General features: G+C 69.9%; 105 protein-coding genes, 1 other RNA gene and 1 riboswitch (2 of these 107 only partly in view). Of the genes, 63 read left to right on the top strand and 43 right to left on the bottom strand.

The window, feature by feature from the left end:
- The 9 genes from F0Q34_RS04625 to F0Q34_RS04585 all read left to right on the top strand — a co-directional run.
- On the top strand, nt 1-229 hold the 3' end of the coding sequence (locus F0Q34_RS04625; RefSeq protein WP_174241974.1) for a vWA domain-containing protein. 959 nt of this gene lie to the left of the window's left edge; only the last 229 of its 1,188 coding nucleotides appear in the window; the start codon falls outside the window, past its left edge; the stop codon is at nt 227-229.
- A gap of 26 nt (nt 230-255) precedes the next feature.
- Nucleotides 256-576, top strand: a complete 321-nt coding sequence (locus tag F0Q34_RS04620; protein WP_149810921.1) for an XdhC family protein — start codon at nt 256-258, stop codon at nt 574-576.
- A complete protein-coding gene (locus F0Q34_RS04615; protein WP_149810920.1) occupies nt 573-1,280 on the top strand; it encodes an XdhC family protein in 708 nt (235 codons plus the stop codon). The genes F0Q34_RS04620 and F0Q34_RS04615 overlap by 4 nt, the downstream gene beginning before the upstream one ends.
- On the top strand, nt 1,277-2,935 hold the full coding sequence (locus F0Q34_RS04610) for an NTP transferase domain-containing protein (protein WP_149810919.1): 1,659 nt from the start codon (nt 1,277-1,279) through the stop codon (nt 2,933-2,935). Before F0Q34_RS04615 ends, F0Q34_RS04610 begins: the two co-directional genes overlap by 4 nt.
- Before the next feature lie 29 nt (nt 2,936-2,964).
- Nucleotides 2,965-3,456, top strand: coding sequence for a 2-amino-4-hydroxy-6-hydroxymethyldihydropteridine diphosphokinase (folK, locus tag F0Q34_RS04605; RefSeq protein WP_149810918.1), 492 nt, complete (start codon nt 2,965-2,967; stop codon nt 3,454-3,456).
- A gap of 96 nt (nt 3,457-3,552) precedes the next feature.
- Complete coding sequence (gene rpoZ, locus F0Q34_RS04600) at nt 3,553-3,951, top strand: DNA-directed RNA polymerase subunit omega (RefSeq protein ID WP_149810917.1); 399 nt, start codon at nt 3,553-3,555, stop codon at nt 3,949-3,951.
- Between the two features lie 61 nt (nt 3,952-4,012).
- Nucleotides 4,013-6,298, top strand: coding sequence for a RelA/SpoT family protein (locus tag F0Q34_RS04595; RefSeq protein WP_370751026.1), 2,286 nt, complete (start codon nt 4,013-4,015; stop codon nt 6,296-6,298).
- 49 nt (nt 6,299-6,347) lie between these two features.
- Complete coding sequence (gene acpS / locus F0Q34_RS04590; RefSeq protein WP_149810916.1) at nt 6,348-6,761, top strand: holo-ACP synthase; 414 nt, start codon at nt 6,348-6,350, stop codon at nt 6,759-6,761.
- A 70-nt stretch (nt 6,762-6,831) separates the two neighbouring features.
- The gene (locus tag F0Q34_RS04585; RefSeq protein ID WP_149810915.1) at nt 6,832-7,251 is read left to right on the top strand and encodes a TonB family protein; all 420 of its coding nucleotides are present in this window, start codon (nt 6,832-6,834) and stop codon (nt 7,249-7,251) included.
- 3 nt (nt 7,252-7,254) lie between these two features.
- On the opposite strand, the gene F0Q34_RS04580 is transcribed toward F0Q34_RS04585, so the two are convergent.
- Nucleotides 7,255-7,611: a YraN family protein gene (locus tag F0Q34_RS04580; protein WP_149810914.1), complete on the bottom strand. Its 357-nt coding sequence runs from the start codon at nt 7,609-7,611 to the stop codon at nt 7,255-7,257.
- A gap of 75 nt (nt 7,612-7,686) precedes the next feature.
- Between F0Q34_RS04580 and F0Q34_RS04575 the strand changes: the two genes are divergently transcribed.
- Nucleotides 7,687-10,110 carry a penicillin acylase family protein gene (locus tag F0Q34_RS04575; protein WP_149810913.1) on the top strand — a complete coding sequence of 808 codons (2,424 nt, stop codon included), beginning with the start codon at nt 7,687-7,689 and terminating at the stop codon, nt 10,108-10,110.
- A gap of 59 nt (nt 10,111-10,169) precedes the next feature.
- On the top strand, nt 10,170-10,916 hold the full coding sequence (locus F0Q34_RS04570) for an arginyltransferase (RefSeq protein ID WP_149810912.1): 747 nt from the start codon (nt 10,170-10,172) through the stop codon (nt 10,914-10,916).
- Nucleotides 10,917-10,926: 10 nt separating this feature from the next.
- On the opposite strand, the gene epmA is transcribed toward F0Q34_RS04570, so the two are convergent.
- Nucleotides 10,927-11,985, bottom strand: a complete 1,059-nt coding sequence (gene epmA / locus F0Q34_RS04565; RefSeq protein WP_149810911.1) for an EF-P lysine aminoacylase EpmA — start codon at nt 11,983-11,985, stop codon at nt 10,927-10,929.
- Between the two features lie 37 nt (nt 11,986-12,022).
- On the opposite strand from epmA, the gene F0Q34_RS04560 reads away from it, so the two are divergent.
- From F0Q34_RS04560 to F0Q34_RS04525, 8 genes are all read left to right on the top strand, one after another.
- Entirely contained in the window at nt 12,023-13,150 is a 1,128-nt protein-coding gene (locus tag F0Q34_RS04560) for a lysine-2,3-aminomutase-like protein (protein WP_149810910.1), read from the top strand.
- 9 nt (nt 13,151-13,159) lie between these two features.
- Nucleotides 13,160-14,191: an LLM class flavin-dependent oxidoreductase gene (locus F0Q34_RS04555; protein WP_149810909.1), complete on the top strand. Its 1,032-nt coding sequence runs from the start codon at nt 13,160-13,162 to the stop codon at nt 14,189-14,191.
- Between the two features lie 121 nt (nt 14,192-14,312).
- Complete coding sequence (gene lepB, locus F0Q34_RS04550; RefSeq protein ID WP_149810908.1) at nt 14,313-15,068, top strand: signal peptidase I; 756 nt, start codon at nt 14,313-14,315, stop codon at nt 15,066-15,068.
- 13 nt (nt 15,069-15,081) lie between these two features.
- Complete coding sequence (rnc, locus tag F0Q34_RS04545; protein WP_149810907.1) at nt 15,082-15,780, top strand: ribonuclease III; 699 nt, start codon at nt 15,082-15,084, stop codon at nt 15,778-15,780.
- Entirely contained in the window at nt 15,780-16,706 is a 927-nt protein-coding gene (gene era, locus F0Q34_RS04540; RefSeq protein ID WP_149810906.1) for a GTPase Era, read from the top strand. Before rnc ends, era begins: the two co-directional genes overlap by 1 nt.
- A gap of 12 nt (nt 16,707-16,718) precedes the next feature.
- Nucleotides 16,719-17,468, top strand: a complete 750-nt coding sequence (gene recO, locus F0Q34_RS04535) for a DNA repair protein RecO (protein ID WP_149810905.1) — start codon at nt 16,719-16,721, stop codon at nt 17,466-17,468.
- A complete protein-coding gene (locus F0Q34_RS04530) occupies nt 17,465-17,995 on the top strand; it encodes a mismatch-specific DNA-glycosylase (RefSeq protein WP_149810904.1) in 531 nt (176 codons plus the stop codon). Before recO ends, F0Q34_RS04530 begins: the two co-directional genes overlap by 4 nt.
- A gap of 22 nt (nt 17,996-18,017) precedes the next feature.
- On the top strand, nt 18,018-18,581 hold the full coding sequence (locus F0Q34_RS04525) for a DUF1003 domain-containing protein (protein WP_149810903.1): 564 nt from the start codon (nt 18,018-18,020) through the stop codon (nt 18,579-18,581).
- A 63-nt stretch (nt 18,582-18,644) separates the two neighbouring features.
- On the opposite strand, the gene F0Q34_RS04520 is transcribed toward F0Q34_RS04525, so the two are convergent.
- Complete coding sequence (locus tag F0Q34_RS04520) at nt 18,645-20,066, bottom strand: Nramp family divalent metal transporter (protein ID WP_149810902.1); 1,422 nt, start codon at nt 20,064-20,066, stop codon at nt 18,645-18,647.
- A gap of 240 nt (nt 20,067-20,306) precedes the next feature.
- On the opposite strand from F0Q34_RS04520, the gene parC reads away from it, so the two are divergent.
- Entirely contained in the window at nt 20,307-22,544 is a 2,238-nt protein-coding gene (gene parC, locus F0Q34_RS04515) for a DNA topoisomerase IV subunit A (RefSeq protein WP_149810901.1), read from the top strand.
- 125 nt (nt 22,545-22,669) lie between these two features.
- Complete coding sequence (locus tag F0Q34_RS04510) at nt 22,670-24,259, top strand: hypothetical protein (protein WP_149810900.1); 1,590 nt, start codon at nt 22,670-22,672, stop codon at nt 24,257-24,259.
- On the opposite strand, the gene F0Q34_RS04505 is transcribed toward F0Q34_RS04510, so the two are convergent.
- Genes F0Q34_RS04505 through F0Q34_RS04495 form a run of 3 tightly spaced genes read right to left on the bottom strand, consistent with a single transcriptional unit; the run spans nt 24,234 to nt 25,916 of the window.
- The gene (locus tag F0Q34_RS04505) at nt 24,234-24,728 is read right to left on the bottom strand and encodes a GNAT family N-acetyltransferase (protein WP_206667947.1); all 495 of its coding nucleotides are present in this window, start codon (nt 24,726-24,728) and stop codon (nt 24,234-24,236) included. The two genes, F0Q34_RS04510 and F0Q34_RS04505, sit on opposite strands and share 26 nt — an antisense overlap.
- Nucleotides 24,725-25,264 (bottom strand): glutathione peroxidase, encoded by a 540-nt coding sequence (locus F0Q34_RS04500; protein WP_149810899.1) that lies wholly within the window; start codon nt 25,262-25,264, stop codon nt 24,725-24,727. The genes F0Q34_RS04505 and F0Q34_RS04500 overlap by 4 nt, the downstream gene beginning before the upstream one ends.
- Entirely contained in the window at nt 25,257-25,916 is a 660-nt protein-coding gene (locus F0Q34_RS04495) for a sulfite oxidase-like oxidoreductase (protein WP_149810898.1), read from the bottom strand. Before F0Q34_RS04495 ends, F0Q34_RS04500 begins: the two co-directional genes overlap by 8 nt.
- Before the next feature lie 119 nt (nt 25,917-26,035).
- On the opposite strand from F0Q34_RS04495, the gene ggt reads away from it, so the two are divergent.
- Both ggt and fbaA read left to right on the top strand, forming a co-directional pair.
- On the top strand, nt 26,036-27,796 hold the full coding sequence (ggt, locus tag F0Q34_RS04490; protein ID WP_149810897.1) for a gamma-glutamyltransferase: 1,761 nt from the start codon (nt 26,036-26,038) through the stop codon (nt 27,794-27,796).
- A gap of 118 nt (nt 27,797-27,914) precedes the next feature.
- Nucleotides 27,915-29,012, top strand: a complete 1,098-nt coding sequence (gene fbaA / locus F0Q34_RS04485) for a class II fructose-bisphosphate aldolase (RefSeq protein WP_149810896.1) — start codon at nt 27,915-27,917, stop codon at nt 29,010-29,012.
- A gap of 73 nt (nt 29,013-29,085) precedes the next feature.
- Here fbaA and F0Q34_RS04480 read toward each other — a convergent pair whose 3' ends face one another.
- Complete coding sequence (locus F0Q34_RS04480; RefSeq protein WP_241665311.1) at nt 29,086-30,771, bottom strand: thiamine pyrophosphate-dependent enzyme; 1,686 nt, start codon at nt 30,769-30,771, stop codon at nt 29,086-29,088.
- A 128-nt stretch (nt 30,772-30,899) separates the two neighbouring features.
- On the opposite strand from F0Q34_RS04480, the gene F0Q34_RS04475 reads away from it, so the two are divergent.
- Both F0Q34_RS04475 and F0Q34_RS04470 read left to right on the top strand, forming a co-directional pair.
- On the top strand, nt 30,900-31,154 hold the full coding sequence (locus F0Q34_RS04475) for an Lrp/AsnC ligand binding domain-containing protein (RefSeq protein ID WP_149810894.1): 255 nt from the start codon (nt 30,900-30,902) through the stop codon (nt 31,152-31,154).
- Between the two features lie 103 nt (nt 31,155-31,257).
- Nucleotides 31,258-31,533: a hypothetical protein gene (locus tag F0Q34_RS04470; protein WP_149810893.1), complete on the top strand. Its 276-nt coding sequence runs from the start codon at nt 31,258-31,260 to the stop codon at nt 31,531-31,533.
- Between the two features lie 88 nt (nt 31,534-31,621).
- On the opposite strand, the gene F0Q34_RS04465 is transcribed toward F0Q34_RS04470, so the two are convergent.
- Nucleotides 31,622-32,089 carry a DUF3597 domain-containing protein gene (locus F0Q34_RS04465; RefSeq protein WP_149810892.1) on the bottom strand — a complete coding sequence of 156 codons (468 nt, stop codon included), beginning with the start codon at nt 32,087-32,089 and terminating at the stop codon, nt 31,622-31,624.
- Nucleotides 32,090-32,310: 221 nt separating this feature from the next.
- On the opposite strand from F0Q34_RS04465, the gene F0Q34_RS04460 reads away from it, so the two are divergent.
- On the top strand, nt 32,311-33,522 hold the full coding sequence (locus F0Q34_RS04460) for an NADP-dependent isocitrate dehydrogenase (protein WP_149810891.1): 1,212 nt from the start codon (nt 32,311-32,313) through the stop codon (nt 33,520-33,522).
- 180 nt (nt 33,523-33,702) lie between these two features.
- Nucleotides 33,703-34,674, top strand: coding sequence for a Bug family tripartite tricarboxylate transporter substrate binding protein (locus F0Q34_RS04455; RefSeq protein WP_149810890.1), 972 nt, complete (start codon nt 33,703-33,705; stop codon nt 34,672-34,674).
- Nucleotides 34,675-34,692: 18 nt separating this feature from the next.
- On the opposite strand, the gene F0Q34_RS04450 is transcribed toward F0Q34_RS04455, so the two are convergent.
- Entirely contained in the window at nt 34,693-35,835 is a 1,143-nt protein-coding gene (locus tag F0Q34_RS04450) for an MFS transporter (RefSeq protein WP_206667946.1), read from the bottom strand.
- A gap of 126 nt (nt 35,836-35,961) precedes the next feature.
- Between F0Q34_RS04450 and F0Q34_RS04445 the strand changes: the two genes are divergently transcribed.
- The 3 genes from F0Q34_RS04445 (at nt 35,962) to F0Q34_RS04435 (ending at nt 39,450) form a co-directional block, all read left to right on the top strand.
- Nucleotides 35,962-36,651, top strand: coding sequence for a DUF599 domain-containing protein (locus F0Q34_RS04445; RefSeq protein ID WP_149810888.1), 690 nt, complete (start codon nt 35,962-35,964; stop codon nt 36,649-36,651).
- Between the two features lie 318 nt (nt 36,652-36,969).
- A complete protein-coding gene (locus F0Q34_RS04440; RefSeq protein ID WP_241665310.1) occupies nt 36,970-38,763 on the top strand; it encodes an ABC transporter ATP-binding protein in 1,794 nt (597 codons plus the stop codon).
- Between the two features lie 48 nt (nt 38,764-38,811).
- Entirely contained in the window at nt 38,812-39,450 is a 639-nt protein-coding gene (locus F0Q34_RS04435) for a hypothetical protein (protein WP_149810887.1), read from the top strand.
- 178 nt (nt 39,451-39,628) lie between these two features.
- On the opposite strand, the gene F0Q34_RS04430 is transcribed toward F0Q34_RS04435, so the two are convergent.
- A complete protein-coding gene (locus F0Q34_RS04430; protein ID WP_149810886.1) occupies nt 39,629-40,006 on the bottom strand; it encodes a DUF4440 domain-containing protein in 378 nt (125 codons plus the stop codon).
- Between the two features lie 124 nt (nt 40,007-40,130).
- On the opposite strand from F0Q34_RS04430, the gene F0Q34_RS04425 reads away from it, so the two are divergent.
- The 3 genes from F0Q34_RS04425 to F0Q34_RS04415 all read left to right on the top strand — a co-directional run bounded on the left by F0Q34_RS04425 (nt 40,131) and on the right by F0Q34_RS04415 (nt 42,788).
- The gene (locus tag F0Q34_RS04425; protein WP_149810885.1) at nt 40,131-40,820 is read left to right on the top strand and encodes a GntR family transcriptional regulator; all 690 of its coding nucleotides are present in this window, start codon (nt 40,131-40,133) and stop codon (nt 40,818-40,820) included.
- Between the two features lie 14 nt (nt 40,821-40,834).
- Nucleotides 40,835-41,758 carry a dihydrodipicolinate synthase family protein gene (locus tag F0Q34_RS04420; protein ID WP_149810884.1) on the top strand — a complete coding sequence of 308 codons (924 nt, stop codon included), beginning with the start codon at nt 40,835-40,837 and terminating at the stop codon, nt 41,756-41,758.
- A gap of 64 nt (nt 41,759-41,822) precedes the next feature.
- Nucleotides 41,823-42,788, top strand: coding sequence for a tripartite tricarboxylate transporter substrate binding protein (locus F0Q34_RS04415; RefSeq protein WP_149810883.1), 966 nt, complete (start codon nt 41,823-41,825; stop codon nt 42,786-42,788).
- Here the strand turns inward: F0Q34_RS04415 and F0Q34_RS04410 are convergent.
- Nucleotides 42,760-43,635 (bottom strand): LysR family transcriptional regulator, encoded by an 876-nt coding sequence (locus F0Q34_RS04410; protein WP_149810882.1) that lies wholly within the window; start codon nt 43,633-43,635, stop codon nt 42,760-42,762. The genes F0Q34_RS04415 and F0Q34_RS04410 overlap by 29 nt on opposite strands.
- A gap of 108 nt (nt 43,636-43,743) precedes the next feature.
- On the opposite strand from F0Q34_RS04410, the gene bla reads away from it, so the two are divergent.
- Nucleotides 43,744-44,622: a class A beta-lactamase gene (gene bla / locus F0Q34_RS04405; protein ID WP_149810881.1), complete on the top strand. Its 879-nt coding sequence runs from the start codon at nt 43,744-43,746 to the stop codon at nt 44,620-44,622.
- A gap of 4 nt (nt 44,623-44,626) precedes the next feature.
- On the opposite strand, the gene F0Q34_RS04400 is transcribed toward bla, so the two are convergent.
- The 17 genes from F0Q34_RS04400 to ruvB form a co-directional block, all read right to left on the bottom strand.
- Nucleotides 44,627-46,108 carry an ATP-binding protein gene (locus F0Q34_RS04400; RefSeq protein ID WP_149810880.1) on the bottom strand — a complete coding sequence of 494 codons (1,482 nt, stop codon included), beginning with the start codon at nt 46,106-46,108 and terminating at the stop codon, nt 44,627-44,629.
- A 70-nt stretch (nt 46,109-46,178) separates the two neighbouring features.
- Nucleotides 46,179-47,411: an ABC transporter substrate-binding protein gene (locus F0Q34_RS04395; protein WP_149810879.1), complete on the bottom strand. Its 1,233-nt coding sequence runs from the start codon at nt 47,409-47,411 to the stop codon at nt 46,179-46,181.
- Nucleotides 47,412-47,515: 104 nt separating this feature from the next.
- Nucleotides 47,516-48,679, bottom strand: coding sequence for a phosphoserine transaminase (locus tag F0Q34_RS04390; RefSeq protein ID WP_149810878.1), 1,164 nt, complete (start codon nt 48,677-48,679; stop codon nt 47,516-47,518).
- A gap of 56 nt (nt 48,680-48,735) precedes the next feature.
- Nucleotides 48,736-49,569: a PhzF family phenazine biosynthesis protein gene (locus F0Q34_RS04385; RefSeq protein ID WP_149810877.1), complete on the bottom strand. Its 834-nt coding sequence runs from the start codon at nt 49,567-49,569 to the stop codon at nt 48,736-48,738.
- Between the two features lie 79 nt (nt 49,570-49,648).
- A complete protein-coding gene (gene thiD, locus F0Q34_RS04380) occupies nt 49,649-50,464 on the bottom strand; it encodes a bifunctional hydroxymethylpyrimidine kinase/phosphomethylpyrimidine kinase (protein WP_149810876.1) in 816 nt (271 codons plus the stop codon).
- Nucleotides 50,464-51,888, bottom strand: coding sequence for a phosphoglucosamine mutase (gene glmM, locus F0Q34_RS04375; protein WP_149810875.1), 1,425 nt, complete (start codon nt 51,886-51,888; stop codon nt 50,464-50,466). Before glmM ends, thiD begins: the two co-directional genes overlap by 1 nt.
- A gap of 62 nt (nt 51,889-51,950) precedes the next feature.
- Entirely contained in the window at nt 51,951-53,000 is a 1,050-nt protein-coding gene (gene folP, locus F0Q34_RS04370) for a dihydropteroate synthase (RefSeq protein WP_149810874.1), read from the bottom strand.
- Nucleotides 53,001-53,086: 86 nt separating this feature from the next.
- Nucleotides 53,087-55,012 carry an ATP-dependent zinc metalloprotease FtsH gene (ftsH, locus tag F0Q34_RS04365; RefSeq protein ID WP_149810873.1) on the bottom strand — a complete coding sequence of 642 codons (1,926 nt, stop codon included), beginning with the start codon at nt 55,010-55,012 and terminating at the stop codon, nt 53,087-53,089.
- A 121-nt stretch (nt 55,013-55,133) separates the two neighbouring features.
- Entirely contained in the window at nt 55,134-56,303 is a 1,170-nt protein-coding gene (tilS, locus tag F0Q34_RS22480; RefSeq protein ID WP_149810872.1) for a tRNA lysidine(34) synthetase TilS, read from the bottom strand.
- 38 nt (nt 56,304-56,341) lie between these two features.
- The gene (locus F0Q34_RS04355; RefSeq protein ID WP_149810871.1) at nt 56,342-57,199 is read right to left on the bottom strand and encodes a tol-pal system YbgF family protein; all 858 of its coding nucleotides are present in this window, start codon (nt 57,197-57,199) and stop codon (nt 56,342-56,344) included.
- 184 nt (nt 57,200-57,383) lie between these two features.
- Nucleotides 57,384-57,875: a peptidoglycan-associated lipoprotein Pal gene (pal, locus tag F0Q34_RS04350; RefSeq protein ID WP_149810870.1), complete on the bottom strand. Its 492-nt coding sequence runs from the start codon at nt 57,873-57,875 to the stop codon at nt 57,384-57,386.
- A 141-nt stretch (nt 57,876-58,016) separates the two neighbouring features.
- On the bottom strand, nt 58,017-59,387 hold the full coding sequence (gene tolB / locus F0Q34_RS04345) for a Tol-Pal system beta propeller repeat protein TolB (RefSeq protein ID WP_149810869.1): 1,371 nt from the start codon (nt 59,385-59,387) through the stop codon (nt 58,017-58,019).
- The gene (locus F0Q34_RS04340; protein ID WP_149810868.1) at nt 59,384-60,592 is read right to left on the bottom strand and encodes a hypothetical protein; all 1,209 of its coding nucleotides are present in this window, start codon (nt 60,590-60,592) and stop codon (nt 59,384-59,386) included. The genes tolB and F0Q34_RS04340 overlap by 4 nt, the downstream gene beginning before the upstream one ends.
- 21 nt (nt 60,593-60,613) lie before the next feature.
- Nucleotides 60,614-61,090, bottom strand: coding sequence for a protein TolR (gene tolR, locus F0Q34_RS04335; RefSeq protein WP_149810867.1), 477 nt, complete (start codon nt 61,088-61,090; stop codon nt 60,614-60,616).
- Nucleotides 61,091-61,094: 4 nt separating this feature from the next.
- Nucleotides 61,095-61,814, bottom strand: a complete 720-nt coding sequence (gene tolQ / locus F0Q34_RS04330; RefSeq protein WP_149810866.1) for a protein TolQ — start codon at nt 61,812-61,814, stop codon at nt 61,095-61,097.
- 67 nt (nt 61,815-61,881) lie between these two features.
- Entirely contained in the window at nt 61,882-62,319 is a 438-nt protein-coding gene (locus F0Q34_RS04325; RefSeq protein ID WP_149810865.1) for a YbgC/FadM family acyl-CoA thioesterase, read from the bottom strand.
- Nucleotides 62,319-63,350, bottom strand: coding sequence for a Holliday junction branch migration DNA helicase RuvB (gene ruvB / locus F0Q34_RS04320; RefSeq protein ID WP_149810864.1), 1,032 nt, complete (start codon nt 63,348-63,350; stop codon nt 62,319-62,321). Before ruvB ends, F0Q34_RS04325 begins: the two co-directional genes overlap by 1 nt.
- Before the next feature lie 168 nt (nt 63,351-63,518).
- On the opposite strand from ruvB, the gene aqpZ reads away from it, so the two are divergent.
- Nucleotides 63,519-64,262, top strand: a complete 744-nt coding sequence (gene aqpZ, locus F0Q34_RS04315; protein ID WP_149810863.1) for an aquaporin Z — start codon at nt 63,519-63,521, stop codon at nt 64,260-64,262.
- Nucleotides 64,263-64,329: 67 nt separating this feature from the next.
- Here the strand turns inward: aqpZ and ruvA are convergent, their stop codons facing one another.
- The 3 genes from ruvA to F0Q34_RS04300 are packed head-to-tail and all read right to left on the bottom strand — an operon-like array spanning nt 64,330 to nt 66,224.
- Entirely contained in the window at nt 64,330-64,953 is a 624-nt protein-coding gene (ruvA, locus tag F0Q34_RS04310; protein ID WP_149810862.1) for a Holliday junction branch migration protein RuvA, read from the bottom strand.
- Entirely contained in the window at nt 64,950-65,462 is a 513-nt protein-coding gene (gene ruvC / locus F0Q34_RS04305) for a crossover junction endodeoxyribonuclease RuvC (RefSeq protein WP_149810861.1), read from the bottom strand. The genes ruvA and ruvC overlap by 4 nt, the downstream gene beginning before the upstream one ends.
- A gap of 12 nt (nt 65,463-65,474) precedes the next feature.
- Entirely contained in the window at nt 65,475-66,224 is a 750-nt protein-coding gene (locus F0Q34_RS04300; RefSeq protein WP_149810860.1) for a YebC/PmpR family DNA-binding transcriptional regulator, read from the bottom strand.
- Between the two features lie 189 nt (nt 66,225-66,413).
- Between F0Q34_RS04300 and F0Q34_RS04295 the strand changes: the two genes are divergently transcribed.
- Nucleotides 66,414-66,986 carry a cytochrome b gene (locus tag F0Q34_RS04295; protein ID WP_149810859.1) on the top strand — a complete coding sequence of 191 codons (573 nt, stop codon included), beginning with the start codon at nt 66,414-66,416 and terminating at the stop codon, nt 66,984-66,986.
- A 16-nt stretch (nt 66,987-67,002) separates the two neighbouring features.
- On the opposite strand, the gene F0Q34_RS04290 is transcribed toward F0Q34_RS04295, so the two are convergent.
- Complete coding sequence (locus F0Q34_RS04290) at nt 67,003-67,497, bottom strand: Lrp/AsnC family transcriptional regulator (RefSeq protein WP_277755246.1); 495 nt, start codon at nt 67,495-67,497, stop codon at nt 67,003-67,005.
- A 112-nt stretch (nt 67,498-67,609) separates the two neighbouring features.
- Here F0Q34_RS04290 and hppD point away from each other — a divergent pair, with 112 nt between their 5' ends.
- The 4 genes from hppD (at nt 67,610) to F0Q34_RS04270 (ending at nt 72,649) form a co-directional block, all read left to right on the top strand.
- Nucleotides 67,610-68,740 (top strand): 4-hydroxyphenylpyruvate dioxygenase, encoded by a 1,131-nt coding sequence (hppD, locus tag F0Q34_RS04285; protein WP_149810858.1) that lies wholly within the window; start codon nt 67,610-67,612, stop codon nt 68,738-68,740.
- A 201-nt stretch (nt 68,741-68,941) separates the two neighbouring features.
- Complete coding sequence (hmgA, locus tag F0Q34_RS04280) at nt 68,942-70,312, top strand: homogentisate 1,2-dioxygenase (RefSeq protein ID WP_149810857.1); 1,371 nt, start codon at nt 68,942-68,944, stop codon at nt 70,310-70,312.
- 5 nt (nt 70,313-70,317) lie between these two features.
- Nucleotides 70,318-71,619, top strand: a complete 1,302-nt coding sequence (gene fahA / locus F0Q34_RS04275; protein WP_241665308.1) for a fumarylacetoacetase — start codon at nt 70,318-70,320, stop codon at nt 71,617-71,619.
- Between the two features lie 49 nt (nt 71,620-71,668).
- Entirely contained in the window at nt 71,669-72,649 is a 981-nt protein-coding gene (locus F0Q34_RS04270; protein WP_149810855.1) for a Bug family tripartite tricarboxylate transporter substrate binding protein, read from the top strand.
- Nucleotides 72,650-72,752: 103 nt separating this feature from the next.
- On the opposite strand, the gene F0Q34_RS21730 is transcribed toward F0Q34_RS04270, so the two are convergent.
- Nucleotides 72,753-72,962, bottom strand: a complete 210-nt coding sequence (locus F0Q34_RS21730; RefSeq protein ID WP_161600775.1) for a DUF1127 domain-containing protein — start codon at nt 72,960-72,962, stop codon at nt 72,753-72,755.
- Between the two features lie 109 nt (nt 72,963-73,071).
- Between F0Q34_RS21730 and F0Q34_RS04260 the strand changes: the two genes are divergently transcribed.
- Nucleotides 73,072-73,770, top strand: a complete 699-nt coding sequence (locus F0Q34_RS04260; protein WP_149810853.1) for an ArsR/SmtB family transcription factor — start codon at nt 73,072-73,074, stop codon at nt 73,768-73,770.
- 9 nt (nt 73,771-73,779) lie between these two features.
- Here F0Q34_RS04260 and F0Q34_RS04255 read toward each other — a convergent pair whose 3' ends face one another.
- From F0Q34_RS04255 to F0Q34_RS04235, 5 genes are all read right to left on the bottom strand, one after another.
- Complete coding sequence (locus F0Q34_RS04255; protein ID WP_149810852.1) at nt 73,780-74,601, bottom strand: TIGR00282 family metallophosphoesterase; 822 nt, start codon at nt 74,599-74,601, stop codon at nt 73,780-73,782.
- A 9-nt stretch (nt 74,602-74,610) separates the two neighbouring features.
- The gene (locus F0Q34_RS04250) at nt 74,611-75,186 is read right to left on the bottom strand and encodes a 5-formyltetrahydrofolate cyclo-ligase (RefSeq protein WP_149810851.1); all 576 of its coding nucleotides are present in this window, start codon (nt 75,184-75,186) and stop codon (nt 74,611-74,613) included.
- 13 nt (nt 75,187-75,199) lie between these two features.
- A non-coding RNA gene (gene ssrS, locus F0Q34_RS04245) (6S RNA) lies at nt 75,200-75,355 on the bottom strand.
- Nucleotides 75,356-75,365: 10 nt separating this feature from the next.
- Entirely contained in the window at nt 75,366-75,695 is a 330-nt protein-coding gene (locus F0Q34_RS04240) for a cell division protein ZapA (protein ID WP_149810850.1), read from the bottom strand.
- 2 nt (nt 75,696-75,697) lie between these two features.
- Complete coding sequence (locus F0Q34_RS04235; RefSeq protein WP_149810849.1) at nt 75,698-75,955, bottom strand: hypothetical protein; 258 nt, start codon at nt 75,953-75,955, stop codon at nt 75,698-75,700.
- A 111-nt stretch (nt 75,956-76,066) separates the two neighbouring features.
- On the opposite strand from F0Q34_RS04235, the gene F0Q34_RS04230 reads away from it, so the two are divergent.
- The 3 genes from F0Q34_RS04230 to thiE all read left to right on the top strand — a co-directional run bounded on the left by F0Q34_RS04230 (nt 76,067) and on the right by thiE (nt 78,240).
- Nucleotides 76,067-76,537, top strand: coding sequence for a hypothetical protein (locus tag F0Q34_RS04230; RefSeq protein ID WP_149810848.1), 471 nt, complete (start codon nt 76,067-76,069; stop codon nt 76,535-76,537).
- A 115-nt stretch (nt 76,538-76,652) separates the two neighbouring features.
- Nucleotides 76,653-77,573, top strand: coding sequence for a class I fructose-bisphosphate aldolase (locus tag F0Q34_RS04225; protein ID WP_149810847.1), 921 nt, complete (start codon nt 76,653-76,655; stop codon nt 77,571-77,573).
- A gap of 4 nt (nt 77,574-77,577) precedes the next feature.
- Nucleotides 77,578-78,240, top strand: coding sequence for a thiamine phosphate synthase (gene thiE, locus F0Q34_RS04220; RefSeq protein ID WP_149810846.1), 663 nt, complete (start codon nt 77,578-77,580; stop codon nt 78,238-78,240).
- A gap of 117 nt (nt 78,241-78,357) precedes the next feature.
- Here the strand turns inward: thiE and F0Q34_RS04215 are convergent, their stop codons facing one another.
- Nucleotides 78,358-79,047, bottom strand: coding sequence for a glutathione S-transferase N-terminal domain-containing protein (locus F0Q34_RS04215; RefSeq protein WP_149810845.1), 690 nt, complete (start codon nt 79,045-79,047; stop codon nt 78,358-78,360).
- 319 nt (nt 79,048-79,366) lie between these two features.
- Here F0Q34_RS04215 and F0Q34_RS04210 point away from each other — a divergent pair, with 319 nt between their 5' ends.
- Both F0Q34_RS04210 and F0Q34_RS04205 read left to right on the top strand, forming a co-directional pair.
- Entirely contained in the window at nt 79,367-81,568 is a 2,202-nt protein-coding gene (locus F0Q34_RS04210) for a two-component system response regulator (RefSeq protein WP_149810844.1), read from the top strand.
- 39 nt (nt 81,569-81,607) lie between these two features.
- A complete protein-coding gene (locus F0Q34_RS04205) occupies nt 81,608-84,169 on the top strand; it encodes a response regulator (RefSeq protein WP_149810843.1) in 2,562 nt (853 codons plus the stop codon).
- Nucleotides 84,170-84,254: 85 nt separating this feature from the next.
- Here F0Q34_RS04205 and F0Q34_RS04200 read toward each other — a convergent pair whose 3' ends face one another.
- On the bottom strand, nt 84,255-85,211 hold the full coding sequence (locus F0Q34_RS04200; protein ID WP_149810842.1) for a crotonase/enoyl-CoA hydratase family protein: 957 nt from the start codon (nt 85,209-85,211) through the stop codon (nt 84,255-84,257).
- 253 nt (nt 85,212-85,464) lie between these two features.
- On the opposite strand from F0Q34_RS04200, the gene F0Q34_RS04195 reads away from it, so the two are divergent.
- Nucleotides 85,465-86,028, top strand: coding sequence for a sigma-70 family RNA polymerase sigma factor (locus F0Q34_RS04195; RefSeq protein WP_149810841.1), 564 nt, complete (start codon nt 85,465-85,467; stop codon nt 86,026-86,028).
- Here F0Q34_RS04195 and F0Q34_RS04190 read toward each other — a convergent pair.
- Nucleotides 86,025-86,453: a PRC-barrel domain-containing protein gene (locus tag F0Q34_RS04190; protein ID WP_149810840.1), complete on the bottom strand. Its 429-nt coding sequence runs from the start codon at nt 86,451-86,453 to the stop codon at nt 86,025-86,027. The two genes, F0Q34_RS04195 and F0Q34_RS04190, sit on opposite strands and share 4 nt — an antisense overlap.
- Before the next feature lie 157 nt (nt 86,454-86,610).
- Between F0Q34_RS04190 and F0Q34_RS04185 the strand changes: the two genes are divergently transcribed.
- The 11 genes from F0Q34_RS04185 to treY all read left to right on the top strand — a co-directional run bounded on the left by F0Q34_RS04185 (nt 86,611) and on the right by treY (nt 106,026).
- Complete coding sequence (locus tag F0Q34_RS04185; protein ID WP_149810839.1) at nt 86,611-86,814, top strand: hypothetical protein; 204 nt, start codon at nt 86,611-86,613, stop codon at nt 86,812-86,814.
- 216 nt (nt 86,815-87,030) lie between these two features.
- Nucleotides 87,031-87,324, top strand: a complete 294-nt coding sequence (locus F0Q34_RS04180; protein ID WP_241665307.1) for a con-10 family general stress protein — start codon at nt 87,031-87,033, stop codon at nt 87,322-87,324.
- Between the two features lie 295 nt (nt 87,325-87,619).
- Entirely contained in the window at nt 87,620-87,856 is a 237-nt protein-coding gene (locus F0Q34_RS04175; RefSeq protein WP_149810838.1) for a hypothetical protein, read from the top strand.
- A 27-nt stretch (nt 87,857-87,883) separates the two neighbouring features.
- Entirely contained in the window at nt 87,884-88,492 is a 609-nt protein-coding gene (locus tag F0Q34_RS04170) for a ferritin family protein (protein ID WP_149810837.1), read from the top strand.
- Nucleotides 88,493-88,797: 305 nt separating this feature from the next.
- Nucleotides 88,798-92,040: a maltotransferase domain-containing protein gene (locus F0Q34_RS04165; RefSeq protein ID WP_149810836.1), complete on the top strand. Its 3,243-nt coding sequence runs from the start codon at nt 88,798-88,800 to the stop codon at nt 92,038-92,040.
- 10 nt (nt 92,041-92,050) lie between these two features.
- On the top strand, nt 92,051-95,335 hold the full coding sequence (gene treS, locus F0Q34_RS04160; protein WP_149810835.1) for a maltose alpha-D-glucosyltransferase: 3,285 nt from the start codon (nt 92,051-92,053) through the stop codon (nt 95,333-95,335).
- Nucleotides 95,328-97,481 carry a 1,4-alpha-glucan branching protein GlgB gene (gene glgB, locus F0Q34_RS04155; RefSeq protein ID WP_149810834.1) on the top strand — a complete coding sequence of 718 codons (2,154 nt, stop codon included), beginning with the start codon at nt 95,328-95,330 and terminating at the stop codon, nt 97,479-97,481. The genes treS and glgB overlap by 8 nt, the downstream gene beginning before the upstream one ends.
- A gap of 1 nt (nt 97,482) precedes the next feature.
- Nucleotides 97,483-99,600: a glycogen debranching protein GlgX gene (glgX, locus tag F0Q34_RS04150; protein WP_370750944.1), complete on the top strand. Its 2,118-nt coding sequence runs from the start codon at nt 97,483-97,485 to the stop codon at nt 99,598-99,600.
- A complete protein-coding gene (gene treZ / locus F0Q34_RS04145) occupies nt 99,597-101,357 on the top strand; it encodes a malto-oligosyltrehalose trehalohydrolase (protein WP_149810833.1) in 1,761 nt (586 codons plus the stop codon). Before glgX ends, treZ begins: the two co-directional genes overlap by 4 nt.
- Entirely contained in the window at nt 101,354-103,402 is a 2,049-nt protein-coding gene (gene malQ / locus F0Q34_RS04140; protein ID WP_149810832.1) for a 4-alpha-glucanotransferase, read from the top strand. The genes treZ and malQ overlap by 4 nt, the downstream gene beginning before the upstream one ends.
- A complete protein-coding gene (gene treY, locus F0Q34_RS04135) occupies nt 103,399-106,026 on the top strand; it encodes a malto-oligosyltrehalose synthase (RefSeq protein ID WP_149810831.1) in 2,628 nt (875 codons plus the stop codon). The genes malQ and treY overlap by 4 nt, the downstream gene beginning before the upstream one ends.
- A 63-nt stretch (nt 106,027-106,089) precedes the next feature.
- Here the strand turns inward: treY and F0Q34_RS04130 are convergent, their stop codons facing one another.
- A complete protein-coding gene (locus tag F0Q34_RS04130) occupies nt 106,090-106,500 on the bottom strand; it encodes a hypothetical protein (RefSeq protein WP_149810830.1) in 411 nt (136 codons plus the stop codon).
- Nucleotides 106,501-106,653: 153 nt separating this feature from the next.
- Nucleotides 106,654-106,741, top strand: a riboswitch (glycine riboswitch).
- A gap of 164 nt (nt 106,742-106,905) precedes the next feature.
- Between F0Q34_RS04130 and F0Q34_RS04125 the strand changes: the two genes are divergently transcribed.
- The 3 genes from F0Q34_RS04125 (at nt 106,906) to F0Q34_RS04115 (ending at nt 108,468) form a co-directional block, all read left to right on the top strand.
- Entirely contained in the window at nt 106,906-107,541 is a 636-nt protein-coding gene (locus F0Q34_RS04125; protein ID WP_149810829.1) for a trimeric intracellular cation channel family protein, read from the top strand.
- 215 nt (nt 107,542-107,756) lie between these two features.
- Nucleotides 107,757-108,182 (top strand): Rap1a/Tai family immunity protein, encoded by a 426-nt coding sequence (locus F0Q34_RS04120; protein ID WP_149810828.1) that lies wholly within the window; start codon nt 107,757-107,759, stop codon nt 108,180-108,182.
- A gap of 16 nt (nt 108,183-108,198) precedes the next feature.
- Nucleotides 108,199-108,468: a glycine zipper domain-containing protein gene (locus F0Q34_RS04115; RefSeq protein WP_149810827.1), complete on the top strand. Its 270-nt coding sequence runs from the start codon at nt 108,199-108,201 to the stop codon at nt 108,466-108,468.
- 49 nt (nt 108,469-108,517) lie between these two features.
- On the opposite strand, the gene F0Q34_RS04110 is transcribed toward F0Q34_RS04115, so the two are convergent.
- A complete protein-coding gene (locus tag F0Q34_RS04110; RefSeq protein ID WP_149810826.1) occupies nt 108,518-109,492 on the bottom strand; it encodes a Gfo/Idh/MocA family protein in 975 nt (324 codons plus the stop codon).
- Nucleotides 109,493-109,622: 130 nt separating this feature from the next.
- Here F0Q34_RS04110 and secD point away from each other — a divergent pair, with 130 nt between their 5' ends.
- Entirely contained in the window at nt 109,623-111,212 is a 1,590-nt protein-coding gene (secD, locus tag F0Q34_RS04105) for a protein translocase subunit SecD (RefSeq protein WP_149810825.1), read from the top strand.
- A 15-nt stretch (nt 111,213-111,227) separates the two neighbouring features.
- A protein-coding gene (gene secF, locus F0Q34_RS04100) for a protein translocase subunit SecF (RefSeq protein ID WP_174241973.1) crosses the window boundary here: on the top strand, nt 111,228-111,941 show its 5' portion. The gene runs 249 nt beyond the window's last position; the window shows 714 of its 963 coding nt (coding positions 1-714); it begins with the start codon at nt 111,228-111,230; its stop codon lies off the right edge, out of view.

Genomic DNA, 111,941 nt, shown 5'->3' with positions numbered 1-111,941 from the left:
GGAGTTGGCGCGCCTCGGCGCGGCCACCGAGCGCCTGCGCCATTCCTGCCGCCGGCTGGTCTGGCTGAACCCGCTGCTGCGCTTCGCCGGCTTCCAGCCCCGCTCCCAGGGCATCCGCGTCATGCTGCCCCTGGTGCATGAGCACCGTCCGGTCCACAACATCGACAGCCTGCGCGCCCTGGTGCAGACCTTGTCGGCACGGCCGCAGGGGATGCGGCCGGGGCGCTGAGCCCGGATGGGATGGGAACAGAAGCGATGAGCGATCAGGAAGACATCCTCGCCACCGCCGCCGGCTGGCTGGCTGAAGGCGAGACGGTGGCGCTGGCGACGGTGGTGGAAACCTGGGGCAGCTCGCCCCGCCCGGCCGGCTCGCAGCTCGCGGTGACGGCGGGCGGCCGGCTGGCCGGCAGCGTGTCCGGCGGCTGCATCGAGGGCGCGGTGGCCGACGCGGCGCGCAAGACCATGGAGACCGGCGCGCCGCAGCTGCTCGATTTCGGCATCAGCGACGAGCGCGCCTGGGAAGTCGGCCTCGCCTGTGGCGGCAAGCTGAAGGTGTTCGTGGAGAAGCTGGCGTGAAGGCGGACCTGCTGGCACGGCTGCAATCGGCGCGCGCCGCCGGGCGGCCCGTGGCGCTGCTGACCCGGCTTTCCGACGGCGCGCAGCACCTCCATCCCGAGGACGCGGCCCCCACTCCCTTGCCCGCCCCTTTGACGGAAGCCGCCGAGGCGGCCCTCGCCGCCGACCGCGCCGCCAATGTCGAGCATGACGGCGCCGCCTGGTTCATCCAGCCGCACAACCCGCCGCTGCGGCTGATCGTGGTGGGCGCGGTGCATGTGGCGCAGGCGCTGGTGCCGATGGCGCGCGGCCTCGGCTTCGCCGTGGTCGTGGTGGACCCGCGGCGCGCCTTCGCCACGGAGGAACGCTTCGGCGCCGGCGTGACCCTGGTGGATGAATGGCCGGACGAGGCGATGGAACGCCTCGCGCCCGACAGCCGCACCGCCGTGGTCACCCTGACGCATGATCCGAAGCTGGACGATCCGGCGCTGGAAGTGGCGCTGCGGTCCCCCGCCTTCTATATCGGCGCCCTGGGCAGCCGCCGGACCCATGCCAAGCGGCTCGACCGGCTGGCCGGGGCCGGGCTGACCCCGGAGCAGACCGCCCGCATCGCGGCGCCGGTCGGGCTTTCCATCAATGCCGTCACCGCGCCCGAGATTGCCCTCTCGGTCATGGCGGAGATCGTGGCGAAGCGGCGCGGTGCCGCCCTGGCGGAGCGCGCATGAAGTTTGGCCCCACTCCCCTCGCCGAAGCCGAGGGCGCGATCCTGGCGCACACCATCCGCCTGCCGGAAGGCACCTCCCCGCGCGTGCTGAAGAAGGGCACGGTGCTGGACGCCGCCGCCCTGGCGGCGCTGCGGGCCACCGGCCATGGCGAGATCATCGCCGCCCGGCTGGAGCCCGGCGACATCCCGGAAGACGAGGCGGCGCAACGCCTGGGCGAGGCGCTGCTCGGGCCCCTCCTGGCCCGTTCCCGCGCCGCGACCGGCCGCGTCAACATCCTGGCCGATGCCGCCGGGCTGTTCGTGGTGGATGAGGCGCTGGTCAACCGGCTCAACCGCCTGGATGAGAGCCTGACCCTCGCCACCCTGCCGAACCATACCCCTGTCTCCGCGCGGGAGATGCTGGCGACGGTGAAGGTGATCCCCTTCTCCGCCCCCGCCGCCGCCCTGCAACTGGCCGAGGTGGTGGCGCGCGGCGGCAGGGCGCTGGCGGTGCATCCCTTCCGCCCGCTGAAGGTCGGGCTGGTGCTGAGCGAGCTGCCGGGGCTGAAGGACAGCATCCTGGAGGGCACGGTGGCGGCCACCGAGGCGCGCATCACCGCCCTGTCCGGCTCCCTGCTGCCCCCCATCCGCTGCCGGCACGAGGAAGGCGCGATTGCCGAGGCGCTGGGCCGGCTGAAGCGCATGGGCGCCGAGTTGCTGCTGGTGGCCGGCGCCTCGGCCGTGGTGGACCGGCGCGACGCCGGCCCGGCGGCCATTGTCAGGGCCGGCGGGCATATCGAGCATTTCGGCATGCCGGTGGACCCGGGCAACCTGATCTGCCTCGGCGCGCTGGGCAACATTCCGGCGCTGGTGCTGCCGGGTTGCGCCCGCTCGCCCAAGCTCAACGGCTTCGACTGGGTGCTGCAACGCCTGTTCGCCGGCCTGCCGGTGAATGGCAACAACATCGCCGGAATGGGCGTGGGCGGGCTGTTGAAGGAGATCGAGACGCGGCCGCTGCCGCGCGAACAGGCCGCGGCGCAGGCTTCCTCCGGCGTGGCGCCGCGGCGCCCGCGCCAGGTGGCGGCATTGGTGCTGGCCGCCGGCCGCTCCCGCCGCATGGCGCCGCTGAACAAGCTGATGGTGACCGACAAGGCCGGCGTCCCGATGGTGGTGCGGGTGGTGAACAACGTGCTTGAAAGCCGCGCCCGCCCGGTCATCGCCGTCACCGGCTACGAGGCGCAGCGGGTGGAGGAGGCGCTGGCCGGCCGCCCCGTGCTGATCGCCCATACGGAGGATTACGCCGAGGGCCTGTCGGGCTCCCTGAAGGCGGGCCTCGCCGCCCTGCCGCCGGAGGTCGAGGGGGTGCTGGTCTGCCTGGGCGACATGCCGCTGGTGACGGGCGCCATGCTGGACCGGCTGATGGCGGCCTTCGACCCGGAGGAAGGCCGCTCCATCGTGATGCCCACCTTCCGCGGCAAGCAGGGCAATCCGATGCTGTGGGCGCGAGAATTCATTCCCGAGATGCTGGAGATCACCGGCGATGTCGGCGCCCGGCACCTGGTCGGCAAATATGCCGAGAAGGTGGTGGAGGTGGAAATGTCGGATGACGCGGTGCTGCGCGACTTCGACACCACCGATGCCCTCAAGATGGCGCCGGACTTCAGGCAGCCGGGATGATCTGATCGCCTCATGATCCTGATAGCCCCATGATCCTGATAGCCCTGGGCGCCAACCTGCCCGGCCCCGATGGCGCGGCGCCGCTGGCCACCTGCCGCGCCGCCGCCGCCGCGCTGAACAACATCGCCGGGCTGCGCCTCGGCGCCCTGTCCGGCTGGTGGCTCACCGAACCGGACCCGCCCGGATCGGGGGCCCCCTGGTACGTCAACGGCGTCGCGCGCTGCGAGGGCATGGCGGAGCCCGCCGCCCTGCTGGCCGCCCTGCAGCACATCGAACAGGCGGCCGGCCGGCAGCGCCCTTATCCCAACGCGCCGCGCACCCTCGATCTCGACATCATCGCCATGGGCGCGGCAGTGCGGGACAGCCCCGATCCGGTGCTGCCGCATCCGCGTGCCCATCTGCGCCGCTTCGTGCTGGAGCCCCTGGCCGAGGTGGCGCCGGGATGGGTTCATCCGCGGCTCGGCGAAACGGTGGAGGCCCTGCTGGCCTGCCTGCCGCCGGCCGACATGCAGCGGCTTTGACGGCTTTCCGGCGCGCCGAATCCCCGGAAAACTTGCCTTTCGCGGGTGCGATGGCTATCTCAGGCGTTCAGCATTTTCTGCATTTGGAGGCCGCCCATGGCCCGCGTCACGGTCGAAGACTGCATCCTGAAGATCCCGAACCGCTTTGAGCTGGTGCTGATCGCCGCGCAGCGCGCGCGCAACATCAGCCGGGGCGAGGAACTGACGCTGGACCGCGACAACGACAAGAACCCCGTTGTGGCGCTGCGCGAGATCGCCGAGGAAACCGTGCAGCCGGCCGAGCTGGAGCAGGACCTGATCAAGTCCCTGCTGCGCGCGCCGGAGCCGGAGCCGGTGGAGGAGGAGGTGATCGACCTGATCGCCACCGACGAGAACATCTTCGGCGTGATGGATGTCAGCGAGGAGCCGCTGCCGGATACCGGCAACGAGGACCTCTCGGCCGACGACATCGAGGCCGCCATCGCCGCCGAGCTGGGCGGCGGCGGGCGTCGCTGAACCGATCGCCCGTGACGGGGCGCGCTTGAAAACCGGCGCCAGGATCGACCTTTTCCCCGTTATGCAGGCGCCTGACGCGGCGGTCGGCGCCGCCGCGCCCCACCATCCCCCGGCGGCGGCCCTGGCCGGGGCGCCGGTCAGCGACCCTCCCGTCATCGAGACACCGGGCACGGAACTCGCCCGGCGGGTCGCCGCCTATGACCCGCGCGCCGACAAGGCGCTGATCGAGGCGGCCTACAACATCGCCGCCACCGCCCATGCCTCCCAGTCGCGGGAGAATGGCGAGCCCTACATCACCCATCCGCTGGCCGTCGCCGGCATCCTCGCCGGCTACCGCCTCGACACCGCGACCATCGCCACCGCCCTGCTGCATGACGTGGTGGAGGACACCACCTACAGCCTGGCCGAGCTGGAACGCCGCTTCGGTGGCGACATTGCGCGACTGGTGGATGGCGTCACCAAGCTGACCCGGCTGGAGCTGCAGTCGGAGCGCACCAAGCAGGCCGAGAATTTCCGCAAGCTGGTCCTCGCCATGAGCGAGGACATCCGCGTGCTGCTGGTGAAGCTCGCGGACCGGCTGCACAACATGCGGACGCTGCATTTCAAGCCGAAGCCGGAAAGCCGCGCCCGCATCGCCCGCGAGACGATGGAGATCTACGCCCCGCTGGCGCAGCGCATCGGCATGGATGCGGTGAAGACCGAATTGCAATCGCTGTCCTTCCGCGAGTTGCAGCCGGATGCCTACCAGACCATCACCGCCCGCCTCGCCTTCCTGCGCGGCCAGGGCGCCGACCTGATCGACGAGATTTCCGCGGATCTGAGGGCGAACCTCTCGGAAGCCGGCATTCCCATCCTGGAGGTCACGGGGCGCGAAAAGTCGCCCTATTCCATCTGGATGAAGATGCACGAGAAGAAGGTGGAGTTCGAGCAGCTCTCGGACATCATGGCCTTCCGCATCGTCACCACCGACAAGGCGAATTGCTACGCGACGCTGGGCGCCATCCATTCCAGCTATCGCGTGGTGCCGGGCCGCTTCAAGGACTACATCTCCACCCCGAAGCCCAACGGCTACCAGTCCCTGCACACCGGCGTCACCGTGCCGGAGCGCCGCAACGCCAAGATCGAGGTGCAGATCCGCACCCCCGACATGCACGAGATCGCCGAATACGGCGTCGCCGCGCACTGGATGTACAAGCAGGGCGGCAATCCCGGCGCCGAGGTGCCGAAGCAGCGCCGCTATCCCTGGGTAAAGGAATTGCTGGAGATCCTGGAAACGGCCGCCGAGCCGCAGGACTTCCTGGAGCACACCAAGCTCGCCCTGCACCAGGACCAGGTGTTCTGCTTCACGCCCAAGGGCGACCTGATCGCCCTGCCGCGCGGCGCGACGCCGATCGACTTCGCCTATCAGGTGCACAGCCAGGTGGGCGATGCCTGCGTCGGCGCCAAGATCAATGGCCGCATCGTGCCACTGCGCCACCAGCTCGAGAATGGCGACCAGGTCGAGATCATCACGGCGCGCGGCGGCACGCCCAACCCGGCCTGGGAACGCTTCGTGGTCACCGGCAAGGCCAAGGCGCGCATCAAGCGCTTCGTCATGGCCCGGCAGCGCTCCGAATTCGGCGAAACCGGCCGCAGCGCCATCGCCCGCGCCTTCCGCCAGGAAGGCATCGACTTCGCCGAGAAGCTGGTAGAACCGGCGCTGAAGCCGCTGAAATACAATTCCTTCGAGGATCTCTGCGTCGCCGTCGGCAATGGCAATATCGGCGCGCGCGAAGTGCTGCACGCCGCCATCCCGGAACTGCGCGGCCCGCCTCGGCCGATGGACCACCTGCCGCTGGCCCGCGCCCGCGGCAAGCCGGGCTCCACGGTGGTGCGGACCGAGCGGCGGCGGGAAGCGAGCCATGGCATCACCGGCCTGGTCGCCGGCATGGCCGTGCAGTTCGCCGGCTGCTGCCACCCGGTGCCGGGGGACCGCATCGTCGGCATCGTTTCCACCGGCAAGGGCGTCACGGTCCACAAGCATGACTGCCACAACCTGGAAGCCCTGGCGGCGACGCCGGAACGCTTCCTCGATATCGACTGGGATTATGAGGCCGGCTCAGGCGGCGCGCATCTTGGGCGGCTGGACGTGGTGACCAGCAACGAGGATGCGGCGATCGCGGCGATGACCGTCGCCATCGCCAAGCAGAACGGCAAGCTGCACAATCTCCGCTTCGCCCATCGCGCCCCGGATTTCGCCGAGGTGGTGGTGGACCTGGAGGTTTCCGACCTGCGGCACCTGTCCAACGTGGTCGCCGCCTTGCGCGCCTGCCCCGGCATCATCCAGGTCGAGCGGTCGAAGGGATGAGGGAGCCGGCGGGGGTGACACCGGCCAGGGCGGAGGCTAGGGCTGCGGCATGATCATCGGCCTCGGCAACGACATCGTGGACATCCGCCGCATCGAGCGCTCGATCGAGCGCTATGGCGACCGCTTCCTGGAGCGCATCTTCACCGCCGCCGAGCGGCGCAAGGCGGACAGCCGCACGGAGAAGCTGCGCGCCGCGACCTATGCCAAGCGCTTCGCCGCCAAGGAGGCCGCCTCCAAGGCGCTCGGCACCGGCTTTCGCGCCGGGGTGTTCTGGCGCGACCTTGGCGTGGTGAACCTGTCCAGCGGCCAGCCCTCCCTGCGGCTGACCGGCGGGGCGGCCAAGCGGCTGGATGCCATTACCCCGGCCGGCCACGCGGCGCAGATCACCCTGACCATGACCGACGAATATCCCTATGCGCAGGCGGTGGTGATCATCGCCGGGGTTCGCATCGCCCCCGTTTGAGCCGGCCTACGGGCGCGACCTGGCGGCAGCGGCGCAACGAACCTTCCACGGCGACGGAAGCTTCGCCATAATGCGCCCCGATTGTTCCGAGGTCATGATGCGCCGCGCCTTGCTGCTCTGCTGCCTTGCCCTGGCCGGCTGCGCCACCGGGCCACGCGACCTGACCCCGGAACAACGGACGGAGCGGGCGGCCTGGCTGGCCGGCGTCAGCCGCAAGCTGGAAGCCAGCCGGTACTACCCGCGCGACCCGCGCAGCCCGGCCATCATGCCGCAAGGCACGGTGGTGCTGGACCTGACGCTGGACCGGAACGGACAGCCCTACACGCCGAAGATCCGCCAATCCTCGGGCGAGCCATTGCTGGATGCGGCCGCCCTGACCACGGTGCTGCGGGCCGCGCCCTTCGCCGCGCCGCCGCCCTTCCTGTTGGATGGTGGCTACGTCACCCTTGGCGTGCCGCTGCGGTACCAGCACCGGCCATCCGGAGGCTGAGGCTCATCCGGCGCGGATCGCGTCGATGATGCGCCGCATCCGCCCCTGCCCGTCCACCAGCACCACGTCGAAGCGGACACCCTCCACGCCATGGCCGGGATTCGCCGCCATCCAGGCCTCGGCGCCGGCCAGCAGCCGCGCCTGCTGGCGTGGGGTCACGGAAAAGGCCGCCTCCGCCAGGGCGGCGCGGGCCTTCACCTCAACAAAGGCCAGCAGCCCTTCCCGCTCGGCCACCAGGTCGATCTCGCCGCCCTGGTTGCGGAAGCGGCGCGCCAGGATGGACCAGCCGCCGGCTTCCAGCCGCGCGGCCACGCGGTCCTCGGCATGGCGGCCGCGGGCCTCGGCGGCCTGCCGGGTCATGGGATCTTTCATCGCAAGCGGCATTTAACACGGCCGGGGCTGCGTCATCCCGGAAACCGTCCTACATCGTGTGTCATGCAACGACGCCCTGGCCGGCTGCGCCGGTTCTTCCGGCGCGGCCTGGTCACGGCCGCCATCCTTGTTCCGCTGGCCCTGGGCGGCGGAGGCGCGCTGCTTTGGGCCACCTTGCCGCCGCGCGAAGGAAATATCCGCCTGCCGGGCCTGTCCGCACCCGTGACAGTGCTGGAGGACGCGCATGGCATCCCCCGCATCACCGCCGAATCCGAGCGCGACGCCATCATCGCCCTAGGATGGCTGCATGCGCGGGACCGCATGTTCCAGATGGAGCTGATGCGGCGCAACGCTTCCGGCCGCCTGGCCGAGATCGCCGGTCCCGCGGCGCTGCGGCTCGACCGCTTCAGCCGCACGCTCGGGCTGGCACGGCGGGCCGAGGCCGACTTCGCCGCCCTGCCAGCCGCCACGCGCGACATCATGGAAGCCTATGCCGGCGGCGTGAATGCCTGGATCGACGCGAAGGGGCGGCTGGCGGCCCCTGAATTCCTCGCCCTCGGCGCGCCGGAGCCGTGGCGTGCCTCGGACGCGCTGCTCTGGGCCAAGACCATGGGACTCTGGCTTTCGGGCAACTGGCGCACGGAGCTGGACCGGGCGCGCCTCGCCGCCATCCTGCCGCCGGAACGGCTGGCGGAGTTGTGGCCCGCGGATGACAGCGCCGGCGAGCCGGACCGCCGCGCCGCGCTGGATGTGGATCGCCTGTCGCGCCTCGCCGCCGCCCTGCCACGCTTCCCCGAGGCGCCGCTGCCCGAAACCGCGTCCAACGCCTGGGCGGTGGCGCCCGGCCGCTCCACGACCGGCGCGGCCCTGCTGGCATCCGATCCGCATCTCGGCTTCAACGCGCCCATCCTGTGGTACCTGGCGCGCATCGAATTGCCGGGTGGGCGGTTCCGCGCCGGCGCCACCTCTCCCGGCGTGCCGTTCATGGTCATCGGCCGCAATGAAAAGCTGGCCTGGGGCTTCACCACAACTCATTCCGACACCCAGGATGTGTTTGTCGAGCGGCTCGCCGATGGCGGCTATGAAACGCCGGACGGCCCGCGGCCCTTCACGGCGCGGGAGGAGCGCATCGCCATCCGGGGCCGGGAGCCGGAAGTGCTGTCCGTGCGCGAAACCCGGCATGGCCCGGTGGTCAGCGACCTGGCGGAAGGCGCCGTCGGCCTGGCAGGGGGCACGGTGCTGGCCGTTTCCATGGCCAATCTCGCGCCGGGGGACAGCGCCGCCGATGGCCTCCTGGCGCTGAACCGCGCGACCTCGCTCGCCGAGGCGCTGCAGGCCGCATCCCGCATCACTTCCCCGCCGCAGAACCTGATGGTGGCGGATGACGCGGGCGGGATCGGCATGTTCCTGACCGGCCGCGCGCCGCTGCGCCGGGCGGGCGATGGCTCGGTGCCCGCGCCGGGCTGGGATGGCAGCCATGACTGGAATGGCTTTGTTCCGTTCGACGCGCTTCCGCACCGGGAAGCCCCGCCCTCGGGTGTGCTGGCCAATGCCAACAACCGCGTCCAGCCCGCCGGGGCCGAGCCTTTCCTGGGCCGCGACTGGTTCGGCGACTGGCGTTTCGCCCGCATCCAGGACCTGCTCTCCGCGGCGCCGCGCCACGCGCCCGAGGATCTGGCGGCCATGCAGCACGACGCCGTCAGCCTGTTCGCGCGGGAGATGCTGCCGCTGCTGCGCGCCCTGCCCCGGCCGGAAGGCGCCGCCGGCACGGCACGCGACCTGTTGCTGGCCTGGGATGGCGCCATGGCGGTGGACCGGCCCCAGCCCCTGATCTTCAATGCCTGGTGGCCGCGCGCCGCCCAGCTGGCCCTGGCGCATGGCGGCGTGCCGGAAGGCGCCTGGGGCGCCACGCCGGAATTCCTGCGCTTCGTGCTGCATCCCGATGGCCGCGGCGCCCATTGGTGCCGCCCCCGCGCGGCGGGGGAAGATGCCGCGCCACCCTTCGCCCCGGGCGGCGCCTGCGCGGTGCTGGCCGGGCAGGCGCTGCGGGAGGCGGTGACGGCCTTGTCCGCCCGCTTCGGCGCCGATCCTTCCGCCTGGCGGTGGGGGAAGGCGCACCAGGCCCGGTTCGAGCATCCGATGCTGCGCTTCCTGCCGGTGCTGGGCGATCTCACCGCCCTGGCCGTGCCCACGGTGGGCGATGACCAGACGGTGAGCCGCGGCGGCATGCGGGGTTCCGGCGACCAGTTCACCCATGTCCAGGGCGCCGGGCTGCGGGCCGTTTTCGACCTGTCCACGCCGGAAGGCGCCTGGGCAGTGATCGCCACCGGCCAGTCCGGCCACCCCCTGTCCCGCCATTGGGGCGACCAGCTGCGGCGCTGGGCCGGGGCGGCGCCGGAGGGAGCGGCGGGCAACGCCCTGCTGCCCCTGGGCAGCGTTCCGGCCGATCGCGGGCACCGGCTTGTTCTTTCCCCGGCAGGCGGCTGAAAACAAACCGCCATCCGGCTGTTGCATCCGGGTTCCCGGATGCGGAAGATAACGGAAACATGCTGCACCGATCGGCCAAGCGCCCGCACTTCTTCTACACCACCGCTCCGCTGCCCTGCCCTTATCTGGCTGGGCGCATGGAGCGGAAGGTGGTGACCGAGCTGACCGGCCCCGAGGCCGAGACGCTGCATGACCGCCTGTCCCGCGCCGGCTTCCGCCGCAGCCACAACATCGCCTATTCGCCGGTTTGCGCCGGCTGCCAGTCCTGCATCCCGATCCGCATCGATGCGGCGCGCTTCACCCCCGACCGCACCCAGCGCCGCATCCTGCGCAGCAATGCCGGGCTGATCGGCACCGCCGCTCCGGCGCGCGCCACGGCGGAGCAGTTCACCCTGTTCCAGGCCTATCAGCGGGCACGGCACCAGGATGGCGACATGGCGGCGATGGGTTTCTACGATTACCGCGCCATGGTCGAGGACACGCCGATCACCACCGGGCTGATCGAGTTCCGCGACACGTCCGGCCAGTTGCTCGGCGGCTGCCTGACGGACTGGCTCAGCGACGGGCTTTCGGCGGTGTATTCCTTTTTCGATCCGGCGCTGGAAAAGCGCTCCCTCGGCACTTTCGCGGTGTTGTGGCTTGTGCAGCGGGCGGTCGAGATGGGCCTGCCCTATGTCTATCTCGGCTATTGGGTGCCGCAGAGCCGGAAGATGGCCTACAAGGCGCGCTTCCGCCCCAGCGAGATCCTGACCGGCGGGATGTGGCGCCTGCTTGAAACAACGGAAGCGGAGCCGGAACGGGTCTGACGCCCGGCATTCACCCCGGATAGGGCCAGCGTCCCAGCCACAGCGTGTCCGCCACCGAGGCCGCCCCCGCCGCAAGCATGGCCAGGCGGTCGAAGCCGAGGGCGATCCCGGAGGTGGCCGGCATGCCATGGCGCAGTGCCGCCAGGAAATCCGCGTCCACCGGCCAGCCTTCGCCGTAAAGCCGCTGCCGCTCGGCGACGTCGCGGGCGAAGCGCTCCGCCTGCTCCTCCGCGTCGGTCAGTTCGTCAAAGGCATTGGCCAGTTCGAGGCCGGCCACGAACAGCTCGAAGCGCAGGGCGGCGCGCGGCTCGGCCGGGTCGCGCCGGGCCAGCGCCGCCTGCGGGGCCGGCCAATGGGTCAGGAAGGTGCCCCGGTCCCGCCCGAGCTGCGGCTCCACCCGCTCCAGCAGGATGCGGAAAAACAGGTCTTCCCAGTTTTCCGCCGGCCGGGGCGCGATACCGGATGCGCCGGCGGCCTCATGCAGGGCATGGGCATCGCCTTGCCCGTCCGGGCCGAGCGTCGCCAGGATGTCGAGGCCGCCCGCATGGCGGCGGAAGGCGTCGGCCACGCTCAGCCGCTCGAAAGGCTGGGACAGGTCGGTTTCCACGCCGGCCGAGGCCACGCGTGGCGGCAGCATGGCGCGGACGTAATCCTCGGTTTCATCCATCAGCGCCGAAAGGGAAGCGCCGGGCCGGTACCATTCCAGCATGGTGAATTCGGGCGCGTGGCGCGGGCTGACCTCGCCATTGCGCCAAACGCGGGCGATCTCGAAGACCGGGCCGCAACCCGCCACCAGCAGCCGCTTGATCGCCAGCTCCGGCGAGGTGCGCAGCCAGAGTGGCATGGCCTCCCCCTCCAGCATCGGCCGGAACTCACTGCGGAAGGCAGCGAGATGAACCTCCATCCCCGGCGCCGGCACGAGAGCGGGGGTTTCCACCTCCATGTAGCCCCGCCCGGTGAAGAAGGCGCGGGTCTCGGCCAGCAGCCGGGCGCGGCGGCGCAGAGCGGGCAGGCGCGCCGCCAGCCTGTCCGGATGCCAGTCGGGAAGGAGGTTTGCGGGATCGGGCATTGCGGCGGCGGGCTTTCCAGGCGTAAGGCGCCCGACCATGCCCGATGGTTCCGCCGATACCAAGCCACGCACAATGCCGGCCGCAGAAGCGCGCACCTTGCGCAGCCCCGCCGCGCTGGTTCGGGCCGGCCTGGTGCCGCCCGGGGCCGAGCCGGAGCTGGACCGGCTGACGGCCCGCTACGCCATCGCCGTCTCGCCCACGGTTCAGGGGTTGATCGACCCGGCCGACCCGGCCGACCCCATCGCGCGGCAATACATCCCCGACATGGCGGAACTGGAAACGGCGGAACAGGAGCGCTCCGACCCCACCAGCGACGTGCCCTTCACGCCGGTGAAGGGGGTGGTCCACCGCTATCCCGATCGCGCCTTGCTCAAGCCCCTGCTGGCCTGCCCGGTTTATTGCCGCTTCTGCTTCCGGCGGGAGGTGGTGGGCCCGGATGGCGGCCTGCTTTCCGAAGCGGAGCTGGAGGCCGCGCTCGACTGGTTCGCCGCCACGCCGCAGGTGCGGGAAGCGGTGCTGACGGGGGGCGATCCCCTGATGCTGTCGCCGCGCCGCCTCGGCCACATCATCCGCCGGCTTTCGGCCATCCCGCATCTGGACATCATCCGCCTGCATTCCCGCGTGCCGGTGGCGGCGCCGGAGCGGATCACGCCAGAGATGCTCTATGCCCTGGAAACCGACAAGGCGTTGTTCCTGTGCGTCCATGCCAACCATGCGCGCGAATTCGGCACGGCCGCCCGCAGCGCCCTGCGGGCGCTGAACCGCGCGGGAACCGTCCTGCTGGGCCAGAGCGTGCTGCTGCGCGGCGTCAATGACAGCGCGGAGGCCCTGGAGGCGCTGTTTCGCGCCATGCTGGCCGCACGGGTGAAGCCCTATTACCTGCACCAGCTCGACCGCGCGCCGGGAACCGCCCGCTTCGAGGTGCCGATCGCCGAAGGCCGCGCCATCCTGCGGGCGCTGCGCGGGCAACTGACCGGACTGGCCTGGCCCACCTATGTGCTGGATCTGCCCGGTGGCGCCGGCAAGGCGCCGCTGGGGCCGGATTTCGCGGTGGCCGAGGGTGCCGACTGGCTGGTGGAAGGGCCGCTGGACGGCATGCGGCAGCGCCATGCGGAACCGCCGCGCCCGGCGCATGGGTTTCCGCCGCCGCATCCGTCGCGCTAGGCTCGCCGCATGGCGCTGACCCTTTCCATTCTCGACCAGTCCAGCATCGCCGCCGGCCGTGACGCGGCCGAGGCGATCCGCGAAACCCTGGCCCTGGCGCAGCTCGCGGATGCGCTGGGCTATCGCCGCTACTGGCTGGCCGAGCATCACAACAGCCACAGCCATGCCGGCTCCGCGCCGGAAATCCTGATCGGCGCCATCGCCGCCACGACGCGGCAGATCCGCGTGGGCTCGGCCGGGGTGATGCTGCCGCATTATTCGGCGCTGAAGGTGGCCGAGCAGTTCCGCGTGCTGGAAGCCATCGCTCCCGGCCGCATCGACCTCGGCGTCGGCCGCGCCCCCGGCAGCGATGGCCGGACGGCCTATGCGCTGAACCCGGCCGCCGCCCAGGCCGGGGCGGACCGCTTCCCGGCGCAGGTGCAGGAATTGCTCGGCTGGCTGGGCGAAGGGCTGCCGGAAAACCATCCCTTCCGCGCCGTGCGCGCCCAGCCCGAGGGGCCGACGCGTCCGGAGGTCTGGGTGCTGGGCAGTTCCGACTATGGCGCCCAGCTCGCCGCCTATTTCGGCCTGCCCTATGGCTTCGCGCATTTCATCACCGACGGTGCCGGCGCCGCCGAGGCGCTGCGGCTGTACCGGGAAGGCTTCCGCCCGGAGGCGGGGCGCCTTTCCGCGCCGCAGGCAGCCATCGCCGTGGTGGCGATGTGCGCTGAAACCGAAGCCGAGGCGGAGCGGCTGTTCCTGTCCCGCGCGGTCTGGAAGCTGTCGCGGGACCGCGGCATCTACCCCGCCCTGCCCTCGCCGGAGGAAGCCGCCGCCTATCCCGCCACGCCGGCCGAGCGCGACAAGCTGGAGCGCATGCGCGCCCGCGCCGCCATCGGCACGCCGCGGCAGGTGCGCGGCAAGCTGGAGGCCCTGGCGGCGGAGCTGGGCGCGGAGGAGGTGGCGGTGCTCAGCCCGATCCATGACCCGGAAGCGCGCCGCCGCTCCGTGCGGCTGCTGGCGGAGGCTTTCGAGCTGCGCCCGCCCGCCCCGCTTCCTTGACAGCCAGGGCCACGCCGGGCTCTACCCTCGGGGTCGCGGCCATTGGCGCGGCGGCTTCCGTACCTTCCCACCGCACCATCCCACTGCACCTTACCCATTGGGGGCCTCGCGCGATCCGACGATGACCAAGAAGACGGGCGGCTGGCTCGAAAGCATCAAGACTGTCGTGTATGCCGGGCTCATCGCCGTCGGCATCCGCACCGTTGCCTTCGAGCCGTTCAACATTCCCTCCGGCAGCATGATCCCGACCCTGCAGGTGGGCGACTACCTGTTCGTGTCGAAATACGCCTATGGCTATTCGCGGCATTCCATGCCCTTCAGCCCGGACCTGTTTTCCGGCCGCATCTTCGGCTCCCTGCCGGAGCGTGGCGACGTGGCGGTGTTCAAGCTGCCGCGCGACAACAGCACGGACTACATCAAGCGCATCATCGGCCTGCCGGGCGACCGCATCCAGCTGCGCGGCGGCCGGCTGTTCGTGAACGGGCAGGAAGCGCCGCGTGAATCACTTGGTCCCTACACCGTGGAAGGCGACGGGCCGCGCATGACGGTGCGGCTGTTCCGCGAAACCCTGCCGCCCAGCCCCGGCGGCACGGAGGCGGTGCGGCACCAGATCCTGGAACAGACCGACAACGGCCCTTATGACAACACGCCGGAATTTCTGGTTCCCGCCGACCATGTCTTCGCCATGGGCGACAACCGTGACAACAGCCTGGACAGCCGTGACATGATCGGCGGCGTCGGCTTCGTGCCGCTGGAGAATCTGGTTGGCCGGGCGGAGCGGATCTTCTTCTCCGTCGATGGCTCCGCCGCCTGGTACGAGGTCTGGGCCTGGCCCTTCGCCATCCGCTGGAGCCGCCTGTTCATGGCGGTGCGTTGACGGGACGGGAACCATGAGCAGCGGCTTCGAGTCCCGGCTTGGCCACCGCTTCCGCGACCCGGCCCTGCTGGCGCAGGCCATGACGCATCGCTCGGCGGCCGACCCGAAGCAGGGAATGCTGGATTCCAACGAGCGGCTGGAGTTCCTGGGCGACCGCGTCCTTGCCCTGGTGATGGCCGAATGGCTGAGCGAGCGCTTCCCCAGGGAACGGGAAGGGGCGCTGGGCAAGCGGCTTTCCGTGCTGGTGGCGGCGGACACGCTGGCCAAGGTGGGCGAGGCGATCGGCCTCCCCGCCGCATTGCGCATCCCGCCGGCCGAGGGCCGCACCGGCCTGCGCGGCCGCGGCACGGTGATCGCCGATGCCACCGAGGCGCTGATCGGCGCGTTGTACCTGGATGCCGGGCTGGAGGTGGCGCGGGACTTCGTCCGCCGCGAATGGTCGGTTTTCCTGGAAGCGGACCCGACGCCCCCCATGTCCGCCAAGAGCCGGTTGCAGGAATACACCCTGGGCCGGGCGGAAGGGCTGCCGGAATACCGCCTGGTTTCCAGCACCGGCCCCTCGCACAAGCCGCACTTCCTGGTGGCGGTGAAGGCGGAAGGACGGGAAGCGGAAGGCCAGGGCGATTCGAAGCGCGCGGCGGAACAGGCGGCCGCCGAGGCATGGCTCGCCCAGGTTCAGGACAAGGGCGTGAAGGACAAGACAGGCAAGTGATGAGCGAGAACACCGACACCGCCGGACCCGGGGAGCAGACCCGCTGTGGCATGGTGGCCGTGGTGGGCGCGCCGAATGCCGGCAAGTCCACCCTGGTGAACAGGCTGACCGGCAGCAAGGTCACCATCGTCTCGCCCAAGCCGCAGACCACGCGATTCCGCATCCGCGCCGTGGTGATGCAGGGCCAGACGCAGATCATCCTGACCGACACGCCGGGCATCTTCGCGCCGCGCCGGCGGCTCGACCGCGCCATGGTCGCCGCCGCCTGGGAAGGCGCGCAGGACGCCGATGTGGCGCTGCTGATGGTCGATGCCCGCGCCGGCATGACGGAGGCGGTGGAAAGCATCGTGTCCGTCCTGAAGCGGTCGAAGGTGCCGATCTGGCTGGTGCTGAACAAGTCCGACCTGATCGACACCAAGACCCTGCTGCCGCTGACCGCCACGCTGAACCAGCAGCTCTCCTTCGAGGAGACGTTCATGATCAGCGCCGAGAAGGGCGACGGGCTGGACCGGCTGATGAACGCGCTGGCGGCCCGCCTGCCCTACGGCCCCTGGCTGTTTCCGGAGGACGAGCTGTCCGACCTGCCGGAACGCATGCTGGCGGCCGAGATCGTGCGCGAGCAGATCCTGCGCCAGACGCATGAGGAAGTGCCGCACCATGCCACGGTGGAGACCGAATCCTGGCAGGAACGGCGCGACGGCTCCGTGCGGATCGACTGCACCATCTATGTCGGCCGCGCCTCGCAGAAGGCGATCCTGATCGGCGATGGCGGCAGCAAGGTGAAGGATATCGGCAAGCGGGCCCGGGCCGAGTTGGAAAAGCTGCTGGAACGCCGCGTCCATCTGTTCCTGAACGTCAAGGAACGCCAGGGCTGGGACGAGGAGCGCGCCCGGCTGCGCGCCATCGGCCTGGACGATGCCGGCTGAGGCCATCGCCTGATGGAATGGCAGGCCCCCGCCATCGTGCTGGAGGCCCGCCCGCATGGCGAGGGCGGCGCCGTGATCTCGGTGCTGACCGAGGCGCATGGCCGCCACCTGGGCCTGGCCCGGGGCGGCGCGTCCCGCGCCCAGGCCGGGTTGTGGCAGCCCGGCAATCTGGTGGAGGTCCGCTGGATCGGGCGCCTTCCCGAGCAGCTGGGGCATTTCACCGGGGAGATGGTGCACCCCTCCGCTGCCCTGGCCATGGACGATCCCCTGGCCCTCGCCCTGCTGCAATCCGCCTGCGCCCTGGCCAGTGACGCGCTGCCGGAGCGGGAATCCCAGCCGCGCGTGTTTTCCGGCCTGCTCGCGCTGATGGCGAATCTGGGCCGCGGCGCCGAGGCGCTGATGCCCGATTACATCCGCTGGGAAGCGCTGCTGCTGGAAGCGCTGGGCTATGGCCTCGATCTCGCCTCCTGCGCCGTCACCGGCACGGCCGGGCATCTGACCCATGTTTCTCCCCGCACCGGCCGCGCCGTCAGCGCCGAGGCGGCCGAGCCCTACCGGGACCGGCTGCTGCCGCTGCCTTTGTTCCTGCAAGGCGGCCAGGATGAGCGGGACCCGAGCGAATGGCTGAAGGGGCTGCGGCTGACCGGCCATTTCCTGGCGCGGGATGCCTTCGGCGCGCGCCACCATCCGGTCCCGCCCGCGCGGGAGCGGCTGGAAGCGCGCATTGCCGCCCTGCTCCCGGCTGTCCTGCCCCCGGCATGACCGCGTCCCGCCCGGAGATCCTGCCCGACCTGCTGGTGCCGGGGCTGCGGCTGGTGTTCTGCGGCTCGGCGCCTGGCGCGGTGTCGGCGGCGCGGGGTGCCTATTACGCCCATCCCGGCAACCGCTTCTGGTCGATCCTGCACCAGGCCGGGCTGACCCCGCGCAGGCTGGCGCCGGCCGAATACCCGTCCCTGCTCTGGCTTGGCATCGGGCTGACCGACATGGCGAAGCATGCCTCGGGCAATGACGACCAGCTGCCGCCCGATGCCTATGACCCGGAAGGCTTCGCCGCGCGCATCCGGGCGGTGCGCCCGCTGGCGGTGGCCTTCACCGCCAAGGCCCCCGCAGCCGCCTTTCTGGAGCGCCGCACCAGCGCCATCTCCTATGGCCGGGTCGAGGGGCCGGCGGATTTCCCGATGCTGTGGGTGATGCCGTCCACCTCTGGCCAAGCCAGCCGCTTCTGGGATGCGCGGCCCTGGATGGCGCTGGGGTCGTGGTTCCAGGCCAAGGCCGCCCCCCACCCCTGACAGCCCGCAGTGGAGAATCTCCATGAGCAAGGCACTCCATCCCGACTACGACGCCGCCGCGCAATGGTTCGGTGAGGAGGTCAGGCTGGGTGAGCCGGAGCGCCGCGCGCTGACCCGCGCATTGCAACGTCGCCCACTGAGCCAGGATACCAACGAGGCCTTCGCCGACAAGCTCAGCTTCGGGGACCGCCTGGCGGATCAGGTCGCGGCCTTCGGCGGGTCCTGGGGCTTCATCATCATCAGCGTGCTGGTGCTGGCGGGCTGGGCATTGGCGAACACGGCGTTGCTGACGCGGCCCTTCGACCCGTATCCGTTCATCTTCCTGAACCTGTTGCTGTCCATGGTGGCCGCCTTGCAGGCGCCGGTCATCATGATGAGCCAGAACCGGCAATCAGCCCGCGACCGGCTGGTGGCGGCGCATGATTACGAGGTCAACCTGAAGGCCGAGATCGAGATCATGGCGCTGCACGACAAGTTCGACCGGATGCGGGCGGAGCAGCTTCGCTCCTTAGTCGAGCAACAGCAGGAGCAGATCACGTTGCTGGCCAATCTGCTGGAGGAGATTCGGGCGCGCGGCAAACCATGAGCCGCCCCACCCCTGCAGGTCCGGGCGGAGGATGGTGCTCCCCCGCCCGCCGGTAGCGTGGCGTCAGACCAGCTTGAACACGCTGAGGCCGGTGTAGACGCCGAGCAGCACGATCGCGACGCTGCTCACCACCAGCAGCGCATTGAAGACCGAGCCGCCGCGGATCGCCGGATCGGTTTCCGTGTTCCGCAGGTACCAGACGGCGATCACCGCGGCCAGAAGGAACACGCCCGTGGCCGCGCCGCCGATCTGGATCATCAGCACGGGGGAGCGCACGAACAGATAGGCCAGCCCCCAGACGATCGGCAGGCCGATGGTGAAGCCGCGGATCCAGCGCAGCCGCTGCTCGCGGTTCTTCCAGTCCAGCACGCCCATCTCGGCCAGCAGGTTGACATACATGCGCGACCAGCTCGGCACCGCCGCCCACAGGGTGGAGCCCAGCACGGCGATGGCGCCGACGAGGAACAGCACGCCCGCCCATTCGCCCAGCGTGTCGGTGTACATGCGCGACAGCGAGGTGATCATCTCGTTGCCCTGCGGCACCACGCCCTGCGGGTTCAGCACGGCGGCGCCCATCAGGTAGAAGGCCAGCGTGCCGAAGGTGTAGATGCACCAGGACACGAAGGCATCCTTGTACATCACGCCGATCCAGCCCTTGGCGCGGCGCTTCCACGCATCGGAGCCGTCATTCGGGCCGACATGCCGGGCATAGCCCTTCTCGACGCACCAATAGGTGTAGAAGGTCAGTTCGTCCGCGCCCACGCCGGTGATGCCGAACATCGCGATGGCCGCACCGATCGCGCCCGCCGGGATGGTGAAGGCGAGGCCCGTGGCGATGTCGTCCATGTCATAGCCATAGGGCGTGAAGGGCAGGCCCAGAGCGATGGCGACGGTGACGATGGAGAACACGACGACCAGCGCGGTCGCGCCCTTCTCGATCAGGCTGTAGCTGTTGGAATACAGCAGCGCGATGCTGCCCAGCGAAACGATCGTCGTCCAGATGGTGACGGAGGTGCCGCTCATCGGCGGCCCGCCCAGCGGCATCAGGATGGAGAGAGCAATGGCGGTGCCGCCGATCACGCCACCCATCTGCAACAGCTTGGTCAGCGCCATCAGCGCCCATAGCACGTTGATCCAGCCAACGCGGCCGATGCGGGGGCCCACCTTGTTGTAGCCGGTCAGCGCTGGCTGGCCGGTGGAGATGGTCCAGCGCGCCAGCTCCACCTGCACCGCGACCTTCACGAAGGTCGAGAAGATCACCATCCACAGCAGGGCAAAGCCCGCGGTGGCGCCCAGGGTGGTGGTGGCGATCAGCTCGCCCGAGCCGACGATGGAGGCACTCAGGATCAGCCCCGGGCCCAGATGCTTGAAGGAAGCGCCCCATCCGGTCGGCGCTTCCATGACGCCTTCGGGCGTCAGGGTATAGGGATCGTCCTGTGGTGGCGCATTGCCGCCACGCGCCACGGTTTCCGCGCTTGCGCTCATCTTCCTGGCCCTTCCCGGTGTTGCCGCCAGGCCCGGAGGCAGGCGGCAGTGATCTTGTCGGACGACCATGCGCAAGCGGAGCCGGAGCGTCGAGCCCCCTCTGGCGCGCCCTCGCGTTCTTGTGAGGTGATCTGGCCGGCACCGTCGTTCCTGCTATGTTCCTATCGTAGCGGCGAAACGCTGGAAAACTGCGCCCGCCTGCGCTAGCCCCGTCCTGCCCCGACAAAGCCTGAGGTACCGATGCCCGACGACTTGAAGACCCTTCCAGAAGGCGGCGACGTGCGGCCGACCAACCTGTCGGTGGCCCTGTCGGAGCGGTATCTCGCCTATGCCATGTCCACCATCACGGCGCGTTCCTTGCCGGATGTGCGGGACGGCCTGAAGCCCGTGCACCGGCGGCTGCTCTGGGCCATGCACCAGCTGAAGCTGGACCCTGCCGCCGGCTTCAAGAAATGCGCCCGCATCGTGGGCGACGTGATGGGCAAGTACCACCCGCATGGCGACGCCTCGATCTACGAGGCGATGGTGCGGCTGGCGCAGGAATTCGCCGCCCGCTACCCGCTGGTCGAGGGCCAGGGCAATTTCGGCAATATCGACGGCGATAACGCCGCGGCCATGCGCTACACCGAGGCGCGGCTGACGGCCATCGCCCAGGCCATGCTGGAAGGCATCGAGGAGAACGCGGTCGACTTCCGCGCCACCTATGACGGGGAGGAGCGCGAGCCGGTCGTGCTTCCCGCCGCCTTCCCCAACCTGCTGGCCAACGGCGCCAATGGTATCGCGGTCGGCATGGCGACCTCGATTCCGCCGCACAATGCGGGCGAGCTCTGCTCGGCGGCGCTGGCGCTGATCGCCAATCCGAAGGCCGAGATCGACGAGCTGCTCCAGCACGTGCCGGGGCCGGATTTCCCGACCGGCGGCGTGATGATCGAGAGCCGCGAGGCGGTGCGGGAGGCCTATGCCACCGGCCGTGGCGGCTTCCGCATCCGCGCCCGCTGGGAAAAGGAGGCGCTGAAGAACGGCACCTGGCAGATCGTCGTCACCGAGATCCCCTACCAGGTCGCCAAGTCCCGCCTGATCGAGCAGATCGCGCAGCTGATGGAGGAGAAGAAGCTTCCCCTGCTGGGCGATGTGCGGGACGAAAGCACCGATGTCGTCCGCATCGTGCTGGAGCCCAAGAGCCGCGCGGTCGATCCCGCCGTGCTGATGGAAACGCTGTTCCGCGCGACGCCGCTGGAATCCCGCGTGTCGCTCAACATGAACGTGCTGGATGCCAGCCGCACGCCGCGCGTCATGGGCCTCAAGGAGGTTCTGCGCTCCTGGCTCGACCACCGGCACGAGGTGCTGGTGCGGCGCAGCCAGCACCGGCTGGATGCCATCGCCCGCCGGCTGGAGATCCTCGACGGCTACCTGATCGCGTATCTCAATCTCGATGAGGTGATCCGCATCATCCGCGAGGAGGACCATCCGAAGCCCGCGCTGATCAAGGCCTTCGACCTGACCGAGGTGCAGGCCGAGGCGATCCTGAACATGCGGCTGCGCTCCCTGCGCAAGCTGGAGGAGATGGAGATCCGGCGGGAGCACAAGAAGCTTTCGGCGGAACAGAAATCGCTCCAGGCCCTGCTGGGCAGCGAGAAGGCACGCTGGAAGAAGCTGGCCGAGCAGATCGAGGAAACCCGCCAGAAATTCGGCGAGGACAGCGGGATCGGCAAGCGCCGCACCGAGGTTGGCGGCACCGCCATCGCTGTGGTGATCGACGAGAGCGCCTTCGTGGAGCGCGAGCCGGTGACGGTGATCCTGTCGCAGAAGGGCTGGATCCGCGCACTGAAGGGCCATGTGCCGCTGGAAACGGAACACAAGTTCAAGGAAGGCGATTCGCTGCGCATCGCGCTGCATGCCAACACCGCCGACCGGCTGTGCCTGTTCGCCACCAACGGCAAGAGCTTCACCATCAAGGCCGAGGCGCTGCCGCGCGGCCGCGGCGATGGCCAGCCGGTGCGGCTGATGGTGGACCTCACCAACGAGGATGACGTGGTGGACCTGTTCGTCTGGTCGGAAGGGCGGAAATACCTTGTCGCCTCCACCGAGGGGCGCGGCTTCGTGGTGAAGTCGGAGGATCTGGTGGCCGAGAAGCGCACCGGCAAGCAGGTGCTGATGGTGGACGCGCCCGTGGAGGCGGCCGTCTGCGTGCCCGTGGATGGCGACACGATCGCGGTGATCGGCGAGAACCGCAAGCTGCTGGTCTTCCCGCTGGAGCAGGTGCCGGAGATGATGCGCGGCCGTGGCGTGACGCTGCAGGGCTACAAGGATGGCGGCATGGCCGATGTGAAGGTGTTCGACGGCAAGACCGGCCTGAGCTGGCGCATCGGCGACCGCGTGCGGCTGGAAACCGACCTCACCGCATGGCGCGGCAACCGGGCCGGCGCCGGGCGGCAGCCGCCGAACGGCTTCCCGCGCTCCAACCGCTTCGGCGACTGAGGCGGCGCCCACCGCCTCCATTGCCCGATTCGTCAGGATAATCCGGCCACAATCGGGGTGTGTTTTCCGCCCATGATGCCGGACCTCCCATCCTGATGCCGCTGCGAGCAAAGCACGGAGCCGCGTTGGGCCTGGCTCTGGGCCTCATTCTGTTGCAGGCCGGCCATCCCGCGCGGGCCCAGCCCGATGCACCACTCGACCCGCGGGCGGGCGCCGCCTCGGAGCAGCTGGCGCGGTGCGATGGCAGCAGCGCCGGCATCGCCGGCGCGCCCGGCCGCGACCTGAGCCTGTCCCTGGACGAGTTGCTGCCCTTCGCGCGGGAGATCCTGGCGAAGCGCGACGTGCAGGTCCGTCCCGGCGGGCGGGGCAAGCCCTGGCGGGTCGAGCTGCATCTGCGCAACCTGCGCGACCTGCCGGCGCCGGAAGGCAACCCCCAGACCATCTACCTTTCCGGCGAGGACGCTTCCGCCGTGCTGCTGGACCGCCGCTCGGCTATCCGCTCGCTCTGGCGCGTGGATGAGGCGACGGTGAAGGCGGCCGATATCGCCTATGACGTGCGGCACGGAAAGGGTGATGCGCCGCCTTTCCTCGACCATCTTGGGCTGGAAGTGGAACTGCCGGATTACCGCCCGCTGCGGCTTTACGCGGACCGCCATTCGGGCTTCGCCGCCGTGGCGCTGGAATCCCGCCCGTCCTCCGGCCTGCCGCCGCACCGCATCTATGCCATCGCCGGCACCCATGTGTTCGAGCACCGGGATTTCCGCTCCTGGGCATCGGGGCTGACCTTCGGGCGGGCTCAGGCCAGCTCAACCGCCGCGCTGGCAATGATCCGGGACGCCGCCGACTATGCCGGCGATCTGCGCGATGGTGGCGAGGTGTTCGTCACTGGCCAAAGCCAGGGCGGCCTGACGGCGCAGGGCGTGGGCTTCCTGCTGCAATCCTTTCTCGACACGCGCCCCGGGCCGAAGCACCTCGCGCATGTGGTGTCCTGGGGTGGTGTCGGCGCGCAGGAAGCACTGCTGCACATGATGGCGGCGCAGCGCGACGGAAAGGCACGCGGCTTCGGCGCCGAGTTGGAACGGCACTGGGCCGCCACCGATCCGCGCTACGCCGCCGCCGCCGAGGTCTGGCAGGCTGTCGCGCGCCGCTGGGCCGCCGTGCCGGCGGAAGGCGCCCTTCCTTATCTGCGTGCCACAATGGGGCGCATGCGCGTGCTCGGCTATTTTTTCGAGATCGACCTGTTCGCCCGTGCCGGCACGTTTCCCGGCACCACCCTGGCCTTTCCCACCGCCCTGATCCTGCCCGACAACTGCGACCTGACCGTGGTGGAGGCACTGTTCGGAATCGGCGCCGGGCGCTTCGGCGTCCGGCTCGAATCACATTTCCTGAAGGGCTATCGCCGCGCCGTCGAACGCGGCGCCATCGCCGTCGCCCGCCCCGCCCTGCCCGCCAAGTGGGACTGGGTGATGGACATGCTGCCGGTGGTGGAGCCGCTCGGCTATGCCTGGCTGGAAACGCTGTATCTCGACGGGCCGGCCGCCAGCCCGGCGAACTGGCAACGCTGCATGGCGGCGCCGCGATGGCTCACCCCGGCCAACCGCTTCTGCCGTGAAAGCTGGTGGCCCGGCTGCGCGCCCGAGCCCGGGGAAAACCGCTGGTGCCTGGTGCGGGACGCGCCGCCAGGGTCGGTCAGCCCGATCGGTGCCGCACCATGAAGCGGGCGGAAGGATCGCCGTAGCTGGCCAGCTTCGCGTCCAGGGCCGGGTCTTCCACTGCCACGAAGCCCAGCCGCCGCCAGAAATCCGCCGTGCCGCCCACCGCTACCAGCGAAACAGGCAGCACCCCGGCGAGCTGCTCCAGTCGGGCCAGGAGGCCGCGCGCCGCGCCGCCGCCACGCGCCTCCGCCAGCAAGGCGACATCATGCAGGTAGAAGGTGTCCGGCCTTGCCGGCAGGGCGACAAGGCGCGTGTTCAGGGCTGGTGGCGCGCCGAGGCGCCAGGGATGGCTGATGGCATAGCCTGCCGCTTCCCCGCCCCGCGCCAGGATGAGGCAGCCGGCGGGAAACAGCGCCAGCCGTTCGGCGAACACCGCATCCTCCTCCGGGAAGTCGCGATGCACGATGGTGGCGATGCGGCTGACGGCGGCGAGATCCGCCGCCCGCATCGCGCGCCACCCTTCCGTCATGCCAGCGCGGCGCCAAGCGCCTGTCGCATGGAGGCCGAATCCGGCTCCGTGGCACTGGGGAAGGCGTGCAGCAGCCGGCCATCCCGCCCCACCAGGAACTTGAAGAAATTCCAGCGCGGCACCGCGCCGCCCGGCTGCGCCGCAGCCCAGGCGAAGAAAGGATGCGCCGCCGCCCCCTTCACATGCACCGGCGCGGTCATGGGAAATTGCACGCCCCAGGTGGATTCGCAGAAATCCTTGATGGCGTTGCGGTCGGCGTTTTCCTGGTTGAAGTCGTTGGACGGGACCCCCAGCACCAGCAGGCCGCGCGGGCCATAGCGCTCGTGCAGGGCCTGCAACGCCTCGAACTGCTTGGCGAAGCCGCAGAAGCTGGCGGTGTTGACCACCAGCATCGGCTTGCCCCGCCAGTCGGCGAGGTTGATCTCGCCGCCTTCGATCGCCTCGAAACGGAAATCATGGCCGGTCTGGCGGGCCGGGGCCGCGGCGATCAGCAGCGGCAGCCCGGCCAGCATGGCGCGGCGGGACAGCTCAGCCATAGCGTTCCTCCATCCATGGGTCGCCGCGGTCGTGATAGCCGCGTTGCTCCCAGAAGCCGGGTTTATTCTGCGCCAGGAAGGTGATGCGCTTCACCCATTTCGTGCTCTTCCAGAAATACAGATGCGGCACCACCACGCGCAGCGGCCCGCCATGCTGGCGCGTCAGCCGCTCGCCTTCCCAGCTATGCGCGAGGATGTTCTCCGGCCGGGCGAAATCCTCCAGCGAAAGGTTGGTGGTGTAGCCGTCATAGGCGCCGAACTCGACAAAGCGCGCCTGGGATTTCGGCCGGACCAGCTCCAGCAGCGTGGACACCGCGATGCCGCCCCAGCGGTTGTCGTAGCGCGACCATTGCGTGACGCAGTGGATGTCATTGACGCGCTCGGCCTGTTCCAGCTCCATCAGCCAGCGCCAGTCCAGCGTCACCGGGCGCTCCACCAGCCCCTCCACGTCGAGGCGGAAGGTTTCCTCGGCCACCGCGGGCTGCACGCCGAGGTCGAGCACCGGCCAGTCCCGCACCAGTCGCTGGCTGGGCGGCAGGCGCTGTTCCGGCGGCGCGTGCTCGCCCGTCAGCAGCCGGCCCTCGCGCGCCCAGCGCTGCTTGGTGTCCACAAGCTTCTGCCGGATGCCGTCCGGCGCCTCGTCCTCAGCCAAGGAAAGTCCTCCATCCTGCGCGGATCAGAGATGGGATGCGACAACCGGATGCAAGCGCCGCGCGGCATCGACAGCGCCGCGCGGCGCATTAACCTGCTCCGGTCCAGGGAGCGACGCACATGGCCATCTCGATCCGTCCCGTCCTTCTCGCCGCACCGTTGCTGGCCGCCGCCTGGCTGACGGACGCCGCCGCGCCCGCCGCCGCGCAGGACACCCGTCCGCAGCCCGCCGCGCTGGAAGCGCCCCGCCCTCCCGCCCGCGCCACCCGGCAGATGGTGGCCGCCGCCCACCCTCTGGCGGCCGAGGCCGGGCTCGCGATGCTGCGCGCCGGCGGCACGGCGGTGGATGCCGCCGTGGCGGTTCAGGCCGTGCTGACCTTGGTGGAGCCGCAATCCTCGGGCATCGGGGGCGGCGCGCTGATGCTGCACTGGAGCGGGCTTGAGCGCCGGCTGGACGCCTGGGACGGGCGGGAAACGGCACCGGCCGCCGCTGGGGGGAACCTGTTCCTCCGCCCCGACGGCACGCCGCTTTCCTTCTACGAGGCGGTGCTGTCCGGCCGCAGCGTCGGCGCCCCCGGCGTGCTGCCGATGCTGGAAGCCGCCCATCAGGAACAGGGCCGCCTGCCCTGGGCGGACCTGTTCGGGCCCGCGATCCGCCTGGCCGAGGGGGGCTTCCCCGTTTCGGCGCGCCTGGCCGGGGCGATCGCCGAGGATGCCGAGCGGCTGAAGCGCGATCCGGCGGCGTCCGCCTATTTCTTCGCGCCCGACGGCGCGCCCTGGCCGGAGGGCCACCTGCTGCGCAACCCGGCCCTGGCCGAAACGCTGCGCCTGGTGGCGCGGCGCGGCGCCGCCGCCCTCCAGGTCGGCGCCGTGGCGCAGGGCATCGTCGAGGCCGTGGCCCGGCATGGCGATGCCGGCAACGGCATGACGGCCGATGACCTGGCCGCCTACATGCCGAAGAAGCGTGAAGCGCTTTGCACCCCTTATCGCCGATTCCGGATCTGCGGCTTCCCGCCGCCTTCCTCGGGCGGCGTCGCGGTGGCGCAGATCCTCGGCATGCTGGAGCATTTCGACATCGCCTCACTCGACCCGCGTGGCGTCGAGGCGGCGCATCTACTGGTGGAGGCCAGCCGCCTCGCCTTCGCCGACCGCAACCTGTATCTCGCCGACAGCGACTTCCAGCGCGTGCCGGTGCGGGGGCTGACGGAGGACGCCTATCTCACCCTGCGCGCCCAGCTGCTGGACCGGGACCGCGCCAATCCTTCTCCCCTCCCCGGCAAGCCGCGCTGGCGCGAGGCCGCCCTGGCCCCGCAGCCGGCGCAGCCGGAAAACGGCACCAGCCAGGTTTCCATTGTGGATGCCGCGGGCAACGCCCTGTCCATGACCACAACCGTGGAGGATGCGTTCGGCGCCCGGCTGATGGTGCATGGCTTCTTTCTCAACAATCAGCTGACGGATTTCTCCTTCCGCCCCGGGATCGATGGCCGGCCCGTGGCCAACCGGGTTGAAGGCGGCAAGCGGCCGCGCTCCTCCATGTCGCCCACCCTGGTGTTCGATGAAAAGGGGCGCCTGCTGGCATCGCTCGGATCGCCGGGCGGGGCGCGCATCATCGGCTATGTGGCGCAAACGCTGCTCGGCCTGCTGGACTGGCAGCTGGACCCGCAGGCGGCGGTGTCGCTGCCCCGCATCGGCTCGCTCGGCGGCGCGGCGGAGCTGGAGCAGGGCATGGCCGCGGCGGAGCTTGCCCCGGCATTGCAGGCGCGCGGCCACCGCGCCGATGTGCGCGCCATGGTATCCGGCCTGCAGGCCATCACCGTGACGCCGGACGGCCTGCTGGGCGGCGCCGACCCACGCCGGGAAGGCGTGGCGATCGGCGACTGAGGCGGCCGCATGGCGGGCGGCGCGGGACTGGCTCCGATGTTATCGCGGGGGGGAGGCGCGCGACGGCGCGGAACGCGGTATGCTGCGCCCCATCTCCTTCCCTAGCCGGAGCATCCGAATGGACCAGGCCGCCCCCGTCAGCAGCAAAACCCGACTGAAGCCGGGCGTCGTCACCGGCGCCGACTACCTGGCGCTGCTGGATGCCTGCCGCGAAGGCGGCTACGCCCTGCCTGCCGTCAACGTCGTCGGCACCAACAGCATCAACGCGGTGCTGGAAGCCGCGGCCAAGAACAAGTCCGACGTCATCATCCAGCTTTCCAATGGCGGCGCCCGCTTCTTCGCCGGCGAGGGCTGCCCGGACGCCAACGCCGCCCGCGTGCTTGGCGCCGTCTCGGCCGCGCAGCATGTCCACACCGTCGCCGCCGCCTACGGCATCTGCGTGGTGCTGCACACCGACCATGCCGACCGCTCGCTGATCCCCTGGGTCAACGGCATGATCGACCATGGCGAGGAATTCATGAAGCGGACCGGCAAGCCGCTCTTCTCCTCCCACATGCTGGACCTGTCGGCCGAGCCGCTGGAAGCCAACATCGCCGAATGCAAGACCGTGCTGGAGCGCATGGCCAAGCTCGGGATGAGCCTGGAGATCGAGCTGGGCGTCACCGGCGGCGAGGAAGACGGTATCGGCCACGACGTCGAGGAATCCGCCGACAACGCCCATCTCTACACCCAGCCCGAGGACGTGCTGCGCGCCTGGGAAGTGCTGTCGCCGATCGGCCATGTCACCATGGCGGCCTCCTTCGGCAACGTCCATGGCGTTTATGCGCCGGGCAACGTCAAGCTGCGGCCGGAGATCCTGAAGGCGTCGCAGGAAGCGGTGTCGGCGCGGTTTGGCGGCGGTGAGAAGCCGATGGCGCTGGTGTTCCATGGCGGCTCGGGCTCGGAAAAGAGCAAGATCACCGAGGCCGTGTCCTATGGCGTGTTCAAGATGAACATCGACACCGACACGCAGTTCGCCTTCGCCGAGCCGGTGGGCGCCTATGTGCAGGCGAACCCGGTGGCCTTCACCCACCAGATCGACCCGTCCAACGGCAAGCCGACCAAGAAGCTCTACGATCCGCGCAAGTGGCTGCGCGCGGGCGAGAAGGGCATCGTCAAGCGTCTGGACGAGGCCTTCGCCGATCTGGGCTCCACCGGCCGCACCCTGGCGGGCTGAATAAGCAACGCCGCGGCGGGATCACCGCCGCGGCCGAGGCGCCGCCGGGAACGCCCGGCGGCGCGTATCGCGGTCAGTGCTTGCTGCCGCCGGCCTGGGCGCGAAGCTCGGCAATGGTGGCGCGGTGCGTCACCTGCTCGGGGTTCACCCGCACCTCGATCACCGCCGGCTTGCCGCTGGCGAGCGCCCGCTGGAAGGCCGGCACCAGCTCCCCGTCCTTTTCTACGGTTTCGCCATGGCCGCCGAAGCTTTCGATGAACCTGGCGAAGTCCGGATTGGTCAGCCTGGTGCCGGACACGCGGCCGGGATAGGCGCGTTCCTGGTACATGCGGATGGTGCCGTACATGCCGTTGTTGAACACCAGGATGATCGGCGCCACTTCCGCCTGAAAGGCCGTGGCGATTTCCTGCCCGGTCATCAGGAAGCCGCCATCGCCCACCAGCCCGATGCAGACACGGTCGGGGAAGCTGACCTTGGCGCCGATCGCCGCCGGCACCGCATAGCCCATGGCGCCGTTCGTGGGGCCCAGGAACTCCTGCTGCTCGGTCAGGTGCATGAAGCGATTGGGCCAGGTGGCGAAATTGCCGGCGTCGCAGGTGAAGATGGCATCGGCCGGCAGCACCTTCTCCAGTGCCTGCAACTCGCGCGCGAGGTTCAGTGGGCCGGCATAGTCCGGCGCCTCGGCCTGCTTCACCCGGGCGGCATGGACGTCCCGGGTCCAGGCCGACCAGCGCGGGGCACTGGCCGGCGCCGGCAGCTTTGCCAGAGCCTCGGCGAAGGCGTTGATCTCGGCGGTGATGCCGAGCGCCGGGCGGTAGACGCGGCCGATCTCGGCCTGGTCCGGGTAAACATGGACGATCTTCTGCCCGCCCTGCCCGGCCATGTCGAACAGGGTGTAGCCCTGGCTGACCGGCTCCCCGATGCGGGTGCCGAGGGCCAGGATCAGATCCGCCTGCTTGGCCTTGGCGACCAGCCCCGCATCGGCGCCGACGCCGAGATCGCCGGCATAGTTGGGCAGGGTGCAGTCATACAGGCTCTGCCGCCGGAAGCTGACCGCCACCGGAAGGTCACGCGCCACGCAGAACTCGCGGATGACGCGCCGCGTCTCAGCGCTCCAGCGGGAGCCGCCGAGCACCACCAGCGGGCGCTCGGCCGCGTCCAGCAAAGCCAGCATCCGGTCCAGCGCGGCGGGGGACGGCGCCGCCGGCGCCACCTCTGCGGGGCCAATATCGGGCACCGCGACGCGGGCCTTCTGCATCTCCTCCGAGATCGCCACCACGACGGGTCCCGGGCGGCCGGAGGTGGCGACATCGAAGGCATGCGCCATCAGCTCGGGGATGCGGGAGGCGTCGTCGATCTGCGTCACCCACTTGGCGACGGAGCCGAACATGCGGCGGTAATCGACCTCCTGGAAGCTTTCACGGTCCGTCTCCGCAAAGGGGATCTGGCCGACGATCAGCACCAGCGGCGTGCTGTCCTGCATGGCGACATGGACACCGATGGCGGCATGGCATGCGCCGGGGCCGCGGGTGACCAGCGCCACGCCGGGACGGCCGGTCAGCTTGCCATGGGCCTCGGCCATGTTCACGGCGCCCGCCTCGAACCGGCAGGTGGTCAGGTTGATCTTGTCGCTGTTGGCGTAGAGCCCGTCCAGCAGGTCCAGATAGGATTCGCCCGGGACACAGAAAGCATGCGTGACCCCCTGCGCCACCAGCGCATCGGCCAGCAACTGGCCACCGGTGCGTGCGGTCGTGCTCATCCCATCCATGGTTCGTTCCTCTTCCCTCGATAGGGTCGTCATACAACTGGCGTGGAGGCTAGCCGAGGCTCGTGGGCTGGGCTACCCGTCGCGATGCGGAAAGCCGCACACCGTCAGGGAGATCGCCGATGCGTGCCATTTTCGTTCTGATCAAATGCGAGATGGGCCGCGCCTACCAGGTGGCCCGGGAAATGGCCGACAGCATTGAGGAGCTGTCGGAGATGCACTCCGTTTCCGGCCAGTACGACCTGCTCGGCAAGTTCTACCTGGAGCCGGACCGTGACATCGGCCTGTTCGTGGTGGAATGCGTGCAAAGCGTGGCGGGCGTGAAAGACACCTATACCATACAAACCTTCAACGCCTTCTCGGGCCGCGCCGGCTGATCCTGCGGCACTTCGTCACATCCTGCCCGGATGCCGCCTTGTTCCGGCCTCCTGTTGGCCTTGAAGGCAAACCATGTTCCGTCGCATCGGAGGTGCATCCCCCATGCGACGCTTCCTTGCTTTTCTTGCCCTGGGCACCAGCCTTCTGCTCGCCGGCTGCCAAAACCCGGACGGCTCGACCGACTGGGGCAGCACGCTGGCACTGGGCGCCGGGGCCGGCCTCGCCGCCGGCCTGATCGCCGGCTCATTGAGCGATGACGATAATCGCGGCTACCGGCGCCACCGGCATCGCCGCCAAAGCTATGGCTACGGCTATGGCCATCAGCGGTCCCATTATGGCTATGGGCGCCCCTATCGTCACCGGGGCTATGGCTGGTAGGGCGCGGCCGGGGCCGGCGAGCAAAAAGCCGGGCCGCCTCGCGGCGCCCGGCTGAGCGGTTCGCCGGGAAAATCCCGGCGTCGCCCCATCAGTCCCTCAGTTCGGCCGGCACCTGCCCGCCATTCTCCGCCAGCTTGTTCATGACCTGCTTGTGCAGCCAGATGTTCATGCTCGCGGAGTCGTTCATGTCCCCCGAATAGCCCAATTCCCGCGCCAGCTCCTTGCGGTTGTCGAGGCTGCTGTCGAGGCCCAGCAGCTTCATCAGGTCCACGATGGACTGGCGCCAGTTGAGCTGCTGCGGGTTCTTGGACGCCATCTCGGTCAGCACGGCGGCGACATCCACCTGCTGCATGGGCGCGGGCGTGGCCGCCGCGGCGCCGCTGGCGGCGGGGGCGGTGCCGGGCACCGGCGGCGTCGCCGCCCCGGCCGCGCCGGGCTGCGCGTCGGCGGCGGTGGGCTTCGGGACGTCGTCCGAAACCGGCGCGGTCGGGGACGGCGCGGCATTGGCGCCGCGCTGGCCGAAGATCTTGGACAGGATGGACCCGAAAACGCTCATGTGGCGGAACTCCCTGTGGCTGGCCCTTGAGCGGGCTGAGGATGGTGAACGCCCAGGCCCCCGCCGGGTTCCCTGCCGGCCTGATACCGGGCAAGTTGTGGCCCGCCGCCCTTGCCCCGCCCCATCAGCGATGCGATTGTCCGCCGCAGCAGCCGCCGGCCCGCCGGGCGCGATCGATTGCCCGGCCGGCGGCATATTCTGGCGTCCAGACGAGGATCAGCATGGCCAAGATCAAGGTGAAGAACCCCGTCGTCGAGCTCGACGGCGATGAGATGACCCGCATCATCTGGGGGTTCATCAAGGACAAGCTGATCAACCCCTATCTCGATGTCGACCTGAAGTATTACGACCTCGGCATCGAATACCGCGACCAGACCGACGACCAAGTGACGGTCGATGCCGCCAACGCCATCAAGCAGTACGGCGTGGGCGTGAAATGCGCCACCATCACCCCGGACGAGGCGCGGGTGAAGGAGTTCGGCCTGAAGAAGATGTGGAAGTCCCCGAACGGGACCATCCGCAACATCCTCGACGGCACCATCTTCCGCGAGCCGATCATCTGCCAGAACGTGCCCCGCCTGGTGCCGCACTGGTCGAAGCCCATCGTCGTCGGCCGCCATGCCTATGGCGACATCTACCGCGCCGTCGAGATGAAGGTGCCGGGCGCCGGCACGGTGAAGATGACCTTCACCGCCGAGAACGGCGAGACGCAGGAGATCGGCCAGTTCGACTTCAAGGGTGCCGGCGCTGCCATGATGCAGCACAACCTGAACAAGTCGATCGAAGGCTTCGCCCGCGCCTCCTTCAACTACGGCCTGGCGCGCAACTACTCGGTGTACTTCTCGCACAAGAACACCATCCTCAAGGCCTATGACGGCAACTTCAAGGACATCTTCCGCGCCATCTACGACGCCGAGTTCAAGGCGGAGTTCGAGAAGCGCGGCCTGACCTATGAGGACCGCCTGATCGACGACATGGTGGCCTCCGCCCTGAAGTGGGAAGGCGGCTATATTTGGGCCTGCAAGAACTACGATGGCGACGTGCAGTCCGATATCGTGGCGCAGGGCTTCGGCAGCCTCGGCCTGATGACCTCCGTGCTGCTGTCCCCGGATGGCAACACGGTCGAATCCGAGGCCGCCCACGGCACGGTGACGCGCCACTACCGCGAGCACCAGAAGGGCCGCGAGACCTCCACGAACCCGATCGCCTCGATCTTCGCCTGGACCCGTGGCCTGGCCTATCGCGGCAAGTTCGACGGCACACCGGACGTGGTGGATTTTGCGAACGCGCTGGAGCAGGTCTGCATCGAGACCGTTGAGAGCGGCTTCATGACCAAGGACCTGGCCGTGCTGATCGGCAAGGACCAGCCCTGGCTGAATACCCAGAACTTCCTGTCCAAGCTGGACGAGAACCTGAAGAAGAAGATGGGCTGACCGTCCTTCCTTCGACGGGACAATGTTGGGCGGGGCGCTTCGGCGCCCCGCTTTTTTCATGGGAAGCGCACTGCGCCGGCATGCGCAATCGCTTGCGCAATCGCATGGGCGGATTCTATATCGTCTGTAATGATTCCCGCCCTCAGCCGGGATCGCTTCAGGGATTAAGGATCCACCAGAATGACTTTCTGTCGCCGTGGCATGCTGCTTGGTGGGCTCGCCCTGCCCTTCATCAGCCGGGCCGCCTCGGCTCAGGCCGCCTGGCCCGCCCGCAATGTTCATATCACGGTCCCCTATTCGCCCGGAGGCGGAACCGATGTCTTCGCCCGGCTGCTCGCCGAAGGCCTGCGCAGCGTGACCGGCCAGACGATGGTGATCGAGAACCGGGCGGGCGGAAACGGCGTCATCGGCTCCCAGCAGGTCGCGCGGGCCGAGCCGGACGGCCTCAACCTCGCCGTCGTGACCAGCACCCACACGATGAACAAATACCTGATGCCCAGCGTGCCCTTCGACGCGCTGAAGGACTTCACGGCCGTCAGCCTGCTGTCGAGCTTTCCGTATGTGATCGCGGCCCCGGCCGACGCGCCCTACAAGGACATCGCCAGCCTGATCGCCTACGCCAAGGCCAATCCGGGCAAGCTGAGCTTCGGCACGTCCGACGGCACCAATTCCTTCACCAGCAACGAATTCGCCCGCATGGCGGATATCCAGATGGAGGAGGTCGCCTATCGCGGCGGCTCCCCACTCATGAACGACATCGTCGCAGGCAATCTTCCCCTGGGCTGGACCAGCATCCTCACGGCGGCGTCCTATTTCGACAATGCGCGTGTCCGCTTCCTCGCCGTGACATCGGCGGAACGCTCCCCGATGCAGCCGAACATCCCGACCGCCGCAGAGTCCGGCCTTCCGGGTTATGACTTCGCCGGCTGGTACGGCATGCTGGCCCCGGCCGGCATGAAGCCCGAGATCGCGGACGCCATCCATGAGGCCAATGTCAAAGCCTCCACCATGCCGCAATACCGCAGCCGCTTCATCGAACTGGGCGCGGATCTGCGGATGCTCGGGCCGAAGGATTTCGCCGAGCGGATGCAGCAGGAGGACCGGCGCTGGGCCGAGGCCGCGAAGGCCGGACTGATCAAGCAGCTCCAGTAGCCGGCGGGGCGGGCCGGCTCAGCCCCGCGCCAGGCCGGCCCGCGCCACCAGCAGCAACATCAGCGCGCCGACCCCGGCCAGCGCCGCCTCCAGCCCGATGATCTCGGCGGCGAAGCCGATCGCCGCCGGCCCCGCCAGCAACCCGGAATAGCCGAGGGTCGCCACCGCGGCGAGCGCGGTGCCGGGCGCCACCCCCGGCTGCCGCCCGGCCGCGCTGATCAGCAGCGGCACCGCGTTGCCCAGCCCGAAGCCCACCAGCAGGAACCCGGCCATGGTCGTGCCGCTCCAGGGCAGCAGGGAGGCCATGGCGAAGCCCAGCGCGGCCAGCGCCCCGCCGCCGCGCAGCATGGCCGTCGCCCCGAAGCGCCGGGTCATGGCATCGCCGCTCAGGCGCGCCGCCGCCATGGCGAGCGAAAAGGCGGCATAGCCACTCCCCGCCAGGGTCAAGGCCATTCCGCGCGCTTCGTGGAGCAGGATGCCGCCCCAGTCCAGCACGCTGCCTTCCGCCAGGAACGCCACCAGCGCCAGCAGGCCGATGCCAAGCACCGGCCCGCGCGGCAGCGCGAAGCCATGGCCACCCTTGCCCGGCCGGTCCGCCTCTGGCCCCAGCAAGGCCCGGCCCTGCGTCATCAGCAAAACCAGCGCGACGGCGGCGATGAGCGCCGCCGCGGCGGATGGCGGCAGCCCGGCCCGGAGCAGCCCGGCCGCCACCGCGACACCCAGCAGCCCGCCCAGGCTCCACACCCCATGGATCGAGGACATCACCGGGCGGCTGCCGCGTGCTTCCACCGCGACGGCCTGGGCATTCATCGACACATCCATCATCCCGCCCGCCGCGCCGAACAGGAACACGGTGCCCGCCAGCACCCCGGCATTCGGCGCCATGGCCAGGAATGGCAGCACCAGCGCGAAGGCCAGCCCGGCAACGAGGCTGACGGCGCGGCTGCCGAAGCGGGCAACCAGCCCTCCGGTCAGCGGCATGGCCAGGATGCCGCCCAGCCCGAGCGACAGCAGCACCAGCCCCAGCATCGCCTCCGACAGAACCAGCCTGTCCCGCATCAGGGGCACCAGCGGCGCCCAGGTGGCGAAGGTGATCGCATTGGCGAGAAAGACGAGGCGGATGGCGCGCCGCGCTGCGCGCGGATCGAAGTCTGGGGTCATGCCGCGGCTTGGCCCAGGGCCCGCCATCCGTGCAAGCCGCGCCCGATGACAAAGCCAGCGTCGGGGGGCGGCGAAACGGCGCGGCCGACTCGACCTTCGCCGCGGATGGGCATGCTATGGGCGGGCATGGACCTGCCGCTCACTTCCCTGGACTGGATCGCCCTCGCCGTCTTCGCCGCATGCTGGATGGGCTATTCCACCATCGTGGACCGCGTGCCATCGATCCGCGACCGCAGCGTCATCGCCGCGATGGACGAGCACCGCCGCCGCTGGATGCGGACGGTGCCGGCCCGCGACAACCGCATCGCGGACATTTCCATCATCGGCAATCTGATGACCTCCACCTCCTTCCTGGCCAATACCAGCATCTTCATCCTGGGCGGCTTGGTGGCGATGCTGGGCGCGCCGGAACTGGGAGAACGCGTCTTCGGCGCCGTGCCCTTCGTTCAGGCGCCAACCGACCCGGCGGCGTGGGAGCTCCGCCTGTTTCTGCTGATCTTCATTTTCATCCGCGCCTTCTTTGAGCTGACCTGGGCCTTGCGGCAGTTCAACTACGCCTCGATCTGCGTCGGCGGTCTGGGCGAGGCGCCGGATGCCTTGCCGCAGGCGGAAATGGCCGCCGAGATCGCCAACCGGGCGGCGCGCCACTTCAACACCGGGCTGCGCGCCTATTACTTCGGGCTGGCCGCCCTGGCCTGGATCCTGCACCCGGTGGCGCTGATCCTGTCTTCCCTGCTGGTGCTGAGGGAGCTTCACCGGCGCGAATTCCGCTCGGTGGTGCGCGACGCGCTGGTCGCCGGCCGCCCCGGAGGCTGATCTCGGTTCCGTGTTCGCGCAACGGCTTGTCCGATGCGAAATCCAAACATTATGATGCCGCCGCAATCTTCAGCCCGAGGAGCGACCCATGACCGACACCGTCCGGCCGGATCAGTCGCTCCCGCCTGTGGTTGATGTCCTGATGCTGCTTCACCCGGGCAGCCCGGGTCGCATCCGCCGCTAGGTCGCGGCGCCGCCAAGGCGGCCATCCTCCCCTCCCGCATTCCATCCGGCTTGCCCTGACACGCGCCTGAGCGCGTGCCGCGGGCGGCCGACCAGAAGGGACCGTCCGCGCCTGGCGTGGGCGGGCAACACATCGTGCCCCTGCTTCGTTCCCGCGCGGGCGCCGAGCCCGTGCTCGCGGTGCTCGGCTTCCTGCTGCGCCGCTGGCTGCGCCATCCCCTGCTGTTGCTGGTCATTGTCGGCGGGATGCTGCTTGCCACCCTGGCCGAGATCCTGGTTTCGCTCGCCGCCGCCTGGCTGGTGGATGCGGTGACCTCGGCCAACCGCGCGATGGCGGCCGAGGCGGCGATGCAGGCGCTGGGCCTGCTGGCGCTGCTCGGCCTTGTCGCCCTGGCCACGCGCATCGCCGCCATCATCGGCATCATCGCCCTGACCTTGCGCCAGATGACCGACACAGGCGGGGAGGTGTTCGCGCGCGTGCAACGCTTTTCCGCGGATTGGCACGCCAACAGCTTCGCCGGCTCCACCGTGCGGCGCATCAGCCGCGGCATGTGGGCGATCGACCTGCTGAACGACACGCTGCTGATCGCACTGCTGCCCTCGGCCACCGTTCTGGCCGGCGCCACGGTGCTGCTCGGGATGCGCTGGCCGCTGATGGGCGTGCTGGTTGCGCTGGGCGGGCTCGGCTATGTGGCGCTGACGGTGTCCCTGTCCTTGTTCTGGGTGGCCCCGGCCTCCCGCCTTTCGAACCAGTGGGACACGCGGATGGGCGGCGCCATGGCAGATGCCATCGGCGCCAATGCCGTGGTCAAGGCCTTTGGCGCCGAGGCGCGGGAGGATGCCCGGCTCCGGACCCTGATCAGCAAATGGCGCCGCCGCACGCAGCGCACCTGGAACCGCTCGGTGAAGGCCGAGGCCGCGCAAACCGGCACGCTGCTGGTGCTGCGGATCGCGGTAATCGGCGGCGCGCTGTGGCTGTGGTGGCGCAACGAGGCCAGCGCCGGCGACCTCGCCGGCGTGCTGACGCTGTTCTTCACCGTGCAGGGCTATCTGCGGGACGTCGGCTACCACATCAGCAACCTGCAGCGCGGCGTGAACGAGATGGAGGAACTGGTGGCGCTGCACGCCCTGCCCTTCGGCGTGACCGACCGGGCCGATGCGCGGCCGATCCGCATCACGCGGGGCGCCATCACCTTCGAGGAGGTGTTCTTTGGCTATGGCGGCCATCCCACGCCGCTCTACCAGGGCCTTTCGGTGCGGATCCGGCCCGGGGAGCGGGTTGGGCTGGTTGGCCCCTCCGGCTCCGGCAAGACCAGCTTCGTGAAGCTGATCCAGCGGCTGCACGACATCCAGGGCGGGCGCATCCTGATTGACGGGCAGGACGTGGCGCGGGCCACGCAATCCTCGCTACGGGCGCAGATCGCCATCGTGCAGCAGGAGCCGATCCTGTTCCATCGTTCCCTGGCCGAGAACATCGCCTATGCCCGCCCCGGCGCCACCCCGGCAGAGATCATCCGCGCCGCCGAGCTGGCGAACGCGCATGGCTTCATCACCCGCCTGCCGCGCGGCTACGCGACCCTGGTCGGCGAGCGTGGCGTGAAGCTTTCGGGCGGAGAGCGGCAGCGCGTGGCCCTGGCCCGTGCCTTCCTGGCCGATACGCCGCTCCTGATTCTGGATGAAGCGACCTCGGCGCTGGATTCGGAAAGCGAGGCAGCGATCCAGCAGGCCATGGAACGCCTGGTCCATGGCCGCACCGCCATCGTCATCGCCCACCGCCTGTCCACCGTTCGGGCCATGGACCGTATCCTGGTCTTCGACCGGGGCGCCGTGATCGAGGAAGGCAGCCATGACACCCTGGTCGCCCGGCCAGGGGGCCTGTATCGCCGCCTGTTCGAACGGCAGGCGCTGGAACTCACCGCTCCGCGTTGAAGGCCTGCGCCCGCCGCCCCGCCCGGAAGCCAGGAGGATGAACCATCCATGCCTTGCCTGACGCGGCACAGGGCCGAGATCTTCAAGCCAGCCAGATCACCGGAAGCCACGCCCCATGACGCACTGCCCGACCCGCTCCGCCGCCCACCGGAACAGGGCCTGATGCGCCGCCGGATGGCGCTGCTCCCGGTTCTGCTTCTGCTGGGTGCCGCCACCCCGCCGGAGGCGGAACTGCGCGTCGATCCCCCCTCCCCCTACAGGACCACGCGGATGGAGCCGACGCCGCCGCAAACCGCGCGGATCGCCGTGGCCCGCCCCGGGGCCCCGATGCCCGATTGCCAGGTGGCCTTCGTGCCCGCGCCGCCAGCGGACCAGAAGGTTGGCCAGCCGGCGCTGAACGCGCTGGCGCGCAGCCCGGCCTGGCAGAAGCTGGAACGGGCGCGGATCGCCACGGCCTATGACGTCCAGCAGGAAAGCATTGTGGAGCAGGATGGCGTCGCCGGCCTTCGGCTGGCCGGAACGCTGCGGCCGCGGCCGAGCCTCGAAGGCGGCAGCCGCGCCGCCTTCACCATCCTGGAAACGCCCCGTGGCCGCACCACCACCGTTTGCGCCGCCCCGGCCGAGGAGTTCGCGCGCCGGCAGGCCGAGTTCGACGCGGTGGCACGCGGCGTGACGCCACCCCGCTGATCGAAGCAATGCCGCCGCGCGGGAAGCCGGCGCCGCAGGTCCCTCAACCCCGGTCGGGCAGCGCCGCGGAAGCTCCGGCTCCGGCATCGACCGCGGCCTGGGCCCTGTTCAGCACCTGACCAAGCTCGTGAAAGACTTGAGCATAAGGAATGCCGCAGAGCTTAACAGCGCCGTGGCCTCAGCGGCCTTTTCCCTGCGGTCCCACCACGATGGGCGGTGTCTGCTGATGCTGGATCACCCGCCATTCCTCATGGGCATGCCGGCGGAAGGTGGTGGTGCAATGCGCCTCATAAGGGTCTTGCCCATCGCGCTGCGCCCGCGCCTTGTAGGCGATGACGATCAACCCCTCTTGCGGCCGCCGCACCTGTTGTTCCGAGAATTCCACCCTGGACCAGCGCGGCGTGCCGGACACCGCCTCCACGGCCTTGTCCGCCCCCATCACATAGGGAGGGGCCGGCAGCACCATCAGGCACTCACTGTCGATCAGTTCGCGGTAATGCCCGGGATCGCCTGTCCATAGGCTTTCCTCCAGAGGCCAGATCCGGTTGTCATCCATGCAACTGCTTCCTTTCGGGGAACCAATGGATCAACGCCGGAGATAGAGATCGGTTCTCGGACCAATTTTCGCAATATGCTATCTGCTATTGCAGTTTCTGATGGGATGCTGGTAGCATCAGGCCATGCTGACCGCTCCCACCGGTCTGACGCCTCTCGCGGCGGAAGACATCCTGTCCCTGGCGGAGCGCGCCTATCGGCGGCTGCGGGATGCCATCGCCGATGGCAGCCTTCCCGCAGGGGAACGCATCTCCGAACGCTCCCTGGCGCAGTCGCTGGGCATCTCCGCCCAGCCGGTGCGCGAGGCGCTGCGGCGACTGGAGGCGGAGGGCATGGTCGTCACCCTACCCCGCCGCGGCACGCTGGTGGCCGAGTTCGGCCCCCGCCAGCTGGCCGAGATGGGGCTGATCCGCGTGGCGCTGGAAGGCACCACAGCATCGCTGGCGGCCCGCCATGCCACCGCCGGAGACATCACCGAATTGCTGGCGCTGCTGCGCGCCATGCGCCCCTTGCTGCGGGCCAACGACATCGTCGCCCTGGCCGAGGCGAATGAACGCTTCCATGGCCATATCGACGGGCTGGCCGGCAATGCCTTCCTGCAACGATCGCTCGATGCGCTGCGGGCCTATGACCATTTCGCCCGCCTGCGCGCCCTGCGCTCCACCCCGCAGGAGCCGCGCCGCGCCTGGCGGGAACATGCCGCCATCCTGTCCGCGATCCGCCGGCGGGACCCTGGACAGGCGGAGGCGCGCATGCGCGCGCATGTCCGCCGCTCGCTGGAAGCCAGCGGCATCCTCGACGCCCTCAACACCTGAACGGAAAACGCCCCATGGCTCAAACCGAATTGCGGCCGGCGCTGAACGGCATCTCCGGCATCCTCGTCACGCCCTTCGACAGCGACGACAAGCTGGTGCCCGCGAAGCTGCAGCCGGTGGTGGACCGCGCGGTGAAGGCCGGCGTGCATGTGCTGGTGGCCAATGGCAACACCAGCGAGTTCTACGGCCTCACCACCGCCGAGGCGGAGCGCATGGTGCATGTGGCGGCCGAGCAGATCGGCGGGCGCGTGCCGCTGCTGGCCGGCATCGGCCGCTCCGTCCATGACGCGGTGGCGCTGGCCAAGGCATCCAGGGCGGCCGGCGCCACGGCGCTGATGGTGCACCAGCCGCCCGATCCGTTCGTGTCCCCGCGCGGCATCCTGGCTTATGTGCAGCGCGTGGCCGAGGCCGGCCAGGGCCTGCCGATCGTGCTGTATCTGCGCAATGACAGCATCGGCAACGACAACATCCTCGCGCTGTGCCAAGTGCCGGGCGTGATCGGCGTGAAATGGGCTGCCCCCACCCCGCTGCGCCTGGGCGAGATGATCCGCGCCACGCGCGGCATGGACATCGCCTGGGTCGGCGGCCTGGCCGAGACCTGGGCGCCGCCCTTCTACGCGGTGGGCGCGCGCGGCTACACCTCGGGCCTGATCAATGTGTGGCCGGAGCACTCGGTGGCCATCCATGCCGCGCTCGATGCAGGCGACTACGCCAGGGCCGCTGGTCTGATCGAGACCATGTCGGCCTTCGAGGCCCTGCGCGCCGAGGAGCAGAACGGCACCAACGTGTCCGTGGTGAAGGCCGCGCTGCAGATGATGGGCGAGGATTGCGGCGCCACCCGCCCGCCTTCCGCCTGGCCGCTGGTGCCCCGCGCCGAGGCCGAGCTGCGCAAGCGCCTCGGTGAATGGGGCCTGCTGCGCGCCGCCGCCAATTCGTGATTTTCCCGGCGCGGGCAGGGTTGCCCGCGCCCATCGCTACGTCCAGGCAACAAGGAAGAATGTCATGACGCTCACCCGTCGCGCAGCCCTGCTCGCCGCGCCGCTGGCCGCGCTTTCGCTCAGCGGCGCTCAGGCCCAGGCGCCCTTTCCCTCCTCCACCGTGCGCATCATCGTGCCCTACACGCCGGGCGGCGCCTCCGACATCGCGGCCCGCCTGCTGGCGGAGAAGCTGACGCCGGTGTGGAAGCAATCCGTGGTGGTGGAGAACCGCACCGGCGCGAACGGCATCGTCGGCAGCGACGCCGTGGCGAAGGCGGCGCCGGACGGCACCACGCTGGGCTTCGTGTCGGTGAACCATGCGGTGAATGCCGCGCTCTACACCACGCCCTTCGACACGCTGAAGGATTTCTCGGTTCTTTCGATCATCTATTCCGTGCCGCTGGTCGTGGTCACGGCACCGGATTTCCCGGCCAACTCGATCCAGGATCTGGTCAAGCTTGTGAAGTCGAAGCCGGGCGAGATCACCTTCGCCAGCACCGGCGGCGCCGTGCACCTGGCGGCCGAGATGTTCGCGGGCCAGGTCGGCGCGGCGATGACCAACGTTCCCTATCGCGGCTCCACCGCCGCGCACCCGGACCTGATCGGCCGCCGGGTGGACGTGATGTTCGACACCCTGCCGGCAGTGGTGGGCCATGTTCAGGCCGGCAAGCTGAAGGCCCTCGGCACCACCGCCGCGCAGCGCCTGCCGATGTTGCCGGACCTGCCCACCGTGGCTGAAAGCGGCCTGCCGGGCTTCGAGGCCGCCACCTGGGGCGCCATCATCGCCCCCGCCGGCCTGCCCGCGCCGATCGCCAACAAGATCGCCACCGATGCCGTCGCGCAGTTGCAGGAAAGCAGCATCAAGGAACGCTTCGCGGCGCTCGGCGCCACACCCGTCGGCAGCACGCCGGAACAGGCCCAGGCCTTTGTCCGTGCCGAGCTGGAGAAGTGGCAGAAGGTCGTCACGGCGGCGAAGATCGAGAAGCAGTAAGCAGCCAGTCGCGGAAGGCCGCCATGGCCGGCGTTTCCTCCCGCGACTTCAGCCGCGTCAGCCAATAGGCGCCGAGCGTCACCTCGGCGCCGAAGGGCCGCGCGAGCCGGCCTTCCCGCAGGTCGCGCCCGAACATCCGGGCCGGCAGCAGGGCGACGCCCGTGCCCTGCACTGCCGCCTCCGCCATGGTCAGCGAGGAATCGAAGACGAAGCCGCGGATATTGGGCGCGGCCATCTCCACTTTTGCGAACCAGCGCGGCCATTCATCCATCCGGTAGGAACGCAGCAGGACCTCGCGCAGCAGGTCGGCAGGCTGGGCCAGCCGCTCCGCGATCTCCGGCGCGCAGAGCGGCGTCAGCGGCGTGGCGAACAACTCCGCCGCCTCAGTGCCATGCCAGGCGCCGTCCCCGAAGCGGATGGCGAGGTCCAGCCCCTCTCCCGCCAGATCGACCCGGTTGTTGTTGGTCAGCAGCCGCAGATCGACGAAGGGATGCGCGGCACGGAAATCCGGCAGCCGTTGCAGCAGCCAGCCGGTGACGAAGGTGCCCACCGCGCCCACCGTCAGCACCTCCCGCAACCGCCCGCCGCCGAAGCGTTCCAGCGTGGCGCCGATGCGCCGGAAGGCATCGGTCAGCACGGGCAGCAGGGTCTCCGCCTCCTCGGTGAGCGCGAGGCCGCGCGGGAGGCGGCGGAACAGCCTCACCCCCAAGATATCCTCAAGCGCCTTCACCTGGTGGCTGATGGCCGCCTGGGTGACGCGCAACTCCAGGCCCGCCCGCGTGAAGCTGAGATGCCTTGCCGAGGCTTCAAAGGCGCGCAGGGCGTTGAGCGGGAGGTGCTGGGACATCGGCCACCATGCATTAGTTTTCCTTGGGCTTCGCCCGAGGATTGCCCGTTTGTCCAGCCCCTGCCCTTCCCGGCAGTCTCCGCCCCGACCGACAAGGGAGATTGTGGAATGATTGGCAGGCGACATTGGATGGGCATGGCGCTGGCGGGTGTTTTCGCGCCACGCCTCGCGCAGGCCGCCGGTCGCGGCTTCGGCGGGCTGGAAGGCGCCTTCGCCCGCATCGAGGCGGAGGTCGGCGGCAGGCTGGGCGTCGCGGTGCTGGACACGGGCGGCGGGCATTATGCCGGGCACCGCGCGGATGAACGCTTCCCCCTCACCAGCACCTTCAAGCTGCTAGCGGCCGCCGCCACGCTGGCGCGGGTGGATGCGGGCAAGGAGCGCCTGGATCGCCGCGTCCGCTTCGGGCGCGACAAGCTGGTGACCTATTCCCCCGTCACGGAGCCGCATGCGGGCGGCAATGGCATGACGGTGGCGGCGCTGTGCGAGGCCACCGTCACGCTCAGCGACAACACCGCCGGCAACCTGCTGCTGGAAGGGCTGGGCGGCCCGGCCGGGCTGACGCAGTGGCTGCGGAGCATCGGCGACAGCACCACGCGGCTGGACCGCTGGGAGACCGCGCTGAACGAGGCCAGGCCCGGCGACCCGCGCGACACCACCACGCCCGCGGCGATGCTGGGCGACCTCCAGCTCCTGCTGCTGGGCGAGGTGCTTTCGGCGGGAAGCCGCGCCCGGCTCACCCAATGGCTGCGCGACAACAAGACGGGCGATGCGCGGCTGCGGGCCGGCCTGCCGCAGGGTTGGCAGGCGGGCGAGAAAACCGGGAGCGGCGGCCTGGGCAGCACCAATGATGCCGGGCTGATCTGGCCCCCTGGCGGCGCGGCGCCGGTGCTGGTCGCGGCCTATCTCACCGGCAGCGCGGCGCCGCTCGCGGCGCGGGAGGCGGCGCTGGCCGGCGTGGCACGCGCCATCACCGCGGCCATGGCCTGATCCTTCAGGCCGCCGGGTCGCCCGGCGCGGTTTCCCAGCCCAGCCCGACCAGTGCCACGATGCGCCGCCCGCTGCCGTCCGGGCGCAGCACGATGGCGCCCTGCTCCTCCAGATAGGCCAGCAGCCGCCGCGCCCGGCTGGGGGAGCGGGTGCCATAGGCCTCGGCGATGGTGTTGTCCGAAGGGCATGGCAGCTTGTCCAGCGCGGCGCGGGCCAGCAGCAGGAAGACGCCCTGGGTGTCCTCCGGCAGGGCGGCGGCGCGGGCTTCCACCTGCTGCCAGGCCTCGCCCTCGGCGGCCTCCGCGCTGATGCCGGCGCGGGCGACGGCCAGCATGCGGCGGAAGGCCGGAATCTCGGGCGGTTTGCCCGGAATGGCGTGGATGCGCAGCCGCACCAGGAAATCCTGGTACAGCACCGAGACGCTGCGGAAGGCGGCTTCCGGCTCGGCCAGGATCTGCCGCAGGATCTCGTCCAGCCGGCGCTTGCGGGCGGCGCGCTCCTCGGGCGTCGGCTCCGGCTCGGCGCGTGGCGCGGGCATGGTGGGGCGTGCCTGCGCCAGTTGTGCCAGGATGTCGGGCGGCGGCGGCGGCGGCGCGCGGCGCGGCACCGGGCGCAGCACCGGATCGGGCTCGGCCGTCGCGGCCAGCACCAGTTCCCGGGCTTCTTCCGGCGCCGTCTGCGGCAGCGGGATCAGGCCGGGATTGGTGCCGCGCGATTCGGTTTCCACCGCGCCGATGCGGATCGGCAGCGGCCGGCGCGACAAGGCCGGGCCGAGCGCCACAAAGGCGCCGCGCGGCAGGTCGCGGAACATCTCCGCCTGGCGGCGCTCCATGCCCAGCAGGTCGGCGGCGCGGGCCATGTCGATGTCGAGGAAGGTGCGGCCCATCAGGAAGTTGGAGGCCTCGGCCGCCACGTTCTTGGCCAGCTTGGCCAGGCGCTGGGTGGCGATGATGCCGGCCAGCCCCCGCTTGCGCCCGCGCGACATCAGGTTGGCCATGGCGCCGAGCGAGGCGCGGCGGGCCTCGTCCGACACCTCGCCGGCGGCCGCGGGGGCGAAAAGCTGCGCCTCGTCCACCACCACCAGCATGGGCGACCAATGGTCGCGCTCGGCATCGAACAGCCCGCCCAGGAAGGCGGCGGCGTGGCGCATCTGGCCGTCCGCATCCAGCCCCTCCAGGTTCAGCACCACGGAAACGCGATGCGCCCGCGCCCGGTCGGCGGCGCGCTGCAAGGCGCCTTCATTGTGCTGGGCCGCATCGATGACCAGATGGCCGAAGCGCTCCGCCAGGGTAACGAAATCGCCTTCCGGGTCGATCACCGCCTGCTGCACCCAGGGGGCGGACTGTTCCAGCAGGCGGCGCAGCAGGTGCGACTTGCCCGAGCCGGAATTGCCCTGCACCAGCAGCCGCGTCGCCAGCAACTCCTCGAGGTCGAGGCTGGCCGGCTGCCCGGTGTTGGTCACGCCCATCTCGATGCCGATCGTCATTCACCACTCCGCCATGCCGGGCGGGAGCTATAGCGGATCGGGGCACCGGCACCAGCGATGGCGGCGCGGCTCAGCCTTTCACCAGCGGGCAGCCCCCTTCCTCCAGCGGCCGGAACGCTTCCTCCTGCGAGACGGTGCCGGCGAGGCGGTAATAATCCCAGGGCCCGCGACTTTCGCCCGGCGCCTTGACCTCGAACAGGTAGGAAGGATGGATCTTGCGGCCATCGGCGCGCAGGGTGCCGGGGCCGAAGCAGTCATCATCGGTCGGCATCGCCTTCATCCGCTCCACCACGGCGAGACCGCTGGCGCGTGCCGCCGGCAGCCCCATATCCGCCACCGCCTTCAGGTAGTGCAGCACGCCCGAATAGGTGCCGGCATGTTCCTGGTTCGGCCAGTTGCCGGCGACCTTGGGCTTGACGCGCTCCAGGAAGGCGCGGGTGCGGTCGTTCAGGTCCCAGTAGAACGCCTCGGACAGCAGCAGGCCCTGCGCCGTCTCCAGGCCAAGCGCGTGGATGTCGGTGACGAACATCGGCGTGCCGGCCAGCTTCACGCCGCGCCGGTTCACGCCGAACTCGCGCGCCTGCTTGATGCAGTTCACCATGTCGGCGCCCGCCATCAGCAGGCCCACCACCTTGGCCCGGCTGGCCTGCGCCTGCACCAGATAGGAGGCGAAGTCGGTGGTGCCTGGGAACGGGAAGCGGACGGAGCCGGCGATCCTGCCGCCGCTGCCGGTGACAAAGCGGGTCAGGTCGCGCTCCATCTGGTGGCCGAAGGCGTAGTCGGCGACGATCAGGAACCAGCTATCCCCGCCATTGCGCACCGTGGCGCGGCCGACAGTGTTGGCCAGCATCCAGGTGTCGGCCGTCCAGTGCACCGTGTTGGCGGAGCAGCGCTCCCCGGTCAGGATGGCCGACAGCGCGCCGGTGTTGACCTGGACCTTGTTCTTTTCCTGCACCAGCCCGGCGACGGCCAGGGCGATGGCGGAGTTGTTGACCTCGCAGATCATGTCCACGCCGTCCTGGTCGATCCAGCGGCGGGACATCGCCAGGGCCACGTCGGGCTTGTTCTGGTGGTCGCCCTGGAGGAACTCGACCGTGATTCCGCGGCTGGACAGGTTCAGGTCCTCGGCCGCCTGGCGGGCGCAGGCCAGGGCGGTGGGGCCCGAGGTATCCCTGTAGGGGCCGGAGAAATCCGCCAGCACGCCGATGCGGAGCGGCGCGGCCGCTTGGCTTCGCGCGGAGGCCCAGGGCGCCAGCAGGGCGGCGCCACCCGCCATCAAGTGCCGCCGGTTGATCTGAAACATGGCCGAACCCCCTTTCCCAGCAGCGGCTCGTCCGGCCGCTTCCGGAAAAGAGTTGTCCAGGGCCCGGCGCGGCGCAAGCACCGCCGTCCCGCCCGGGCCTGATGTCAGGCGGCGGCTACCTGATCCAGCGCCCAGTCCACCCAGGGCAGCACGGCGCGCAGATCCGCCGTTTCCACCGTGGCGCCACCCCAGAGCCGCAGCCCCGGCGGCGCGTCGCGATACGGCGCGGTGTCGAGCGCGACGCCTTCCGCTTCCAGCCGCGCCGCCAGGGCCTTCGCCGCCCCGGCCTGCCCCGCCGCATCCAGCGCGGTGAACCAGGGCGCCACGATCCGCAGGCAGATCGAGGTGCAGGAGCGGGTGCGCGGATCGTCCGCGAGAAAGGCGAAGCGGTCCTGTTCTTCCACCCATTCGGCCACCGCGGCCAGGTTCGCTTCCGAGCGGGCGATCAGCGCCGGGAGGCCGCCGATCGATTCGGCCCAGCGCAGCCCGTCCAGCGCGTCCTCGACACAAAGCATCGAGGGCGTGTTGATGGTGTCGCCCCGGAAGATGCCCTCGATCAGCTTGCCGCCCTTGGTGAGGCGGAAGATCTTCGGCAGCGGCCAGGCTGGGACATGGCTTTCCAGCCGCGCCACCGCGCGGGGCGACAGGGCCAGCATGCCATGCGCGGCCTCGCCCCCCAGCACCTTCTGCCAGGACCAGGTGACCACATCCAGCTTGTCCCAGGGCAGGTCCATGGCGAAGGCGGCCGAGGTGGCGTCGCAGATCGCCAGCCCCTCGCGGTCGTCATGGATCCAGCCGGCATCGGGCAGCCGCACGCCGGAGGTGGTGCCGTTCCAGACAAACACCAGGTCGCGCCCCGGATCGGCCGCCGACAGGTCGGGCAGACGGCCATAGGGCGCGTCGAGCAGCCGCACATCCGGCAGCCGTAGCTGCTTCAGGATGTCGGTGGCCCATTCGCCGGAAAAGCTTTCCCAGGCCAGCACATCCACCCCGCGCGGCCCGAGCAGCGACCACAGCGCCATCTCAACCGCCCCGGTATCGGAGGCCGGGACAATGCCGAGCCGCCAATCCGCCGGCATGCCGAGGATGCTCCTGGAGAGGTCGATCACCTCGGCCAGCTTTTCCTTGGGCTGCTTCGCCCGGTGGCTGCGGCCGAGCAGCGCCCCTTCCAGCGCCGCCAGCGACCAGCCGGGCCGCTTGGCGCAGGGACCGGAGGAAAAGCGCGGATTGGCGGGGCGCTGGGTGGGACGGGGATGGGCTGACGCCATGGCTCGGGGTCTCGCTGATGCTGGCGGGCGGGGTTTGCGCCCGGCGGGCGGCGCGATCAAGCCCGGCCCGCGCCTTCGGGAAGCACCGCCTCGCCCCGGCTGTAGAGGACGGCGTGGCCGCCGATGCGCACGCGATCGCCGGCCAGCGCGCACCACAGCGTGCCGCCACGGGCGCTCGCCTGGTGGCAGACCAATGTGTCGCGCTCCAGTTTCTGCGCCCAGAGCGGCATCAGCTGGAGATGCGCCGCGCCCGTCACCGGATCTTCCGGGATGCCGACGGCGGCGGCGAAATAGCGCGACACCACGTCATGCACACCGTCATCGCCGCGCGCGGTGGCGATCACGCGGGCCGGGCCGCCGGGCTGTTCACCGCCAGCCAGCGCGGCGATGCGGCCATGATCCGGCACCAGGGCCCGCACCGTCTCGGCATTGTCGAAGACGCAGATCCAGTCGCGGCCCTTCCAGACCTCGCGCGGCACGGCGCCCAGGGCGGCCGCGAGACCCGGCTGCGAGCCGGACAGGCGGCGCGGCGGATTGGCGGGGAAGTCGAGCACGAAGCGCGCCCCGTCCCGCGTGACGCCCAGCTCGCCGGAGGCGGTGCGGAACCGGAACGGCCCCGCCTCCCCCAGCTCCGTCGCCAGCACGAAGGCGGTGGCCAAGGTCGCGTGGCCGCAGATCGGCACCTCGGTGCTCGGCGTGAACCAGCGCAGATGCCATTGGCCCGGCCCGACAGGAACGAAGAAGGCGGTTTCGCTGACATTGTGCTCGGCAGCCATGCGCTGCATCAGCGCGTCCGGCAGCCAGGACCGCAGCGGCACAACAGCGGCCGGATTGCCGGAAAACAGGTCGGAGGTGAAGGCATCGACATGGAAGAACGGCACGTTCGGCATCGCGGCACCCTGTCAGGGGGGAGCCGTCCAGCTTGCCGCGCGACGGCGCGACGCGAAGGCCGCGCCGCGTCACGCCGGGTCATGCCAGGGTTGCGATCCGCGCCGGGTCCACCGTCACCGCGTGGTTCAGCGGCCCGTGCCCATGCCCGAGCCCAGGCGCGGTGCGCAGCGCCGCCAGCACATAGGCGCGCGCCCGGATCACCGCACCCTCCAGCGACAGGGCCTGCGCCAGCCCGGCGGCAATGGCGGAGGCCAGGGTGCAGCCGGTGCCATGGGTATGGGCACTTTCGATGCGGGGCGATTCGAACCACCGGCTGCCCTCGCGCGTGGCCAGGAGGTCGGTCACCGTGCCGCCCGGCAGATGCCCGCCCTTCAGCAGCACCGCCGGGACACCCATGGCCAGGATCGCCTCGGCGGCGGCCGGCATGTCTCCCACCCCGGCGACCGGGCGGCCGGACAGCAGCTCGGCTTCCGGCGCGTTGGGCGTGATCACCGCGGCCATGGGCAGCAGGCGGCGCTTCAGCGTGGCCACCGCCGTAGGGTCGAGCAGCGCATGGCCGCCCTTGGCCATCATCACCGGGTCGGCCACCAGGGGCTGGCCGGTGCCGAATTCCTCCAGCGCGTCGCACACGGCATGGATGGTGGGTGTGTCGGCCAGCATACCGGTCTTGATCGCGTCGGCGCCGATATCGGCCAGGTGCAGGCGGATCTGCATCCGGATGAAGTCGGGCGGAACGGCATGCACGCCATGCACGCCCAGCGTGTCCTGCGCCGTCAGCGCCGTGATCGCGGTGCCGGCATAGGCATCCAGCGCCATGCAGCTTTTCAGGTCGGCCTGGATGCCGGCACCGCCGCCGGAATCCGATCCGGCCACAATCAGCACACGTCCTCGCATCACTTGACCTCGATGGCGGCAGCGGTGGTCGTGGAGGCCGGCACGGCCGCGCGCGGCGGTAGCGGGCCAGCGGCGGCACGCGCGCGGATCAGCGCGGACAGGCCCATCACCGTGTCCTCCACCAATGCCTCCTCCTCGGCCTCCGCCATGACGCGGATCACCGGCTCGGTGCCGCTGGGGCGGATCAGCACGCGGCCCCGGCTGCCGAGCCGCGCCTCGGCGGCGGCAATGGCATCGGCCACCGCCGGGTCCTGCAAGGGCGAGGCGCCGGCATAGCGGACATTGACCAGGCGCTGGGGCAGAGGTTCGAAGGGGCGGCAAACGGCGCTGGCGGGGCGGCCGCTTTCGGCCAGCACGGCCAGCACCTGCAACGCCGCCACCAACCCATCCCCCGTGGTGCCGAAATCGGCCAGGATCATGTGGCCCGATTGTTCGCCGCCGATGTTGCAGCCATCCTCGCGCATCCGCTCCGACACATAGCGGTCGCCCACCTTGGTGCGCAGCAGCTTCAGACCCGCGCCTTCCAGGAAGCGCTCCAGCCCGAGATTGGACATCACCGTGGCCACCACCGCGCCGCCACGCAGCCGCCCCTGCGCCGCCCAGGAACGCGCCACCAGCGCCAGGATCTGGTCGCCATCCAGGATCTGGCCGTTCTCGTCGGCCAGCACCAGCCGGTCCGCATCGCCATCCAGGGCGATGCCCAGGTCGGCGCGGCGCTCGCGCACCAGCTCGGCCATGCGCGACGGCGCGGTGGAGCCGCATTCGCGGTTGATGTTGAAGCCGTCCGGCGCCACCCCTACCGGCACCACCTCGGCGCCCAACTCCCACAACACGGTGGGGGCGACCTTGTAGGCGGCGCCGTGGGCGCAATCGACCACGATGCGCATGCCGGCCAGGCTCAGCCCCTTCGGGAAGCTGGCCTTCACCGCCTCGATATAGCGGCCCGGCGCGTCCTCCAGCCGCGAGGCGCGGCCGAGGCGCGCGGGCGGCACGAGCTGCGCCGACAGGTCGCCGGCCATCAGCGCCTCGATCTCGGCTTCCTCATTGTCCGAGAGCTTCAGCCCGTCCGGGCCGAACAGCTTGATGCCATTGTCCTCGAACGGGTTGTGGCTGGCCGAGATCATGACGCCGAGATCGGCCCGCAGGGAGCGGGTCAGCATGGCGATGGCCGGCGTCGGCAACGGTCCCACCAGCACCACGTCCATGCCCGCGCCGACGAAGCCCGCCGTCAGCGCCGGTTCCAGCATGTAGCCGGAAAGCCTGGTGTCCTTGCCGATCACCACGCGGTGGCGGTGGCTGCCGCGGTTGAAGAAACGGCCCGCCGCCTGCCCCAGCCTGAGCGCCGTCGAGGCATCCATCGGCGCGCGGTTGGCGACCCCGCGAATGCCATCCGTGCCGAACAGGCGGCGCTCCGTTTGAGACATCACGAACATTCCTTCAGGCTCAGAAAATCGAAACTAGCGGGTCCGTGGGCCGTCGCGAAGCATCAGCCCGGCTCCGGGCTGCGCCCCTCCGCGCAGGCACGCCACATGCGCAGGGCCTGCGCGGTTTCCGCCACGTCATGCACCCGCAGGATGGCGGCACCGGCCGAGGCGGCCATCTGCGCCACGGCGAGGCTGCCGGCCAGCCGGCCGGACGCCGCCTCCACCCCCGTCACCGTGCCGACGAAGCGCTTCCGCGAGGCCCCGACGAGGACGCGGCAGCCAATGCCGGCCAGCAGCGGCAGGCGCTGGAGGATCTGCAGGTTCTGCTCCGCCGTCTTGCCGAAGCCGAGCCCGGGATCGATGGCGATGCGGCTGCGCGGGATGCCCAACGCCTCCGCCGTTTCGACGCGCTGGCGCAGGAAGCGCGCCACCTCCAGCACCACGTCGCCATAATCCGTGGCGGCGTGCATCTTCTTCAGGTCCAGCGCCGGCATGTGCATGAGCACCACCGGCGCCCGTGCCTCCGCCACGATCCGGGCCGCCCGTGGATCGTGGCGGAGCGCGGCGATGTCGTTGATGATCTCGGCTCCGGCGTCCAATGCCGCCTGCATGGTGGCGGGATGGCGGGTATCGACGCTGACCACGGCGGCCTTGGAGAGTTCCCGCACCACCGGGAGGACGCGGGCGATCTCCTCCTCCGGCGTCACGGCGGCGGCGCCGGGGCGGGTGCTTTCGCCACCCACATCCAGGATGTCCGCCCCCTGTTCCAGCATGGTGTGGCCGGCGGCGATGGCCGCGGCCGCGTCCTGGCGCTGGCCGCCATCGGAGAAGCTGTCGGGCGTGACGTTGACGATGCCCATGACCAGCGGCCGGTCGGCAGGCAGGCCGGCGAAGCGAAGGGGGCGGCGGGTCAGGGGGCCAAGCAAGGCTTCCCATTCCTCCGGCAGGTCGCGCGGCGGGTGGAGGCCGAGATCCCGGCCCTCCTCGATCAGTCGCACCAGGGCGAAGGCCGCCGGGCCGCCGGCCAGCGGCAGGGCATGCCCGTCCCGCACCGCCTGAAAGGCCGCCGTGCCATGCAGCAGGGCCACAGGCTCGATCCAACGCTCCGTCATTGCCCGCCCCGCACGAAAAAGGCCCCGTTGCCGGGGCCTTTCTATCGCATCGCCGTGACTGGTGGAACGCCGGCCGGTGTCCCGGCTCAGGTTCCCGGCTGGGGCGCCGGGTTGCCGAAGCCGCCGCCCGGGCGGGTCGGCCGGCCGGAGGTGGGCACGCTGCCGCGGCCGGAGGGCACCGGCTCATCCGGCCGATCGCGCACCACGGGCTCTCCGCGGATCACGTTGCGGATCTCGTCGCCCGAGAGGGTTTCGTGCTCCAGCAGGCCCTTGGCCAGCGCGTGCAGCTCCTCGATGTTGGTCTGCAGCGTGTGCTTGGCACGGGCATAGGCGTCGTCGATGATGGCACGGATCTCGCTGTCGATCTCGCGCGCCGTCGCCTCGGAGATGTTCTTCGACTGCGTCACCGAGTGGCCCAGGAACACCTCCTGGTCGTTCGAGCCATAGGCGATCATCCCGAGCTTCTCGCTCATGCCCCATTCGGACACCATGCGGCGGGCTTGGTCGGTCGCCATCTTGATGTCGCCCGAGGCGCCGTTGGAGACCTTGTCGGCGCCAAAGATCAGCTCCTCGGCGACGCGGCCGCCCATGGCCATGGCCAGCTCGGCCTTCAGCTTGCTCTTGTGCTTGCTGTAACGGTCGCCGGCCGGCAGGGACATCACCAGGCCCAGCGCGCGGCCGCGCGGGATGATGGTGGCCTTGTGAACCGGGTCGCATTCCGGCTCGTGCATGGCAACGAGGGCATGGCCGGCCTCGTGATAGGCCGTCATCTTCTTCTCGTCTTCCGACATCACGAGGCTGCGGCGCTCGGCGCCCATCAGCACCTTGTCCTTGGCCTGCTCGAACTCGTGCATGCCAACGGTGCGGCGGCCCGAGCGCGCGGCCAGCAGCGCCGCCTCGTTCACGAGGTTGGCGAGGTCGGCGCCGGAGAAGCCCGGCGTGCCGCGCGCGATGGTCTTGGGATCGACGTCGGAAGCCAGCGGCACCTTGCGCATATGCACGCGCAGGATCTTCTCGCGGCCGGACACGTCCGGGTTCGGCACCACCACTTGGCGGTCGAAGCGGCCGGGGCGCAGCAGGGCGGGGTCCAGCACGTCCGGGCGGTTGGTGGCGGCGATCAGGATCACGCCTTCATTCGCCTCAAAGCCGTCCATCTCGACCAGCATCTGGTTGAGGGTCTGCTCGCGCTCGTCATTGCCGCCGCCGAGGCCGGCGCCACGATGGCGGCCCACCGCGTCGATCTCATCGATGAAGATGATGCAAGGGGCGTTCTTCTTGCCCTGCTCGAACATGTCGCGCACGCGGGAGGCACCCACGCCGACGAACATCTCCACGAAGTCGGAGCCCGAGATGGTGAAGAAGGGCACGTTGGCCTCGCCAGCGATGGCGCGGGCCAGCAAGGTCTTGCCGGTGCCGGGAGGGCCGACCAGCAAGCAGCCCTTGGGGATCTTGCCGCCGAGGCGCTGGAACTTCTGCGGGTCCCGCAGGAAGTCCACGATCTCCTCCAGCTCGCCCTTGGCCTCGTCGATGCCGGCCACGTCCTCGAAGGTGACGCGGCCCTGCTTCTCGGTCAGCAGGCGGGCGCGCGACTTGCCGAAGCCCATGGCCCGGCCGCCGCCGCCCTGCATCTGGCGCATGAAGAAGATCCAGACGCCGATCAGCAGCAGCATCGGGAACCAGGAGAGCAGGTAGTGGAAGAGCGGGTTGACGTCGCTTTCCTCCGGCCGCGCCACAACGCGGACGCCCTTGTCGGTCAGCTTGCTGACCAGGGTCGGGTCTTCCGGCGTGTAGGTGGAGAAGGAGCGGCCATCCGACAGCTGCCCGGTCAGGGTGCGGCCCTGGATGGTGACATCGCGGACCCGGCCGCTGTTCACCTCGTTCAGGAAGTCGCTGTAGGCAACCTGCTGGCCGTTCTGGCGGGTGGAGGAAGACGGCTGGAACAGATTGAACAGCGCCACGAGCAGCAGCGCGACAATCACCCAGAGTGCCAGATTGCGGCCGAAATTGTTCACCTTCGGGTTCCCATCCGTGTGCCGGCCGGCGGAAAAATGCCAGCCTGCGCTTTGTGCAAGATAGGGTGCCACGCGCCGTTCTGAAACACCGCCAGCCCCGCCATCTTGCAACCTCGTCACTTTAAGCAGGAAGCGCGCCCCTTGCGGGATCAAAAAGCAGTCCAGGGCCACCTTCCAGGGCCGGCACCCCGGCCAGCGTCCCATCGCGCCAGAAGGCCGGAAGGCCGGCCAGCACCCGGGCCGGCAGGCCCCGCCTGAGCTTTCGCGGGAGCGCCGCCGCCGCCGGGCCCAGGGCGCCCAGCATCAGGCCGGGCGCCACCGCCCCGGCCACGCGCCAGCGGCCGTCCCAAACCTGCCCCGGCAGGGCCGGAACCGCCGAGGCGCAGGCGGCGGGCTCGCGGCACAGGACCTGGCCCTGCCACAATGCGCCGCCCAGCGTTCCTCCTCCACGGCACAGCATGGCGCGCACGGCCTCCGAAGGGGCCGCATGCTCCGCCCCGGCCACCAGGCGGATCAAGGCCGCCAGCGCCTCGGCCGCCAGATCATCCTGGCCGAGCGCGGCGGCATCCAGCCGCGCCCACCCTTCCGGCATTATCGACGCGGCGGCGGCCAGGCGTTCGGCCTTCTGCCGCCCGCGGATGGCGCGCCGGCCGGCGAAGGCCCGGGCGGCGGCGGCCAGCGCCGCAACCTGGGGCCCTTCCCCCCCCGCATCGCCCAGGGCATGGCGGAGGCGGACCCGGCTGAAACGGAAATCCTCGTTGGACGGATCGCGCAGCGGACACAGGCCACGCGCCGCCAGCAGGGCCTCCAGCCGGGCCGGCGGGATGGGCAGCAAGGGGCGCAGAATCAGCGCGGGGCCGGAAGCCCGCAGCGGCGCCATGCCCGCCAGCCCGCCGGGGCCGCTGCCGCGCAAGGCGCGGAACAGCACGGTTTCCGCCTGGTCGGCGCGGTGATGGCCCAGCAGCAGCCAGGGGCGCCCCAGCGACGCGCAACACCGCAGCAGCGCGTCCAGCCGCGCGGCGCGGGCGCGTTCCTGCATCGCAGCACCGGGTGCGAGGCACAGCGTGATGCGCTCCGCGGGGATACCCTGCTCCGCGAGGCAGCGCAGGGTCCAGGCAGCTTCGGCGGCGCTTTCGGCGCGCAGCCCGTGGTCCACCACGAGCCCCATCGCATCACCGCCGGCGGCATGGGCGAACTCGGCCGCCAGCAAGGCCAGGGCCAGGGAATGCGGACCGCCGGAAACCCCCACCGCCAGCCTGGGTACCGGGCCGAACGGCCCAAGCGGCGCCATCAGCGCCGCGAACTCATCCGGGCCGAGTGGCGCCGCCGTCAGCGGCAGTTGCCACGTTGCCGCGCTTCGTTGGCGCGGGTGGCGAGGTTGCCCGACAGGCGCGGGAACTCGCTGCGCAGATCCGCCAGGGTGGCGCAGGCTTCCCGGGTGGCCCCGAAGCCAAGAAAGGAATTCGCCAGTCCCAGCAGGGCCTCGGGCGCGCGGGTGGCGCTGCGGTTGCGGCGATAAGCATCGTCAAAGGCAAGGGCCGCGTTCTGGAAGTCCCGCTTGCCCAGCAGCGCCTCGCCCAGCAGCAATTGCGCATCCTGGGCGCGGGCGCTGTTGCGGGCGGCGATCACCTCGCGCGCCGCGGCCTCGGCGGCGGCATAATCCCGCCGGGCCAGGGCGGCCTGCCCGTCGGCGATGGCGCGCTCGGCCGTGCGCGGCGCGTTGCCGGCGGCAGGCTGCGGCGCGGCGGCAGGGGCTTCCCCGCGTGCCGGCTGGCGCGGCGCCTCGGCCGGACGGCCGCCGCCGCCGCCCTGCTCCACCTGCTGCAGGCGGTAATCCATGTCGCCTTGCAGCTTTTCCAGCGCCTGCTGCGTGGTGCGGCTGCGGTAATCGGCTTCCTGGAGCTGGCCGCGCAGGCGCCGCACCTCCTCCTCCAGGTTGGTGACCCGTTCCAGAAGCTGGCCGGTCAGTTCGGCCGCGCCGGCGGCCGGCCGGCCCTGCGGCGCCACCGGAACGGGGGCGCCGAAGCCACCGCTTCCGCCGGAACGGCGCAGCGCATCGACTTCCTGCCGCAGTTGCAGGATCTGGTTCTGCAGCGCGATGCCTTCACGGCTGTCCATCTGGGCCCATGCCGGCACGGCGCCGAGCAACGGCAGCAATGGCGCCATCAGGAGGATCTTGCGAAGCATGGGCGGCTCCCCTCGAAGCGGAGGTCGGGTCACTGGAACGAAAACGGCGGCGCCCGTTCCCGGATGCCGCCGCTTCTCTCAACCGGCCGGCGCCGCGTCAATGCGGGGCGGCGGGCTGATGCTCAAGGCAGGTCGTCGCGGGCCGCGTCGCCCCGAGGCTGGAGCGGCCCTGCCGGCGAAAGCCTCAGCGCACCACCGTCACGGCGCGGCGGTTCTGCGCCCACGCATCCTCGGAGGAGCCGAGAGCGGCCGGGCGGTCCTTGCCGTAGGAGATGGTGCTCAGGCGGGCCGAGGACACGCCGGAAGCCACCAGCACGTCGCGCGCGGCATTGGCGCGGCGCTGGCCCAGGGCCAGGTTGTATTCGCGGGTGCCGCGCTCGTCGGCATGGCCTTCCACGGTGGCCTGAACCTGCGGGTACTGGGCCAGCCACGCGGCCTGGCGCTCCAGCGTCGGGCGCTGGTCGCCACCGACCGAGGAGCTGTCCAGGGCGAAGAAGACGCGGTCGCCAACATTGGCGACCAGGTCTTCCTGGCTGCCGGGGCGCACGGAGCCGGCGCCCATCATGCCGGTGCCGCCCGTGGCGCCGGCGCCGGTGGCGGCGCCCGAGGTGTCCTCGCTGGCGCAGGCCGTAAGAAGAGCAGCGGCGGCAAGGGCGCCGAGAAGCTTCGTATTCATCGCGCGATTCCTGTTATTCGGGGCGAATTAAGGCCGCGGTTACGCTGTGATTGAGGCAGGTTCAAGGCAGTTAAACCAGCAGGCACGGAATGGTTACTCTGCCGAAACCGCAAGGCTCACGTCCGGTTGTGCCGCCCGCCCTCACGAGGACAGGAGCGGCGACCAGTTCGGGTCGGTCGCATCGGTCGGCGTGAGGAGCTGCCGCTCGTTGAAGCCGGCGATGTCGATCATGGACAGGCGCGCCGAATAGCCGGAGCCGCGCGAATCGCGGGCCTGGCTTTCGCGGTAGAAGGTCAGGACCCGTCCATTGGGGGCGAAGCTCGGCCCTTCCATCGACCAGCCCTCGGACAGGATGCGCTCGCCTGAGCCGTCGGGGCGCATCACGCCGATGCCGAAGCGGCCGCCGCCCATGCGGGTGAAGGCGATCAGGTCGCCGCGCGGGGACCAGACCGGGGTGGCGTAGCGCCCGTTGCCGAAGGAGATGCGGCGCACCCCGCCGCCATTGGCGTCCATCACATAGATCTGCTGGTCGCCGCCGCGGTCGGAGTTGAACACGATCTGGCTGCCATCCGGAGAGTAGCAGGGCGACACGTCCAGCCCCCCGCCGGAGGTCAGCTGCCGTTCCCGGCGGGAGGCGAGATCGACCACATAGATGTTGGCATCGCCTCCCCGCGCCGAGGACAGCACCACCGAGCGGCCATCCGGCGAGAAGCGCGGCGACAGGGTCATGCCCTGGAAGTTGCCCAGCACCTCCTGCCGGCCGCTGTTCAGGTCGAACAGGTAAACCCGGGGCTGGTTGTTGTTGTAGGACATGAAGGCGATCTGCCGCGCATTCGGGTGGAAGCGCGGCGTCAGGGCCTGGAAGGAGCCATCGGTCAGGAAGCGGTTGTTCTCCCCATCCTGGTCCATGATGGCCAGGCGGCGGACGCGGCGGTCGCGCGGGCCGGTTTCGGCGATGTAGACGATGCGGGTGTCGAAATACCCCTTCTCGCCCAGCATCCGCTCATAGATCACGTCGGAGATGACATGGGCGATCTGGCGCCAGTTGTTGGCCGCCGCGGTGTAGGCGGTGCCCTGGAGCTGCTGCTCGGAGTTCACTTCCCACAGGCGGAACTCGATGCGCGCGCGGTCGCCCTGCGGCTCGGCGCGGCCGGTGACAAGGGCCTGGGCGCCGATCACCCGCCAGTCCTGGAAGCGCGGCGCGCCGGCCGCGGCTTCGGGCGTCTGGATATAGGCCGCGCGCTCCACCGGGCGGAACAGGCCGGAATTGCGCAGGTTGTTGGTGATCACCTGGGTGATGTTGCGCCCGAGCTGCTGCGCCTGGGGCGAGCCGCCGGCGAAATCCGGCAAGGCGATCGGGATCGGATCGGTGCGCGCGCGGTTGATGTCGATCACCTGGCCGGACGCCCCGGCTGCCGGCGCCTGCGCGCGGGCCAGCGAGGATGCCCCAAGCAGCCCGGCCCCACCCAGCAGGGCGACACGGCGGGACAGAAGAAGGTTCGGCTGGTTCATCGGACGAGACCCTTCGGATTGAAGCGGAAGGTGGCGTTGGCGAGGGACGGAATCTTCTCGCGGGGGATCGGCAGCGGGCTGCATTTCGGGTCCAGCAGGGCGCGCCGCGCGCTTTCATACACGGCACGGGCCCGCGGGTCAGACGGAACACCGCTGGCCGGCCGGACGTTGCGGATCACGCCGCCGCCATCGATGTCCACCCGCATCTCCACCGTAATCTGGTCGAGTCCCAGCATCCCGGCATCAACCGACCAGCATTCGCTGATCCGGTCGGCGACGCCGCGCACCTCGCCCTGCGTCAGCAGCGCGTTGCCGGTCGGGCTGCCGCCGCCGGTCGCGGTGCGGCCGGCCTGCGGCGCCGGGCGGGCGCTTGGCGCCTGCTGCTGCTGCGCCGCGCGCAGCCGTTCCAGCGTGGACAGCACGGAGGTGGAGCGTTCCGCCGTGCGGGGCGGCGGCTCGGTGCGGCCGGTGCCGGCCTGTTCGCTGGGCTTCGGCGGCGGCGGGGTGGTGGAAGGCTGCGCGGGCGTCGAGCGCGGCGGGTTGGGCGGCGCGGCCGGCTGGGCCTGCTGCTGCGGCCGCTCCGCCTGCACCGGTTGTGGCGGGGCGGGAGGCGTCGGGGCCGGCGGCGGCGGCATGGGCAATGGCGGCGATGGCTGGGCCTGCTGCTGCGGCTGCGGGCGTTCGGCCGGCGCCGGCGTGGCATCGGGAACCGGCGCGGGCGGCGCAGGAGGGGCGGGGGGCGGCGGCGTCGGCAGGGCGGGTTCCGGCGGTGCGGGCTGCGGCGGGCGCGGCGGCGCGGGCGGCGCCGGCGTGGGTGGCGCCGGCGGTGCCGGAGTTGGCGGGACCGGCGGCGCGGGCGCCGGGGCCGGCACGGGCGGCGTCGGCGATGGCAGGGGTGCCGGCGCCGGGGGCGGCGGAGGTGGCGGCGGGGGCGGCGAAGGGGGCGTCGGTGCCAGGTCGGGCTCCGCCGGGGCGTTGGTGGTGGGGTCCGGCTCGGGCTGCGGGGCTGGCGGCGCCGGAAGCGGCAGCGCCTGCTCGGCCTGGGCGATCTGCGGCAGGGCGTCGGGCGTGACGAACTCCACCGGCACCGCTTCCTGCGGCGGCGGGATCTCCCGCCCCGGCAGCTTCAGGAGAAGCAGCAATCCGATGACCACATGCAGCGCCGCCGAAACGGTGCCCCAGAAGCGAAGGCCATGACGGGCCATGGTGATGATTTCCGTCCGGCCTCAGCGCCGCGGCTGCGATTGGGGCTGGCCGGAAGGCTGCTCGGCCAGCAGGGCGACCTTGGTGAAGCCGGCGCCATTCACCGTGCCCATCACCTCCATCACCCGGCCGTAATTGATGCCGCGGTCGCCGCGCACGAAGATGCGGCGCTCCGGCTGCCCGGCGGGCTGGGCGTCGATGATGGCGCGCAGCTGCGCCACCAGGTTCTCCAGCGGCACCTCGGTTTCCTGCAGGAATACCTTGCCTTCCGCATTGACGGAGATGGTCAGGGGCTCGGTTTCCTGGTTCAGCGCGCTGGCATTGGTTTTCGGCAGGTCGATGGGCACGCCCACCGTCATGAGCGGCGCCGCGACCATGAAGATGATCAGCAGCACCAGCATGACGTCGACCAGCGGCGTCACGTTGATCTCGGCCATGGCACGGTAGCGGCCACGCCGCCCGTTGCCGCCCCGGCCATTGCCCCCGGTGGACATGCCCATGGCGTCAGACCCGTTCCTCGGCCTGGCGGCTCAGGATGGCGCCGAACTCGGCGGCGAAGCCTTCCAGGCGGGAAGCGAAGCGCGCCAGATCCGTGGTGATCTTGTTGTAGGCCAGCACCGCCGGAATGGCGGCGACAAGGCCGATGGCGGTGGCGAACAGCGCCTCCGCGATGCCGGGAGCCACCACGGCCAGGTTGGTGTTGTTCATGCCGGCGATGGCGCTGAAGGAGTTCATGATGCCCCAGACCGTGCCGAACAGGCCGACAAAGGGCCCCACGGAGCCGACGGAGGCCAGGAACACCATCCAGCGCTCCATCCGGTCCATCTCGCGCTGGATGGCGACGTTCATCGCCCGCTCGGCGCGCTGCTGCATGCCGGCCAGCTGGATCTCGCTGCCTTCGGGGCGGCTGCCGCTGCGTTCCCATTCCCGCATGGCGGCGCCGAACACGGCGGCGATCGGGTGGGTCGGGCGCTCGCCTTCCTGCTGGTGCAGGGTTTCCAGGCTGCCGCCGGACCAGAACTTGTCCTCGAAGGCATCGGCCGCGCGGTTCACCCGGCGGATGGTGTTGACCTTCTCGAACACCACGGCCCAGACCCAGATGCTGGCGGCCAGCAGCCCCAGCATCACCAGCTTCACCACCCAGTCCGCCTGCAGAAACAGGCCCCAGAGGGAAAGGTCGTGCGCCACCTGGCCGAGGTTGGACGCACTCACGCTCTCACCCACGGCAATCTCCTTCAAAGGCCCGGCGCGATTCCGGCCGGGCGAGGCAACCACTCAGAACCAACCAATCTCAGCCGGAGGCCTGCTCCAGCGCCGCCCGCAGGGCTGCATGCCAGGGCGGTGGAATCGCCACGGGGCGCATCCCATCCGCCTTCACGCAAACCAGCCCTACCTTGAGCCGCGCCCGCATTCCACCGTCTTCCGCGACAATGTCCTGGCCCAGATCAACCGATGCGCCCCGGAGCCGGTGCACACGGGTTTCCACCACCAGCGCGTCATCAAGCCGGGCGGGGGCCACATACTCTACTTCCACGCGCCTTACCACGAGCATCGAACCGTAACGTTGAATCATAAGTTGATGCGGCAAATCTATGGCACGCAACGATTCTGTCCGACCGCGCTCGGCCCAGCGGAGATAGGTGGCGTGGTAGGCGATGCCGCCCGCATCGGTGTCCTCGAAATACACCCGCGCCGGGAAGCGGTGCGGCCAGGAGACGGCGGCAGGCATCACAGATCCCCCAGCAGGTCGGATTGCCCGCCCGAGGGCGGGGCCAGCCCCAGATGCCGCCAGCCAAGGTCGCCCAGCACCCGCCCACGCGGGGTGCGCAGCACGAAGCCTTCCTGGATCAGGTAGGGCTCCACCACTTCCTCCAGCGTGTCGCGGCCCTCGGCCAGGGCGGCGGCGAGGGTTTCCACGCCCACCGGGCCGCCATGGTGGTGCTCGGCGATGCGGCGGAGATAGCGGCGGTCCATCATGTCGAGGCCGCGCTTGTCCACCTCCAGCCGGTCCAGCGCCCCATCGGCCATGGCCCGGTCGGCCTTGTGGCCCGACACCAGGGCGAAGTCCCTCACCCGGCGCAGCAGGCGCCCGGCGATTCGCGGGGTGCCGCGCGAGCGGTTGGCGATCTCCTCCGCCCCTTCATCGGTCAGCGCGAAGCCAAGCTTCTGCGCGCCACGCCGGACAATCAGCAGCAACTCATCCGCGGTGTAGAATTGCAGCCGCAGCGGAATGCCGAAGCGGTCGCGCAGCGGGGTGGCCAGCAGCCCGGCGCGGGTAGTGGCGCCCACCAGGGTGAAAGGCGGCAGGTCGATCCGCACCGTCCGCGCCGCAGGCCCTTCGCCGATGATCAGGTCGAGCTGGAAGTCCTCCATCGCGGGATAGAGGGTTTCCTCCAGCGCCGGCTGCAGGCGGTGGATCTCGTCCACAAACAGCACGTCGCGTGGCTGAAGATTGGTCAGGATGGCGGCCAGGTCCCCTGCCCTTTGCAGCACAGGGCCGGAGGTCGCGCGGAAGCCCACCCCCATCTCGCGCGCTACGATCTGCGCCAGGGTCGTCTTGCCGAGGCCCGGCGGCCCGTGCAGCAGCACATGGTCCAGCGCGTCGCCGCGCGCGCGGGCGGCCTGGATGAAGATGGCGAGGTTCTCGCGCAGGGATTTCTGGCCGGTGAAGTCGTCCAGCGTCTGCGGGCGGAGGGTGGCCTCGGCGGCATCCTCCTCTAGCCGCGCGCCATCGGTCAGGCGGGCTTGGGGGTCACTCATGCGGGGAACATAGAGGGATCAGGGCGCCGCGTCGCGGGGGGTTCGCGCAGCCATGCGCCTGGAGCGCGCGGCGAATTCCATCGGGATCTTCTTCCCAACCGGCACGGGGATGCGGATAATCGTTGCGCACCCAAACAGAAAGGTGCGACCCAACGATCGGAGCCCATCATGCAAAGTGATACCGGGCGGCGCGTTGTCGCAGAATTCTTCGGAACCTTCTGGCTGACCTTTGGCGGCTGCGGCGCGGCCGTTCTGGCAGCCACCTTCCCGAATGGCCTTGGCATCGGCTTTCTTGGCGTGTCGCTGGCCTTCGGCCTCACCGTTCTCACCATGGCCTATGCGGTGGGCCATGTTTCCGGCGGGCATTTCAACCCGGCCGTCACGCTGGGCCTGTGGGCGGCGGGGCGCTGCGCCAACGGGCATGTGGTGCCCTACATCCTGGCGCAGGTGGTCGGCGCCGTGGCCGCCGCCGCCTGCCTGTGGTTCATCGCCTCCGGCCAGGCGGGATGGACCCCCGGCGGCTTCGCGGCGAACGGATATGCGGAGCTGAGCCCGGGGAAGTACGGCCTCGGCGCGGCCTTTCTCACCGAATTGCTGCTGACCTTCTTCTTTCTGCTGATCATCATCGGCACCACCTCCAAGGGTGCCGCCATCGGCTTCGCGGGCATCCCCATCGGGCTGGCCCTGACGCTGATCCACCTCGTGTCGATCCCGGTGACCAACACCTCGGTCAATCCGGCGCGCAGCACTGGGCCGGCCCTGTTCGCCGGCGCGGACTATGTGGGGCAGCTCTGGCTGTTCTGGGTGGCGCCGATCCTGGGCGCCATGCTCGCCGGAGCCCTGGCCCGCATGCTCTACGAGCCGCAGGAAGCACCCGCCGCGGTGGATGTCGGCGCCCGCAGGGCCGCCTGAACCCGCTGCCGCCGGTTCCCTGGCAGCGGTTCCGGCGGCCGCACCCAACCCGTGAGATCGGGCGGCCTCAGCGCGGCGCCAGTTCCTTGAGAGATTCCCGGATCAGCGGCTCCAGCCCTGCCCCCTCGCCCAGCCGTTCCGCCACGCGGGTGACGGCGGCGGCGGCTTCCGGCCGCTTCCAGCCCAGATTGGTCAGGGCCGAGATCGCCTCCGCCAACGCCTTTTCGGCCGGCGGCAGGGTGGCGGCGATGGTCACCGTGCCGGGCGAGAAGCCAGGGCCGGTCGGCATGGCGCCGACCCGCTCCCGCAACTCGGAAATCAGCCGGATCGCCAGCTTGGCGCCAACGCCGGGCGCGCGGGTCAGGGCGCCCTTGTCGCCCGCCATCAGGGCACGGGCCAGGTCGGCGGGCGCCAGGGTGGACAGCAGCGCCAGCGCCACCTTCGGCCCGACGCCCTGGATGGCGGTGAGCAGGCGGAACCAGTCGCGCTCCGCCGCATCGGCGAAGCCGTAGAGGATGATGGCATCCTCCCGCACCACCGTTTCCACCAGCAGCGCGCCGGTGGCCGGCGCCTGCGGCAGCGCCGCCAGCGTCCGGGCGGAGCAGGCCACCAGATAGCCGACGCCGTTGACGTCGAAGATGCAGCCGCCCTCGAACGGCGTGTCCAGCCGGCCCGTCAGCTTGCCGATCATGCCGGGACGTAGCCCTTCGCCAGCGCCAGCCGGCTGGAGCGGTGATGCGCGTGGCAGATGGCCACCGCCAGCGCGTCCGACGCATCGGCCCGCCGCAGCGTGGCGCCGGGCAGCAGCCGCTGCACCATGGCGGAGACCTGCGTCTTGTCGGCATGGCCGGTGCCGACCACGGCGCGCTTCACCTCCATCGCCTGATATTCGGCGACCGGCAGGCCGGCCAGCGCCGGGGCCAGCAGCACCACGCCGCGCGCCTGGCCGAGCTTCAGCGCCGCGCCGGGGTTCTTGTTGACATAGGTGTGCTCCACCGCCGCCTCCTCCGGCTTCCAAAGGTCCATCAGGGCGTTCAGGGCGCGGTGGATCTGGCAAAGCCGCTCGGCCAGCGACAATTCGGTGGTGGTGGAGATCACCCCGTCGGCGATGTGGCGCAGCCGGTTGCCCGAGCTTTCCACCACCCCCCAGCCGGTGTGCTGGAGGCCGGGATCGAGCCCGAGCAGCCGGACCGTCTGCATCGATCGGCCCCGTCAGTCCGCCAGGGCGGCGGCGACATCGTCCGACACATCGAAATTGGCGGTCACGGTCTGCACGTCGTCATGCTCGTCCAGCACGTCGATCAGCTTGAGGACGGTGCGCGCCTTTTCCTCGTCCAGCTCCACGGTGACGTTGGGGCGCCATTCCAGCTTGGCGCTCTCGGCCGGGCCGAACCGCTCCTCCAGCGCGTCGCGGACGCTGAATAGGTCCTCGACCGCGGTGCGGATCTCATGCCCTTCCCCGGTGCTTTCCACATCGGCGGCGCCGGCCTCGATGGCCGCTTCCAGCACATCATCGGCGCTGCCGACGCTGGCCGGGAAGCGCACCACGCCCAGGCGCTCGAACTGGAAGGCCACCGAATTGGTCTCGCCCAGCGCCCCGCCATATTTGGAAAAGGCCGAGCGGATGTCGGAGGCAGTGCGGTTGCGATTGTCGGTCAGCGTCTCGACGATGACGGCGACGCCGGCCGGGCCATAGCCCTCATACCGCACCTCGACATAGTCCTCGCCGCCGGCGGCGCCGGATGCCTTCTTGATGGCGCGGTCGATGGTGTCCTTGGTCATGTTGGCGACACGCGCCGCCTGCACCGCCGAACGGAGACGGGGATTGGCCGCCGGGTCGGGCAGGCCCTGCCGCGCGCTTACCGTGATCTCGCGGATCAGCTTGGCGAAGATTCGCGCCCGCTTGGCGTCCTGCGCACCCTTGCGGTGCATGATGTTCTTGAACTGGGAATGGCCGGCCACGCGGTTGCTCTCCGGGATTCTCGTGATGTTCCGGGCTGATGCGCCCCTATACCGCCCCAGGCCGCCGGATGCGAGGGGGCCAGGAAACGCGCTGCCGGCGGTGACGGAGTGCAACAGCCGCCCTGCCCCACTTCGCAATTGCAGCAAAGGTCATTACATGAACAGGACGTAATCTTCAGGGAGTTCACAATGGCCTTGAGCTGGCGCGACAACACCCAGGCCTATGGGCTGGTCACCCGCCTTCTGCACTGGAGCATGGCGACGCTGTTCGCCTGGCAGTTCGCGGGCATGGCATTTCGCGAACTGGGCGTGTGGCTGCCCCTGGCCAGCATGATCCGCTCCACCCACAGTTCGGTCGGCATGTTGCTGCTGGTTCTGGTGATGCTGCGCGGCGTGTGGGGCCTGGCCAATTTCCGCAACCGCCCGCCCGCCCCCGCCGCTGGCGCGGGGCGCCTGGCGCCGCTCGGCCATGCCATTCTCTATGCCCTGATGGCGCTGGTGCCTGCGCTGGCCCTGGCGCGCACCTATGGCGCCGGCCGGGCCTTCGCGCCCTTCGGCATTCCCCTTTTCGACGGCACGCAGGAGAAAACGTCCTGGCTGGTGTCCGCGGGCGACGCGCTGCATGGGGAGCTGGCCTGGGTGCTGCTCGCGGTGATCGGCGGCCATATCCTGATGGCCCTGGCCCATCGCTGGCTGTGGCGGGATGACGTGCTGCCGCGCATGGCCGGCTCCGCCGGGGCAAGGGCGGCCAGCCACCACTGAACGGAGGGCCGATCCATCAAACGGCGCGGGGCAGCGCCGCCAGCGGCAGCTGCCCCGATTGCTTCAGGCGCTCCAGCACGATGGATGAGCGGACCCGCGCCACGGTTCCATGCGCGAGCAGGATGTCATTGACCAGGACGGACAGGCCTTTCAGGTCCGGCACGATGGCCTTCAGCAGGTAATCCGCGTCGCCGGTCATGGCATAGGCTTCCTGGATCTCCGCCACCCTGGCCAGCAATTCGCGGAAGCGGCGGGAATTCTCCGCGTTATGCGCCGTCAGCGTCACCTGGATAAAGGCCAGCACCCGCAGGCCCAGCGCCTCGGCCGCCAGTTCGGCATGGTAGCCGGCGATCAGCCCCGCTGCCTCCAGCGCCGAACGGCGGCGGGAGCATTGCGAGGCGGACAGGCCGATCCGCTCGCCCGCCTGCTGGTTGGTCAGCCGCCCATCCTCCTGCAACGCGGCCAGCAGCCGCAGGTCGAACTGGTCCAGCGCGGCGTTTCCGTGCATCATCACGGCCCTCCATGCACAAAGCTTGCGGCATTCTTCCGGAAAGTAGCCGCTTTGCACACATGATGCAGGCGCCCCGTCCTAGCCTTCTTCCATCAGAACAGGAGGAAGCACGATGGGACCGTTTCCGCATGACGCGCCGCGTCCGTCCATCAGCGAGCACAATCCGATGGGCACCGATGGCTTCGCCTTTGTGGAATACGCCCATCCGGAGCCGGAGAAGCTGCACGCCCTGTTCCGCCGGATGGGCTTCACCGCCGTGGCGCGGCACCGCCGCCAGGCTGTCACCCTGTATCGCCAGGGGGACATCAACTACCTGCTGAACGAGGAGCCGGGCAGCCACGCCATGCGCTTCGCCGGGGCGCACGGGCCCTGCGTGCCATCCATGGGCTTCCGCGTCGTCGATGCCCGGCATGCCTATCGCCGGGCGCTGGAACTGGGTGCCGAGCCGGCCGGTCCTTCCTCCGGCCTGCCGGTGCTCGATGTCCCGGCGATCAAGGGCATCGGCGGCAGCCTGCTGTATTTCGTCGACCGCTATGGCGAAACCGGCTCGGCCTATGACGCCGAGTTCGAATGGCTGGGCGAGCGGGAGCCGAAGCCCAAGGGCGCCGGGCTGTTCTATATCGACCACCTGACGCACAATGTTTACCGCGGCCGGATGGACCATTGGTACGCGTTCTACAACAGGCTCTTCAACTTCCGGCAGATCCGCTACTTCGACATCAAGGGCGAATACACCGGCCTGTTCTCCCGCGCCCTGACCAGCCCGGATGGGCGCATCCGCATCCCGCTGAACGAAAGCGCGGATGATGAAAGCCAGATCGAGGAATACCTGCGGGAATACAAGGGCGAGGGCATCCAGCACATCGCCTGCGGCTGCAACGACATTTATGGCACGATCGAGGGGCTGCGCGCCGCCGGCCTGTCCTTCATGCCCTCCCCGCCCGACACCTATTACGAGAAGGTCGATGCCCGGCTGCCGGGCCATGGCGAAGATCTGGCGCGGCTGAAGCGAAACGGCATCCTGGTGGATGGCGAGGGCGTGGTGGAACACAAGAAGGCCCGGCTGCTGCTGCAGATCTTCTCCGCCAACGTCATCGGCCCGGTGTTCTTTGAGTTCATCGAGCGCAAGGGCGATGATGGCTTCGGCGAGGGCAATTTCCGCGCCCTGTTCGAAAGCATCGAGGAAGACCAGATCCGCCGCGGCGTGCTTGGCAAGGCAAAGGAACCGGCTCCGGCGAAATGATCGGACCTTCCCGGCACAATTCCAGATTGATGCGGCGGAGGGGCGGCGAAAGTGCCGGCGAAGCCGGCCACGCCCGCGACGGGCCGGAAGGGGGACCGGGCCTTTTCATCCGGTCCGGCCCACCATAAATTTTCCCTGCTGGCCGTCGGTGGTTCCGCAATGGAACGGGTGGCGCGGGATGGACATCAAGGAAGGCACAGCATGAACCACGCCGCCCGGCCTGGCCCCTTGGCCGCCACTCCCGCTGCCGCGGCGGGCTCCCCCGGCTACCTGTCCGGCTTCGGCAATGGCTTCGAAACGGAGGCCCTGCCCGGCGCATTGCCGGTTGGCCGCAACTCGCCGCAGAAATGCGCCTATGGCCTGTATGCCGAGCAGTTGAGCGGCTCGCCCTTCACCGCGCCACGCGCCAGCAACGAACGGAGCTGGCTGTATCGCATCCGGCCCACAGTCGCGCATTGGGGCCGCTTCGAGAAGATCGATCCCGGCCTTTGGCGGAGCGCGCCCTGCGCCGAGACCGACATGCCGCTGGCGCCGCTGCGCTGGAACCCGATCCCATTGCCCGAGGATGCGCTGTCCTTCGTGGAAGGCATCCACACCATCACCACGGCCGGCGATGCCGCGACGCAATCCGGCATGGGGGCGCATGTTTATCTCGTCACCCGCTCCATGCGGGACGAGTATTTCTACAATGCCGATGCGGAAATGCTGTTCGTGCCGCAGCAGGGCGCGCTGCGGCTGTGGACCGAGTTCGGCATCATCGACATCGCGCCCGGCGAGATCGCCGTGATCCCGCGCGGCGTGAAGCTGCGGGTGGAGCTGCCCGGGGAACCTGGGAACGAGCAGCCGGCGCGCGGCTATCTGTGCGAGAATTACGGCGGTGCCTTCACCCTGCCCGAGCGCGGCCCGATCGGCGCCAACTGCCTGGCCAATCCGCGCGACTTCCTCACCCCCGTCGCCGCCTATGAGGATCGCGACGCGCCCTCCACCATGACGGTGAAATGGGGCGGCAATCTATGGCGTGCGGAGCTGGAACATTCGCCGCTCGACGTGGTGGCGTGGCACGGCAATTACGCGCCCTACAAATACGATCTCCGCCGCTATTCCCCGGTCGGGCCGATCCTGTTCGACCATGCGGACCCCTCGATCTTCACCGTGCTCACCTCCCCCTCCGAAACGCCGGGCACGGCCAATATCGACTTCGTCATCTTCCCGGAGCGCTGGCTGGTGGCTGAGAACACCTTTCGCCCGCCCTGGTACCACATGAACGTCATGAGCGAGTTCATGGGCCTGATCGAAGGCGTGTATGATGCCAAGACGGGCGGCGGGTTCAGCCCTGGCGGCTTTTCCCTGCACAATTGCATGTTGCCGCACGGCCCCGACACCAGCGCCTTCGAGGCGGCCAGCAATGCCGAACTGAAGCCGCGCAAGCTGGAAGGCACGCTGGCCTTCATGTTCGAGACGCGCTTTCCGCAGCGCGTCACCCGCTTCGCCACCGAGGCACCGCAATTCCAGCGCGACTACATGGCCTATGGCCAGGACCTGCGCCGCCACTTCGATCCCAGCCGGCCATGACAACCATGCTCGACGCCACCCATGATCCATCGCTCCGCAGCTGGGTTCCCGGCGCGGACGGCCATCCGGACTTCCCGATCCAGAACCTGCCCTTCGGCATCTTCTCGCCGCCGGGCGGAACGCCAAGGGGAGGCGTGGCGATCGGCGATCACATCCTCGACCTGCCCGCCGCCCTGGAGGCCGAACTGTTCTCCGGCGCCGCGCGGGAGGCCGCCATCGCAGCCGGCGCCAACACGCTGAACGGCTTCATGGCGATGGGCGCCGCGCCCCGGCAGGCCTTGCGCCAGCGGCTTTCGGCCATGCTCGCCGCCGGCAGCCCGGATCGCGACGCCGCCGGCCCATGCCTGCACCGCGCCGCGGACTGCTCCATGCATCTGCCGGCGCGCATCGGCGACTACACGGATTTCTATGTCGGCATCCATCACGCCACCAATGTCGGCCGGGTGTTCCGGCCGGACGACCCGCTGCTGCCGAACTACAAGCATGTTCCGATCGGCTATCACGGGCGGGCTTCCTCGGTGCGGGTATCGGGCACGGATGTGCGCCGCCCCAGCGGCCAGTTGAAGCCGCGCGGAGCCGACGCGCCGCATTTCGCGCCCTGCCGGAGCCTCGACTACGAACTTGAGCTCGGCGTCTGGATCGGCCCCGGCAATGCGCTGGGCGATCCGGTTCCGGTGGCGGAGGCGCCTTCCCATGTGGCCGGCTTCTGCCTGTTGAACGACTGGTCGGCGCGCGACATCCAGGCCTGGGAAGCCCAGCCTCTGGGGCCGTTCCTGGCGAAGAATTTCGGCACCACCGTGTCGCCCTGGGTGGTGACGCCGGAAGCCCTGGCCCCCTTCCGCATTCCGCAGCCGGCGCGGCCCGCGGGCGACCCGGCCCCACTGCCCCATCTGCTGGATGAGGCGGACCAGCAATCCGGCGCGCTCGACCTGCTTCTGGAGGTGCTGATCCACACCCCGGCGATGCGGGAGCGGAACATGGCGCCGCACCGCCTGGCGCTGTCCAATGCGCGCCACATGTACTGGACGGTGGCGCAGATCCTGGCCCATCACAGCAGCAATGGCTGCAATCTCGGCCCCGGCGACCTGCTCGGCACCGGCACGCTGTCGGCGCCCGATCCCGCCGGCTTCGGCAGCCTGCTGGAAACCACCCGGGGCGGGCGCGAGCCGGTGGAACTGCCCTCGGGCGAAACGCGCCGCTTCCTGGAGGACGGCGACGAGGTCATCCTGCGTGCCCGCGCGGCGCGGGACGGCGCCGCTTCCATCGGATTCGGGGAATGCCGCGCCCGCATCCTGCCTGCCCGCTGAGTTCGGGCCGCCGAGCTTCGCCTTCGCCCACAAGAAAGAGAAACGTCCGATGCCCTTGATAACCCGCCGCGGCCTTGCCCTGTCAGGGTTGGCTGCAGGCCTGATGCCCTTCGCGGCGCGCGCCGCTTGGCCGGAAGCGCCGCTGAAGTGGATCGTCGCCTATCCCGCCGGGGGCGGAACCGACACCCTGGCGCGGGTGCTGGGGGCGGCGCTGTCGCGCGGCCTCGGCCAGCCGGTGGTGATCGACAACCGCCCCGGCGCCGCCACCAATATCGGTGCCGATGCCGCGGCCCATGCGGCGCCCGATGGCCTGACGCTGTTCAGCGCCGACAACGGCACGCTGGTTTTCAACCCCGCCCTGTTCAAGCGCCTGCCCTATGACCCGGAAAAGGATTTCCGCCCGGTCGGGCTGATGGGCCGCTTTCCGCTGGTGCTGGCGGTGAAGCAGGATTCCGCCGCGCGCAACATCCGCGAACTGGTCGAGGCGGCGCGCAGCGCCCCCGGCAGCGTCGATTACGGCACGCCCGGCATCGGCTCGCCCCACCACCTGACCATGGAACGGCTCGCGCGCGAAACCGGCATCCAACTGACCCATGTGCCCTATCGCGGCATGGCCCCGGCGATGAACGACCTGCTGGCCGGCCGGTTCGAGGCCGCCATCCTCGACCTGCCCTCGGGCGGCGAATACATGCGGAAGGGTCGCGGCGCACGCCCCCTGGCGGTATGCGCCGCGACCCGCCATCCCGACCTGCCCGACGTGCCAACGGTGGCGGAGGCGCTTGATCTGCGCGGCTTCCAGGCGGCGGCCTGGCAGGCGCTGGTGGTTCCGGCGCGCACGCCGGACCCGGTGGTGGAGCGGCTTTCGGCGGAGCTGGCGCGGGCGCTGGCCGAGGAAGCCTCCCAGTCCCGCCTCCGCGCCATCGGCATCGAGCCGCTGAGCGGCGGGCCAGAAGCGGTGCAGGCACTGCTGGCGGAGGAGCGCCGCGTCTGGGTGCCGCTGATCCGGGAGCTGGGCATCACCCTGGACTGATTTTCCCCGCCCTCCAAACCCTGCCGGGCGAGATGCGGCGGGCGGCAGCGGAACCGGCGCTCGGCCCCAGTTCACCGCATGGTCCCGCCCCGGCGGAGGCTGCCTAGCGCCACTCCGCCGGGGTCGCCCTGCTCGGTGCCGGGGGAGAAAGCCCGATGTCGCGCAGCAGATGGCCGTCGAGCTGCTGAAGATGCCATGCCGTCGCGCGGCGGCGCAGCCACAGGGCCAGCCAGCCCCTCCCGCCGGCACCGGCTCCCGGCAGTGGCGGATCGGCGGGAACCAGCCTTGGCAGGCCGGACAGAAGGGTGTTCATGAGCGGGGCTTCCCTTGCCTGATGGAAAGCCCGTTCTGCCGCCAGACCCGCTGCCGGCGTTTCGGTCCCGGCCGAAGCATTCGCGCGCGATCCGGGATAATCTGTCGCCATGCCAAGCACCGCCGCCTTCGCCGAAACGGCCGCATTGATGGGCGATCCCGCCCGCGCCAGCATGCTGACCGCGCTGATGGACGGGCGGGCGCTAACTGCGGGGGAACTGGCCCTGGCGGCGGGCATCACGCCGCAAACCGCCAGCGGCCATCTGGGCCGGCTGGCGACGGCCGGGCTGCTGTCGGTGGAGCGGCAAGGGCGCCATCGTTATTACCGGCTGGCATCGCCCGCCATCGCCCGCATGCTGGAGGGCATCATGGCCGTGGCCGCCGGCCCCGCCGATCCGCCCGGGCCGGTCCGGGTGGGGCCCAGGGACCACGCCCTCCGCCAAGCCCGCACCTGCTACGACCACCTGGCTGGCCGGCTGGCCGTGGCCATGGCCGACCGCATGGTGGAGCGCGGCCAGATCGAGTTGTCGCCCGATGGCGGCGCGGTGACCGAGGCGGGCGCCCGCTTCCTGCAGGAACTCGGCATCGGGCTGGAGCCGGCGGCGCGCCGCCGGGGCCGGGTGTTCTGCCGCCCCTGCCTGGACTGGAGCGAGCGGCGGCCGCACATCGCCGGCGCCGTGGGCGCCGCGCTTTGTTCCGGCTGCTTCGCCCGGGGCTGGCTGCGGCGCGTCGAGGGCTCCCGCGCCGTCGCCATCACTCCTGGCGGGCGGCTGGCGCTGGAACGCGCCTTTGGGCTGGAGCTGGGCTGAGCCGGGCGCTCAGGCCTCCGGCATGGCGGGGGCGAGCAGCCCGCCCATCCGTACCGGCTCCACCCGCAGCGCGAGGCCGGTCGCGTCATCGGTTTCCACGAACACGCCGGACAGGCTGGCAGGCCCTTCGGCGGGCGCCAGCTTCTCGCCCGGCACCTTCTTCCAGAAGCGCAGGGCGGCGCCGCCTTTCTGCATGCCGATGACGCTATCGTAATCGCCGCACATGCCGGCATCGGTCATGTAGGCGGTGCCATTCTCCAGGATGCGGTGGTCGGCGCTCGGCACATGGGTGTGGGTGCCGACCACCAGGCTGACCTTGCCGTCAAAGCTGTGCGCCAGCGCCATCTTCTCGCTGCTGGCCTCGGCATGGATGTCGATCACCGCCGCCTGCACCGTGCCGCCGGCGCCCAGGCTGTGCTGCGCCAGGGCCGCCTGCACCGCGCGGAAGGGGTCGTCCAGCGGCTCCATGTACAGCCTGCCCATGGCGTTGATCACCAGGGCGCGGCGGCCGCCCGGAACATCCACCACGGTGGCGCCCCGGCCCGGCGTTCCAGGCGGGTAGTTCAGCGGGCGGATCAGCCGTGGCTCGCCATCGATGAAGCCGATGATCTCCTTGCGGTCCCAGGAATGGTTGCCGAGCGTCAGCACATCCGCCCCGGCGGCCAGGAAGGAGCGCACCATGTCCGGCGAGACGCCGAAGCCATGGCTGGCATTCTCGGCATTCACCACCACGAGGTCGGCCTTCAGGCGGGCGCGGAGGCCCGGCAGTCCAGCGGTCAGCGCGTCGCGGCCGCTGCGGCCCACCACATCGCCCAGGAACAGGATACGCAAAGCTCGGGATTACCTTTCCAGCAGAATGAACCCGGCCTCGGTGGCGATCGCCGCCAGCGGCCGGTCATGCGGGCCGACCGGCACCGCGGGCACTTCCTGGCCCGAAAAAGCGACGCCCACCGCATGCGCCTCGGGCCATGCGGCCAGGGTCCGGTCGTAATAGCCGCCGCCATAGCCCAGACGGAAGCCGCGCCGGTCGAATGCCAGCAGCGGCACAAGCAGCCAGTCCGGCCGCACCGGCTCCCCCGGCTTCGCCGGGACGGAAGTGCCGAATCGGCCCGGCACCAGGGCCTCGCCAGGCATCCAGCGATGGAAGCTCAGCGGCAGGCCGCGCCGCGGGGTCACCGGCAGGGCCAGATGGCAGCCGGCCTGGTGAAGGGCGTGCATGGCCGGGCGCAGATCCACTTCCTCCCCCATGGGCCAGAAGCCGCCCACCAGGGTTCCGGGCGGCGGCGGGGTGGCCATCAGGCAGGAGGCCAGCGCATCGCCCGCATCCGGCGCGGCGATCAAGGCACGCCGTTGCAGCGCCAGCCGGCGCAACGCCGCCTTTTCGGCGGCCAGGGCCGGAGGGTCAGCGTCGTGCATGGGGGAAGATGAGCGCGGAGCCGCCATGGCCGTCGGCGTTTTTATCCTCCTAAGGCCTGCGTTAGCAGGTGGGCGCCAGGTAGCCGGACCACGGCCCGGCCAGAGCCAGCTCCCGGAGGATGCTTATTGGCCCCAGGGATAAATTGCCCAACGCACCGGGCAGCTCCGCGATCCAGCATTTAGGGTCGCTCAAGCGACGCTGCAATGCCCTCGATCCGCTCGGCGACGCGGCCCAGGCGCTCGGCCAGCTGCGGGTCCGGCGCCGCGGCGCCGCCCCCCATGCCGGAGCGGGCCCGCGACAGCTCGACGCGCAGATCATGGATCTCGTCCGCCAGCAGCAGCGCTGCCAGCAGCAGCAGCCGGCTTTCACCGAACTGGCCGCCCATGGCCCGGATGGAGGACACGCGGCGATCCACATCAGCCGCCAGCGCGATCAGGTGGCCTTCCTGCCCATCCTCGCAGGAAACGGGGTGCGTGTATCCGCCGACGCGGACCGTGACTTGACCCAAGCTCAGCTCCCCTTCTGGTTGTCAGGCGCCACGGCCGCTTCCGTGGCCCCATCCACCGGCTCCTCCACCGGCTCCGCTCCCTCGACGTCCGACAAAGCGCCACGCAGGCGCTCCAGCGTCTCGTCCAGGCGGGCCGACAATGCCGCCACCGCTTCCGCCGGAACGCCCGGCGCGGCGGACTGACGGGCCGCCAGCGAAGCTGCCAGCCGCTCCACCGCCCGTTCCAACCGGATCGCGGCCTCGCTCACCGCATCGCTCATGCTGCCGCCTTTGCCTGCGTCGTATCGTCCTGTCATGAGGCTTTACGCGGCGGTTGCGCCCAGGGTCAACGGCGGCGGCCTTCATGGAAGCGCTGGCAAGACAAGGTATTGATGGAATCGGTTCTGGAAATGGGCTGGACGGGGCGTGATCCGCGAGCCTGGCCGCGCGGCGTGGTGGTGCGGGACATGGCGGAGGCGGCACAGGCCCTGCGCGTGGCGGCGGATCTCCGCCTGCCCCGCCCCTTGCCGCTGGTGTCGCTCCCCGGTGCGGGGCTGTTTCTCGGCCCGGGCTGGTTTCTGGCGATGATGGAGGGCGCGGTTGCGGCGCAGGGCGGCGTGGCCATCCTTCCGGTGCTGGATTGCGCCGACGCGCCCGGCCGGGCGCTGGACGCGCTCCGCCAGGGCGTTCCCGCCGTGGTGATGTGGCCTGCCACCCCCGCCTTCGGCGCGGTGGCGGCGGCGGCGGAGGAATGTGGCGGGGTGCTGCTTGGCGCCCCTCCCCCGGCGCTCGGCCCCTTCGCCGCGGGAAGGCGCGATGCCCCGGCAAAGCTGGCGGCCTGGCTCGGCGGCGGGCCGGCGTGACAGCGCGGAGGGCCTCAGCTAAAGCCGCGGATGCGCCATCGCCCTCACGGGCCGGCGCCATGGCACGAGGGGAAAGACCCCGGGTGAAGGCCTCGGGGCAAGGAAAGGACGCACCATGAAGCTGACGCACCGCGTGAAGGAGATCCTCTCCTGGTACGAAAGCGACAATCCGGGCACCAAGGCCAACCTCGCCCGCATCCTGATGGAAGGAAAGCTCGGCGGCACCGGGCGGATGGTGATCCTGCCGGTGGACCAGGGCTTCGAGCACGGCCCGGCCCGCTCCTTCGCGCCTAACCCGGCGGCCTATGACCCGCGTTACCATTTCGAGCTGGCGATCGAGGCCGGGCTCAACGCCTATGCCGCGCCACTCGGCATGATCGAGGCCGGCGCCGCCACCTTCGCCGGCGCCATCCCCACCATCCTCAAGGTGAACTCCTCCAACAGCCTGTCCACCACCAAGGACCAGGCGGTGACCGGCAGCGTGTCCGACGCCCTGCGCCTCGGCTGCTCCGCCATCGGCTTCACCATCTATCCGAGCTCGGAATACCAGTTCGAGATGATGGAGGAGCTGCGCGAGCTGGCCGAGGAAGCGAAGGCCGCCGGCCTCGCCGTGGTGGTGTGGAGCTATCCGCGCGGGCCGATGCTGGACAAGGCGGGCGAGACGGCGCTCGACATCTGCGCCTATGCCGCCCACATGGCGGCGCTGATGGGCGCGCACATCATCAAGGTGAAGCCGCCGACCGAGGTGATCTCGCTCGACGCCGCCAAGAAGACCTATGAGAAGAACCCGGTCGACACCACCAGCCTGGCGTCCCGCATCAGGCATGTGACGGATGCCTGCTTCGGCGGGCGGCGCCTCGTGGTGTTCTCCGGCGGCGAGGCCGGCACGGCGGAATCGATCGTGGAGATGGCCAGGGGCATCTATGCCGGCGGCGGCAATGGCTCGATCATCGGCCGCAACACCTTCCAGCGCCCGAAGGCGGAAGCGCTGAAGCTGCTGGCCGACATCATCGACGTCTACAAGACGCAGGCCTGACGCCATGGCCGCCGGGGAAACCAACAGCGACAAGACTGGGAATGAAGGCTGCCAGCTTTATCTGGTGACCCTGCCGGCCCTGGACCCGCGCGCCTTCGCCGACACCCTGGCGCGGGCGCTGGACGCGGGCGATGTCGCGGCGCTGCAACTCCGGCTGAAGGATGTGGATGATGACGCGCTCCGCCGCGCCATCGACATCCTGCGGCCGGTCGCGCAATCCCGCGGCGTCGCCTTTCTGCTGAACGACCGCGCCGACCTCGCCGTCCGCCATGGCTGCGACGGGGTGCATCTGGGCCAGGGCGATGGCGACCACGCCGCCGCCCGCAAATTGCTGGGGCCGGAGCGGACGCTCGGCATCACCTGCCACAACAGCCGGCACCTGGCGATGGAGGCCGGCGAGGCCGGTGCCGATTACGTCGCCTTCGGCGCCTTCTTTCCCACCGCCACGAAGCAGGCCGAACACACCGCCACGCCGGATATCCTGGAATGGTGGACCGAGATGTTCGAACTCCCCACCGTCGCCATCGGCGGCATCAATGCGGGGAATTGCGGGCCGCTGGTGCGGGCCGGCGCCGATTTCCTGGCGGTGGTCGGGGCGGTGTGGAACCACCCCGACGGGCCTGAAGCCGGGGTGCGGGCCATGAACGCGGCGATTGCCGCCGCCTGAGGCGGCCGGAATGGCCTTATTGCCGCGTCCGCGCGGGCGTTTTCCTTTCGCACCGGCCCACTTCAAATGCTCTGCTTCTTTGTTCTGTCGAGCATCTTCACCCGATCGGGGCCTGCTCTAGCCTGCCAGGGCCGGCGTCGCCCGCGCCAGGCCGCCATGCAGGTCCAGCATCCGTTCGCGCCACGCGGCCACCGGGTCGTCCGGCGCCAGGAGGGCCAGCGGCGACACCACCCTCGCCCATTGGAAGCTGCCGAACACGGCGTAGTCGCGGTAGTCGGGCGCTTCCCCGCCCAGGAATGGCCGTTCCGCCAGCACGGCCCGCGCCGGGCCGAGGGCCTGCCGCAGTTCCGGCAGCCTGGCTTCCCGGTTCGCGGTCACCTCGGCCAAAGGTTGGCCGAAGCGGACCTCGCGGTTGGCGATGAAGTAGCGCCGGGCAGGTTCATCCAGCAGCGGCGGAATGTCGCTGACGATCAGCCGCACCAGCATCGGGTTCAGGACCTCGTCGGCCCAGCTCGCGACAAAGCGGCCCGCCGCGACGCCGCCGGGAAACAGCGATGGCCGGTCCGGGTAATGGTCTTCAAGGTAGCGGGCGATAACCCAGGAATCGGCCACCACCCGGTCTCCATCAACCAGCACCGGCACCTTGTTCTGGCCGGAAAAGGCGATGGCTTCCCCTTCCGTGAAGCGCCAGATCACGGTTTCCGCTTCCAGCCCCTTATGGGCCAGCGCCATTCGCGCGCGCCAGCAATAGGGAGAGAAGCGCCGGGCCTGATCCTGCCCGGCCAGTTCAAAGAGACGGCGCGCCAAGGCGGCTCAGCCCGCCCTGGGGGCGTGGAACGGCAGCCCGGGGTTCCCCAGGGACAGGGTGATCCCGTGGCCGTTCGGCGTGGTCCGGTGATGCGGGTCGATCATGGCATGGGCCTTTCCGGGGGCGTTTCGCGGGGCGCCTGTCCGCGACGCTAGCCATGCTCCGCCGCAGCGGCAAGCGACGCCCGGCACCAACGAGAACTGGCGTGGCGGTTCAGGCTCCGCTACACGTTGGCCGTGTATCCTGATCCGCCTTTTTCGGTCATTCCGTTGGGGCGCGGGAGAGGCGAAACTGACTGAGCGCGGATCCCGGAGTGCCATGGCCACGATCCTGATCCTCGATGACAGGACAACGAACCGGAATATTTTCGCCCGCCTGGCGATGTCCCTGGGTGAGAACATCCGCGTTGAGGCATTTGGCGAGCCCGAGGTCGCGCTTTCCTGGCTGCGCGAGAACGACGCCGACCTGATCGTCACGGATTTCCGCATGCCCGGCATGGACGGCGCGGAGTTCACCCGGCAGTTGCGGGCGATTTCCAGCGGGCCGGCCGAGGCCGACATCCCGGTTATCGTCATTACGGCCTATAATGACCGCGCCTACCGGATGCGAGCGCTGGAGGCGGGCGCCACCGACTTCCTGCTCAGCCCGGTCGATCACTACGAGTTCGTGACCAGGGCGCGCAACCTGCTGCGGATGCGCTGGCAGCAGCAGCTGATCCAGGACCGCGCCCTTAACCTGGAGCGCGAGCTCGAACACAGCACCCGCTCGCGGGAGGAATTGCTGCGGGACAGCCGCAAGGCGCTGGCCCAGGTGATCGACACCGTGCCCGCGCTGATCAGCGCATCCGACCGCGACGGCCGCTGCGTGTTCGTCAACGCATCCCAGGCCCGGTTCAGCGGCGCCGATCCGGGCACCCTGGTCGGGCATGACATCTCGCTCATGCTGGGCGCGGCGCGCGCCGCCCGCTCCCGCACGCTGGACCAGCTGGTATTCGAAACCGGGGAAGCCTTGCCGGCCCGCGAGGAAGAAGCCATGGGCCCGGACGGGACCCTGCGCTCCTTCCTGACAACCAAGGCGCCGCTGCACGACCGGGATGGCCGGGTCACGGCGGTGCTGACCACCTCCATCGAGATCACCGAGCGCAAGCAGGCCGAGCGCCGCCTCAGCCACATGGTGCATCATGACGCGCTGACCGGCCTGCCGAACCGCGCCCATCTGCGCGATCGGCTGCGGCGGGAACTGGCGCGGGGGCGACGCGGCGACCATGTGTTCGCCCTGATGTTCCTCGACCTCGACCGCTTCAAGGCCGTCAACGACGCCTATGGCCACCACCTGGGCGATGCGCTGCTGCATGACGCGGCGCAGCGCCTGACGGAGGCGATGCGGCCGGGAGACATGGTTGCGCGGCTCGGCGGCGACGAATTCGCCATCCTGCTGGCCGACATCAGCGGCCAGGAGCAGGCGGAGGAGCTGGCGGCCGAGGTCATGGCCACCCTGTCCGCCCCCTTCCAGTTCGAGGGCATGTCCCTGTCGGTGACGGCCAGCATCGGCATCACCCTGCATCCGCGCGACGGCACCGACCCGGACGAGCTGCTGCGCAATGCCGACCTGGCCATGTACCGGGCCAAGGCGGAAGGGCGGAATGGCTGGCAGTTCTTCGCCGCCACCATGGAGGCCCGGGCGCGCGAGATCATGCAGATCGAGGCCGATCTGCGCCAGGCCCTGCTGCGCCGGGAGCTGGTGCTGCACTACCAGCCGCAGATCGAGCTGCGCAGCGGCCGGGTTGTCGGGGTGGAGGCGCTGCTGCGCTGGCGGCGCAACGGCAAGCTGACCGGTCCGGGCCCGTTCCTGGCCGTGGCGGAGGAAACCGGGCTGATCGGCCCGATCAATGAATGGGTGCTGGCCGAAGCCTGCCGCCAGGCGGCGGCCTGGGCGGAAGACTGGAAGGCTGCCGGCGTGGCGCCCCTGCGGATGGGCGTCAACCTGTCCCCCGTGCAGTTCCGGCGGCAGGACGTTCCGGCGCTGGTGCTGCGCGTGCTGGGCGAAACAGGCCTGGACCCGGCCCTGCTGGACCTGGAACTGACGGAAGGCATCCTGATGGATCAGGGCGCCGAGATGGCGGCGCGGCTGCAAAGCCTGCGGGCGCGCGGAATCTGCATCTCGGTGGATGATTTCGGCACTGGCTATTCTTCCCTGAGCTATGTGAAGAACTTTCCGGTGGATCGCCTCAAGATCGACCAGTCCTTTGTGCGCGGCATGACCAGCGACGCCAATGACGCCGCCATCGTGCGCACCATCATCGAGCTGGCGCATGTGCTGCGGCTGCAGGTGGTGGCGGAGGGGGTGGAAACCGAGGCCCAGCTTGAGGCGCTAAGGGCCGAAGGCTGCGACGAGGTGCAAGGTTTCTTCTTCAGCGAGGCGGTGCCGCCTGACACCATCGCGGAATTGCTGCGCCAGGACCCCATCGGGCCGCGCCTGGCCGCCGGCGCCGCCTTGCGGAGCCCGGACAGCGGACGGTGATGAGGCCGCCATGGCGGTGAAGAGGCCGCAGGGGGTGGAATGAGCCGGGCCGGAGACGGGGAACCGGGCCGAGCGACCCCGCCGAAGCGGGGTCTGGGCCGGATCGCCGCGCGGCTGCGCGGCCGCCCCGACAGCGAACACGAGATGAGCTTCAACCGGCTGGCCTTCGCAGGGATCATCGCCCTGGTGATGCTGCTCAGCTCCTCGCCCGGCACCAACACGGCGCTGCTGGTGCTGCTCGTTCTCTACATCCCCCTCGCCTGCGCCATCCTGGTGCACATCATCCTGCGGCCGGACGCCAATCCGCGCAGGCGCATCGCCGCGCTTCTGCTGGATTGCGGCTTTCTTTCCTGGGAGCTGTATCTCGGCGGCGAACCCGCCTCGATGTTCTTCGCCATCTATCTCTGGGTCATCTTCGGCAACGGCTTCCGCTTCGGCCTGAAGGCGCTCTACGCCGCCATGGTCTGCGCCATGCTGGGCTTCGCCGCCGTGGTGGTGACGACGCCGTTCTGGTGGGACCAGATCCACCTGTCCGGCGGCCTGCTGGCCAGCCTGCTGGTGCTGCCGGCCTATTCCGGCCGGCTGATCCGGCGCCTGTCCCAGGCGCATCAGGAGGCGGAAGCGGCCAGCCAGGCCAAGTCGCTGTTCCTGGCGGCCGTCAGCCATGAGCTGCGCACGCCGCTCAACGCCATCATCGGCATGGGCGGACTGTTGCGCGAAACCCGGCTCGACGCCGATCAGCTCGAAATGGCGCGCACGGTGGACAGCGCCGCGCGCACCCTGCTGTCGCTGATCGAGGACATCCTGAACCTGTCCCGCATCGAGGCGGGGCGGATGCCGGTCAACCACGCCCCCTTCGACCTGGCCGATCTTTTGGCCGAGCTGCGCAGCCTGCTGACCGCCGAGTGCAACGCCAAGGGGCTCCGGTTCAGCCTGCATGTGACGCCGCGCACGCCGGCCTGGCTCATGGGCGACCGCCGCCATCTGCTGGAGGTTCTGATGAACCTCGCCGGCAATGCGGTGAAGTTCACCGCCGAAGGGGGCATCACCGTCGCCATCGATGTCGGGCCGGACACCGGCGGCGTGGGGCGTGGCGGGCTGCTGCTGTCGGCCGAGGTATCGGATACCGGCATCGGCATCGCCCCGGAGGCGCAGGGCCGCATCTTTGAGGACTTCACCCAGGCCGATGCCAGCATCATCAACCGCTTCGGCGGCACGGGGCTGGGCCTCGCCATCTGCCGCCGGATCGTGCGGCTGCTGGGTGGCGAGATCGGCGTCGTTTCGGCGCCAGGCACCGGCAGCACCTTCCACTTCGCCTTTCCCATCGCCGTGGCGCCGGCCGAGGCGCAGCCCGCCACTTCCCTGGACCTGCTGCCGCTGGTGGTGCTGGAGCCGGACGTGGCGCAGCGGCAGATGCTGCTGCAACGGCTGGCGCGGATGGATATCGGGCCGATCCGCGCCGCCGCCGATCCCGCCGCGGCGCTGCGGCTTTTCAACGCGCCGCAGGACACCGCAGCCCCTCCTCCCCTGTTGGTGCTGGGGCCGGGCGGGGAGGTTCCGGAGGGCATCGATCCGGCGCGCAGCCTGCGGGTGGCCGCCGATGCCCCGCCAGGATTGCCGCCGGAGCCGCGCCGGCGGGACTGCCTGGCATTGCTGCCGGCCAACCCGCCGGCGCCGCTGCTGCGCGACGCGCTGCGCTTCGGCCTGCTCCTGGCCACCGCGCGCAGCCAGGCGGTGCTGCCCCCAGCCAGAGCGGAGATGGCGGAGGACGCGCCCGCGGCGGTGCCGCACCGGCCGCTGCATGTGCTGGTCGCCGATGACAGCCCGGTCAACCGCCGCGTGCTGAACCGCATCCTGCAGCATGGCGGCCACACCGCAGTGCTGGTGGAGGATGGCGAGGCGGCGCTCGACGTCCTGGAAACCTCGGCCGACAGCTTCGACCTGGTTCTCATGGACGTGAACATGCCACGCATGGACGGGCTGGAAGCGACAAAGATGTTCCGCGTCATGGCGCTGGGCCAGGAGCATCTGCCCATTCTGGCACTCACCGCCGATGCCACCGAGCAAACCTCGGAGCGGTGCCACGCCGCCGGCATGGACGGCCACCTCACCAAGCCCGTGCGCCCCGAGGAGTTGCTGCACCTCGTGGCAACGCATGCCCGCCCGCCGCGCGGGGCGGGCGCCGAGCCCGGCCGGCCCACGGCCGCCGGCGCCACGGTGGCCGAGATGGCGGCGCATCCGCGCTTCCGCCCCGCCAACGCCGTGCTGGACCCGGAAACCATGGGCACGCTGCGGCAGCTTGGCGGCAATGGCTTCCTGCGCGAGTTGGGCGAGGACTTCCTGCAGGATGCCGGGGCGCTGGTGGACGCCATCGGGGAGGCGGCGGCGGCCGGGGATGTGGCGCGCTTCCAGGCGGAGGTGCACGCCCTCCGTTCCAGCGCCGCCAATCTCGGCGCCGTGGCGGTGACGCGGCTTTGCGGCGAATGGCGGGCGCTGGAGCGCGAGACGATGATGCGGGAATGGCACGCGCTGTCGGCCGCCGGGCACGATGCGCTGGACCGCACGCGTCGTGCCCTGCTGGAGGAAGCGCCACCGGGCTGAAGCCGCCCGGCCGGGCATCCGCGGGGCGGCGGAAGCCCGCGGGGGGATTTTCCCCCCTTTCAAGGCAGCGGCTCGTCATCGCGTCCTACTCCGCCGCGTTGGCGTAACCGGGGGAAGCCAGGCTGGCGAGGCGGCGCTCCTGCGCGGCCACCAGCCGCCCCATCTTCTTCAGGTCGGCCTCGCCCAGGTTCATCGCCGCCTCGGCCCACATCTCCACCACGTCGCGCAGCTCCTCCAGCGTCACCGGGTCCACGCGGCGGCGTGCCCGCTGCAGGGTGAAATGCGCGTTGTGCTTGCGACTGTGGCGGGCGATGTAGTCATACACAGTGGCCTCGCCCTCTCCGTCCTCGGCCAGCACGTCCACCACGCCCATGGCATGCAGTTCCTCCGCGGTATGGATCCGGCCGGAGGTGATCAGCTCCTCCGCCTGCCGGCGGCCGATGCGGCGGGACAGGAAGCTGTAGGCGCCCATGCCCGGGAACATGTTGAACAGGATCTCGGGCAGGCCGAGCTTGGCCGAGCGCTCGGCCACGATCATGTCAAAGGACAGGGCATGCTCGAAGCCGCCGCCCAGCGCGTCACCCTGCACCAGCGCCATGGTGATCAGCGGCAGGTCGAAGGCGATGCTGTTGCGGTGGATGGCCTCCACGGCGATGTGGCCGTAGCGCACGAGGGAGGCATGATCGCGCGAGCGGATGCGCTCGGCGAAGTGCGCCAGGTCGCCGCCCAGGTTGTAGATGCCCGGCACGGCCGAGTTCGTCACGAACCAGTCGGCCGGCCGCTCGCCCTTCTCGGCATGGTGGCTGGCGAAGAACTCCACGGTGGCCGCCTGCATCCGGTGCACGTCCTGCATCAGTTCCAGCGTGTAGGAGGGGCGGCCCTGCGGACGCATCGTGCACCACAGGGTGCGGGCGGGCGCGTCCAGCCGCAGTTCCAGGTTGTCGAACCGCAGGGGCAGCTGCAGCGGCGCCGGGGAAGGCACCAGCGCCTCGCGGTGGCCAGCGGACAGGGCGGCGGGAACGATGGAACGGGAAAAGAACATGAGGTTCTCCTGCGGGCGGCTTTGCCGCCGATTCGCGAAACGCCCTCCCGCCGACCATCGGCTGGGACTTGGCGGCTCCGCAGGAGCATCCTAGAGCGCGAAGATTGAAGATTGACGCCAGTGCTTTCGTGAAATCGACAATGTGCGTTGTTCTTCAACAAGCCTTGCGAGATGGCCACAGGAAGCATTCCATCTCCGAAACCAGCCCCGGCGGGCTAACGTTTCAGCTTGGCAACCTGTCCAGTCAGGTCCGATGTCCCTGATCGACCGTGAAATCCTTGCCTGCCTGCCGGATCTCCGCGCCTATGCCCGGTCCCTGACGCGTGACCGGGACGCGGCGGACGACCTTGTGCAGGAGGCGGTGCTGCGGATGCTGAGCTCCGCCAACCGTTACCAGCACGGCACGCATTTCAGGGCCTGGGCCTTCACCATCCTGCGGAACCGCTTCCTGAACGATTTCGCCACGCGGCAAAGGCAGCAACGCCATGCGGGGGAGGACGCGCTGGGGCGTGTCGCGGTGGCCGCGCAGCAGGAGGAGGGCCTGGAGGTGGTCGACCTCCGCCGCATCTTCCATGAATTGCCGGAAGAACACCGCTCGATCCTCGCCCTGGTTGCCGGGTCGGGACTTCCCTATGAGGAAGTGGCCAAGGTGCTGAGCTGCGCGGTGGGCACCGTCAAGAGCCGGGTCCACAGGGCGCGCGGGGCATTGGTCCGGCTGATCCTGGCCCAGCACATGGCGATGCAGCCGGTGCCCGTGCGCTTCAGCGCGGCCAAGCGCGCCGCCCCGGTTCGCCGGCGCACCGATCCCGCCGCCTAGAGCCCGTCGCGCGAGCCATAGGGCGATGGGCCGTAATGATCGCGCACCCTCTCGCCCCAATCATTGTCGGACCAATCCACCGGCTTGTCGGGCGCAAAGGAAGGCGCGTTGGCCAGCTGCGCCTCAGTGACGTCCACCACATAGCCGCCGAGGCCGATGTCGTAGCGCAGCCTGTTCCAGGGCAGAGGGTAGCTCGACGCGCCGAGGCCCAGAAAGCCGCCGAATGACAGCACGGCATATTCGACGGTGCCGGCGACCTTGTCGATCATCAGCGTCCGCACCGAGCCGAGGCGGTTCCCGGCCGGATCGTACACCGCCGTGCCCTCGACCCGGTCGGAAGCGATCAGCGGACTGGCGCCACGGGCGGCCGGGTCCGCGGGAGACGCGACGGGGCGGCCCGCGGCATCGTTCATCGGATGGGACATGGCCCTTTCCCCTTTGCTGGCGACGTGACGCCATTGAAACGCGCGGCGGCCCGACTGGTTCCCCGCGCGGCGGGGCAACCTCAGCGCGACCGGCGCTTTTCAACCTCAGTGAGGCCGCCGCGCTTCCGGCACGGCGTCAACCCGGAAAGGCCCCCCAATGTCCCACAGTGACAACGACAACCCACGCGAGAAGGTGATCGAGCCGCCGCCTGGCAAGCACCAGGCGCCGATGCCCGAGCATCCGGTCAACCCGCAGAACGCCCGCCAGGGCGAGACCACCGGCCGGGTGCGCTGGGTGCTCGGCGCGTCCCTGGTGCTGGTGGTGATCGCCTTCGCGCTGGCCTTTGTTTTCTCAGGCTGAACCCGGCCGGGGAGATGCAACGAAGCACTCCCGCTGACGTTTATCACGCAAGCTTGGGCGCATCCTGCCCCAGGCGGCGTGGTTTGGCAGGAACTTGGCAGGGACGGCGCGGTTGTTACTGAACCTGTCGCGGCTTGCGGCGGGTCGGCGCAACCGAACCCCGGACCAGGGGCTGGGCCGCCGCAATGTGCAAAACGCAGAGGAAGGATCTGAGAAATGGCTCCATCCCGTTCAGGCAGCGGCAAGCAGGGCTTTGCGTCGATGGACGAGGCCAAGCAGCGCAACATCGCCTCCAAGGGCGGTCAAAGCGTGCCCGCCGCCAAGCGCAGCTTCGCGCAGGACCCCGCCCTGGCCGCGGAAGCCGGCCGCAAGGGTGGCCAGGCCGTGCAGGCCAGCGACCGGTCCTTTTCCCGCGACCGCAGCCTGGCCGCCAGCGCCGGGCGAAAAGGCGGGCAGGCGACCCACAGCAAGAACCGCGGCACCGGCAGCGGAACCGACGCCGCGACCTGAGACCTGGCGTGGGCGGCCCGCCCGCGCGCCTTCATCCTCTTCGGAGACCTCCATGGCGCCCCAGCCTGATGCCAGCTTGCGCGACCGCTCCCCAGTTGACTCGCCTTCCTACGCATTGCGGGCGGATCTGGCAGACCGGCTGGCGGTGTATCGCCACGCCGCGCGTGAGGGCGGACGCGCCGTGGACGCGCTGAGTCAGCCTTCCCCGCGGCAGGCTGGCGCTCCGCTCCGGCCCGAGGGCGCAACGCCCGGCACCGTCCTCTGACGTGCCGCACACCCCACGGAAGCAGACCGCATGACCGAGAAGAACGCCGATACGGGCAAGCCAGGGCGGGCAAACGAGCCCGGCCCGCAAACCTCGGCGGACACGCCGATGGTCAAGCCTTCCGAACCGACACCGCCGCCGCCGGCCACTCCCCCGCGGCAGGACCCGGAGGAGAAGCCCGTTCCGGACAAGGCCAACAAGCACTACCCGCAGAACCACTACGCCAATGCCGCGCCGGAGGACCCGCCACCGGCGCATCGCAAGTAAGGGTTTCCGACCTCAAGGAGCACCGCCATGAACGACATCGGCCATTCCGCCGACAAGGCCCGCGCCGGCGAGATGCCCCTGCGGGCCCTGAGCGCCACGCTGCATGGCAGCCACCGGGCCTATGAACAGGCCCGGCACCTGACGGCGGACCGCTTCCTGCGGATCGAATTCGCCGAGCTGGCCGAGAAGCGCGCCAAGATGGCCCATGACCTCGATGAACTGCTGCCGGGCGGTGCCGACCAGAAGCCGGTTCCGCCGCTCAGCACGGTGCATCGCGTCTTCCTGGACCTGAAGGGCAATCTGTTCCGCCAGGGCCGTGCCCGTATCCTGCGGGAGGTGGTCCGCAACGAGGCAGCGTTGGAGGACATCTTCGACGAGGTTCTGGAGGCCGAGCTGCCCCCCACGGCACGCCCGCTTCTCCAGCGGCAGCACCGCCAGGTGCGCGCCACGCGCGACCGCTACGCCGCCATGCTCGACGAGGATGGCGATCCCCTGCCCGCACCCTCCGGCCATGGCATCATCGCCAGCTTCAACCGGCTGACCCAGCCGATCACCAGCAACCCGATCCTGTCCGCCATCGTGGTCACGGCCGTGTCGGCACTGACGGCCCGCCTGCTGCGCAGCCGCCGCTACTGAACGCCGCCAGGCAGATCGGCAGGGCGAACCGGAGGCTGGCCATGCGGCCGGCCGCCTTTCCTCCGCTTCCGCATCCGGGCGGCATGCAACCGGCGAGCGCGGCATCTCACGGGGCAGCAACCGGGCATCTTGCCGCCACCCCAAGCTCGGGCGACGCTGCCTTGAGCCGCGCAACTTTGGGCTGCGCCGGAACGTTGGCCGGTCCGAGAAACAGCCGCCTCTCCATGGACGTGCCCCAACAACACCGCCTCCCCTTCCGCCGCGACGGCTGAAGGGCCAGCTTGGCAAAAAAGGACAGAAAAGCCTTGCCTGCTGCTGCCGTCACTCCACCCTCCGCCTTCTATTACATCAACCCTGCGGCCATCGGGACGCCGGAAGCCTGGCCCGCCGAGTTCGAGCGCATCGCGGCACTCGGCTTCGACGCGGTGGTGCTGGCGCCGCCCTTTGTCGCCGTGCCGGGGCAGCCCTTCCTGGTGCGCGACCATGACAGGCTGCAGCCCTCCCTGGGCGGTGGAGAGACGCAGCCGGGCCTGCGGAAGCTGGCCGAGGCGGCGCGGGCGCAGGGGCTCGGGCTGCTGCTGGATTTTGTCGCTGATCGGGTGGCGCGCGACGCGCCGATGCTGCGTTCCGCCCGGGACTGGGCCAGTTCCATCCTGCCGCCGGATGCGCCGCCCGATCCGCGCCTGCCGGCCGGGACGGCCGATGCGGCGCAGCTCACGCTTCCGGCGCCGCCCGGGCTGATGGAGTTCTGGCGGCGGCGCATCGGGGAATGGGCGGCAGCTGGCGTCACCGGGCTGCGTTGCATCGCGCCCCAGCGGAACGGGCCCGACTTCTGGCGCGAACTGATCGGCGCCGTGCGCGCCGGCAATCCCGGGATGCGCTTCCTGGCCTGGACGCCCGGCGCCTCGCCGGACGAGGCCGCCGCCCTGGCGGGCTGTGGCTTCGACCTCGCCGCGCCATCCCTGCCATGGTGGGATTTCCACGCGGCCTGGTTCGGGGAGGAGATGCAGCGCCTCGCCGGCGTGGCCCCTTCCCTTCTCGCTCCGGAGGCACCCTTCGCCACCCGCCTGCCGGCGCATGGCGCCTACCGCGCGCACAGGGCGGCGGCGGCGCGCCGGGCGTTGCGCTTCGCGGCCCTGAGCGGCGCCGCCTGGATGCTGCCGATGGGCTTCGAGTATGGCGCGCTGCACCGGATGGGCGACGGCAGCGACGAGGCGGAAAGCTTCGCGGCCCTCCGCCACGCGCCGCGCGCCGACCTCACCGACGCCATCCGCGAAGCCAATGCGGCCCGGCGGCAGGCCTCCGCCGCCATCCCGAGGCTGGTTTCGGCACCGGGCGCCCCGGTCGCGCTGCTGCTGCAACCCGGCGGCGCGATAGGGAACCGGACCCTGGTGCTGGCCAATCCCGCCCTGAACCGGACGGCCACCATCTCGGCCGCGACGCTTCTTGGCGCCCTGCCCCGGCCCGGCAGCCTGCCGCCTGGCACACTGGACCACAAAGGGGCCTTGACCCTGGCCGCCGGAGAGGTGCGAAGCATGCCCATTCACGACGTGACGCCCGTGCGTCTGCCGGTGCGCAGCGGCGCGCGCGCGGCGCTGGCCGCCACGGAAATGCCACGCATCGCCATCGAGGCGGTCAGCCCCGCCGTGGATGGCGGCCGCTTCCCGGTGAAGCGCGCGGTCGGGCAGCCCGTCGATGTCACGGCGGACGTGTTCACGGAAGGGCATGGCAAGATCGCGGTGCGGCTGCTCTGGCGCCCGGCCGACGAGCCCGCCTGGCGCGAAACGCCGATGCGCTTCACGGTGAACGATGTTTACGCCGCGAGCTTCGTGCCGGAGCGGATCGGACGCCATCTGTATTGCATCGAGGCCTGGGTCGATCATTTCGAGGCGTTCCGCGACGAGATCCGGAAGAAGTTCGATGCCGGCGTGGAGATCGCGCTGGAGCGGATCGAGGGCACCAACCTGATGGAAGCGTCCCTCGGGAACCTGTCCGGGGAAGCCGCCGAACGGCTGCGCATGACCATCGGGGAGATCAAGGCGGCGGACGATGCCGGCGCGGTCGCGCTGTTCACCGCCGACGAGACGCGCGCATTGATGACGGAGGCCGATCCCCGCCCCTTCAGGACCCGCTCCGATCCGTTCAAGCTGGATGTGGAGCGCCGCGCGGCCGGCTTCGCTTCCTGGTACGAGATCTTCCCGCGTTCGCAGAGCGGCGACCCGAACCGGCACGGCACCTTCGACGACGTGATCCGCGCCCTACCCCGCGTGCGCGACATGGGCTTCGACGTGCTGTATTTCCCGCCCATCCACCCGATCGGCCGGAAGAACCGCAAGGGCCGCAACAACACCCTGACGCCGGGCCCGGAGGATGTGGGCAGCCCCTATGCCATCGGCTCGGAGGAAGGCGGCCATGACGCGCTGCACCCCGAGCTTGGAACGCTGGACGATTTCCGCCGCTTGGTGCGCGCGGCCGCCGAGCATGATCTGGAGCTGGCGCTGGACTTCGCCATCCAGTGCTCGCCCGACCATCCCTGGCTGACCCAGCACAAGGACTGGTTCGACTGGCGCCCTGATGGCAGCATCAAATACGCCGAGAACCCGCCCAAGAAATACCAGGACATCGTCAATGTGGATTTCTACACGGAGGGCGCGAAGCCCGCGCTGTGGATCGCGTTGCGCGACGTGGTGCTGTTCTGGGTCCGGGAAGGCGTCAAGCTGTTCCGCGTGGACAACCCGCACACCAAGCCGCTGCCGTTCTGGGAATGGATGATCGCCGAGGTCCGGGCGCGCGATCCCGAGGTGGTCTTCCTGTCCGAGGCCTTCACGCGGCCCAAGGTGATGTACCGTCTGGCCAAGGTCGGCTATTCGCAGAGCTACACCTACTTCACCTGGCGCAACTCGGCCTGGGAGATGCGCGAATATCTGGAAGAACTGAACCGCGTTCCGGTTCGCGACTTCTTCCGCCCGCATTTCTTTGTCAACACGCCGGACATCAACCCGGTCTTCCTGCAGAACTCCGGCCGCCCCGGCCACCTGATCCGCGCCGCGCTGGCGGCGACGCTGTCGGGCCTCTGGGGCGTCTATAACGGGTTCGAGCTGTGCGAGGCGCGGCCCCTTGCCCCCGGCAAGGAGGAATACATCGACAGCGAGAAATACGAGATCAAGGCGTGGGACTATGATCGTCCCGGCAACATCACCGCCGAGATCACTCTGCTGAACCGCATCCGGCGGGAGAACCCGGCCTTGCAGACCCATCTCGGGGTCACGTTCCTCGCCTCGAACCATGACGGCATCCTCACCTATGTGAAGCAGACGCCGGACGGGTCGAACGCCGTGCTGGTGGCGGTGTCCATGGACCCGCACCAGGCGCTGGAGACGCATTTCGAGCTGCCGCAGCACGCCATGGGCCTGCCGCCCGGCGCCACCCTGGCTGCCGAGAACCTGATCGCCGGAGGAGAGGAGCACTGGGGCGGCACGCACCGCCACATCCGCCTCGACCCGCACCAGAACCCCTTCGCCATCTGGCGCATCCGCGCCGCCGCCTGAGGCCCGATCCATGCCCAACGACAAGCCGGAAATGCCGGCCGATCCGCTCTGGTACAAGGATGCGGTGATCTACCAGCTGCACATCAAGTCCTTCTTCGATTCCAACAATGACGGCGTGGGCGACCTGCCGGGGCTGATCAGCAAGCTCGACTACATCCAGACACTGGGGGTGGACGCCGTCTGGCTGCTGCCCTTCTATCCCTCGCCGCGCCGCGACGACGGCTACGACATCGCCGAATACAAGGCCGTGCATCCCGAATACGGCGCGATGGAGGATATCCGGCGCTTCATCGACGAGGCGCATGCGCGCGGCATCCGCGTCATCACCGAGCTGGTCATCAACCACACCTCCGACCAGCATCCCTGGTTCCAGCGTGCCCGCTTGGCGCCGCCCGGCTCGCCGGAGCGGAACTTCTACGTCTGGTCCGACACGGACCAGAAATATGAGGGGACGCGCATCATCTTCCTCGATACCGAGAAGTCCAACTGGACCTGGGACCCCGTGGCCGGCCAGTATTTCTGGCACCGCTTCTATTCGCACCAGCCGGACCTGAACTTCGACAACCCGGCGGTGATCGAGGAAGTGCTCGACGTCATGCGCTTCTGGCTGGATGCCGGCGTGGACGGGCTGCGGCTCGACGCCATCCCCTACCTGATCGAGCGGGACGGCACCAACAACGAGAACCTGCCCGAAACGCATGTCGTCCTGAAGAAGATCCGCGCCGCGCTGGACGCTCACGCGCCCGGCAAGATGCTGCTGGCCGAGGCCAATCAGTGGCCGGAGGACACGCAGCAATATTTCGGCGATGGCGACGAATGCCACATGTCGTTCCACTTCCCCCTGATGCCGCGCATGTACATGGCAATGGCGCAGGAGGACCGCTTCCCGATCACCGACATCCTGCGGCAGACGCCGGACATCCCGCCCAACTGCCAGTGGGCCATCTTCCTGCGCAACCATGACGAACTGACGCTGGAGATGGTGACCGACAAGGAGCGGGACTATCTCTGGGAAACCTACGCATCGGAGAAGCGCGCGCGCATCAACCTCGGCATCCGCCGCCGCCTGGCGCCGCTGCTGGAGCATGACCGGCGGCGGATCGAGCTGATGAACTCGCTCCTTCTGTCCATGCCGGGAACGCCCGTCCTGTATTACGGCGACGAGATCGGCATGGGCGACAACATCCATCTCGGCGACCGGGATGGTGTGCGCACGCCGATGCAATGGTCGCCCGACCGCAATGGCGGCTTTTCCCGCGCCAACCCGGCGCAGCTGGTGCTGCCCGCCATCATGGACCCGGTCTATGGCTTCGACGCGGTGAATGTGGAGGCGCAGACCTCCGACCCGCATTCCATGCTGAACTGGACGCGGCGGATGCTGGCGGTGCGCAAGCGCCACCAGGCCTTCGGGCGCGGCAGCTTCGGCTATCTCTACCCCGGCAACCGCAAGATCCTGGCTTATCTGCGGGAATTCGAGGGGGAGACCATCCTGTGCGTGTGCAACCTGTCGCGCACGGCGCAGGCGGTTGAGCTGGATCTGGCCAACTTTGCCGGCCGCGTCCCGGTGGAGCTGCTGGGTGGCGCATCCTTCCCCCCCATCGGCCAGCTCACCTACCTGCTGACGCTGCCGCCCTACGGCTTTTACTGGTTCGTCCTTGCCACGGAGGCTGCCATGCCAGGCTGGCACATGCCGGCGCCCGAGCCGATGACCGAGCTGTCCACGCTGGTGCTGCGCGGCGGTCTGGCGGACGCCCTGCAGCCCGCGCAGCGCAAGATCATCGAGCAGGAAGCGCTGCCGAAATACCTGCCGCGCCGCCGCTGGTTCGCCGGAAAGGGCGATGCGGTGAGCGAGCCGCATCTCGCCTTCGCCGAGGCGCTGGCCGGCCGCACCACGGAGGTGCTGCTGGCGGAGGTGGAGGTCGCGGAAGGAAATGGCAAGGCACGCTACCTCCTGCCGCTGGGCATCGCCTGGGAAGACGAAACCAGCGCCGCCCTGCCCCAGCAGCTCGCGCTGGCCAGGGTGCGGCGCGGGCGTCGGGTCGGCGTGCTGACCGATGCCTTCGCGCTTGACGCCCTCCCGGCCTCGGTTCTGCGCGGATTGTCGGAAAGCGCGGTGATGAAGCTGTCGGAAGGCGAGATCCGCTTCCTGCCGACCTCGATCTTTCCTGGAGCGGAAATCCCGCCCGATGCCGAGATCCGGCGGCTTTCGGCCGAGCAATCCAATTCGTCCCTGATCATCGGCGAGCATGCGGTGCTGAAGCTGGTGCGGCGCGTTACCGAGGGCATCAGCCCCGAGACGGAAATGACGCGCCACCTGACCGAGCGCGGCTTCGGTCAGACCGCGCCGCTGCTGGGCGAGGTGGTCCGGGTGACGCCGGACGGCGTGCCGCGGACCCTCGTGGTGGTGCAGGGCTTCGTGCGCAACCAGGGCGATGGCTGGAGCTGGACCACCGAGTTCCTGTCCCGCGCCGTGGGCGAGATGGCGGTGACGGAAGCGCCCGAGGAGGAGCAGCAGGACGCCTTCACCGGCTACTCCGTCTTCGCCACGGCGCTGGGCAAGCGGCTCGCGGAAATGCACGCGCTGCTGGCCGAGCCCAGCGACGATCCCGCCTTCGCGCCGGAACCGGCCTCCGCGGGCGATGCGCGGGGCTGGGCCGCGGGCGCCCAGGATCAGCTGGAAGCCGCCTTCCGCGCCCTGGCCGCGCAGCGCGACTGGAGCAGCCCGGAGGATGCCGAGCGCGCCGAAAGGCTGCTGTCGCGGCGCGATGCGCTGGCAGCCGTTATCCAGAGCATGGCCGCCAGGACCGAGGGCGTGCTGAAGACCCGCATCCATGGCGACTTCCACCTGGGGCAGGTGCTGGTGGTGCAGGGCGATGCCTGCATCATCGACTTCGAGGGTGAGCCGGCGAAGTCGCTGGAGCAGCGCCGGGCCAAGTCGTCGCCGCTGCGCGACGTGGCGGGCCTGCTGCGCTCCATCGACTACGCCGTGGCCACGGCGCAGGCGCAGGACGGCATGTCCGAAGCCGGGGAGCGGCATGCCGCGCTGCTGGAAAGCTTCCGCGAACGTGCCGTGGGCGAATTCCTGGATGCCTATCGCGCCGTGCATTCCGCGGCGCCCCGGCGCTGGACGCCGGAAGCGGCGGAAAGCACGCTGCTCGACCTGTTCCTGCTGGAAAAGGCGGCGTACGAGGTTTGCTACGAGGTGGCCAATCGTCCGACCTGGCTGCACATCCCGCTGCGTGGCCTGGATGAACTGGCGGCGCGCCTGCTGAACAAGGAGACGCCGCATGGCTGACACCTCGCTGCACCCCGATGCCGTTGCCGCGTTGGTGGAAGGCCGCCACGGTGATCCCTTCGCGGTGCTGGGCCCCCGCGATGGCCGCGTGCGGGTGCTGCTGCCCGGCGCCCGTGGCGTGGAGGTCGTGACCCGAAAAGGCGCCGCACCGCTTTCACAGGCGCATCCGGCCGGCCTGTTCGAGGGCCCCCTGGCCGAGACGCCTTACCTGCTGCGCATCGACTGGGGCGGGACCACGCAGGAGGTGGAGGATGTGTATGCCTTCCCTCCGCTGCTCGGCGAACTGGACCTGCATCTGCTGGGGGAAGGCACGCATCAGGATATCGGCCGCTGCCTGGGCGCGCATCCCTGCGTCGTGGAAGGCGTGCGGGGCGTGCGCTTCGCCCTTTGGGCGCCGAATGCGCGGCGCGTTTCCGTGGTGGGCGACTTCAATGGCTGGGATGGCCGGCGCAACCCCATGCGGCTGCGGCACGAGGCGGGGGTGTGGGAGATCTTCATCCCCCGCCTCGGCCCGGGCGCGATCTACAAATTCGAGTTGCTGGACCCGAATGGCAGCCTTTTGCCGCTGAAGGCCGATCCCTGCGCCTGGCAGGCCGAGGTCCCGCCCGCCACCGGTTCCATCGTGGTGGACACCGCCGCCATCAGGCCGCCAAAGCCGCGTGCCCGGCCGCCGGGCATGGAGAACCAGCCCTTCTCCGTGTACGAGGTGCATGCCGGCTCCTGGATGCGCGGCCCGGACAACAGCACGCTGAGCTGGGAGGAGCTGGGGGACAAGCTGATCCCCTACGTCACCGGCATGGGCTTCACCCATGTCGAGTTCCTGCCGGTCATGGCGCATCCCTTTGGCGGTTCCTGGGGCTACCAGCCCCTCGGCCAGTTCGCGCCCCATGCTCCCTTCGGCCCGCCCGAGCACTTCCAGCGCCTTGTGGCACGCTGCCACGAGGCCGGGCTGGGGGTGATCCTGGACTGGGTGCCGGCGCATTTTCCGACCGACACCCACGGGCTCGCGCGCTTCGACGGCACCGCGCTGTACGAGCATGCGGACCCCCGCGAGGGTTTCCACCACGACTGGAACACGCTGATCTTCAACCTCGGCCGGCGGGAGGTGCGCAACTTCCTGATGGGCAGCGCGGTCCATTGGCTGGAAACCTATGGAGCGGATGCGCTGCGCGTGGATGCCGTGGCCTCGATGCTGTACCGCGACTACAGCCGGCCGCATGATCAATGGATCCCGAACATCCATGGCGGACGGGAAAACCTGGAATCGATCTCCTTTCTCCAGGAACTGTCCCGCGTCATCGCCGAGCGCTGCCCCGGCAAGCTGCTGATCGCCGAGGAATCCACCGCCTTCCCCGGCGTCACCCGCAAGGCCGATGAAGGCGGGCTGGGCTTCGACTTCAAATGGAACATGGGCTGGATGCACGACACGCTCCACTACATGGAGCGGGACCCGATCTACCGGCAATACCAGCATGGCGGCATGACCTTCGGCATGGTCTATGCCTTCACCGAGAAGTTCATGCTGCCGCTGTCCCATGACGAGGTGGTGCACGGCAAGGGATCGTTGATCGGCAAGATGCCCGGCGACGACTGGCAGAAATTCGCCAATCTTCGCGCCTATCTTTCCTTCATGTGGACGCATCCCGGGAAGAAGCTGCTCTTCATGGGCGGCGAGTTCGCGCAGTGGCGCGAATGGAACCATGACCGTTCGCTCGACTGGCACCTTCTCGACCAGGCGCCGCATGCCGGGCTGCAGCGCATGCTGCGGGACCTCAACCGCCTGTACCGCGAGATGCCCGCGCTGCACGCGCTGGACTGCGACCCGGCAGGGTTCCGCTGGGTGGTGCTGGATGACAACGCCAACAGCGTCTTCGCCTTTCTGCGCTTCGGCCCCGAAGGCACGCCGCCTGCCCTGGTGGTGTCCAACATGACGCCGGTGACGCGCCAGGGCTACCGCATCGGCCTGCCATCGGGCGGCGCGTGGCGCGAGGTGTTCAATTCTGACGCCGGCATCTATGGCGGCAGCAACAACGGCAATGGCGGCATGGTCCATGCCGTGGCCGAGCCGGCGCATGGCTTCGATGCCTCGGTGGGGCTGGAGTTGCCGGGACTGTCCACACTGGTTCTGGTGCCGGCGGAGGGCTGAGTTGCCACGCCTGCCCGATCGTATGTTGCCGGGTCGCCCCCATCCCCTGGGGGCGCACTGGGATGGCCTCGGCGTGAATTTCGCCGTCTTCTCCGCCCATGCCTCCAAGATCGAGCTGTGCATCTTCGATCCGGCCGGCCGGCGCGAATTGTCGCGGATGGAGCTGCCCGAATGCACGGATGAGGTTTTCCACGGCTATCTGCCGGAAGCCCGGCCCGGCCTTGTTTACGGTTATCGCGCCTACGGGCCGTACCAGCCCGAGCAGGGCCACCGCTTCAACCCTCACAAATTGCTGCTCGACCCTTATGGGCGGCAAATGCTGGGCAATCTGCGCTGGTCGGACGCCCTGTTCGGCCATCGCCTGGGCGCGCCGCGCGCCGACATGTCCTTTGACCGGCGGGACAGCGCCGCCGCCATGCCGAAATCCGTGGTGACGGACGACGCCTTCAACTGGGGCGACGACCGCCCGCCGGACATCCCATGGGACCGCACCGTCATCTATGAGGCGCATCTGCGTGGCCTGACCATGCAGCGCGAGGATATCTGGCCGCGCGAGCGCGGCAGCTTCGCGGCGCTGGCGACACCGCAGATGATCGAGCATTTCCATCGCATCGGCATCACGGCGGTGCAGCTGCTGCCGATCCATGCCTTTCTCCAGGACCGCTTCCTGGTGGAGAAGGGCCTGCGCAATTACTGGGGCTACTCCACCCTCTCCTTTTTCGCCCCTGAGCCGGCCTACTTCCCGACCGGCGAGCTGGACGAGATCCGCATCGCCATCCGCCGCCTGCATGCCGCCGGCATCGAGGTGATCCTGGACGTGGTCTACAACCACACCTGCGAGGGCAACGAGGTCGGGCCGACCCTGTCCTGGCGCGGGCTCGACAATGCCAGCTATTACCGCCTGGTGCCGGGCGACGAGCGCGGCTTCATCGACGAAACGGGCTGCGGCAACACCGTCAACCTCTCGCACCCCCGCGTGTTGCAGATGGTCATGGACAGCTTGCGCTACTGGGCAACCGCCTTTCGCGTCGATGGTTTCCGCTTCGATCTTTGCTCCACCCTGGGGCGGGAAGGCAATGGCTACGACCCTGGCTCGGGCTTCTTCGATGCCATTCGCCAGGACCCGGTGCTGTCACGGTTGAAGCTGATCGCCGAGCCCTGGGATGTCGGGCCTGGGGGCTATCAGCTCGGCCGCCATCCGCCGGGGTTTTCCGAATGGAATGACCGCTACCGTGACGACCTGCGGCGCTTCTGGCGGGGCGATGCCGGACGGCGGGCGGATGTCGCCGGGCGCCTTTCCGGTTCGGGCGATTTGTTCGAGCACCGGCGGCGGCGCCCCTGGGCCTCCGTCAACTTCATGGCGGCGCATGACGGGTTCACGCTGGAGGACCTCGTTTCCTATTCCGAGCGCCACAACGAGGCCAATGGCGAGGGCAACCGCGATGGCCATGGCGACAATTGCTCCAGCAACTGGGGCGTCGAGGGGCCCACGCACAATGCCAAGATCCTGGCCCTGCGTGCTTCCGTGAAGCGTGCCATGCTGCTGACGCTCTTTGCTTCCCATGGCACGCCGATGCTGCTCGCCGGGGACGAGTTCGGGCGTACGCAGGGCGGCAACAACAACGCCTACTGCCAGGACAACGAGGTGTCCTGGATCGACTGGAAGCTGGCCAGCATGCCGGCGGGCGCCGCGCTGCAACGCTTTGTCGAGCGTGCGGCGGCCCTGCGCCGGCGGCTGGCCTCGCTGCGCTCGCCCGTTTTCCTGCACGGCCGCACCGAGCCGCTGCCTGGCCTCGCCGATACGGGCTGGTTCGGCCCCGATGGGGAGCCGCTTTCCACCGCGGACTGGCATGACCCGGAAGGCCGCGTGCTGGCGCTGCGCCGCGCCTGCGCCGCGCCGGATGACGATCATGTCGAGGTTTCGCTGCTGCTGTTGAACGCTTCCGCCGCCCATCAGGATTTCACGCTCCCGGGGCCGCGCATGCCCTGGGTGTCCGCCCTCGACAGCAATCACCCGGAGGCGCACGAGGCGCCGCTCGCCGCGGGAACGGTGACGGTGGCGCCGCGCTCCGCGCGCCTGCTTTTCGCGCTTCTCCCCAAAGAGGAAAGCCTTCCATGAGCCACCGCTACAGCTTTGGCGCCCTTCCCGGGCAGGATGGCCGCACGCGCTTCCGCCTTTGGGCTCCCGGCCAGCCCGGCGTCACGCTGCAACGGCGCGACGCACCCGACCAGCCGATGCGGCAGGAGCCGGATGGCTGGTGGTCGGCGGAGGTGGAGGCGCCGCCGGGCACGCGCTACCGCTACGCCCTCGGCAACGGGCCCACGGTGCCCGACCCGGCTTCCCACGCGCAGGATGGCGATGTGGATGGCTGGAGCGTGGTGGTGGACCATGCCTTCGCCTGGAAGAACACGGACTACGCCGCGCCGCCCTGGCCGCGCGCGGTGGTGTATGAATTGCACGCCGGCGCCATGGGCGGCTTCCGCGGCATCATGAGGGAATTGCAGCGCCTGGCGACGCTGGGCGTCAACACCATCGAGATCATGCCGGTGGCGGATTTCGCCGGCACCGCCAATTGGGGCTATGACGGCGTCCTGCCCTACGCGCCCGACGAGACCTATGGCACGCCGGAGGACCTCAAGGCCCTGGTGGACGCGGCGCATGGCCATGGCATCGCCGTGATGCTGGACGTGGTGTACAACCATTTCGGCCCGGCCGGAAATTACTGGCACAGCATCGCGCCGGATTTCTTCCGCAAGGACATCCATACCCCCTGGGGCGATGCCATCGACTTCCGCGAAAAACCGGTGCGCGATTTCTTTATCGAGAACGCGCTGTTCTGGCTCACGGAATACCGCATCGACGGGCTGCGCTTCGACGCGGTCCACGCCATCGCCGACGACACTTTCCTGCAGGAGCTTTCCGCCCGCATCCGCGAAGCCACGGAAGGCCGCAATGTCTACCTGGTGCTGGAGAACGAAACCAACGACGCCGCACGGCTGGAGAAGGATTTCGATGCGCAATGGAATGACGATGTTCACCACTGCCTGCACGTTCTGCTGACCGGCGAGCACGACGCCTATTACGCCGACTATGCCGACGATCCCGCCGGGCATCTGGCGCGCGCGATGCAGTCGGGCTTCGTCTATCAGGGCGAGACCTCGCAGAATCTCGGCCATGCACGGGGCAAGCCGAGCGGCCATCTGCCGCCCTCGGCCTTTGTGAACTCGCTGCAAACACATGATCAGGTCGGCAACCGGGCGCTGGGCGAGCGGATCTATTCCCTCGCCCCGGCCGACGGGACCCGTGCGGCGATGCTGCTGCTGCTGCTGTCACCGCCCGTGCCGATGCTGTTCATGGGCGACGAATACGCCTTGCGGAAGCCGTTCCTGTTCTTCACGGGATTTCCTTCGGCGGATCTTGCCAAGGCGGTGCGGGAGGGACGGCGCAAGGAGTTCGCCCGCTTCCCCGCCTTCAACGACCCAGAAAAGCAGAAGAAGATCCCCGACCCCAACGACCCCGCCACCTTCGAGGCCAGCAAGCCCGACCCGGAGGAACACCAGTCCGAGGCCTCGCTGCACATGGAAAGCTTCGTTTCGACGCTGCTCCGGGCCCGCAACATGCGGCTCGGCCCGCATCTGGCCGGCGCGCAATCCCTGGGCGCCGGGAAGCTGGGCGAGCGCGGCCTCCGCGCCGTATGGCGCCTTGGTGACGGATCGGTGCTCACCATCGCGGCGCAGTTCGGCCCGGATGCGGTGCCCTGCGCCGGCGCCGAAGGCCATGTGCTGGCGGAATCGCGGGAAGACGTGGCGGCCAGCGTCAATGAAGGGACCCTGCCCCCCTACAGCGCCATCGCCTGGCTGAAGGCCGCGGCATGAGCGACACGGGCGAGCTGCGCCGTCTGGCCCGCGCGGTCGGGCTGATGGCCGAGTGGGAGGATGCGCATGGCAGGCAGCAGGCCGTCTCGCCCGAAACCATGCGCGTGGTGCTCGGCGCGCTCGGCTACCCGGCGGCCACCGGCAAGGAAGCGCGGGACAGCCTGGGCCGCCTGCGCGAGGCGCAGCAGGCGGCTCCGCCCCCGCTGCTGACAACCTTTCCAGGCGAGGCGCTGCGCCTTCCCGGTGCCCGCCCCGGCCGCTACCGCCTCACCGACGCCGAAGGGGTGTCCGTGGAAGGCGAGGCTGTCCCGGCGGCCGGCGGCGCCCGCATCACCGCGCCTGCCCTGCCCGGCTACTACAAGCTGGAATGCGGCGAGCGGGCATTGACCCTGGCGGTCGCGCCGCCGCATGGCCACCGGATCAGCGAGGCCTGTGGCGGCGACAAGGCCTGGGGCCTGGCGGTGCAGCTTTATTCCCTCAGGCGCGCCGGGGATGGCGGCGTGGGCGATTACCTGGCGCTGCGGGACTTCGCCGCCGGCGCCGCGGCGCAGGGCGCGGACGCGGTGGCGATCAGCCCGGTCCATGCCCAGTTCACCGCCGATCCGTCGCGCTTCAGCCCTTACGCCCCTTCCAGCCGCCTGTGGCTCGACGTGCGCCATGCCGAAGGCGAAAGCCTGATGCCCAACGCCCCTCCCTTCGTGCCGGAGCTGGCGGCGGAATGGGCGCGGCTGGAGGCGCTGGACCTCGTGGAATGGCCGGATGTGGCGCGCGCCCGCATCATCCGCGCCCGGCAGCTTTACGCCGCGCACCTGCAGGCGCCGCAAGAGGCGCTGCGCGACGCGCTGGATGCTTTCCGCACGCTGGGCGGCAGCTCGCTGGAGAACCATGCGCGGTTCGAGGCCCTGCACGCCGCGCAGCTGGCCGAGGACAAGTCCCGCTGGCATTGGCGCGACTGGCCCGTCGCGCTGCGCGACCCGGACAGCGCCGAGGTCGCCCGTTTCGCCGAGGCGCAGGCGGAGGAGATCGGCTTCCACGTCTTCCTGCAATTCCTGGCCGATCGCGGCCTCGCCACCGCCCAGTCGGCCATGCGCGACAAGGGGGGGCGCATCGGCCTGATCGCCGACCTCGCCATCGGCGTGGATGGCGGCGGCAGCGATGCCTGGGCGCGGCAGACCGAGTTCCTGTCGGGCGTCGAGATCGGCGCGCCGCCCGACATCTTCAACACGCGCGGCCAGGGCTGGGGCATCACCACCTATTCGCCGCACGGCCTGGTCGCCAATGGCTTCGCCGCCTTCCGCGAGATGCTGGGCGCCGCCTTCCGCAATGCCGGCGGCGTCCGGCTGGACCATGTTCTGGGGCTGCGGCGGCTCTGGCTCGTGCCGGAAGGCGCCTCCCCCGCCGATGGCTGCTACCTGCGCTATCCAATGGATGACCTGCTGCGGCTGGTGGCGCTGGAATCCCATCTCCACAAGGCCATCGCCATCGGGGAGGATCTCGGCACGGTGCCGGAAGGCTTCCGCCCGCGCCTGCAGGAAACCGGCCTCGCCGGCATGCGGGTGATGTGGTTCGAGCAAACCTCGCGCGGCTTCAAGGCGCCCGCCCGCTGGTCGCGGGAGGCGGTGGCCATGACCTCCACCCATGACCTGCCCACGGTGGCCGGCTGGTGGTCCGGCGCCGATCTGGCATGGCGGGAAAAGCTCGGCGGCGGGCCCAAGGACCAGGCGCAGACCCGCCTGGTGGAGCGGGGCAAGCTGTGGGCCGCCTTCCGCCAGGCGGGGGTGGCGCGTGGCGCCGCCCCGCCGCTGGAGGATACCGCCCCGGTCGCCGACGCCGCCGCCGCCTTCATCGGCCGCGCGCAATGCGACCTCGCCTTGCTGCCCCTGGAGGATGCCGTTGCGGCGGTGGAGCAACCCAACCTCCCCGGCACCGTTGATGAGCACCCGAACTGGCGTCGGCGGCTCGGTCCGCCGGTCGAGCGCCTGTTCGCGGACCCTGCCATCGAACAGCGCCTGCGCGGCTTGGCGCGGGCGCGGAGAGCACCATGACGCCGCCCGCCACCACGACGCCGCGCTCCACCTATCGCATCCAGTTCCATGCGGGGTTCACGCTGGATGATGCGGTGGCCATCGTGCCCTATCTGGCACGGCTGGGGATCAGCCACCTCTACGCCTCGCCGTTGCTGCCTGCGGCGCCCGGCTCGATGCATGGCTATGACATCACCGCGCATGACGCGATCAACCCCGCCCTGGGCGGCGAGGCGGCGCTGCGGCGGCTGGTCGCCGCGCTGCGCGCTGAGGACATGGGGCTGCTGCTCGACATCGTGCCCAACCACATGGGGGTGGATGGGCCGCACAATGCCTGGTGGCAGGACGTGCTGGCGCATGGCCGCGACAGCCGCTTCGCCCGCTTCTTCGACATCGACTGGGACAACAAGGACCCGACGCTGGCCGGCAAGATGCTGGCTCCGTTCCTGGGCAAGCCCTATGGCGAGGCCCTGGCGGATGGCGAGCTGTCGCTGGTCGCCGAGGGCCCGACCGGCCTGTCCGTTGCCTATTTCGACAACCGCTTCCCGATCGCGCCGCGCGATGCGGCGGGCATCCTCGATGACCGCGACGGGCTGAAGGCCTATGACCCGGCCTCGCTGAACGGCCTCGCCCGGCTGCACGCCCTGCTGGAGCGGCAACATTACCGCCTCGCCTGGTGGCGCACTGCGACCGACGAGATCAACTGGCGCCGCTTCTTCGACGTCACTGGCCTGGCCGGGCTGCGCGCCGAGGAGCCGGAGGTGTTCGACGCCACGCATGAGCTGATCCTGCGGCTCTACGCGGAAGGCCTGATCGACGGCGTGCGCATCGACCATGTGGACGGGCTGGCCGATCCTGGCGCCTATTGCCGCAAGCTGCGCCGGCGCATGGCTGCCGCCGGCACCCGGCGCCCGGCCGGGGCGCCGCCGGGCGAGCCCTATATCCTGGTGGAGAAGATCCTGGCCCCCGGCGAGCCGCTGCCGGCCCGCTGGCAAACCGATGGCACCACCGGCTACGACTTCATGGACCAGGTCGGCGCCCTGCTGCACGACCCGGCCGGGGAAGCGCCCTTTTCCGCGCTGTGGCGCGAGGTCAGTGGCAGCGCCCTCGACTTCCACGCGGAGGAGATCGCGGCGCGCGGGCAGATCCTGCGCGAGAGCCTGGCGGCGGAGCTGGACAATTGCGCCCGCGCCCTGCAGCACCTGGCGCGCGGCCATATCCGCTCCCGCGACTTTTCCTTCAATGCCATCCGCCGCGTGCTGCGGGCGCTGCTGCTGAACTTCCCGGTCTATCGCGTCTATGTGCGCGTCGGCGCGCCGGACGCGCAGGATGTCGCGGTGCTGCGGCAGGCGGCCGAGGCGGCACGGGCGATGCTGGCCCCCACGGACCACATGCTGCTGTCCCAGGTGTTGTTGTGGCTGGCCGAGATCTCCCCGCGCGACCTGCCGCGTGGCGATGCGCGCCATGCCCTGCTGACGGCGCGGCAGCGTTTCCAGCAGTTGTCCTCTCCCACCGCCGCCAAGTCGGTGGAGGACACGGCCTTCTACCGTTATGGCCGGCTGCTGTCCCGTAACGAGGTCGGCTCCAACCCGGGCCAGTTCAGCCTGTCGCCCGAGGACTTCCACCAGGCGGCCACCGCGCGCGCGGAAGCGACGCCGGCCGCCATGCTCGCCACCGCCACGCATGACCACAAGCGGGGCGAGGACCTGCGGATGCGGCTCGCCTTCCTGTCCGAGATGCCGGATGAATGGGCCGATGCGCTGCGCGGCTTCCTGAACCAAAGCCGTGCCCTGGTGCGGGACCTGCCCGCCGGCCCGGCGCCGGAGCCGGGCGACGCCGCCATGTTCCTGCAGATGATCCTGGCCTCCTGGCCGCTCGGCCTGTCCGTGGAGGACCGCACGGGGGTGGATGCCTGGCTGGATCGCTTGTCCGGATGGCAGCAGAAGGCGATGCGGGAAGCCAAACGCCGCTCCGGCTGGGCGATGCCTGACGAGCCTTATGAGCAGGCCAGCCAGGACTTCCTGCGCAGCGCGGTGGATGGGGCGCGCTTCCCGGAGTTGGCGCGGGGGCTGGAGCGTCTGGCCGCCCGGATGGCGCTGGGCGGCGCGGCCAAGAGCCTGTCCCAGACCGTGCTGCGCTACACTCTGCCCGGCGTGCCGGACCTGTATCAGGGCACCGAGTTCTGGGATGAATCCCTGGTTGACCCCGACAACCGCCGCCCGGTGGATTACGAGGCCCGCCGCCAGGCCCTGGAAGCCGCCGCAGCGCCCGATGCGCTGCTGCGCGGCTGGCAAACGGGTGCGGTCAAGCAGGCGGTGATCCACCGGCTGCTGGCCGAGCGCAACGCCGCCCCCGCCCTGTTCGCCGCAGGCCATTACCAGCCGCTTCCGGCGCCGGATGGGCATTTCGCCTTTCTTCGCCAGCACGGGCAGGATGCGCTTCTGGTGCTGGTCCCGCTGCGGACCTCCCCCCTTCCCGATGATGCCGCGAAAGGCCTCGCCTGTTCCCGGACGGTCGATCTCGCCTTGCCCGGGGAATGGTCCGGCCGTGCCTGGCGCTGCGTCCTGACCGGAGCGGAACTGCCGGCGGCGGCACGTCTTTCCCTTGGCGGCCCCTATCCGGTCGTGGTGTTGCGCTCCCGCTAGGGCGCCAGCCCGGCAAAGGCCGGGCCCCAGGGCCGCTATTTCCTTGGAAAGGAGAGCGCGGCCTCAATATCGGCAGTTGGCGTAGATCCCGGCATTGATGCAGCGGATCTGGTTGCCGCCCGGCCGGGCGATGGGCATCACCTGAGGGGCGACGTAGTTGTATGGAACCTGCGGACCCTGGCTGAAGGAAGCTCCGGCCTGCTGGATGGACTGGCTCAGGCTCTGCATCTCCTGCGCATGCATCTGCTGCCGCATGAGCACGAACTGCATTTCCTGCTGATTGAGGGCACGCCTCAGTTCAACCGGCCGGTCGTCGGAGGTGAAGCACTGCACCACCTCAGGGCTGACCGCGCGATACCTCGCACAATTCTCGTCTCCCATCAGGAAGGGCTGGCCATTCACGAAGTTGATGGCCGCACTTTTTGCGCATCCACCGAGCGCAAGCGCCATCAGCACCACCGCAAGCCCACGCATCCCACAAATCCCCCCCAGGAATGAAAACCTGGGCTATATTTTACTCATAAGTTGCTTTTTTGGTAAGCTTAATCTCCTTATGATTGCTCCCGCTAAGCTTGCCGGATCGGCACTGGCGATTGACAGACAGGCAGCCTCCCTCCGATAAGCCCGACAGACTCCGCGGGAGAGAGAGGCACTTGCCTCCGCCGAAGGCGCAAACTCCCATAATCGCTCAGGCATGCTGAACCGCGGAGAGGTCATGTGCCGTCTGGAGAGAGGCCGGAGCGCCAGGTTCAGCGCATCCCGGCCCACCGAAGGGGCAGGCTCCTCAAGGGGCTGAAACTCTCAGGTAAAAGGACAGCGGGAGAGGCACACCGGGATTTGCGGCGACGCGGATCCCGGCCCCCATCCGGAGCCTCTTCCATGTATTATTCCTCGGAAACCGCCCTGTTCGGCATCTACCTGATCGCCATCACCGCCGAGGCGATGTCCGGCGCGCTCGCGGCCGGGCGGCGCAACATGGACATCTTCGGCGTTGCCGTCATCGCCTTTGTCACGGCGCTGGGCGGCGGCACCATCCGGGACCTGATCCTTGGCCGATTTCCCATCGGCTGGACCCAGCATCCGGAATATGTCTACCTGGTGATCTCCGCGGGTCTGCTGACCACCGTCATCGCCTCCTTCATGCACAATCTGAAGCGCCTTTTCTTGGTGCTTGATTCGATGGGACTAGTGGCGTTCTCGCTGATCGGCAGCAATGTCGCGCTGGGGATGGGCTATCCCACCATCGTCATCATCATGTCGGGCATGATCACCGGCATCTGCGGCGGCATCCTGCGCGACGTCCTGTGCAACCAGGTTCCGGTGGTGTTCCGGCGCGAGCTTTACGCCAGCGTCTCGCTCGCCGTTTGCGGCCTTTTCCTGGGGCTCCACGCGCTTGGCGTCGATACCGACCTGAACACCGCGGTCAGTTTCGCCGCAGGCCTGACTCTGCGCCTGCTGGCGATCTGGGGGGGCTGGAGGCTGCCGATCTTCTCCTACCAGCACCGCTGGGAATAGGCCGGCGGGGCGGCGTCCCGGTCCCGGCCCACCCCGCCCGGTCCGGCATTTTGCGGCCGGGCCCTTCTTCGCGCCGGAAACCATTGGCGGCGTGAAGGCTTGATGAAACGGCTTGCCGCGGCGCCGGCGCCGGGGCATCCCCTCCGTGCCACCGGAAGCCTGGCCTTTCGGTCCAACCGGCCGGTGGCTCCGATAACCGCAAGGAACAAATCTAGATGCGGATATTCCCCTTGGCGGCGGCGCTTGCCGCCCTGGCCGCCGCGCCGGCCCTGGCGCAAACGGCACCCGCCACGGCCCCTGGCGCCATCATCACCCATGCCAACAGCGCCGGTGACCTCGCAGCCCTGTGCGATCCGGCGCCGGACAATCCCCGCCGGCTCGAATCCATCGCCTATTGCCAGGGCTACATGACGTCGGCCGGGCAATTCCACGCGGCGCTGAACCCGCCCAACTCCTCGCGCCGGCCCATGTTCTGCCTGCCGAGCCCGCCGCCGACCATCGCCGAATCCGGCCTCGGCTTCGCGGCCTGGGTGCGCCAGAACCCGCAGCATGCCAATGAATCGCCCATCGACGGGCTGTTCCGCTGGGCCCAAGCCACCTATCCCTGCCCGACGGGCACCGCCCCGCGCGGCCGCCGCTGAGATGAGGAGCACGAGCATGATCCAGCATGTCCGCCTCGCCCTGCCTCTTCTGGCCGTGCTGTCCCTGGGCGCTTGTGCGCCGGGTGGCATGAACCCGCAAACCCGCAGCATTGTCGGCGGCACTGCCGGCGGCGCTGCCCTGGGCGGTGTTGTCGGCTCGTTCAGCGGCAATGCCGGCCTCGGCGCGCTGCTTGGCGCCGGCGCGGGCGCGGGCGCGGGTTACCTTTACGACCAGTCGCAGCGCAATTCCTACAACCCGCCGCCGCGCGGCCGGGGGCGCTGGTAAGCCAGACCGCCTGGGGGAGTTGCTCCCCCGGGCCCACCGGCCGGGCGGATCAGCCCAGCGCCGTCCGCAGCGCGGCCGCCACGGCGGCTTCCACCCTCAGGGCCGCATCAAGCGCGGCCCGGCCCGCCACACCATCCGCCGCCACCGGCAGCGCATGAGGTGGGCGGCCATCCAGGCAGGCCGCGACAAAGGCCGCCTGCTCGGCTTCCAGATTGTCGTGCTCGGTCCAGGAGGTGGTTTCGATGCCGTGGCCGGGAATCTGCTCCAGCGGAATGCCCTCCCCGCCCTTGCGGACCAGCTTCATCTCGCGCGCCAGGAAATCCAGGCTGGCATAGCCTTCCGTGCCGAAGGCGCGCAGGCGGCGCTCCATCTTCAGGCTGGCCCGGCTCGCGGTGACCGTGGCCTGTGCCCCGTTGGCGAAGCGCAGCCGGGCATTGGCGATGTCCACCTTTTCCGACACCACCCGGGTTCCCGCCGCCTCCACCCCCACCAGCTCCGATCCGGCGAGGCCGATCACCAGGTCGAGATCGTGGATCATCAGGTCCAGGATCACGGTGACGTCGAGGCTGCGCGGCCGGAACGGCGCGATGCGCACCGCCTCCATGTAGAGCGGGCGGCCGATGCCCTTGCTGCCGCGTAGCGTCGCCATGCCGGCGGAAAAGCGCTCGATATGCCCGACCTGCAGCACGCGGCCGGCGGCGGCGGCGGCGGCCACCAGCGCATCGGCTTCCGCCAGGGTCGCGGCGACGGGCTTCTCCACGAACACATGGCAGCCCGCGGCGATGGCGGCGCTGGCCAGCTCATGGTGGAAGGCGGTGGGCGCGGCGATGATCACCGCATCGGCTTCCCGCATCAGCGCGGCGGCCTCCCAAACGCGGCAGCCGGCCTCAGCGGCCACCGCAGCCGCGCGGGCAGGATCGGCGTCAGCCAGGCCCAGGAATTCCAAGCGCGCCGCCTTGCCCGCCTTAAGGGCATGGAAACGCCCGAAATGCCCGGCGCCCAGGATGCCCAGCTTCAGCCGCATGGCCCACCTCTTTGCTTGTTCGATCCGGCGGCGCGTGTAGCAGAGTGTGGCGCGATGCGCATGGTGGGTTGCATCCGGCCCGCCCAGCCAGCATTTTCCGCACCCTTAAGCTTGGGGGTCCTTTGCGGCCATGCTGTATTTCGCGCGGTGGAAGGTCGCCGCAATTCTCGGCGTCATCCTGTTGGGTGCGCTGCTCTGCCTGCCCAACCTGTTTCCACGTGCCAGCATCCCGTCCTGGCTGCCGGCCCGACAGGTTTCCCTGGGCCTCGACCTGCGCGGCGGGTCCTACCTGCTGCTGGAGGTCGATCTCGCCGCCGTGGTGCGCGAGCGGCTGGAAAGCCTGGCCGATGGCGCCCGCACGCGGCTGCGCCAGGGCAATATCGGCTATCTGAACCTGGCCGCCGACCCGGCCAATGAGCGCCTGACGCTGCGGGTGCGGGACCCGGCCCAGGTGCCGGCCGCGGTTGCCGCGCTGCGCGAGATGGCCAGTCCCGGCGACGCGGCCACCCCCGCGGGCGCCACCGCCGACATCACGGTGTCCGCTGCCGAGGACGGCACGGTGACCATGGCGTTGAGCGACGCCGCGCTCCGCGCCCGCGCCAGCAGCGCGGTGGAGCAATCGCTGGAGATCGTCCGCCGCCGCATCGACGAGACCGGCACCTCGGAAGCGCTGATCGCCCGCCAGGGACAAAGCCGCATCCTGGTGCAGCTGCCCGGCGTCGAGGACCCGAACCGGATCAAGGAATTGCTCGGCCGCACCGCCCGCATGACCTTCCGTCTGCTGGACGAAACGGCGAACCCGCAGGCCGCCGCGCCGCCGCCGGGCGTCGAGTTCCTGGAAGGCGACACGCCCGGCCAGCGCTACCCTGTGCGGCGCCGCATCGAGGTGGACGGCGCCAACCTGTCCGATGCCCGGGCCGGGCAGAACGGGCAGACCGGCGAATGGGTGGTGAACTTTTCCTTTGATTCCGTCGGCACGCGCCGCTTCGCCGACATCACGCGGCAGAATGTCGGCCGCCCCTTCGCCGTGGTGCTGGACAACAAGGTCATCACCGCTCCCGTAATCCGCGAGCCGATCACCGGAGGCCAGGGCCAGATCAGCGGCAGCTTCAACGCCGCCTCGGCCAACGACCTCGCGGTGCTGCTGCGCGCCGGCGCCCTGCCCGCGCCGCTGACGGTGGTGGAGGAGCGGACGGTCGGGCCCGAGCTGGGCGCGGATGCCATCCGCGCGGGGCTGATCTCGCTCACGGTCGGCGCCGCCTTCGTGTTCCTGTATATGGGGCTGGCCTATGGGCTGTTCGGCTGGTTCGCCAACATCGCCCTGTTCGTCAATCTGCTGCTGATGTTCGCGGCGCTGTCCGTCATGCAGGCCACCATCACCTTGCCCGGCATCGCCGGGGTGGTGCTGACGCTGGGCACCGCGCTCGACGCCAACATCCTGATCAATGAACGCATCCGCGAGGAAACCCGGCTGGGCCGGCCACCGGCCAGCGCGCTGGAAGCGGGCTTCACCAAGGCGTCCGGCACCATCCTGGACAGCAACCTGACCAACCTGATCGCCATGGCCTGCCTTTACGCGCTGGGCTCCGGCCCGGTGCGCGGCTTCGCCGTCACGGTCGCCATCGGCACCATCGTGCAGATGTGGACGGCGACGACCCTGGTGCGGCTGTTTGTCGCGGGCTGGTACCGCCGCCGCCGGCCCAAGCTGCTGCCGGTCTGAGAGGAAGCCACAACCATGTTCCTCGCCCGTCCCCTGTTCCGGCTGGTGCCGGACGACACCACCATCCCCTTCATGAAGGGCCGCAAGCTCGGCCTCGCCTTTTCCGTCATCCTGTCCGTGCTGTCCGTGGTGCTGGCCTTTTATCCGGGCCTGGAAAAGGGCATCGACTTCCGCGGCGGCATCCTGATGGAGGTGCGCACCGCGCAGCCGGCCGATCTCGGGGCCATCCGCACGGGCATCGGTGACCTCGGCCTCGGCGAGGCCGGGGTGCAGGAATTCGGCGATGCCTCCACCGTGCTGGTGCGCCTGCCGGTGCAGGGCGACGAGGCGGCGACGCAGGTCGCGGTGAACCAGGTCCGTGCCACGCTGGAGCAGGTGTCGCCCGGCGCGCGCCTGCTGCGCACGGAGGCGGTCGGCAACCGGGTCAGCGACGAGCTGTTCACCGGCAGCATGATCGCCCTCGGCCTCTCGATGCTGGCGATGATGGCCTATATCTGGTTCCGCTTCGAATGGCAGTTCGCGGTGGGCGCCATTGCCACGCTGCTGCTGGAAACCACCAAGGTCATCGGCTTCCTGGCGGTGACCCGGATCGAGTTCAGCCTCACCACCGTCGCGGCGGTGCTGACCATCATCGGCTTCTCGGTGAACGACAAGGTCGTGGTTTATGACCGCATGCGCGAGAACCTGCGCAGGTACAAGACCATGCCGTTGCGGGAGCTGATCGACAAA

Source organism: Teichococcus oryzae, assembly GCF_008386565.1.
In the GTDB taxonomy this organism is placed as follows: Bacteria; Pseudomonadota; Alphaproteobacteria; order Acetobacterales; family Acetobacteraceae; genus Pseudoroseomonas; species Pseudoroseomonas oryzae.
Note: the sequence above shows the minus strand (reverse complement) of the source record. Positions and strands in the feature narration are given on the sequence as shown.

Bases quoted from the DNA above. Each gene is read 5' to 3' on its own strand.
- F0Q34_RS04465 (WP_149810892.1), bottom strand. From the start codon at position 32,089: ATGAGCGTTTTCGGGTCCATCCTGTCCAAGATCTTCGGCCAGCGCGGC.
- fahA (WP_241665308.1), top strand. From the start codon at position 70,318: ATGCTCGACGCCACCCATGATCCATCGCTCCGCAGCTGGGTTCCCGGC.
- F0Q34_RS04445 (WP_149810888.1), top strand. From the start codon at position 35,962: ATGGACCTGCCGCTCACTTCCCTGGACTGGATCGCCCTCGCCGTCTTC.
- F0Q34_RS04480 (WP_241665311.1), bottom strand. From the start codon at position 30,771: ATGAGCACGACCGCACGCACCGGTGGCCAGTTGCTGGCCGATGCGCTG.
- treZ (WP_149810833.1), top strand. From the start codon at position 99,597: ATGAGCCACCGCTACAGCTTTGGCGCCCTTCCCGGGCAGGATGGCCGC.
- malQ (WP_149810832.1), top strand. From the start codon at position 101,354: ATGAGCGACACGGGCGAGCTGCGCCGTCTGGCCCGCGCGGTCGGGCTG.
- F0Q34_RS04475 (WP_149810894.1), top strand. From the start codon at position 30,900: ATGCGTGCCATTTTCGTTCTGATCAAATGCGAGATGGGCCGCGCCTAC.
- F0Q34_RS04325 (WP_149810865.1), bottom strand. From the start codon at position 62,319: ATGCCTGCCGCCGTCTCCTGGCCGCACCGCTTCCCGGCGCGGGTGTAT.
- thiD (WP_149810876.1), bottom strand. From the start codon at position 50,464: ATGCGAGGACGTGTGCTGATTGTGGCCGGATCGGATTCCGGCGGCGGT.
- F0Q34_RS04395 (WP_149810879.1), bottom strand. From the start codon at position 47,411: ATGTTTCAGATCAACCGGCGGCACTTGATGGCGGGTGGCGCCGCCCTG.
- F0Q34_RS04470 (WP_149810893.1), top strand. From the start codon at position 31,258: ATGCGACGCTTCCTTGCTTTTCTTGCCCTGGGCACCAGCCTTCTGCTC.
- F0Q34_RS04270 (WP_149810855.1), top strand. From the start codon at position 71,669: ATGCCCTTGATAACCCGCCGCGGCCTTGCCCTGTCAGGGTTGGCTGCA.
- F0Q34_RS04570 (WP_149810912.1), top strand. From the start codon at position 10,170: ATGCTGCACCGATCGGCCAAGCGCCCGCACTTCTTCTACACCACCGCT.
- acpS (WP_149810916.1), top strand. From the start codon at position 6,348: ATGATCATCGGCCTCGGCAACGACATCGTGGACATCCGCCGCATCGAG.
- F0Q34_RS04130 (WP_149810830.1), bottom strand. From the start codon at position 106,500: ATGCGTGGGCTTGCGGTGGTGCTGATGGCGCTTGCGCTCGGTGGATGC.
- recO (WP_149810905.1), top strand. From the start codon at position 16,719: ATGGAATGGCAGGCCCCCGCCATCGTGCTGGAGGCCCGCCCGCATGGC.
- F0Q34_RS04610 (WP_149810919.1), top strand. From the start codon at position 1,277: ATGAAGTTTGGCCCCACTCCCCTCGCCGAAGCCGAGGGCGCGATCCTG.
- F0Q34_RS04595 (WP_370751026.1), top strand. From the start codon at position 4,013: ATGCAGGCGCCTGACGCGGCGGTCGGCGCCGCCGCGCCCCACCATCCC.
- F0Q34_RS04355 (WP_149810871.1), bottom strand. From the start codon at position 57,199: ATGCTTCGCAAGATCCTCCTGATGGCGCCATTGCTGCCGTTGCTCGGC.
- ruvC (WP_149810861.1), bottom strand. From the start codon at position 65,462: ATGCAGACGGTCCGGCTGCTCGGGCTCGATCCCGGCCTCCAGCACACC.
- F0Q34_RS04190 (WP_149810840.1), bottom strand. From the start codon at position 86,453: ATGTCCCATCCGATGAACGATGCCGCGGGCCGCCCCGTCGCGTCTCCC.
- F0Q34_RS04580 (WP_149810914.1), bottom strand. From the start codon at position 7,611: ATGACCCGGCAGGCCGCCGAGGCCCGCGGCCGCCATGCCGAGGACCGC.
- F0Q34_RS04250 (WP_149810851.1), bottom strand. From the start codon at position 75,186: ATGCACGACGCTGACCCTCCGGCCCTGGCCGCCGAAAAGGCGGCGTTG.
- secD (WP_149810825.1), top strand. From the start codon at position 109,623: ATGCTGTATTTCGCGCGGTGGAAGGTCGCCGCAATTCTCGGCGTCATC.
- F0Q34_RS04555 (WP_149810909.1), top strand. From the start codon at position 13,160: ATGGCGCTGACCCTTTCCATTCTCGACCAGTCCAGCATCGCCGCCGGC.
- F0Q34_RS04425 (WP_149810885.1), top strand. From the start codon at position 40,131: ATGCTGACCGCTCCCACCGGTCTGACGCCTCTCGCGGCGGAAGACATC.
- F0Q34_RS04390 (WP_149810878.1), bottom strand. From the start codon at position 48,679: ATGGCGTCAGCCCATCCCCGTCCCACCCAGCGCCCCGCCAATCCGCGC.
- F0Q34_RS04210 (WP_149810844.1), top strand. From the start codon at position 79,367: ATGGCCACGATCCTGATCCTCGATGACAGGACAACGAACCGGAATATT.
- F0Q34_RS04295 (WP_149810859.1), top strand. From the start codon at position 66,414: ATGGCCTTGAGCTGGCGCGACAACACCCAGGCCTATGGGCTGGTCACC.
- F0Q34_RS04435 (WP_149810887.1), top strand. From the start codon at position 38,812: ATGCCTTGCCTGACGCGGCACAGGGCCGAGATCTTCAAGCCAGCCAGA.
- rpoZ (WP_149810917.1), top strand. From the start codon at position 3,553: ATGGCCCGCGTCACGGTCGAAGACTGCATCCTGAAGATCCCGAACCGC.
- thiE (WP_149810846.1), top strand. From the start codon at position 77,578: ATGGCCGCCGGGGAAACCAACAGCGACAAGACTGGGAATGAAGGCTGC.
- F0Q34_RS04225 (WP_149810847.1), top strand. From the start codon at position 76,653: ATGAAGCTGACGCACCGCGTGAAGGAGATCCTCTCCTGGTACGAAAGC.
- F0Q34_RS04115 (WP_149810827.1), top strand. From the start codon at position 108,199: ATGATCCAGCATGTCCGCCTCGCCCTGCCTCTTCTGGCCGTGCTGTCC.
- F0Q34_RS04520 (WP_149810902.1), bottom strand. From the start codon at position 20,066: ATGAGCGCAAGCGCGGAAACCGTGGCGCGTGGCGGCAATGCGCCACCA.
- ruvB (WP_149810864.1), bottom strand. From the start codon at position 63,350: ATGAGTGACCCCCAAGCCCGCCTGACCGATGGCGCGCGGCTAGAGGAG.
- F0Q34_RS04260 (WP_149810853.1), top strand. From the start codon at position 73,072: ATGCCAAGCACCGCCGCCTTCGCCGAAACGGCCGCATTGATGGGCGAT.
- F0Q34_RS04415 (WP_149810883.1), top strand. From the start codon at position 41,823: ATGACGCTCACCCGTCGCGCAGCCCTGCTCGCCGCGCCGCTGGCCGCG.
- F0Q34_RS21730 (WP_161600775.1), bottom strand. From the start codon at position 72,962: ATGAACACCCTTCTGTCCGGCCTGCCAAGGCTGGTTCCCGCCGATCCG.
- F0Q34_RS04560 (WP_149810910.1), top strand. From the start codon at position 12,023: ATGCCCGATGGTTCCGCCGATACCAAGCCACGCACAATGCCGGCCGCA.
- F0Q34_RS04230 (WP_149810848.1), top strand. From the start codon at position 76,067: ATGGAATCGGTTCTGGAAATGGGCTGGACGGGGCGTGATCCGCGAGCC.
- ggt (WP_149810897.1), top strand. From the start codon at position 26,036: ATGGCCATCTCGATCCGTCCCGTCCTTCTCGCCGCACCGTTGCTGGCC.
- F0Q34_RS04500 (WP_149810899.1), bottom strand. From the start codon at position 25,264: ATGGCTGAGCTGTCCCGCCGCGCCATGCTGGCCGGGCTGCCGCTGCTG.
- F0Q34_RS04620 (WP_149810921.1), top strand. From the start codon at position 256: ATGAGCGATCAGGAAGACATCCTCGCCACCGCCGCCGGCTGGCTGGCT.
- F0Q34_RS04430 (WP_149810886.1), bottom strand. From the start codon at position 40,006: ATGGATGACAACCGGATCTGGCCTCTGGAGGAAAGCCTATGGACAGGC.
- F0Q34_RS04170 (WP_149810837.1), top strand. From the start codon at position 87,884: ATGAACGACATCGGCCATTCCGCCGACAAGGCCCGCGCCGGCGAGATG.
- F0Q34_RS04175 (WP_149810838.1), top strand. From the start codon at position 87,620: ATGACCGAGAAGAACGCCGATACGGGCAAGCCAGGGCGGGCAAACGAG.
- epmA (WP_149810911.1), bottom strand. From the start codon at position 11,985: ATGCCCGATCCCGCAAACCTCCTTCCCGACTGGCATCCGGACAGGCTG.
- tolR (WP_149810867.1), bottom strand. From the start codon at position 61,090: ATGGGCATGTCCACCGGGGGCAATGGCCGGGGCGGCAACGGGCGGCGT.
- parC (WP_149810901.1), top strand. From the start codon at position 20,307: ATGCCCGACGACTTGAAGACCCTTCCAGAAGGCGGCGACGTGCGGCCG.
- ruvA (WP_149810862.1), bottom strand. From the start codon at position 64,953: ATGATCGGCAAGCTGACGGGCCGGCTGGACACGCCGTTCGAGGGCGGC.
- rnc (WP_149810907.1), top strand. From the start codon at position 15,082: ATGAGCAGCGGCTTCGAGTCCCGGCTTGGCCACCGCTTCCGCGACCCG.
- treS (WP_149810835.1), top strand. From the start codon at position 92,051: ATGCCCAACGACAAGCCGGAAATGCCGGCCGATCCGCTCTGGTACAAG.
- F0Q34_RS04385 (WP_149810877.1), bottom strand. From the start codon at position 49,569: ATGCCGAACGTGCCGTTCTTCCATGTCGATGCCTTCACCTCCGACCTG.
- F0Q34_RS04125 (WP_149810829.1), top strand. From the start codon at position 106,906: ATGTATTATTCCTCGGAAACCGCCCTGTTCGGCATCTACCTGATCGCC.
- F0Q34_RS04530 (WP_149810904.1), top strand. From the start codon at position 17,465: ATGACCGCGTCCCGCCCGGAGATCCTGCCCGACCTGCTGGTGCCGGGG.
- F0Q34_RS04120 (WP_149810828.1), top strand. From the start codon at position 107,757: ATGCGGATATTCCCCTTGGCGGCGGCGCTTGCCGCCCTGGCCGCCGCG.
- F0Q34_RS04290 (WP_277755246.1), bottom strand. From the start codon at position 67,497: ATGATGCACGGAAACGCCGCGCTGGACCAGTTCGACCTGCGGCTGCTG.
- F0Q34_RS04420 (WP_149810884.1), top strand. From the start codon at position 40,835: ATGGCTCAAACCGAATTGCGGCCGGCGCTGAACGGCATCTCCGGCATC.
- hppD (WP_149810858.1), top strand. From the start codon at position 67,610: ATGGGACCGTTTCCGCATGACGCGCCGCGTCCGTCCATCAGCGAGCAC.
- folK (WP_149810918.1), top strand. From the start codon at position 2,965: ATGATCCTGATAGCCCTGGGCGCCAACCTGCCCGGCCCCGATGGCGCG.
- F0Q34_RS04180 (WP_241665307.1), top strand. From the start codon at position 87,031: ATGGCTCCATCCCGTTCAGGCAGCGGCAAGCAGGGCTTTGCGTCGATG.
- F0Q34_RS04400 (WP_149810880.1), bottom strand. From the start codon at position 46,108: ATGACGATCGGCATCGAGATGGGCGTGACCAACACCGGGCAGCCGGCC.
- tilS (WP_149810872.1), bottom strand. From the start codon at position 56,303: ATGGCGCCGCTTGGGCCGTTCGGCCCGGTACCCAGGCTGGCGGTGGGG.
- folP (WP_149810874.1), bottom strand. From the start codon at position 53,000: ATGACGGAGCGTTGGATCGAGCCTGTGGCCCTGCTGCATGGCACGGCG.
- treY (WP_149810831.1), top strand. From the start codon at position 103,399: ATGACGCCGCCCGCCACCACGACGCCGCGCTCCACCTATCGCATCCAG.
- F0Q34_RS04200 (WP_149810842.1), bottom strand. From the start codon at position 85,211: ATGTTCTTTTCCCGTTCCATCGTTCCCGCCGCCCTGTCCGCTGGCCAC.
- F0Q34_RS04235 (WP_149810849.1), bottom strand. From the start codon at position 75,955: ATGAGCGATGCGGTGAGCGAGGCCGCGATCCGGTTGGAACGGGCGGTG.
- F0Q34_RS04575 (WP_149810913.1), top strand. From the start codon at position 7,687: ATGCAACGACGCCCTGGCCGGCTGCGCCGGTTCTTCCGGCGCGGCCTG.
- F0Q34_RS04195 (WP_149810841.1), top strand. From the start codon at position 85,465: ATGTCCCTGATCGACCGTGAAATCCTTGCCTGCCTGCCGGATCTCCGC.
- glmM (WP_149810875.1), bottom strand. From the start codon at position 51,888: ATGTCTCAAACGGAGCGCCGCCTGTTCGGCACGGATGGCATTCGCGGG.
- F0Q34_RS04460 (WP_149810891.1), top strand. From the start codon at position 32,311: ATGGCCAAGATCAAGGTGAAGAACCCCGTCGTCGAGCTCGACGGCGAT.
- aqpZ (WP_149810863.1), top strand. From the start codon at position 63,519: ATGCAAAGTGATACCGGGCGGCGCGTTGTCGCAGAATTCTTCGGAACC.
- F0Q34_RS04410 (WP_149810882.1), bottom strand. From the start codon at position 43,635: ATGTCCCAGCACCTCCCGCTCAACGCCCTGCGCGCCTTTGAAGCCTCG.
- fbaA (WP_149810896.1), top strand. From the start codon at position 27,915: ATGGACCAGGCCGCCCCCGTCAGCAGCAAAACCCGACTGAAGCCGGGC.
- glgB (WP_149810834.1), top strand. From the start codon at position 95,328: ATGGCTGACACCTCGCTGCACCCCGATGCCGTTGCCGCGTTGGTGGAA.
- F0Q34_RS04585 (WP_149810915.1), top strand. From the start codon at position 6,832: ATGCGCCCCGATTGTTCCGAGGTCATGATGCGCCGCGCCTTGCTGCTC.
- F0Q34_RS04110 (WP_149810826.1), bottom strand. From the start codon at position 109,492: ATGCGGCTGAAGCTGGGCATCCTGGGCGCCGGGCATTTCGGGCGTTTC.
- hmgA (WP_149810857.1), top strand. From the start codon at position 68,942: ATGAACCACGCCGCCCGGCCTGGCCCCTTGGCCGCCACTCCCGCTGCC.
- bla (WP_149810881.1), top strand. From the start codon at position 43,744: ATGATTGGCAGGCGACATTGGATGGGCATGGCGCTGGCGGGTGTTTTC.
- F0Q34_RS04450 (WP_206667946.1), bottom strand. From the start codon at position 35,835: ATGACCCCAGACTTCGATCCGCGCGCAGCGCGGCGCGCCATCCGCCTC.
- pal (WP_149810870.1), bottom strand. From the start codon at position 57,875: ATGAATACGAAGCTTCTCGGCGCCCTTGCCGCCGCTGCTCTTCTTACG.
- F0Q34_RS04525 (WP_149810903.1), top strand. From the start codon at position 18,018: ATGAGCAAGGCACTCCATCCCGACTACGACGCCGCCGCGCAATGGTTC.
- lepB (WP_149810908.1), top strand. From the start codon at position 14,313: ATGACCAAGAAGACGGGCGGCTGGCTCGAAAGCATCAAGACTGTCGTG.
- F0Q34_RS04205 (WP_149810843.1), top strand. From the start codon at position 81,608: ATGAGCCGGGCCGGAGACGGGGAACCGGGCCGAGCGACCCCGCCGAAG.
- F0Q34_RS04185 (WP_149810839.1), top strand. From the start codon at position 86,611: ATGTCCCACAGTGACAACGACAACCCACGCGAGAAGGTGATCGAGCCG.
- F0Q34_RS04505 (WP_206667947.1), bottom strand. From the start codon at position 24,728: ATGACGGAAGGGTGGCGCGCGATGCGGGCGGCGGATCTCGCCGCCGTC.
- tolB (WP_149810869.1), bottom strand. From the start codon at position 59,387: ATGAACCAGCCGAACCTTCTTCTGTCCCGCCGTGTCGCCCTGCTGGGT.
- era (WP_149810906.1), top strand. From the start codon at position 15,780: ATGAGCGAGAACACCGACACCGCCGGACCCGGGGAGCAGACCCGCTGT.
- F0Q34_RS04455 (WP_149810890.1), top strand. From the start codon at position 33,703: ATGACTTTCTGTCGCCGTGGCATGCTGCTTGGTGGGCTCGCCCTGCCC.
- F0Q34_RS04340 (WP_149810868.1), bottom strand. From the start codon at position 60,592: ATGGCCCGTCATGGCCTTCGCTTCTGGGGCACCGTTTCGGCGGCGCTG.